This window comes from Bacillus cereus group sp. BfR-BA-01311, from assembly GCF_022664295.1.
Classification (GTDB): Bacteria; Bacillota; Bacilli; order Bacillales; family Bacillaceae_G; genus Bacillus_A; species Bacillus_A cereus.
In genome coordinates this window covers 1-115343 of the sequence record NZ_JAKUHC010000011.1, presented here as the reverse complement: position 1 = coordinate 115343, position 115343 = coordinate 1, and the positions used below count along the sequence as shown (strand labels likewise).

Below are 115343 nucleotides of genomic sequence, written 5' to 3'. Positions count from 1 at the left end.
ACTATCCACCGTTTCATGAGGGATTCCAGCATGTCCACCTTTTCCCTCTATCTTAATTTTAAAAACATCCGGTGCAGCCATTGCAGGACCATAAATAACACCTATTTTCCCAACCTCTAACGACGCCCAAAGGTGAGCACCAATAATATAATCCACACCTTCCATTACACCTGCAGCAACCATCTCCTCTGCACCACCAGGAAAATTCTCTTCAGCATGTTGGAATAGAAAACGAATCTCCCCTTTAATCTTCTCTCTTTCTTCTACCAACTTATGTACAACCCCAAGTAATATCGCTATATGTCCATCATGACCACATGCATGCATTACACCTTTATATGTAGAAATAAAATCAAACTCATTTTCTTCATGAATAGGAAGAGCATCCATATCGGCTCGAATCGCAACTGTTTTGCCCGGATGTTTACCTACTAACTTTGCCATCACACTATATTTAGTCGGCCGTGACACTTCTAAATATGGGAATTTCCGAAGTATATCGAACACAAACTGCGATGTTTTCTCTTCTTGAAAAGATAACTCTGGATACTTATGAAAATGCCTTCTCCACTCAACTAACTGATTTTTTGACAAAACAAGTTCCTTTGCAACATCCATTTCTCTTCTCCCCTTCTTCACCAAGTTAAATGTTATTATAACGTGAATCGTTAACTTTTAAAAGAATCTTCTGAATTTTCAGTGTTAATAAACCAAAAAGAAAAAGCCATCCCAAAGATGACTTTTTCATTATTATAAAATAGTAATTGCTTGTTTTCCCATTTGCTCCCAAGCTCTCTCAAATTCTGCTCGCGGAACAGCCAAACGTGGATTATTTTTAAGAGGATCATTTACATATACAAAGTTTTGATCATATCCAATTACTACTGCACTATGCTCATAATATGTAATTTTCACTTCGCCTGAACTCGTATTCCATGTTTCAAAACTACTTTCAGCTAGCGGCTTAAACGTCGTATTAATAATGACCCATACCGGAGAGCCAGAACTAATTACTTTATATATATCTTGCATGTCTCTACCTGTTAAATTAATTACTTTTTCAGGAACATATTTTTCTGCTAAATCAAAGATTGGTTTATTGTATACACCATACCCAGGCTCTGCCTTTGTATAAATATTTCCCACAAATCCCTCGTAAGGATTTCCACGCAAACCATTTTGTTCAAATGGAACACGATGAATTTCGCTAGCAAGTTGCATCTTATCTACTTGTACACCTTTATATTGCAGCAACATAGCTAAACTTGTCACTTCACATCCTCGAGGTAATTCTGGTAATTGTTTAATAAACGGAACCTCTTCAATCATAGCTGCTTCTTTCATTTCAGATAGAAACTCTAAGCGTAGAACTTGCGCCTTTTGCATGATTTTATCTTTCCCTATAAAAAACGCAGCAGCAAGTATAATCCCAAAAACAAAAAGATATTTTAATTTTTTCATTATAAACAAACTCCATTAATTATTATTTTACAGACACAACTCTTATCATTGTACCCTTCTTCTTACTAGTTTGCTAGAAAGATCATGTGAATTATCGATCATAGAATTAATTATAAAAATTCTAATTATTTTTAATAAAAAGAAAAATAAATATACATTTCCAGAATATTTTGCTAAAATCAAATTTGTTAACATGGTGAAGATATCACCATGTTAACAAAAATTCTTAGAGTATTTAGTCATAGTTCGTTTTTTTACATACTCCATTCATTTCATAGCAAATAAACCGAGTGTGTGTTGCATCCCCCACTAATGATTAAAAACTCAGAATAAAACGAAGTTCACACATTCAAGAAAATACGGGGTGAGGGGCATATGAATCAACAAATTGAACAAACAGATTTAAAACGAACAATGAAAAGTAGACACCTATTTATGATTGCACTCGGCGGTGTTATCGGAACCGGGTTATTTATGGGATCTGGTCAAATTGTCCATAATGCCGGACCTGGTGGTGCTATTCTCGCATTTTTAGTCGGTGGATTTGTTATGTATTTAACGATGTTATGTCTTGGTGAATTATCCGTCGCTATGCCAGAAGCAGGTTCATTCCAAAGTTATGCAAGCAAATTCATTTCACCTGGTTTTGGATTTGTTGTCGGTTGGATGTATTGGTTAAATTGGGCTGTTACAGTTGGCGTAGAGTTAACAACTGTAAGTATTTTAATGAAACGCTGGTTTCCAGACGTTTCTTCATGGATTTGGTGCGTTACATTTGCAGCAGCACTCTTCCTCGTAAACGCTTTATCAGCAAAAGCATATGCAGAAGCAGAGTTTTGGTTCGCAAGTGTAAAAGTCGCAACAATTGTTATTTTCATCGTACTTGGCGGCGCTGTTATGTTCGGTCTACTAGACTTTAATGGAAAGCCAGCCCCAATGCTTCATAATTTCACTGAAAATGGCGGGCTATTTCCAAATGGTGCATTAGCTGTTCTTCTTACGATGATTACAGTAAATTACTCCTTCCAAGGAACAGAATTAATCGGAATTGCTTCAGGCGAAAGTGAAAATCCTGAAAAAACAATTCCAAAAGCAATTAAAAACACAATTTGGCGAACTCTCTTCTTCTTCGTCTTAGCGATATCAGTTGTTGTAGGTTTACTCCCATGGCAAGAGGCTAATCTAGTCGAAAGTCCCTTTGTACTTGTATTTGATGTAGCCGGTGTCCCATATGCAGCAGACATTATGAACTTTGTTATTATTACAGCTGTATTATCCGTTGCTAACTCTGGTCTCTACGCAAATTCTCGTATGCTGTGGGCGATGGCAAAACAAGGAATGGTAAGTCCAGCATTTACGAAATTAACTAAAAAAGGTGTACCGCTAAATGCATTAATTTTCAGCCTAATTTTCGCTAGCCTGTCCTTACTAACAAGTGTATTTGCGGCAGATACTGTCTTTCTAGTTTTAACATCTATTGCAGCAATGGCTGCCGTTGTCGTTTGGATGTCAATCGCCGCTTCACAGTTTTTCTTCCGTAGAAATTTCGTGAAAAACGGTGGCAACATAAATGATTTAAAATATCGTACACCGCTCTATCCACTAGTTCCAATCGTAGCGTTTTCGCTGAATTTCATTACATTTGTTAGTTTGGCTTTCATTCCAGATCAAAGAATTGCTCTTTATTGTGGCATTCCATTTATGATTATTTGTTACATTTTATATCAAGTTAAATATAAAAAAATTGTCACAATTGAACAGCCACGAACTGTCACACGAGAAATAGACTAAATATACAAAATATTCAGCTATCTTTCTTATGATAAGATAGCTTTTTTCTATTTCTTGGATATCCTGGTATAACTTTATTTATCTTAAAATTTTCACAATCACGTTTTTCTCTGGAAAATAGTTTACAATGTAATCAAGTTACAAATGATATTCACCTTAAAAAGTGTGCATTTGTGTCTATTTTTTAACAATATATCAAAAACTATTGCCTTCTATAAATTAATAGGTTTATATTGTTTTATTGGCATAGTTTCAATCCAAGGAGAAAGGAGATTTTCAATCGTGCAACTAAAGAAAGCGTTTTGGAAGTTGGCTTCGCTTCTTCCGTTATCATTACTTCTGTTCCTCGGTGGCTGTGATAAAAAACTCGCAGTATTAAATCCGCAAGGACCTGTTGCAAAAGCACAGTATGATTTAATTGTTTGGTCATTCTTGCTTATGTCATTAATTATCGCAATTGTATTCATTCTGTTTACAGTCATCTTGATTCGTTATCGTGAAAAACCAGAGAATATGGACTATGAGCCACCTGAACAACACGGTAACACATTACTAGAAATTATTTGGACGCTTGTTCCTGTTATTATCGTTATCGCATTATCGATTCCAACAGTAAAAGCAACTTATGCTTCGGAAGAGGTTCCGAAAGAGTCCAAACATATTAAACCAGTTGAAATTTATGTTACATCTGCAAACTGGAAATGGTTATTCAGTTACCCAGAGGAAAAAATTGAAACCGTTAACTATTTAAACATCCCAGCTGGTGTACCAATTCAATTCAAACTGACTTCTGTCGGTCCAATGAATGCTTTCTGGGTACCAGAACTTGGTGGTATGAAGTACACAATGGATGGCATGATTATGGATCTTTATTTACAAGCTGATAAGCCAGGTTCTTACCTAGGCCGTAGTGCGAACTTCTCTGGTGAAGGATTCACACACATGGAGTTCGAAGTTGAAGCAAAAACTAAAGAGAAATATGACAAGTGGGTTAAAGAAGTACAAGAAACTGCTCCTAAACTAACAGAAGCTAAGTACAACGAAATTGTTAAACCTGGTGTAGTTGGTCGTATGACATTCTCTAGTCACCACTTAAGTTATGTAGATCCAAAATCACTTGAATATTGTGATTACAACTACTACAAAAACAAAAAATAATAGCTATTATTCCAACAGATTGGAGTGAACACAGTGAAGCTTGATGAATTCTTTGTCACAGGTGACCCGATTATTTACGGTGCAGACGCTTCTATCGTTCTTGTGACATTAGCAATCATTTTCGTACTAACAAAGTATAAAAAATGGAAATGGCTTTGGGACGAATGGTTAACAACTGTTGACCATAAAAAAATCGGAGCTATGTATATTATTTCTGCGGTTATCATGTTATTCCGTGGTGGTATGGATGGTTTAATGATCCGTGCACAGTTAACATTCCCAGAAACAACTTATTTAAACGCTGAACACTATAACGGGATCTTTACAACACATGGTACAGTAATGATTCTTTTCATGGCAATGCCATTCGTTATGGGATTAATGAACCTTGTAGTACCATTACAAATTGGTGCTCGTGACGTTGCATATCCGTTCTTAAATGCTTTAAGTTTCTGGTTATTCTTTGTCGGAGCAATGTTATTCAACATCGCTTTCGTAATCGGTGGTTCTCCAGACGCCGGGTGGACTTCTTACTTCCCAATGGCAGGTACAGAGTTTACTTCGGGCGTAGGAAATAACTACTACGCAATTGCATTACAGATTTCAGGTCTCGGTACGCTAATGACCGGTATTAACTTCCTTGTTACTATCTTAAAAATGCGTACACCTGGTATGACTTTAATGAGAATGCCAATGTTTACTTGGTCAATCTTAATTACAACAATTATCATTATTTTCGCTTTCCCAGTATTAACAGTTGCTCTTGCATTAATGACATTTGACCGTCTATTCGATGCTCACTTCTTTACGATGGCGAGCGGCGGTATGCCAATGTTATGGGCCAACCTATTCTGGGTATGGGGTCACCCTGAAGTATATATCGTTATTTTACCGGCATTCGGTATTTTCTCTGAAATCATTAGTACATTCTCACGTAAGCGTCTATTCGGTTACAGTGCGATGGTATACTCAATGGTTGCAATTTCTTTACTAAGTTTCGTCGTATGGCTTCACCACTTCTTCACGATGGGTGCAGGTCCAGCGGTTAACTCATTCTTCTCGATTTCGACAATGGCGATTTCGATTCCAACCGGTGTTAAGATCTTTAACTGGTTGTTTACACTGTATAAAGGACGTATTCGTTTTACAGTTCCAATGCTTTGGTCATTGGCATTTATTCCAAACTTCGTAGTCGGTGGGGTTACAGGGGTTATGCTTGGTATGGCAGCAGCTGATTATCAGTACCATAACAGCTACTTCTTAATTGCTCACTTCCACTACGTATTAATCGCAGGTACAGTATTCGCTATGCTTGCTGGATTTACATTCTGGTATCCAAAAATGACTGGTCATATGTTAAATGAACGCCTAGGTAAATGGACATTCTGGATCTTTATGAGCGGATTCAACATCTGTTTCTTCCCAATGTACTTCTTAGGTTTAGATGGTATGACTCGTCGTATGTACACTTACTCTGAAAGTCTTGGATGGGGATGGCTAAACCAAATCGCATCTGTTGGTGCGGTAATGATGGGTATTGGTTTCCTACTTCTTTGTTACAACGTAATTTGGAGTGCTCGTCACGGTGAACGTGACACAACTGGAGATCCATGGGATGGCCGTACACTTGAATGGGCTACTCAATCTCCTGTACAACATTACAACTTCGCGAAACTTCCTGAAATTAAAGAAGCTGATGCTTTCTGGTACATGAAGAAACGCGGAGAAACAGTTACACCAGCAGCAGAAGACATCAAACCAATTCACATGCCAAGTAACTCTGGTGTGCCTATTATTGCGTCTGGATTCTTCGGTCTTGCAGGTTTCGCATTAGTATTTAGCTGGTTCTGGCTTGCAGCAATCGGCGGCATTGGTATTTTAGCTTGCTTAATCTATCGTTCATTCGATTACGATGAAGGTTACTATATTAGTGTTGATGAAATTAAAAAATCAGAACATGTAGCATGAGAGGTGAAATGATATGGCGGCTTTAGATAAAAGCTTACCTTTGGAATATCAATCCGAACAAAGCAGATTGAATATCCTAGGATTCTGGATTTTTCTTGGGGCTGAAATTATGCTGTTCGCAACACTTTTCGCCTCTTATCTAGTACTTGCTGGTCGTACGGCAGATGGTCCAACACCAGCACAACTGTTTGAACTTAAAACGCTTTTAATTCAAACATTACTACTTTTAACAAGTAGTTTCACATGTGGTATCGTGATTCACGAAATGCGTAAGCACAACCAAAAAGCGATGCTTGGATGGTTCGTCCTTACATTACTTTTAGGTGCAGGCTTCCTATTCTTCGAGATTGAAGAGTTCATTATGTATATTGGTGAAGGCGCAACAATTCAAACAAGTGCTTTCCTATCTGGATTCTTCGTTCTTCTTGGAACGCACGGAGCCCACGTAACAGGCGGTATCATTTGGGCAATTTGTGTTATTATCCAAATTTTAAAACGAGGTTTAACACCAGTTACAGCTCGTAAAGTATTTATTATCAGCTTATACTGGCATTTCCTTGATCTAGTTTGGGTCTTTATTTACACACTAGTTTACTTGAACGGGATGGTGGCGTAAATGGCTCAAAACAACAATCAAGCAAACGGACATGCGCATAGCGGATTCCCTTGGTCACACGTTTTCGGATTTATTTTATCGCTTGCATTAACGTTTCTAGCGTTATACGTGGCACTTTACACAACATTGCCACTTTCAACAGTCTTAACAACTATTATCATAATGGCTGTTGCGCAAGCATTGTTACAATTAATTATGTTCATGCATTTAAAAGAAGGAGAAGGAAGAGTTCAAATTCTTACAATGATATACAGTTTCTTCGTTGCAACTGCAACAGTTGGTTTAACTGTATGGATCTTCTTCTCAATGTAATGTACATGAAAAAGACTGCTGATTCCTCAGCAGTCTTTTTTTATTCCGCATTAACGAGCAGTACGATTCCCTCCCCTATTACATCCACATTACGGAATTAACAGCATAATCATGAAAAATATACTTATTATGACAAATGTTAAGAAAAGTCTTTCTTTATGAAATCGAATCCATATGCGTTGCTTTTCTACCTATTATATGGCTAAATAGGTACTATATTTATTTGAAGGGAGAGAACGCAATGGAACATCATACTTCTGTTCTATCACTTATGGTTGTCGTTGCAATCGCGTTTTTCGTTCCCCTTTTGTTACAACGCTTTAAATTAAAAGCACTTCCTGTGGTCGTTGCAGAAATTATTGCAGGAATCTTTGTAGGTAAAAGTGGGTTTAATATTATTGAGCCAGATATATGGCTTCAAGTTTTATCAACATTAGGATTTATCTTCCTCATGTTCTTAAGCGGTTTAGAAATTGATTTTTCTATCTTTAAACAAAAAGGGAAAAAAAATACGACAAACGAACCAAATACATTTCAAGCAGCAAGCATTATCTTCTTATTTATTTTCATCTTATCTTATGCCCTATCATTACTATTCGTATGGCTAGGATTCGTAGATAATGCAATGTTCATGACTTTAATTATTTCAACTATTTCTTTAGGTGTTGTTGTACCAACATTAAAAGAGAATAACTTAGGAAAAACAGCAATTGGGCAAATCATTTTATTAGTCGCTGTTATTGCGGATTTAGTTACAATGATTTTACTCGCTGTATTCGTCGGATTAAATTCCGAAAGCGGCCAAAGCATGTGGCTTCTTCTTCTTCTATTCGGCGCTGGTATTGTTATTTACTTCGTTGCAAAACGTTTTAAAAACATTCCATACTTAGATAGTTTAAAAGCTGGTAGTGTACAAATTGATACACGAGCTGTTTTTGCACTCATCTTAATATTAGTTGGGTTATCTGAATCCGTTGGAGCAGAAAATATTTTAGGCGCCTTTTTAGCAGGTGTACTCGTATCGTTATTATCACCAAATGAAGATATGGTGGAAAAACTTGATTCTATCGGCTACGGTTTCTTCATTCCTATTTTCTTCGTAATGGTTGGTGTAAATTTAGAGGTTTGGTCTATTTTTAAAGAGCCTTCTAGTATGCTAATGATTCCAATTCTAATTGTAGGACTCTTTATCTCAAAACTCATACCATCACTCGTTTTACGAAAATGGTATCCACGTAATATCGTACTTGGAAGTGCAATTTTATTAACATCGACACTTTCTTTAGTTATTGCGGCTGCACAAATTGGTGAAAAACTGGAGATCATCAGTCCAAGTTTATCTGCCTCTCTTATTTTAAGCGCAGTTATTACTTGTATTTTTGCACCTATACTGTTTAAAAAAATGTTCCCAAAAGTAGAAACACCAAAACCAAAAGTAGCTATTATTGGCGCGAGCAGAATTACCCTTCCGTTATCACTAGATTTAAAACGAGAAGATTATGATGTAACGCTATATATGATGCGTCAAAACAAAATAAATGATGAAGAAGCGAAATCGCACGACTTCCCTATCGTGAAATTGGATGACATCACAATCGCATCATTAACTGAACAAACAGCATTTGATGCAGATCGCGTCGTTGTTGCAACAAGTGATGATGAACAAAACTTATTATTGGCAGAACATGCAAAAGAGCTAGGTGTTGAACATGTTATTGCAAGTGTAGAAGATCCACTTCTACAAGAAAAAGCAACGCAAGAACATATCGCTGTATTCTCAACAATTAACTCTACACGTATTTTATTACGTGCGCTTATTGATAAACCTAGTCTCGTTCGCTTAATTACAACAGCAAACGAAACAGTCCGTGAAGTTGAACTACGGAGCAATAAATATAACGGCGTTGCACTTCGTCGCCTTCCGTTTTTAGGTGATGTACTTGTCATTCAAATCTACCGCGGTAACAAAGCATTAATACCACATGGTGATACAAGACTACAACACGGTGACACATTACTTGTAACAGGTTCAAAAGAACATATCGATACACTAAAAAACATATTAGAATAAAAAAATGCCCCTCACATAATTGAGGGGCATTTTTTTCCATTTCATATGGTAAAATGTTACTATCACATATTATGGGGATGAATTACATTATGTCTATTATAACTTTAGCTCTCTTATTATTAGCCGAAATACTCGTTGCCATTATTCTCATCGGTGTTAGTATTGAGATTTGTAGTTACGGATGGAAAAAATCGAATGGAATAAAATATTCTTGCCTCCTACTTTCACTCCTTCTCGGAACTGCTAGCATACTCGGACTTCTCGCCGCACCTGCCTATTTCTTTATACAATTAACAGAAAAAGCGTTATAAGAAAGGATGTTAATATGATTACCGTGAAAAATATTGAGGGATCTGAAACTTACGTATTACGTCAAAAAATTTTACGCCCCAATCAAACATTAGCAGATTGTAAATACCCTTCCGATTATGAAACAGACACCTTCCACTTAGGCGCATTTATAAACGATGAACTAATTAGTATCGCTTCCTTCTCAAAAGAAATATATCCCGACTTACCAACGGGTATTCATTATCGTCTACGAGGAATGGCAACATTACCTGCATTTCGAAACAACCGTGCTGGAAGCTCCTTAATTCAGAAGGCGGAACAAATCTTGCAAGAACGCCAAGCAAATATATTATGGTGTAATGGCCGAATTACTGTAGCTGACTATTACAAACACTTAGGCTTTCAGGAATATGGTGAAATCTTTGAAATTGAACCGATTGGCCTTCATAAAGTACTATATAAAAGAATATGAGAAAAGCTTTCCTCAATATGGGAAAGCCTTTCTTATATTTCAATCTTCTCTTTTTATTTTTTTCATATATATGTATATAAACAAACTTGGAACTAAAAAACAAGCAAACATAATAAGTCCTGTCATACTAATTTCCTTTATCGAAATATCTGGTGTTACAACGATACAAATAGCTAAAATCCCAATAATAATACCTACCGGAATGAATAATAGCTTCATAAAATAACGACGCGACACTCCGCCCGTATGCTCATACACTTCCACTGAATTTTTCAGATTTAAAAAGTTAATAATTATTATCCCGCCCATAAATACCATTAATAAATCCGAAACACTTTCATATCCTGCTCCTTGCAAGACATAACGGTAAAAGACGATAGCTAGTATGACGATATTTTGTAAGATGAAAGCTAATCTAATATGTTTTAACCCTTCAATCATTAAACGTTCATCTTTCACGATTTTCATCCTACCACTCCTTTTCCTCCCAAAACAAATCATTCAACGTTTTATCTACTGCATAACAAATTTTTAAACATAAATCTAAAGATGGATTGTATTTCCCCTTCTCAATTAAACTAATCGTTTGCCTTGTAACGCCTACTTTTTCTGCTAATTGTTGCTGTGTTAAATCTAATTGAACACGCGCGACTTTTATTTTACTTACAGCCATTCATGTTCCTGCTACTAAAAAATATAGACAAATGTATATTCTTAGAGTATTCCTGCTTCTACGTGCCCTGCCTCGCTAATCACTTGCTACTACAGTTTGCTGTGACACTTCACAGGCGTAAATTCCGATGTAGCCCACCGTACATATATACAATCTATTTACGTTAGTATTGTATATTTTTTTGCTTGTAAAAGGTTGATTGACGCATTTAAATCTCTATCTATTACATTGCCACATTCACATGTATATACTCGGTCAGACAGCTTTAAATCCGACTTTTTTGACCGCAACATGAACACATTTTAGAAGATGGATAGAATCTGTCCACTTGCCGTAGTTCAATTCCATATTCCCTACATTTCGTTAATAACCATGTTTTAAAAGCATAAAAACATTGTTGCGCTACAGCTTTAGATAGATGTTTGTTCTTCATCATACCTTTCACATTCAAATCTTCTACTACAATAAACGTTGGCTTGGTTTTCACCACATCATTTACAATAGACTTTACATACGCTAATCGAATATTTGCTAGCCTAGCATGTAGTTGTTGCACCCTAAGAATATTTTTGTTTATATTCGCTCTTTTATTAGTAACAGGTTGTTCACCTCTCTTTCTTATATTTTCAAATTTGCGTGATAAAGAGCGTTGTTCACGTTTTAACCGTTTTTCTATCTTTTTTACTTGTACTGTTTTATTTATATTTTTGTGAGTTTTTCCATCGCTACGTACAGCGAAGTCTTTAATTCCCAAATCAATTCCTAGACCTACTGTATTGAGAGTTGCATTTGGTTTTACCTCTTTCACTTCACAGAGTATAGACACATAGTATCTTCCTGCTCTTTGATATACTGTACCACTTTTTACAGTTGTATTTTTTGAAATATATCCATACTCTTTTAACCTTATCCAACCAATTGTAGGGACTTTTACTCTATGTCTTTCTACTGTCCAATCTGTTTTGTTGTTTTTCGGAAAGTAGCACTTCACATCTTGCTTCTTCTTTTTTTATATCGTGGAAACTTAGATAAACCTTTAAAAAACCGCTTAAAAGCTTTATCTCCATTCATAATCGCTTGTTTTACCGCTTTGCTCGACACTTCTTTAATCCACTGGTCACACTCTTTTGTATGAATGTTGTTTAACCATTTGGAAAAGTCATAACCACTAAGAAATTTCCCCTCCGACTCATATACCTCTTTATTTTTAGAGATATACAGGTTATATACATATCGACACACCCCAATAGTTTGACGGATTTTACTAATTTGTTCAGTTGTCGGTTTGATTTCTATTAAATATGCTCTTTTCATAAGTCTTCATCCTCCGACATTTTCTTTTTGTATTTTCTCAACCCATATATTCTACAGCTAAATACATGAATGATAGATATTAAATCCTGAACAAGTTCTTCTTGAATACCCATATATTTCTTATACTGTTCTTCTGTATAATATCTTCTTCCTTTTGGGTTTCGGTAAGCAGGTAAAACACCTTGATTGTCCCACCTTTGCAATGTCTTAACAGAGACATTAAGCATTTCTGAAAATTCTTTCGGTTTATATTGTTTCATAATTACTTTTCACTATATATGCCTACTTTTGTCTATGTTTTTGTTTACTGTTTCTTTCTCCTCCACCCTTATTATAATATATATTCCAATAAGTAATTTATATTTTACATTACTAATTTAAGTTTCACTTTATTATACACAAAAAAGGAGCCCCTCATAAGAAGCCCCCTCTCCTATATTATAAGAATAAATGACATCCAAATAAAATTGTAAATAAGTATAGTAACGGATGTACTTCCATCCCTTTCCCTTTCACAATTTTTAAGACTGGATACACTAAAAATCCAATTGCAATTCCATTCGCAATACTAGACGTTAACGGAATACCAACGAAAATTAAAAATGCTGGTAATGCATCTTCAAATTCATTCCAATTAATATCACGAATGCTTTGTGCCATTAAACTACCTACAATAATTAATGAAGGAGCTGTAATAGCAGCTACACTTGATAAAGAAGCAATAACAGGGCTGAAGAATGCCGTTATAATCGTTAGGCCGACTACTACAATACCTGTTAATCCTGTTTTACCACCTGCAGCAATACCAGCTGAAGATTCAATCGTCGCTGCTGTTGGGCTTGTCCCAAAGATAGAGCCTGTAGTACCGCCAATTGCATCCGCAATAAATGCTTTACCAAAACGTTTCTCTGTATTATCTGTAATTAAGCCTGCTTGTTTAATTAAACCAAGTAATGCACCTGTTGTATCAAATAAAAGTACAAGTAAAAATGAAAATACAACACCATATAAGCCGTACTCAATTACATCTGAAAAGGCATTGATTGGGTTTGAAACGATAATACCCTCTGGTAAATGAGGCATCGCCACAATTTTATCCGTGAACTTCAGTTGCCCTGTAAAGAAGGCGATAACTCCTGTCACAATCATACTAATAAATAATGCACCGCTCACACGCAATGCCATTAATACCGCCGCTAATATTAAACCAATTAAAGTTAAAATAACAGCTGGAGAATGAAAATCACCAATCGTAACTAAATTTGATGGATGATCAACGATAATTCCAGAAAGGCGCAATCCAATAAAAGCAATAAATAGTCCAATTCCACCTGCAATTGCATGCTTTAAACTATCAGGAATTGCTAAAATTAACTTTTGCCTAAACGAAGTAAAAGATAATAAAAGAAAAATAATCCCCGTTACAAATACAGCTGAAAAGGCAACTACATATGTAATCCCTTCTGCCTTCTGTACAACAGAATAAGCAAAATATGCATTCATTCCCATAGCTGGAGCAATAACAATCGGGTAATTCGCGAAAATCGCCATACCTACTGTTCCAACAACGGTTGCAATAATTGTTGCTGTAAACGCTTGGTCAAATGGTACACCTGCATCAGATAATATTTTTGGATTGATGACAAGAATATACGCAAATGTAAAAAAAGTTGTGATGCCAGCTAAAAACTCTTGCTTCACAGAAGTATTATATTTTTGTAATTGAAACATGCTTATGTACCCTTCCTACACCTGAATTATTATCACACATTCTTTTTCTTACTAGTATGTGAGAAAATATAATACTTAATCTTAACAATCAATAAAAAGAAGAGTCAATATATTCCCTAATAGTTAGAATTTTAAGTTTAAGTCTGACAAGTACAGATGTAGTACAGTTCATTATGATTATTTTTGTAGCATAACAGATAGAAATGTTTTATAATTTGAAATAGTTAAATATTTAGTAAACGCATTCAAATATCGTTCACTCTACAAGGGGGATTCTTCTTATGCAGCACACAAACAAATCTGGAACTTTAAATCGTGGTTTAAAAGAACGACATATTACTTTAATGTCACTGGGCTCAGCTATTGGCGTTGGGCTATTTTTAGGATCCGCTTCCGCCATTAAACTAGCAGGTCCTTCTATTTTGCTAGGCTATATGATTGCCGGTCTCGTTATTTTTTTCATTATGCGAGCGCTTGGGGAAATGGCAATTGAACAACCTGTTGCTGGTTCTTTTAGTAAATATGCATATGATTATATTGGACCACTCGCCGGTTATATTACTGGTTGGAATTATTGGTTCTTATGGGTTGTTACTTGTATGGCTGAAATTACAGCAGCTGGTATTTACATGCAGTACTGGTTCCCAGATATCCCGCGCTGGACTTGGGCATTACTTGCTCTATTATTAATGAGCGCTTTTAACTTCTTATCGGTAAAAGTATTTGGAGAACTTGAGTTTTGGTTTGCTCTCATTAAAATTGTCACAATTATCTGTATGATAGTAGTCGGAGCTGGTATTATTTTATTCGGATTCGGAAACGGTGGTATCGCTACTGGTATTTCAAATCTTTGGTCACATGGTGGCTGGTTCCCAAATGGATTTTCTGGGTTACTACTCTCCATGCAGATGGTACTATTCGCTTATTTAGGCGTTGAATTAATCGGTGTTACAGCTGGTGAGGCTCAAAATCCGAAGAAAACACTCGCAAAGGCAATCGATAACGTATTTTGGAGAATTCTACTCTTTTACGTTGGGGCATTATTCGTTATGATGGCAATTTATCCATGGAACGAACTTGGTGAGAAAGGCAGTCCATTCGTATTAACATTCCAACAAATTGGTATCGCAAAAGCAGCAGGTATTATTAACTTTGTCGTATTAACAGCAGCTCTTTCTTCTTGTAACGGTGGTTTATTTAGTACAGGCCGTATGCTATATACATTAGCTCAGCAGAAAAAAGCTCCTGAAAGATTTGGTCGTTTAAATAAAAATGGCATTCCAAGCCAAGGAATTGTAGCAACTGCTATCGTTTTACTAATTGGTGTTATATTAAACTATCTCGTACCTGCAAAGGTATTTACATGGCTTACTAGCATTTCAACTTTCGGTGCAATTTGGACTTGGGGAATTATATTAGTCGCTCAAATTAAATTCCGTAAAAGCTTGCCTACTCAAAATAAACAAAAGTTATCGTATAAAATGCCTTTATACCCATTAAGCTCATATTTCTCACTCGTTTTCCTTGTATTAGTATTAGGTATAATGGCGTATTCAGAAGATACACGAATTGCATTGATTGTCGGCCCAATTTGGCTTATCGGCTTAGCAATCGTATATTACATGAAAGGGTTTCATAAGATTGATGAAACACCTAACTCAAAAATTAGTTAAGCAAAACATCCCTTCCTTATTAATTGGAAGGGATGTTTTTATATCTATATAAATATTTCTCAACAAAATTCACGGTATTTTTACAATTTTTTAATATTTTTTATGTTTTCCGTCTTTATTTTTACAGAAAAATAAATTACATTATTAAAGCACATATATTTATTATTAGGGGGATTCTTCTATGAAGAATAAAAAATGGATTACATTTTCTTTAGCAACAGCAATTACACTAAGTATAGGGACCTCGTTCATACCGTCTACTTATGCCGAAAGCTCTGTAGACCCAGCTCCTGAAATTGCTGCAAAAGTTGTAAATCAAAACAATGGGAAGAAAGTATTATTCGATAATACACACGGTCAAACTGCTGGGACAGCTGACTGGGTTATTGACGGCGGCTTTTCTGACTTCGGAAACGGCATTGCAAAAAACGGATATCACGTAAAGGAACTTCGTAAATCAACACCTATTACGTACGAAGACTTAAAAGATTACAATGTATTTATCGTTCCAGAAGCTAATATTCCTTACAAAAAATCTGAGCAGGACGCTATGTTACAATATGTAAAAAATGGTGGTAGTATCTTCTTTATTGCTGATCATTACAATGCAGATCGTAATAAAAATCGCTGGGACTCTTCTGAAGTATTTAATGGATATAGACGCGGTGCTTGGGATAATCCAGCAAAAGGAATGTCTAATGAAGAAGCTAATTCACAAGCTATGCAAGGAGTAGAAAGCTCTGATTGGCTCTCTGACAACTTCGGTATTCGCTTCCGCTACAATGCACTTGGTGATGTTTCAGCGAAAACAATTGTATCGCCTGAACAATCTTTCGGAATTACAAAAGGTGTTTCGTCTGTAGCAATGCATGCTGGTTCTACTCTAGCAATTACAAACCCAAAACTAGCAAAAGGACTTGTTTACCTTCCAGAAAATCCATCAAAATGGAATAACGCTGTTGATAGTGGCGTTTATAATGGCGGTGGTATTGCAGAAGGCCCATATGCTGCTATCGCAAAAGTAGGACTTGGAAAAGCTGCCTTTATTGGTGACTCTTCTCCTGTTGAAGATGCTACGCCAAAATACGTTCGTGAAGATTCTGGCCAAACAAAGAAAACTTACGATGGTTATAAAGAAGAAAACGATGCGATTTTATTAGAAAACATCGTAAATTGGTTATCAAATAAAGAGACATTTACAAGTTTAGATCAAGTAAATGGTTTACAACTTGATTCACCTACAGCTCTACAAACATTTGAACAGCCAAGCTTATCAACAGAACCACAACCTGAACCTTGGAGTGCACCAAATGCAGGTTATCAATGGTTTAATACAAATACTTTTAAACCAGGTTCATACGGTTATAACGGTGCGGTAACAACAAGCGACTACGTCGTTACACACCCTAGCATTCTACCAAACAATGAAATTTTCCAAATGAAGATTCAAGTAAATAACTTACTACCTAATACAACGTATAACAACTATTCTTTAGGTATCTTCACTACTGGTGGAACACAAGTGGCTAAAGTACAAAATGCAAACGGTACTTGGCCATCTACTTTCGGATATAGTAGTGCATTTTCTTTCACAACAAACAGCTTAGGCTCTGCTGAGAAAGTTGTAAATGTACAGATTGATTCAAATACAACTGGACAAGCAACGCTTCGTCTACGCCAAAATACAACAACGAAATATAATGAAACTGTAACGATTAATAAGAAATAATAAAAAAGGCAATCCATACATGGATTGCCTTCTTCTCACTTCTCTTCCTTCGAGAAAAACATTCTTGAAATAACGATACCTATACTACCGACGATTAGGAATAACACTGCCCTAATCATCATCGATACCTCTGGTAAGTCAAGTAAGAATAACTTCCCTACTGTTACGACTAAAACGACTAAACCAGCATATAATATTTCATTCATATTTCTATTTCTTCCAAACCAAACCGCAAATAATGCATATACCATCCATAATAACGATACTGATACACTAATTACGCTTCCATCTGTAGATAAAACTTCACCGATTCTCGTAATTGTAATAAATACAATTATCATAAACCAATAGAGCACTATAGAATACATATATTTGCCGAAGCTCGCTAATACTTCTTTCGCTTCTCTCATGCAATAATAGAACGTTCCTATTAAAATAAGATGAGCAACAAAGCCTGCCGAAATAAATTGATCAAACGGGCTAAAAATAGTCTGTATCATTCCAATTGCGTAAACCGTCGCACTAACATACAATTTTATCTGTTGTTTTACTTTAATAGAAGTGACCATGCCGAGGAAACCTTGTAACAATAGTACAATCGCTGCATTCACTAAACTATACTCATATAAAATTGCTAAACTAAATGCTCCCATTGCGAAACCAAATAAGAGATTTGTAAATGTAGAATGTCTATTTTTCCTATATTCACATACGAACATAGCGGCATGTACGAATGCACTAATAATTAATCCCCATGTTGTAAAATCAGGTATTTTTGAAATAGCTAGTATAAAGAACACTGCATTCGCACTAAATATCGCCAAACGTGGTTCTAGTATAAAACTTCTCTCCGTAAACATATGCCAAAATAATAGTAAATGAATCAAACCATATACAATCGTTAACTGTATTTGCAAGTTCTCTACTAACATTGACATAACAGCAAAGAAAACGAAAAGGACAATGGCAGCAACAGCGTAAGAAATCATATATAAGTATTTATAACGATTTTTCAACGCATACCATAATAAACTAAGTGTTAATACTGTCTCATATCCAAAGAAAATATAAGGATTAGGAGTCGTACTATTTAACAAGAATGGTACGAAGAACGCACCGACCGCTACGAAAATAGTGAGATATTCCGATTGATATCTTTTCGCTAAATAAATCCCTAAAATAACCCATGCAATATTACAGAGAAACGCGACACTTGCCGGAATAAATCCATATAAATAATGTGCTGCAAACGTCGTTAGAACAATCCCGGTAATACTTCCTCCAGCTAATACTAATCCTAACGCTTGCCGCTCTCTTTTAATTTGAATATCTCCTATATAATACAACCCGATAGATAATGCGATACCAAACACAATTCGTATCGCTGGTGTTAATAAACCAGCATCTACCCCTGCTTTAAATAACCAGATCACTCCAAGCAACATAATACCGACAAATACACGCGGTAACCACGTCTGACAAAACTTAATAATATTAAATGGCTCTGGTTTAAAAGCCGATATATCTACTTGTTTTAACTCAGGTTCTTGCAAAGGCTCTTTTATCTTAACTATTTCTTCTTTTGGCTTTTCCTCCATTACCGTTTCAATATATTCTTTCTTGTTCTTACTAACATGTTGCTGAGCGTTTTCTACTTCTATTTCCCTCTGCTTTACTTTTAATTCAGCAAGTGCTTCTTGAATTGTTTCAATTGCCGTTTCGAGTGCTTCTATTTTCTTATCCAAATCCTTCTTCATACGCTCCCCCCTTATTCGTAACTCTCATTGAACCTATATATTACCAATTATCTTTATCATACTCTTAGTCTATTCATTTTCAATAGTATTTTTCCAAAAAAAGAAAGGTGTCTTCCCAAAATAGGAAAACACCTTTTTACTCATTTATTCTTATTTAGAAAAATGCTAACGATAAAACCAAGACACATGCCTACAATAGCTGGAACAATCCACCCAACACCTTCTGTATAAAACGGGATGTATTTTAATGCTGACGTCCACTGATTCATCATTACATTTTTATTTAAAATGTCAATTGCACTAAATATCGCTACAACCAAAACAGTTACTGCATATACGTATGCATACTTTCCAATATACTGATGGAATAACCCTAGAATAATAAGCGTTAACGCAATTGGATAAATAAATCCAAGAATTGGTACTGATACTTTTAAAATTTGCGTTAACCCTAAATTAGCTAAAATCATACTAACAACGCTTACTATAAATGCCCACAATTTATAAGATACTTTCGGAAATGCACTCGCAAAAAATTGACTACAAGACGTAACAAGTCCAATTGAAACACATAAACACGCGATAGTAAAAATAAGACCTAATAAAACGACTCCGCCCTGTCCAAATAATGTAATCATAACTTGTGCTAACACTTTCGCACCGTTATCAAATGTTCCTAATGAGCCACTAATTGCCCCCACATATCCAAGGATGACATAAATAATAGATAATAATAGTCCTGCCCCAATTCCAGCAATACTCATATATTTCGCTAAACCTTTATCATCTTCAATACCCTTTGCACGTAATGCATTTGCAATAACAATTCCAAAGATTAAAGCAGCTAACGCATCCATTGTTAAATATCCATCTAAAAACCCTTGAAACATAGGAGCTTGGCCATAGTTCCCTATTGGTTCTTTCATATCTCCTACTGTTGTAAACATACTCTTTATAAAAATGAGTGCAATCATACATAATAATAACGGCGTCAATACTTTTCCAAACAACCCCATTAATTTAGATGGGGATAAACTTAACCAGTAAACAATACTAAAGAAAATAACTGTGTAAAACAATAATAATCCGTTTCCTGCTTCAGGGAATAACTGACCTGGCCCCATTTCAAAAGCTAAACTTCCCGCACGGGGTATACCAAGCCCAGGTCCAATAAATACATACACGATACATGGAAAAATAATTGCAAATGAAGAATGAACCCTACCCGCTAACGTTTGAAAACTTCCTGCTTTTGCAATAGAGATAACACCTAATATAGGAAGACCTGTTGCTGATATAATAAACCCTACTAATGAAATCCAAACATGTTCTCCTGCTTCATACCCAAGGAAAGGTGGAAATATAAGATTCCCTGCTCCAAAGAACATAGAGAATAACATAAGGCTAATAAGTAAAATTTCTTTTTTCTGTAACAATTTCATTTCTTTCTCCTTCTTTAATTTCATCTTTTATGAAATCAATTTCACATATAAAAAAGTACAATAACCCGCTTCCTTACAAAGAAAACATAGTCCATAGTCTATCACAAAAGAAACACCCATTCTATAGCTATTCCTCTTTTCCAATTTCTTCTGAAAAATCAACCTTTATTGACTTATAATAGTTAATAAAGTAAAATATTAAATGTATAAAATTATTAACTTTGTTTTTGTTTGTGTCAGGAGGAAAATAACATGGAATCAGCGATACAACTAGAAAGAGAACAACAAAGAAAAAAGAAACATCCTCCAGGTTTATACTTACTCTTCTTTACAGAAATGTGGGAAAGATTTAGTTACTATGGATTACGAGGATTATTAACATTATATTTAACGACAGCTTTAGTAAGCGGTGGTCTTGGGTTTAGTCCCGCATGGGCACTCTCTATTTACGGATTTTATACTGGAGCCTGTTATTTCACACCAATGATTGGTGGATACTTAACAGACCGTTTTCTAGGTAGACGAAAAGCAATCACAATTGGTGGTATAACAATGGCAATCGGTAACCTTACACTATTTGCCTTGCAAAACCAATTAGGCCTATACCTCGGATTAGCGCTTATTATTATCGGTAACGGATTCTTCAAACCGAACATCTCTACACTGGTTGGAGAATTATACGAAGAGAACGATCCAAAACGTGATAGTGCATTTACCATTTTCTATATGGGTATTAACGTCGGTTCATTTTTAGCTCCACTCGTTTGCGGATTTTTATCAGAAAATTTATTCAAAACAACAGTTGATGGCGTTGTACATTACGGATTCCGTTACGGTTTCTTAGCCGCTTCAATCGGAATGATCATTGGACAAATTTTATTTACAACACTATCAAATCGCTTCCTTGGTAATATCGGTAAAAAACCAACTCGCGATTTACAAACAGCTGCTGGACAACCATCAGTAGGAGATACACCATTAACAAAAAAAGAAAAACAACGTACCGCAGTTATCGTCATTTTAACATGCTTCGTTGTCTTCTTCTGGGCTGGCTTTGAACAAGCTGGTAGCTCATTAACATTATATACAAACAAATTTGTAGACCGCTCTGTGTTCGGATGGGAAGTTCCAACATCTTGGTTCCAATCGGTCAATCCATTATTTATTATTTTACTTGCTCCAGTCATTTCTGCATTATGGGCAAAACTTGCAACTCGCAAGCAGGGTGATTTAAAAATCCCAACTAAAATGGGACTTGGTATGATTTTGCTCGGTATTGGTTATATCATTCTCGTTATCGCTACATTAAAAACAGGTAGTGATGAACATAACATTACAGAAAAAGCAAACTTACTGTTTATCGTCTTTACGTATCTTTTCCATACGTTAGGTGAGCTATTCTTATCACCTGTCGGACTATCAATGGTTAGTGCGCTTGCTCCGGTAAAATTAGCATCTTTACTAATGGGTGTATGGCTAGCAAGTTCAGGTATCGCCAACATTTTAGGCGGACAACTTGCAAGCTTCACAACTTCACTTGGATACGCTGAAGTATTCACAGTTATTGGCGCTGTGGCAATTGTACTAGGTTGTGTTTTATTATTAATTTCTAAGAAATTAGTGAAATGGATGGATTAAAAAAGATGAGGAATTTCTCCTCATCTTTTTTTATGCTGTTTTACCTTTTTCAATTGCTTGTTCGTACAGCTCTTTATGTTCTTTATATTCACTTGGTACGAAACTCTTATAGAAGAATGAGAACCAGCTGTCTCCCTTTTTATACCCTTCTTCTCGAATTTCCGCTGCTTTTTTATTCGATTTAAATCCTTCAGTAAACCATTTCTTTAACAATTCATTTCTTTCATACTTAGCAGGAACTTTTAAATCATAGTTTTCAAATGCATACTTATAGCCAGCCTTTTCTACTACCTTTTTTGTAGACTTATAGCCTTTTTCATACGCTGTTTCATATGCCTTCACGTATACTTCTTTCTCTCTATTTCCAGGATTCTTTTCAGCTAGTTCTTTCCCTGTCTTTTCCCCTAACTCAGCTTGCTCTTTTTCAATTTTTTCTGTTCTTTCTTTATTCCCTACTTTGAATCCGTCTGCAAAGTTTACCTTAAACTCTGGAGCAACTTGACTATCGTCCATCGTCTCTTGTGCTAAACCTTGTTCTTTTCCTTTTTCAAAATGCGTTTTCTTCTGCTCTTCTAAAGACCATACGGCTGCATAAGTCGCTTTAAACGCTTGTTTATATGCATCAGATTTTCCAGCTACATGCACTTCTGCATCATTTTTTCCTGCTTTAAAATCAGTTTCTCCATTCTTTTGACCTTCAAGTTGACCTTTTTCCATATCAGCTTGGCGCTGCGCTTCCTCTTGCTTACGTGCCTCTTCAGCTTTTCTTTGTTCCTCGGCTACACGTTGTCTCTCTTCTTCAGCTTTACGCTGTGCTTCTGCATTACGTTGTTTTTCCGCCTCAGCGTTGCGTTGCACTTCTGCAGCACGTTGTTTTTCCGCCTCGGTATTGCGCTGTGCTTCTGCTTGTCTCTCAGCTTCTACAGCACTATTATTATTCTGGCTAGGAGCTGGGCTCGTTGCGCCACTACTAGAAGCTGGTTTATTGTGATAATGATATTCCCCGTACTGTAATCCCCATTTCTCACAATTTGTACGACACGTATGTCCGCCATTAGCATCTGTACGCCCTGGATGTGCATAAGCTGAAATCGGAGCTACCAATAACGCTATACTCGTTGTTAAAAGAAGTTTCTTCACCTGTTGTCTCACTCTTGTTCCTCCCAAAATATAGAATCCTAACTTTATTATACATAAATAGAATAATATTTAAATACAAAACCAAAATATTCTATTATTTCTCAACATTAGTAAAAAAGAAGGTGAACTCTTTAAAGAGTTCACCTTCTTTTTTACTTCTTCGCCTTCGTTCTTACTAAATCACCAGCAACAACATAACGCTTAGAATTATCCTTTACAGATACACATGTAATAAGCGTTATCTCATCTTTCCCATGATCCTCTACAACTTCCCACTTATCAGGAGTCACTTCAGATACACCAGTAACCGCATACTCATATTCATTTTCATTGTCATACAAATAAATTTTATCGCCTTTTTTCAAAGAAGCTATATCACTAAATAAAACACCTTTTTTAGACATGTTATGTCCTGCTAATGCGTAATTTCCTTTTCCCATAACTTGATTCTCTTTTACTGTCGCTGCACCTGATAATAAGTTTTTTTCAGTAGAAGCTTTTAAAACAGGCAGTTCTACTGAAACACTTGGAATCGAAATACGACCAATTACTTGTTTCTTATCTAATGATGCATTCGCTACTTCCGCCAAGTCTGGTTGATTAATTTTGGAAGCATCTACAAATTCCGTCTCATGCTTTTCATAATCCATCTTTTGAACAGCCTGCACATTTTCAGTCTGTTTCTTTTCAGCCTGATATCCATCATAAAATGGCTTTCCAATTAACACGCCACCTACAACAAATAGCAGAATTGCTACTATACTATAAATTCTTTGCTTATTCATACACAGTTCCTTTCCCTTACAAAATCTTACTCTATATAAAATGATAAAATAATATCGCTATATGTACAAGTATTAGCTTGAAAAGAAACCTTCTTGCCGATGCAAGAAGGTTTCTTTTCAAGCTAATTTATTTCTGTATAGTGATACGTGAAATACTGTCATTTGAATAAAGAAAATAGAAAATAGAATATATAATGGGTATCCAGGAAGATATTCATTAATAATAGGCGAAAAAGTTAAAAATCCAACTGCACAAGGTAACACAAACCATAACGATACAAATGTTGTTCGACAAGCTTTATCCGTAATCGCTTTTTCACGTTCATCTTCTAGCGGAAATAATAATGGATACATCCAAAAAGATAAATTCTTATATTTTTTCTTTTGAATTCTATAAAAAATTGTAACTATAATTGCTCCAATAAATAATAAAATGAATGGTACTCCATTAAACCATACTTCAAATGGGAATTTCTCGTTTTTAATTATATCTGCTAACTCTGTAATGACACTATAAAATTCAACAAATGTCCAGCATACTAAAGCAGTATAAAGCACGTTTATGATATAAGAAAAAACAATTCTATTCATCCTCTTCCCCCTCCTTATTTAAAACAAACACGTCTTCCATCTTTAACTGAAACACATCACAAATCGTAAGTGCTAATAACAACGAAGGAACGTAATCCCCTTTTTCAATTGCAGCAATTGTTTGTCTCGTTACTCCAACCTTTTCTGCTAATACACTTTGCGTAAAGTTAAAACGAGCTCTTAATTCTTTTACTCTGTTTAAAATGGTCAAATTTACCACCTCTCACCATTATTGTATGCTATCCTTAACAAAATGCAAACTCAACTTAACATTATTATTATAAAAAAATCCAACTCTACGTATTGTAAAGTTGGATTACTTGTTAGTTTAAAATTTTAACTTTAACTGTTCTTCTACCCCAGTCATTAGCTTGAGCTGAATTTGGCATTAATAGATCAATGATATGCCCTTTTATTGCACTACCAGTATCTCCAGCAATTGCTGTTCCATATCCTTCTACATATACAGTAGAACCTAATGGGATAACAGATGGATCTACAGCAATTAATTTCATGTTTGGATTTGCAGTTAAATTATGTCCTAACTTAGATTTTACAGTTTCACCCGGTTTATAGCCGTTTTCAGATGGGTCAGCTGTATAAGCGGTTGCTGTTACGTAAAATTCTTTTCCACCTTGAGTTGGTTTCGTATCAGGCTTAGACTCTGTTTCTGTATTTTTTGCTACAGGTTCAGCTGGTTTACTAGCTTTTTCCTGCTTTTGCTTTTCAGCAATTTCTGCTTGTGCTTTCGCTAAAGCTTCTTGCTCTGCTTTTGCAGCCGCTTCTGCTTTTGCACGCTCTTCCGCTGCGATTCTTGCTGCTTCTTGCTCACGAGCAATCGTTTCTTGTACTGTCTTCATATTTGATTCAATTTTAGCTTTCTCTTCCGCTGCTAAATTAAGTTGACTTGCAACTTCATTATATTTAGCTTGAACTGTTTGTAAGTTATCTTGACGTTTTTTCAAGTTATCTTGCAGTTCAGCTTGCGCTTTTGCTAATTTTTGTTTGTCTATTACTAAAGATGCTTCTTTTTCGTCAATTGTTTTCTTATCTTCTTCAATTTGACGAAGATCTTGTTCTTGTAGACGTAAAATTTCTTTATCAGCTTCTAGAATAGTAGAAACTGCGTTCATACGTTGTAAGAAGTCTGCAAAGTTTTTTGACTCTACTACAACTTCTACTACTAAACTTGTATTTGAACTGTTTTGAACAGAAACCATACGTTTTCTCATAATATCTTTACGAGCAAGGACTTTATCCTCCAAAACGACAATTTCTTGCTTTTTTTGCTCAATCTGCTTATGTGTTTCATCAATTTTACGTTGAATAGCAGCTTGATCCTCTTTATTTTTTGCAATTGTATTATTTAAATTATGTAGTTCGTTTTCGATACCTTTAATTTCTTTACTAACAGCTTGCTTTTCTTGCTCTTTCTTTTGCATTTCTGCATCGTTTTGTTGCAATTGCTGTTGCATGTTGTTAAGTTTCTCGTCGTTTGACTCTGCTTTAACAGCGACTGTACTAGAAAGACCGATAATTCCTGCTAATACTAGACAGCTGATTCGCTTAAAATAGTTCATAATCCGACTCCCTTCTTATACAGTTATACATGATTTATTTTACAGTTTGTTTACAAAACGATTAAATACAGTTTATTTTTCGTGACGAAAAAAAGAGAATTATGAATAAAATGTAATAGATTCTTAAATATTTAACAATTCCTATATTTAAAAAATACAAAAGATGCTAAAATCCAAATATAGAGAAAATATAACTTTCGAAGGCGGTTGAAATAAATACATGTTTACTCAAAAAAAATCACTCCAACATACAATTGCTCAATTAGAAGAGCGTATACAAGAATTAGAAGCAGAATTAAAACAAAAAGATATTGAAAAGCAAGAGACTATTTCTACTATCCACGATCGTGTACAAAGCGTTGTCCAAGAGCATCAACTTGTAAATAACCAACACAATACACTTCAAAACTTAGTTCAACAATTAAGTTCATGTTTCGAAAATGTTTCAACACGTACGACACATTCCAATGAGTTAAATAATGAAATGTTACAAAAGGAACAAAGCTTAATTCAGTCTATTGCAGAAATTATTGACTGCTCTAATGAAGGAAAAGAATCCGTTCACCGCTTACTTATTGTAATTAATAAATTAGGTGAACAATCTCAACGCACGTCTAATAGTATGAATCATCTAAGCGAACGCTCAAAGGAAATCGAGCAAATTGTAGAAGTCATTCAAAACATTGCAGCACAAACAAATTTACTTGCATTAAATGCGAGTATTGAAGCCGCACGTGCTGGAGAGCACGGTAAAGGATTCGCTGTCGTTGCCAATGAAGTAAGAAAACTAGCGGAAAGTACAGCAGAAAGTACAAAAAACATCGGCAACTTAACGAAAAAAATTCAAGAAGAAATTGAAAAAGCATATGATAACACAAAAGATAATTTACATTTAGTCGATGAAGGTGTAGAAATGAGCGCCGATACAAATGCTAGAATTGAAAATATTTTAGTTATGATTCAAACGTTACAAAATGGTGCTACAAATGTTATTAAGGCTATCGAAAACCAAAAGTCTTGTAATGATGACATATTACGAGAATTCGCTAACACACAACAAATGTTCCAAAAATTAAATACTACTATTATGAATCATATTCATGATGCTGAAAAAGTCGATGTTCAATTGTCTAAAAGTCTTCAAGAAACAGTAACTTCTTAATTAAAAATAAAAATCCCTTATACTGCTATAAGGGATTTTTATTTTATTTTGAATATTTATTTCTTTTCAATATTCATCCATATCTTTGTTATAATGGAAAAGTTGTTTCTTTCAACTAATAAACAAGGAGGTTATTATGGAACAATTTTACTACGTTTTAAAATATTTAATTCTCGGTCTGTTCCAAGGACTAACAGAACCAATTCCGATTTCTTCAAGTGGTCATCTCGTTTTAGCACAACATTTGCTAGGACTAAAAATAGAAGGGTTTAGCTTCGAACTACTTGTTAATTCAGCTTCATTATTAGCTGTATTACTTATTTATAGAAATGATTTAATTCGTCTAACGAAGAATGGTCTCTCTTATATATTTACAAGAGCAGAAGACGCAAAATCAGATTTCTTCTTTATTATTTATCTTGTTATTGCAACCATTCCAGCAGGTGTTATTGGTGTTTTATTTAAAGATTACATCGATCAGTACTTAAAAGGTGTGAAGATGGTTGGGATTTCCCTTCTTATTACTGCTGTCGGCCTTTGGATTATTAGAAATTTACGCGGTCGTAAAAATGATGGCGACCTTTCTATGAAAGATGCAATCATCGTCGGATTAGCACAAGCTTGCGCACTGATTCCCGGAATAAGCCGATCTGGTGCCACAATCGTAGCAGCAATGTTACTTGGTATGAAGCAAGAAACAGCACTTCGCTTCTCATTCTTACTATACATTCCTGTTAGCTTAGGTGGCTTATTGTTAAGCATTACAGACATTGCAAATGATCCAAATCTAGACACATTATTCGTACCATATGTCGTTGCATTCATCGCAACATTTATCATGACGTATATTTCACTAAAATGGTTTATGAACATTATGGCAAAAGGAAATTTAAAATATTTCTCTTTCTATTGTATTATCGTAGGTGTACTTACTCTTATTTTCTTATAAAGTAAAACTTACAAATTGAAAGCGAGTCATCTAGTGTAATAGAATGACTCGCTTTTTTATACATCTATTAAGTTAAAATCTATTATTTACTTAGAATTTTCTGAATAGTATAATATTATTTAAGTTTACTATTACAGTAATTCTATCTTTCCTACTATTATCATAAAAGAGGTGTTTATATGTTTATAGTTACTAAACTCATTCACATTAAGTACGAATATGAAAATGAGCTACTTTATGGGCTTAAACAATATTATCCTTCCCCTGGAACGAACGGTTGTATTAACATAGAGTTTTCACATGTTCATCGTACAAATGATAAGGCAGAATATATGATTCGTCTGTTATGGAAAACACAACAAGATTACCATACATGGCTTTCTCAAAGAGAAGGCCATGTAACTTTGAAGCACAAAATACAAGGCTATATACTTTCTTCCAAATCAAATGCTACCTATGTGCATTAACCCTTCTCTTTTTATTCCTTACGAGGGGCAAAATGATAAAGTGAAACTTTAATCAGCCCTCATCAATCGGGCTGTTCACAAATAACAAGATAAGGACCCTCTTACTTTTCATACTGTAAGAGGGCTTCTCTTATGCATACACTTTCTTCTCTTGACAATACAAACGAATAACATGTTTATTTTGTTGAAATACATCATGCGTCAGACGAATAATAATAAAGTTTCTTTTTGTTTGATCATCATGAACAAAAATCTGTTCTCCCTCCTGAAAACGCCATGCACTTTCAAAAGTCGTAATATGATCCCCACTTACAGAAAAAAGTTCATATCGCATCTCTTGTACCCTCTCTCAACTTACATAATCATAATATCCTCATATTAAATTTATTATAACTTAATTCCTATAAAATTAGTAATTATTTCTATTTCGAAAGATTTTAACTTTGTATTTAAATATTTTTAGCGCTATAATGATAAACGAATTTTCATTGAAAGGAGTTTTACTTTGACTGCATATTTATTTCCAGTAAAAACAGCATTTATTTTATTCCCCTTTTTAGCAATGTTTCTTTTAATCCCTTTTTTAATATTTAATTATCGAAAATACGGTTATTTAAATAAATGGCGCTCATTTATTTTATACTCATTATTACTTTACTTATTAAATGCCTATTTTCTTGTTATTTTGCCGTTACCACAAACGTTTGATACTTGTAGCCTACAACCAGCTAATACACAACACATGCAACTCTCACCATTTTATTTCATACAAGAGATTAGTAGTCATACATCGGCAGTTTTAACGAAACCAGCTACTTATTTCTACTTATTAAAAGAGTCTGCGTTTTTACAAGTTGCATTTAATGTTCTATTAACTGTTCCATTCGGTATTTACTTACGTTATTATTTCCGACGTAGTTTCTTACAAACAATTTGCATTTCCTTTTTCCTTTCACTATTTTTCGAGCTAACACAAGTGACTGGATTATACGGTATATACAATTGTGCATACCGATTATTTGATATCGATGATTTGTTTTTAAATACATTAGGTGGCGTAATTGGTTTTATCATTGCACCAATATTTACGTACTTCCTTCCGAAGACAAACGAGTTAGATAGTCATATTGATTTGGAAACGAAACCAGTCGGATTCATTCGTCGCCTTATCGCAATGCAAATTGATTGGATTTTCTTATCTATCGTCGTACCTGTCGTTAAAAACAAAGGAAATTCTTTCTTCGTTTCTAATATGCAATCTTACACGAATATGTATGAACTCATTTTCATTACGTGTTCAATCCTTATTTATTTTATTCTTATTCCATACTTTACAAATGGAAAAACAATTGGGAAAGCATTGCTTCGCATTCATCTGAAAGGAAAATCAGATCGTATTACATTAAAAGAACTATTTATTCGCTACGGTATATTTTATTTTGCGTTAGGCGGAATCAATTATATTCTTTCTAGTAGCTCTATGTTAAATCATACAGAACCTTTAGTATTACTCGTTACATTGTTATTCCTATTTATCATTAACGGCCTATTCATTATTCATGTTTTACTGCATGTATTTAGCCGTGATAAACTACTATTTTATGAACATATTAGTCATACAAGAAATGCAATTACACTAAAAAAAGCTGACAAATAATTATTTGTCAGCTTTTTTATATACATAATGTGAAAATTTAATCAGTGGGGGTCTTACTGCCCGGCAAATAGCGGGATAAATAACTTTTCTGCATAAGGATTAAAAAACATTCCAAGTTCATCTAGAGACTTCCTCGCCTGTAAAAACGAATGAAACTCTGGATATATATCTTGTAATTGCTCATACGATAATGTATGCATTTTCCCCCAATGCGGACGCCCTTCATACTTCAGAAAAATTTTTTCCACTTCGCCAAAGTAAGCAGCATATTTCATACCTTTATACATATGAACAGCGATATACGCTGAATCTCTTCCATAGGCTGGACTAAGCCATATATCATCACCTTTCACATAGCGGCATTCGATCGGGAAGTGCACCTTATACTTTTTCTTTTCAATAAGATTTGAGATTTCTTCTACAACCGTCCTCATATACTTTGAAGGAATGCTATACTCCATTTCATAAAATGGTACCGTACGTGATGTAGCAAATACTTCATAGCTCGGGCCAATTATTTTTGTGTTTGGTACAGCTTTAGCTGATAATCGACTCACTCCTTTACTTATAGAAGGAAACCATTTACACCCTTTAGATAGTAAAGAGAACATCCTATTTTCAAGTAACTCCACCTTTAATTTATGCCATTTCAAATCACTGCCTGTATTCGTTGTTTCGTTCGTAAGTTTTACTTGTACTTCATCAGAATAAGGAAAAACGAAAAATTCAAAATGACGATGCTTCTTATATTCTTCTAGTTTGTTCATTACAGTGGATAATGACTGTTTTTCACTTTCATAAACGAGTGAATACGCTGGAATAACCTTTAATTTTATCTTTACAATGATACCTAACATTCCAAGTGACAACTGAAACGCTCTCCAATATTCTACGTTCTCAGTTTCCGAACAAACTATACTCTCACCATTAGATAGAACTGCCGTAATCTCTATAACTTGTGTTGATAAACTCCCAAAGGTAATACCCGTTCCATGAGTCCCCGTACTAATCGCTCCTGCAATAGATTGTGAATCAATATCCCCTAAATTTTCTTGCGCATAGCCTTTTTCCTCAAGTAACTTCCCTAAATCATATAACTTTGTTCCTGCCCATACTTCAGCAACCATCTTCTCTGCATCAATATTCACAATACCCTTCAATTCATCTAAAGAAACTAAAACTTCTTCCGTTTGCACAAGGGGGGTAAACGAGTGTCCTGAACCGACAACACGAATTTTCTTTCCCTTTTTTCGCGCAAGCCCCACAACTTCTACTACATCTTGTATACTTTCTGGATACATCGTATAATGCGGCGTTCCTTCTACATTCCCTGTCCAATTTCTCCACTTTTTCCCCTTTATAGAAAGCATTGGCCATCCCCCCGATATGTTGAATACTCCCCAACAATCTCTCCTTTTTTAACACGATACAAAAAAGGAAAGCGCTCACATAATTCACCAGCCTTACTATGACGAAACAAAATGGACTCTCCTATATCCACTCGTTCCTCGCCGCTATAAAAAATTGGCGTTTGTACCTCGCCAGCACCTTCTAAAGCTAATAGTTTTGCACCCTTCGGTCTCCAAACTTCAGGCTCTTTATCTTTTCCAACTGCTCCTGAAGCAATATACCCACCACCTAGGCAAGTGTAAATAAACGGGACTGGTTTACGCACAACTGGTAAAGCAAATCCGACCGCTGGATGAAATTTCACCTCTTTATAATAATCAAACAGCTTCGGAGAATAAAAAGCAGAACCTATTGTAATCTCTGAAACTGAATTATCTTTCTCAGTTGTTTTTATGCTTCCTGTTCCGCCTCCATTTACAAACCTTAGCTCAATACCAAGTTTTTGTATTGCTTTTACAATATGTTCTCTTCTTTCTTTCACTTCTAGCACTGATTTCTGCTTTAAATACGAAATCACTTTACTTTTCAGCCATTGATTCGGTATATGGTCTCCCACCCCAGCAATTTGAGCTTCATAACCCATCACACCATCTAACATTAAATATGATGACCTTCTCACCTTTTCTACTACTTTCAACGCATCCTGCACATTTTTTACTGGGGATCTTTGTACACCAAAATGAAATTGAAAGAAACGACTACTCATATCAATATCCAAACAAACACGAAAACATCCTTTAGATTTCTCAGCAATTTTTTCTAAATACACAATATGCTCTTCACAATCCACCATACAAGTTATAATGAAACCTTTCTTTGTTAGCAAACTAATTTCACACAAAGCTCTTTCATCATAAGCAGGATATCCGAGCAATAAATCATTAAATCCTTGTTCTATTAAAAATAAAACCTCTCTAGGTGAAAAGCACATAATACCTTGAAATCGATCATTTGCAGCTAAAATCTTTTGCATAATCGGAACAGAACGTAACGATTTACTCGCTATACGAATCTTCTTATTTCCACTTAACTCTATAATCGATTGAATATTTCTATCTAAAGCCACTTCATCCAAAAATGCACACGGTAATGGAACTTCTTTAAAAATTCCTCGATCCACATTTTTCTCTCCTCTTTTCAATATGTCTTATACATATTGGAAAGAAAGTATGATTTTCCTGTTTGCAAATAAAAAAAGTTTCTTCTTTACGAAGAAACTTTTTGAAACTACTTCATAGAAATAGTCGCCTCTACTGGATAATGATCAGAGTAATCATTATACATATATTTTTGGAACCATGATGTAACAGTCCATTGTGGAGATTTCGGCTGTAACACCTTATTCTCTATATACGATGGGTTCGCATGGTCTTTGCTTGCAATAATATAATCTAAATATTCGGCAGGACTATCAGGGAAATTATATTTTGCAATACTGTTTGTCGTTGCATCCCAAGTCGCTGTATGTCCAGTATAAGATGGTACAGAAGCGTTCAATGTTTTAAACATAGATGCATACTCTGAATCATTATTGTTCTCTGCATTTATCTTATTTACGTTCATATCACCACCAATTAACACATACTCATTATTTGGTATATTTTTATTTTTAATAAAATCTTGAATTTCTTTTAATTGGTTCGTACGTACAGATGCTGGTGAAGTTTTTCCGCACATACTATCTTCAGCCTGCAAATGCGTCCCAATCACGTGAACGAAACGATCATTTTTCTTAATTTTCGTGTATACAAATCCTTTATTCGATAAATTATCTGGCCCGCATCCTTTTGCAAATACATATTGAATCTTTTCAGCGATTGGCCATTTGCTCACAATCGCAACGCCACCATCTTCAGGAGTTGAAGATGAATAGTTTCCTAACGTTTTATCCCATTCACTTCCACTACTACGACCTAATACTGCTGTTTGATTTGGATATTCTTTCTTCAAATTCCCTAATAAACGATCTGAAGCGCTATTATCAAACACTTCATTTAATATAACTACATCTTGATTCTTTATATAATCTGCCGCCCCGATTAAATCAGCACGCTCAGTTTGTCCCCAGTTCGGATATAAGTTTGTTGATAGCATATATACATTATGCGTCATCACTTTTAATGTATCATTTTGATTTGTAGACACTTCTGCTTGAGCTGACGTTCCGCTATATAAAGCTCCTAAACCAACACCTAAGCTAAGTACACCTTTTAGCAATTTACCTTTCACGTTTCATACCTCCATGTATTGTATAGTGATAAAAAGGCCAAATACTCTATTCTGAGATTTGACCTTTTTTAAATACTTAACGATTTCCGTACGTATCAAACCAAAGCTGAATATATCCAGCAGTAACACGTTGTGCATCCATTAAACGCTTACCTGTCATTGGTGTAACTTCAGCGCGCCATTTATCTGCATATTCTTGTGATACAGCAGCTCTCACGAACCAATCTTTCGTATTATCATTTACAATGCCAGCGTAATCTTGTTTCGCAACTACTGCCGCTCCATGAATCCAATCTTCTGGATTCGTACCTTTCCAGTTCCAATATCCATTTCCATCCGTTACTTTATAATTATCTTTTATCGTATCTACAAAGTTTTCATATTTAGAATGGAATCCTTGTGGATACGATAGATTCGTAAAGTTTGCCGCATGCATCGGTTGGTTTACATCCCCTAAATAATGAAGAGATAATCCTAAATAGAAGAACGCTTGTTTCATATCTTTATTTTTATAAGACTCACCAGCTAATTTAAAATATTTAGCTCCTGTTTCCTTTGCCTGCTTTGCATATGGAATATAAGTTTTCCCATTGTCAGGGTCATAGAAATGTGAAGCAAATGTGCTATTATCATAATAAGGATTTTCATAGTCAGCAGCATAAATACCGTTCTCTAACTCAGTACGCCATTCATTTAATAGTGCAACTCGATCTTGTTTTACAAGTGTTGTATTACGAGACATAATATCAATTGCACGGTTTACAATCCATAAATGAGAATTCACGCCTTCTTTATGTTTATCTTCAGCAGACCAGCGCGGAATAACTCCAAATCTCTGTCCCCCATCATTTTCATGAGCAAATGCAACACTTTGTAATGGAGCAACTAATGTAATAGCTGCCGCTAAAGCAAGTACTTTCTTTTTCATATAAAATCCTCCATTTTATAATTGAATTATTGTAAACATTTTGTTAGGATCCTATGATGTCATCCGGTTAACCTATGACTAGAATATCCCACCTTTCATGAAATTTCTATCAATAAATTAAAATATGCAAATGTTCATATCATTATAACTTTATACACAGTGAATATAATGAATGAATACACTTTCATTTTAATAAACTATTATTAAGGCTTGTCTAAACTAATGTAAAAAAAAAGTAAAGCATCTGAATGCTTTACTCTTTTTTTCTATTCGATAATATACTTGGCAATTGTACATTAACTGCTAACTTATGAATAAATCCAAACACTAGTCCAATCCCAATAAATATGTATAAGATTGTAAATATCTTTCCGAAATCAGTTTGCGGACTAAAATTCCCATCACCGACAGTCGTCAACGTGACCACACTAAAATATAAAGCGTCAATAGGACGTAATCCTTCAACTGTACTATAAAAAATCGTACCCGATATTAAAGTCAAAATTGTTAATACAAATAATACTTGAAATTCTTTATCTTTCCACGCTCGTAAACAGGCTCTTAACATTCGCTTTAAAGTTAACAAAAATGAAAGCATTAGATTCTCCCTTCCAAACAAAAATACATTGAGTCAAAGGAAAGTCTATCACCTTTCAGTATAGAAAAAAAGTAGCCCTCTTCTATTTCTAGAAAAGGGCTACTCTATTCGATTCTATCTTATTTAGGTGAAACAAGAATTTTCACTTGTGTTTTATCTTTTACAAGTGCTTCAAATCCTTCTTCAACAACTTGATCCACTGTAATTTTTTTCGTAATTAATTTCTCTGCTTGAATTTGACCGGAGCTAATCAATTTAATAACAGCTGGGAAGATGTGACGGTATCCTAAAATACCAATAACTTCTTTTTCTTTTAATACTAAGTTATTTGGAGTAATTGTTGCGTCTTTTTCCCATACACTAACAATTACAGTTTGTCCTTCGAAGCTTGTACTTTCAATCGCTTGGCGTAGTACAACTTCAACACCTGTTACTTCAAAGCTAACATTTACACCTAAACCATTTGTTAAGTTACGAATTTCAGCTAACACATCTTGAGTTGCTGGATTTAATACATAATCCGCACCTGCTAATTTCGCTAACTCTTGACGTTCTTTAGAAAGTTCAACTGCAATAACAGGAGTTGCTCCTGCTGCTTTAGCTGCTTGGATAACAAGAAGTCCAATTGGACCGCAACCAAATACCGCTACAGCTTCCCCTTCTTTTAATTTACTTTGACGTACTGCATGAACTGCTACTGCTGCTGGTTCTACAAGCGCACCTTGTTCATACGTCATTTCATCTGGAATGTGATGAACCATATCTTCTGGTACTACTGTATATTCAGAGAAACCGCCGCCTTCTCCGCCAAGACCGTGGAAAACAAGTTGTTCACAAACATTGTAATGTCCATGTTTACAAGCTTCACATTTACCACAAGAATAAATTGGCTCTACAACAACGCGGTCTCCCACTTTATGAGATGTAACTCCTTCACCAATCTCTATTACCTCACCACTAAACTCATGACCTAAAATAACAGGTGCTTTCACATGTGTTAATGGATGTTCTTCTGTTGGAATAAAAATAGGCCCTGCTAAATATTCATGCAAGTCTGTCCCACAAATACCACACCATTTAACTTTGATTTTCACTGTTCCTGGTTTTACTGTTGGTTCTGGTACTTCTTCTACTCGTACATCACGTTGATTATGCCAAAGTAGTGCTTTCATTTTATACATCCCTCTCTATGTATATACTTAACCTGGTGAAGTTTACAATTCTATTATAATACTTCTATCCATATATTTCAAAAAAACAATCACATCCCCACTAAGTTTTTACAAATAAAGTTCAATATTTTGTCACTTTGTACTTTTTTCCACATCTGTTAATTCAATTTCATTGCAGGTGAAATTAGCATTGTGCCATAATAGCATAGGAGAGGTGAATATCGCTTGAAATATTTTATTTACTTTATCGTTATCGTGGCATTTTTAGATACATTTTCACAATTACCTATTATGAGTACTTTCGCTCAAAGCCTTGGAGGAACTCCTCTTATTATCGGGCTAGTTGTCGGTATGTACTCATTCGCTAATATGATCGGTAATATTATTGCTGGAGCCGCTGTCGATAAATTTGGTGCAAAAAAAATCCTTTATATAAGCATGGGAATTACGAGTTTCATAGTCTTGTTATACACCGTTGTTCAAAGTGGTGAACAACTATTAGTTGTGCGCTTTATGCATGGATTTAGTGATGGCTTTTTAATTCCTGCTGCCTTTACATTTTTATCAAAACAAACAAATGCAAAAAGACAAGGAAAAGCAATGGCTCTATCTGGTGCTGCTGTTGGAACAGCCGCAATCGTAGGACCTGCTTTCAGCGGTATTATGAAAGCAACAGCTGGCGTAGAGTGGGTCTTCATTACTATTTCTATTTTAATGGCTCTTGGTACGATCGTATCTCTATTCTTCTTACCAAATAACGTATCAAGAAAAGATACATCAAGAACGCAAATGATGAACAAAGAAGATATGGTTGAACTTTTAAAATCAGAACCGTTATTACAAGCATATATTGGTGCTTTCACATTAATGTTTTCACAAGGAATTGTCACTTATATGTTACCAGTAAAAGTTGAGGCATTAGCGCTTAAAGCATCTACAACAGGCATGATGTTAAGTGTATTTGGTATAACTGCTATCCTCTTCTTCTTGCTTCCAACAAATCGTATTTATGATCGATTTAATCGTTCGAAACTAATGCTAATCGGAATTGCAGTTATGGCATTCGCATTATCTTTACTCGGATTATTTGCTACAAAAGGTATGCTCTTTATCGTAATGATGATTTATGGAATTGGATTCGCAATCCTCTTTCCGTCTATTAACGCTTTACTTGTTGAAAATACTACAGACGATAATCGCGGAAAGGCATTCGGATTATTTTATGCCTTCTTCTCATTAGGAGTTGTTGCTGGCTCCTTTACAGTCGGCGCAATCGGAGCATCACCTAGCATCAGCTTCATTATCGGGACAGCATTTTTATTAACATTTGCTGGGATGATTTATGTAAGAAGCAAAGTAAAAAAGACAATGATGGGATAATCCATCGTTGTCTTTTTTAAAATGCATATTTATATAATCCATAATACAATGGAAGCGTTGGAATAATGCCAATTAATTTAAATATAAAAGGTAATGGCTCATCTCGCTCTTCATATAAACGAAAAACAAAAACTGCAGTTAAAGTCCAACTGACGCTAAACAAGAAGATACATTTCCAAACAATCGAGGTTAATATTTGTATATCAAATACAAAACCAAAGAGCCCTATCGAATAGAACTCTTTTTGCCCAATATATTACTTTTGTGTATAACCAAATAACAATGTAAATAAATTGAGCCGTAAAGGCAATAATACATCTCTTCTTTTAAACAGAAAGTTTATAAATACTGACGATACTTCGACAATTTCCTCGGAAATATTTCCTTTCCCCACATAATTTGATACAGTACACATGAATAAACACTTGTATTACATAAAGTGAAACTTTAATCAGTGGGGGTTTTGTTCCTCCCCACTGATTATTAGTTGAACCAATCGGGCTTTTACGGGCAGTTGATCTCACAACTAACTTCTTTACTTCCACTGAATTTTGAGGTGGGGATCTTACTGACCGTTAATGCGGGATAAACTAAAATAATAACTTACTGTACAAATTAAAAAGCACACTCTTCATATGAAGAATGTGCTTTTATGTTATTAACGTTTAATCCAAACAGCGCCTGCCGATTTATCTTCTGCCTGTCCAACAACTTGGAATTTAAGTCCAAGGTTTGGAACTTTTCTTCCTGCGTCTGCAATTTGCTTGTTACTATATACTTTTGAATCATCAAAAGTTGTAACACCTTGTAATCCAGAATAGTTAAACTGACCACGTGTTAATGAATTTACACTCCATGCTGGTGTTTTATCAAATGAAAATGCTGCATCTGCAATTTGCATGCCTGTATTACCGTATGCTGGTTTTCCGTTTAAATTACCAACTAGCGCTTCTGGATGAGAATCTACAACACCAAGGAATCCTTCACCTGGATGCACCCCAACCCAGTTATCTTTGAAACTATCATCTGCATACCAAACGACAAGACCTGTATTATACACTGGACCTTTTCCTGCTTTTAAACCATTATCTGATCCCGCATAATTTCTCCACTCTAAGTAGTAATAATGAGCTTTCTTCTCTGTCCCATCAGAAACAACAAAACCATTTAAATTCATTTTAGACTGTCCTTCTGCATCATCAGAAAATACAACTTGTCCATCAACAGTTACATTTACATTGTCCATCGCAAAACCTTTATATGTTACAGCCGGATCTGTAATATAGTCGAATTGTAGTTTCACTTTTTTGCCTTTAAATTGACTTAAATCATATGATTTATCAATCCATTTCCCATCTGTTGTATCTTTATCTCCTTGGACTACTTTTTCCCCAAGTCTATCAATTAATGTTTTCGTTCCATCTTCTGTTACTGCATGTACTTCGACGAAATCGCACTCTGCTTCTAACTCATAATTTGCTTTATAATCGAATTTTGCATTTGTTCCCTTTGTTAAATCAAAGAATGGTGTCTCTAACGTTGTATGCATATCATCGCCTCTTGTACTATAATATGCATGCTTTCCAAACTCCGGTTTAATCGTTTCAACACTTTTACCTGGTAAGTTAACACGTACAACGCCTGGACGATTTGATTTCGTAACACTTTGATCAATATAGGTAGGAACTCCCACACCACTCTTAATTTTATCGTAATCTACTTCTAATATTTTTGCCCAGTTGCCACCCATATTCTTTTGTAAGAAGTCTTTATTTTGTGGTGAAAAACTAGTCGGCTCTGTTCCTGCGATTTTCCCTGTCCAACTACCTCCACTCATTAATGACCAAGCTTCGACTGGTGAACCATTTCCAGTATATTTCGTGTCATATTCATCTGGTAATCCAAGATCATGTCCAAATTCATGTGCAAACACACCTACAGCTCCATCTTCTGGTTCAATTGTGTAATCATGTGCTGCTACTTTACCACCAAAGTAATCTACCTTTGATTTCGTACCTTCAATCGCTACTGGATCTACTGCTAATTTTGAACGATGTGACCAGATCGCATCATCACCTAATTTACCGCCACCAGCTTCTTGACCAACACCAGCATGGATTACCATTAAATGATCAATTACACCGTCAGGTTCATTTTGATTCCCGTCCCCGTTTGTATCATATCTATCAAATTGATCAAACTGAGATAAATCTAGTCCTTTCTCAGCAGCTGCATGCAAAGCTTCTTTCACTAAATCACGTGCACCCTTTGGACCTTTATTATCGTGACCACTGCTACCATCAGCTCCATAATCAGATGCTTTTCCTGGAACAGTTAGCCACTCCGTTACATATCCATCTGTCGTATAACTACCACCAGACTGCTCTTCATAGTATTGTTTAAACGTTTTTACTTTTGAACCATCAAATAAAGTATACGGCTCATTACCGAACAACATCTTTTGATAATGTTCTCTACTAAAGTCTTTCGAATACATATAACCTGGTGTTTGATCAATATTATTATGTTTATAATCACTAAATTCAACGAGTAACACTAATACTTTATCCGATCGAACAGATCCCTTATATGGAGCTTGCTTTGCTTTTGAAGTTGGAACTTGCCCATTCAATTGCTTTTTATTTGGTTCTGGCTTTTGCTCAAGGCTAACATTTTTTTCAGCCTTTTTTACATTTTCCTTTTCTTCCATCTTTTTCTCTTTTACTTTTTTTGTGAAATCAGATGTTTCTTGTGAGTGAGCATCTGGAAGAATTTCTTTATTCGCCTGATCTCCTTGTTTCTTTTCAATATATTGCTCAACAGCTTTTTTCGTCTCTTCTTTAGAAGATGCTGGATTAATTGTTCCTCTTTCTTTCAGAGCTTCCGCTAAACGATCTTCTTGAATTAAATTGTAATCAATTGGTGTTGTAGATACACTATCTTTCTCTTTTGCTACCGTTTCTGCATATGCTAACGGAGCACTCATTACAGATGTACATCCGATAATTGCCGCAATTGCTAATGATGACAACACTTTAAATGGTGCTTTTCTTCTCATTCCATTTCTCCCCTTTATAAAACTTAAAATTCAGATAAATCGGTGCATTTTTGTCCAAATCTCTGTTTACTACCCTCCCTATATAAAAAGACATAATTCTATAAACATTAAGCTTTTTGTTATAGAATCATGCCCTCCAGTTTTCTGGTCAGACCCTCTATCTTTTTATCCCTTGGTTCAATTAATAATCAGTGGGGGGATGAACAAAGCCCCCACTGATTAAAGTTTCACTTTATGTCGAAATATTAAAAATAAAGAGTTATGTGATATATATTAAATATCTTATATAACAAATTTAAAAGACAATATGCAAAATTGCATGAAAATTCTTTTAAATAAAAAAGAATCCTAGTCAATTAAACTAGGATTCTTGCTTTTCTATTATTTCTCTTGTGTTTTTTCCCAATCAGCTAAGAATTTCTCAATTCCTTGATCTGTTAATGGGTGCTTCACTAATGAAGCAATTACGTTTGCTGGGATTGTTGCAATATGTGCACCGTTTAATGCTGCGTCAGTTACGTGAACGCTGTGACGTACAGATGCTGCGATGATTTCTGTTTCGATACCATGAATTGCAAAGATTTCTGCGATTTGACGAATTAAATCCATACCGTTATGACCGATATCATCTAAACGACCTAAGAATGGTGAAACGTACGTTGCACCAGCACGAGCAGCAAGTAATGCTTGAACTGCTGAGAATACTAATGTAACGTTTGTACGAATTCCTAAATCAGAGAACGCTTTTACTGCTTTTAAACCTTCTGTTGTCATTGGAACTTTTACAACAACGTTTGGAGCAATCTTCGCTAATTCTTTTCCTTCTTCAATCATTTTATCAGCTTCTAAGCTAATTACTTCTGCACTTACAGGTCCTTCTACAACGTTGCAAATTTCACGAATGCGCTCGTGGAAATCTACGCCTTCTTTTGCTACAAGTGATGGATTTGTCGTTACTCCAGCTAATACGCCTAATTCATTTGCCTCTTTAATTTCGTTAATGTTTGCTGTATCAATAAAGAATTTCATTTGTTGTTCTTCCTTCCTAATTTTCATTTTATATTTATTTATTTTTCTTAATAAGCTCTAATTCAATCGGAATAGATTTGTCCACTTTTTTACCTTGTGTTATCTCTTTTGCTGTTTGCATCGCCTTCTCTCCGATTAATTCTGGTTTTTGAGCGACTGTTGCAGCCATACGCCCATCGTTAACCGCTTTCACAGCATCTTCTGTTGCATCAAATCCAACAACTACTACATCTGTTTTTCCAGCAGACTTCAATGCTTCAAGTGCACCTAATGCCATCTCGTCGTTATGAGCAAACACGGCTTTAATATCGCTATTTGCTTGCAAAATGTTTTCCATAACAGATAATCCTTTCGCTCTATCAAAATCAGCCGCTTGTTTGGCAACTACTTTTAAAGACTTATCGGCTACGTTATGGAATCCTTTCCCACGTTCACGAGCAGCAGACGATCCAGGGATTCCTTCTAACTCAGCAACGTTTGCTCCTTCGCCGACTAATTCACGAATGTAATCACTAGCCATTTGACCACCTTCGATATTATTAGATGCAATGTGAGAAACAACCTTACCTGAATTCGCAACGCGGTCTACTGTAATAACAGGAACATTTGCTGCGTTTGCTGCACTTACTGCTGAAGCAACAGCATCTGAATCGGTCGGATTAATAACAACTACATCGACACCCTTTTGAATTAAATCTTCGACATCGTTCGTTTGCTTTGCTGCATCATTTTGCGCATCAACAGCAATCAATTCGATGCCACTATCTTTCGCTTTCTTTTCTGCCCCCTTTTTCAAAGTTACAAAGAAGGGATTATTTAAAGTTGAAACAGAGAATCCAACTTTAATAGTTTTATTTCGACCTTTATCGCTAGAATCCTTTGCCCATTCTGGCGGTTCCATTGAACAACCAGCAGTAATGACCATAATACATGCAACGAGTATAAGTAACCATTTCTTCATGAACTGTCCCTCCATTACGCTTCTTTTCTACGATCAATTAATACAGCTAATAAGATTACAAGTCCTTTTACAACTTGTTGGAAGAAAGAAGATACACCTAATAAATTTAAACCGTTATTTAGTACGCCGATAATAAGTACACCGATGAATGTACCAACAATCCATCCTCTTCCCCCAGAAAGACTTGTTCCACCTAATACAACTGCTGCAATTGCATCTAATTCATAAGAAGTACCTGCAGTCGGCTGTGCAGAATCTAATCGTGATGTTAAGACAATACCTGCAAGCGCTGCCAAAATTCCGGAAAGACCGTAAATCATTACTTTAATTCTCGTAACATTAATACCTGATAGTGCTGCTGCTTCTTCATTTCCACCAATTGCAAATGTACGGCGACCAAATGTCGTTTTCTTCAAAATGAAGTACAGTACTGCGAAAGCGATCATCATTGTAACAGCGGGTACCGGAATACCAAGAAAATAACCGCGACCAAACATTTGGAACATTAAATGATCACCAAGACCAGTGATCGGACGTCCGTCCATATAAACAAGCGTCAACCCACGAAAAATAGTCATTGTTGCTAAAGTTGCAATAAATGGAGCTACTTTTCCTTTCGCAATGATGATACCGTTTACAATTCCCATTACAAGACCTGCTAATAGTCCAACTGCCATTGCAAGGAACGGATCCATGCCACTTGCCATCATTCCAGCAACAAGTGCACTTGATAATGCTAAAATAGAACCTACCGATAAGTCAATACCCCCTGTTAAAATTACGAAGGTCATTCCAAATGCAATAAGCGCATTAATCGATACTTGACGCAGTATATTAAATAAATTTGGAATTTCAATGAACGCTGGATTTAAAGTTGTAATTACGACGATAATTAATACTAAACCGATTAAAGAACCGAGTTGTTGTAATACATTCCCCTTCTTAGCCATCCTTACTCTCCCCCTGTAGCTAGTGCCATAATAGACTCTTGTGATGCCTCATCTTTCCCTAAAATTCCGCCGACTTTTCCTTCATGAATAACAAGAACTCGATCACTCATCCCTAAAACTTCCGGAAGCTCAGATGATACCATAATAACGGCATCGCCTTGCTCTGTAAGCTTATTCATAATAGAGTAAATTTCTTTTTTCGCTCCAACATCGACACCTCTTGTTGGCTCATCTAAAATGAGTAATTGCGGATGAATGCCTAGCCATTTTGCGATTACAATCTTTTGCTGATTTCCACCAGAAAGAGATTTCACTGCCTGCTCTCCGCTAGATGCTTTCACATTAAGAAGCTTCATCATATCCTCTGTAAACTGTTGTTCTAGCTCATTGCTTAGAACACTTCCCTTTGAAAGATTTTCTAAATTCGGTAAAGCTAAATTTTCTCGAATTGAAAAATCTAACACTAATCCTTCAGACTTTCTATCTTCTGTAATGAAAGCAATTCTTTGTCTAATTGCATCTATTGGACTATCAATCTTTACTTCTTGTCCATTTATAAAAATTTGTCCAGAGTCTAAAGGTTCATAACCAAATATCGCTTTCATAATATCAGTGCGACCAGCCCCCATCAAACCAGCTACACCAAGGATTTCACCTTTCCTCACTTGAAACGAAACATTTTCAAATTTCCCTTTCTTCGTTCCATTACGCATTTCAAAAATGACATCACCAATTTGACTATTTCGCTCTGGGTAACGTTCACCAATGCTGCGCCCCACCATCATACTCACTACTTCATCAAATGATGTTTCTGGAATTAATCTCTTTCCTACGTATTCTCCATCACGCAAAATCGTAATAGCATCACATATTGAGAAAATCTCTTCCATACGATGCGAAATGTACACGAATGAAACACCTTCTTTACGTAACTTATTGATTACTGTAAAGAGCGTTTCGATTTCACGATCCGTCAGTGCCGCAGTAGGTTCATCCATAATAATAACGCTCGCGTTTGTCATTAATGCTTTCGCAATTTCGATAATTTGCTGTTGTCCAACCGATAATTCCTCTGCTAACATAGCGCCTCTTACATGCAGCCCTAGCTCTGCTAGTTGCTGCTGCGCAATCGCGTTCATTTGTCGAGTGCGTAAAATACCTGTTTTCCCATACATTAACTCTTTACCGAGAAACATATTTTCAGCTACTGTTAAATTCGGCAATATGTTTAGTTCTTGATGTATAAATGCGATGCCGTACTCTTCAGCTTCTTTCGCATTTTTAAAGGTGCGCTCTTGCCCATCAATCTTGATTGTCCCACCATCTTTTTTGTATACACCTGTTAAAATCTTCATGAGCGTTGATTTACCCGCTCCATTTTCCCCCATCAATGCATGGACTTCTCCTGTTTCAATCATAAACTGTGCATTCTTCAAAACAGGATTGCCATTGAACGCCTTTGAAATGTTTTTCATTTCAATATGCATTCCCATCACTTCCCTTTATTAAAAAATCACGCCTGCATGTAAAATTACATTTGCATAAGGCGTAGCCTCGCCTGTACGAATAATTGCCTTCGCTTTCTTTGTATTCTCTTTAAATTGTTCATGAGATACATACTCAAATGCTGGCTCTATTAATTTCCGTTCGATCTCTTTATTTACTTCCGCATTATTTATAATGACTTCTTCTGCTAACGTCACTTTTTCGATTGCCATATCATCAGCTACAACTTGTAACACCTCTAAAAAACTCGGTTTTCCAATCTCAACAGCTAAATCAATTCGTTTTACTCCGTCAGGAATTGGTAAACCGCAATCAGCAATTACAACCGTATCTGTATGCCCAAGTGAAGCAAGGACTGCCGCGATTTCACTGTTTAATACACCATGCTTTTTCATCCAACAATCACCTGCACTTCACGTACTCGATCTCTCGTTGGCATACCGCCCTGTGCCCCAAGTTTCGTTACAGAAAGACCACCGGCAATATTCGCGAAACGAATTGCTTTTTGAAGTGTCTCTCCTTCAGAAAGTGCAACTGCTAACGCACCATTAAATGTATCACCAGCTCCAGTTGTATCCACTACATCAACAGCAATGCTAGGAACATGTACAATCTCTGTTCCATTATGGAAACGAACACCGTTAGAACCTTCTGTCATCAATAATTTATTTGGATACTTCGCCAATAAATCTTCAATTGGTGATGTAAAATCATCTAATACGATGCGGCACTCATGTTCATTTGGCGTAATATAAGTTGCTTTTTCTAAAATTTCTTCTGATAAAACTTGTGCTGGCGCTGGATTCAACATAACAGGAATATTATGTTCCTCACAAATAGCCAATACATATTTTACTGTTTCAAGTGGAATTTCTAGTTGAAGAACAACCATATCCGCTTTTACAAGAAGGTCTTTGGAGCGATCTACAACTGACTTATTTACAAGAGCATTTGCCCCTTGTACGACAACAATACTGTTATCTTCTTCTGCTAAAACGATATGAGCAATTCCTGTCGTTCTATCTGTAACCGGTACCACATAATCGATAAAAATGCGTTCGTTCTCTAAATTTTTTCTAACTACTGTTCCATAATCATCATTTCCTACCGCTCCAACCATTGCTACATTTGCTCCTAACCTAGCTGCAGCAACTGCTTGGTTTGCCCCTTTCCCTCCTGGGATTGTATGAAACGCTTCACCAATTACTGTTTCTCCTGCTTTCGGCCGTTTTTTTGAAACAGCCACTAAGTCCATTGAAATGCTTCCTACTACTGCAATATTTGGCATCTGTTTCATCTCCTTACTTCGTTGTATTTCGTTCTATAATTTCAATTGGCAAACGATAGTGTTTCTCTTCTAATGTATTTCCTTCCATTTGCTCTAACAACAACTCTGTTGCAATTTTCCCCATTTCATATATCGGTTGTGCAACTGTTGTAATAGATGGATACATCATTTCCGTTAAAGAAATGCCATCAAATCCGATAATTTGTAAATCATCTGGAATGGCAATCCCCTTTTGAAGTGCAGCCTTTACAATACCAATCGCAATTAAATCATTCCCAGCAACAATACCATCAATATGCGGGTATTCTTCTAATAATTCCATCGCTACACGCTCACTATTTGCTGGCTCAAACGTACTCTCCGCAATCATATACGAAAGATTATTTTGCGTAATAACGTCTACAAAACCTTCAAAACGTTCATTTGCAGTACTCACATCACGTGGTCCGCGAATATGTGCAATATGTTTACATCCTTTATCTAGTAACAACTTTGTCGCAGCCTGACTTCCTGCATAGTTATCTGCATATACAGTAGGAATACGCTCATTAAACATACGGTCAATCGCAACAACCGGAACAGATAAATTCATGTAATTAACACTATTTTGTGGATTCGTTGCTACAATAAATCCATCTACATTATTTTGTCTAAGTACATCAATGTATTGTTTCTCTTTTTCTAAACTTTCATCAGAGTTACAAAGAACAACTGTGTAACCTTGTTTATGTGCTACATCTTCTACGGCACGTGCAACTTCTGGAAAGAACGGATTCACGATATTCGGAACAACTAAGCCAATTAAACGAGACTTTTTATTATACAGTGAACGCGCTACTGTACTAGGCTTATAATCTAACATCTCTATTGCACGCTCTACCTTTTTTAATGTATCTTCATGAACATATCCATTTTTATTTAGAACTCTGGAAACGGTCGCAACAGATACTCCCGCTAATTTCGCAACGTCTTTAATCGTACTCATTCTCTTTTCTCCTCGTTTCATGTAACCGTTTACAGAAAATAATATAACGTATTTCTAAAAATACGTCAATCATTTCTCACTAAAAAGCTTTTAAGGTTATACTCAAAAAAGCACCGCCATAAGGCGATGCTTCTTCATTACGAGTATGATACAGTTTTTTCTTTTTCTTCAACAGCAGGCTCTTCAGCATCTTTTTTACGATCTGATAGTTTAATTTTTTGTAAGAAAATCGTAAAGATGGCACCTACTACGATAAATACTAATCCTGTTAAGAATACAGTATGAAGCGAGTCTACTAAAGAGTTTTTCAAAATAGGTACAATGCTGTTAGCAAACGCTTCTGGCATTTGTTTTAATGCCTCTGGGCTAAATAGCATCGAATATAAACCTTGTGGATCTGTGTGAATCATATCTTTAAATTTCGTTACCATTTGTCCCGCTTCTTTCGGGAATGTATCTAATACAGGTACTAATTTATTTGTTAACGTTGTACCTGAAGTGTTATTCATAATTGATCCTAAAATTGTAATACCAAATGTTCCACCAATTTGACGGAAGAACTGACTTGATGACGTTACGACACCAAGGTCTTTTTTCGGGAAGCTTTCTTGTAACGCTAATGTTAATGTCGGCATTACAAGACCCATTCCTAAACCGATAACCATCATATAAGAAGTAGCTGTAAGCTTCGTTGTGTGCATATCCATCGTTGTTAATAACCAAAAACCACCGGCCATAATAAGCATACCCGCGATAATTTGTGGTTTTACACCAACTTTTAATACAAGTTGCCCACCGATAATACTCATTACAATCATTGTAATCATCATTGGAGTCATAATTGTTCCTGATTCAGCAGCACTTACTCCTACAATACCTTGCATGAAGAATGGTACGAACATAATCGCGCCGAACATTCCAATACTCATAAAGAATCCAATCGCATTCAGTATTGTAAATGTGCGATTTTTAAAGAAATGCATTGGTAAAATCGGCTCTTCAGCTTTCGTTTCAACAATAACAAAGCTAACGATACCAATTACAGCTAGTGCGAATAAACCGATAATTTGCCAAGAATCCCATGCATAATCTTTTCCGCCAAACGTTAGCGCAAGTAATAAACTTACAACACCTAGAATCATCGTAAAGATTCCAGCGATATCAATTTTAATTGGTCCTGTTTGTTTATGTGATTTTAATCCCATTGCAATAAAGATTGTTGCTAAAATACCAACCGGTAAGTTAATGTAGAATACCCATCTCCAGTTCACTGCATCTACAATCCAACCACCAACTTGCGGTCCAATTACAGAAGCAAGACCGTATAACGCACCAAAAATACCTTGCCATTTCGCACGTTCTTTTCCCGTGAACATATCTCCAATAATAATCATAGCCATTGGCATCATAATACCGCCACCAAGACCTTGAATACCACGGAAAATAATTAATTCTGTCATACCATTCGCCATACCACATAACGCCGAACCAATCATGAAAATAACTAGCCCTGTTATATATACGTTACGACGACCAAGTAAATCCGCTAATTTACCTGCAATTGGTACAACTGTCGTTGATGTTAACATATAAGCTGTTGTTAACCATGTCATTAAACTTAATCCGCCTAGGTCACCGACGATACGTGGCATTGCTGTACCAACAATTGTTCCATCTAATGCAGCAAATAGCATCGCGATTACTAAACCGATTAACAACAACTTTCTATTTTGATTTTCTTGTTGCTCCATGTAATCTCCTCAATTCCTCTTAGTTATTCTCTTTTTTCTCTTGTGTCCCGCAAATAATGGTTTCTAACTTCTCAAAGAGACGTAATAAATCTTCTCTTTCTTGCAACTCTAAATGTGAAAAGTATTTTGCAATATGCTCGTTGCGAGCTGTCATTGCCTCTTCTACTCTAGCTTTCCCCTTTTTCGTTAACTCGATGATGACAACACGACGGTCATCTTTGTCGTGATAGCGTTCTACAAGTTCTTGATCGATTAGACGATCAATCATCACTGTAATCGCGCTAGGCTTCACATACATCTTTTTTGCTAATGTTGTCGCTCTTGAAGCCCCATAATGATCTAAAATCTTTAAAATATAAAACTGCGGTGGTGTAAGTCCTGTTGCTTGCATTTGTTCTAATAACTCCGTCTGCATTTTCTTTCCAATCGAAAAGGCAAGAGCTTGAATTTTATCGATATGCGTCATATCATTTGGCATGTTATCCACCTCTTATTTAAACAATAAAATATTTAACGTATTTAAATATTAATCCCGCGAACAAAATCCGTCAATACTTTTATTCATAAAAACGTTTACATTTTTGTCACAAAGTTGTATAATTTTCGACGAAGTTAATATTGACAGTCACGGAGAAACGGAGTACACGGCTATGAATCATAAAAAAGGAAACTTTTTTATATTTCATGGCCTTTTTATATTCTCTGTCTTAAAACGCTTCGAATTAATTAGGGGAGGATTTTCATTTTATGTTTTTCACACAATTATTTAAACCTGCGCCCCACGCGGAACGCTTACCAGCTGATCGCGTTGATAGCGAATACCGTAAATTACGTTTACAAGTATTCTTAGGTATCTTCATCGGTTATGCAGGCTACTACTTTGTTCGAAAAAACTTTTCACTAGCAATGCCATACTTAATCGAGCAAGGCTTTAGTAAAGGGGAACTTGGGGTTATCCTTTCAGCAGTTTCTATTGCTTACGGATTAAGTAAATTTCTTATGGGTATCGTATCCGATCGTTGTAATCCTCGCTACTTTTTAGCAGCTGGGCTATTTTTATCAGGTATCATTAATATTATTTTCGGCTCATTTTCTTTCATTACAACGAGCATTATACTTATGTTTGTACTTCAGTTTTTAAATGGATGGGTACAAGGTATGGGATGGCCTCCTTGTGGTCGTACGATGGTTCACTGGTTCTCTATTAGCGAACGTGGTACAAAAATGTCTATTTGGAACGTCGCTCATAATGTTGGCGGAGCGCTTATGCCTTCCCTTGTAACATTAGGCTTATACTTCTTCGCAGATGACTGGAAAAGTATTTTTTACTTCCCAGGTATTCTTTCAATTTTAGTTGGTATTTATGTATTAATTACGATGAAAGATACACCTCAATCTTGTGGACTACCTTCTATTGAAGAACATACTGGGGAATATCCACCAGATGAAAAAGTAAAAGATCGCGAACGCGAACTTTCAGTAAAGGAAATTTTATTTAAATACGTATTAAACAATAAGTTTTTATGGTACATCGCTATTGCGAACGTTTTCGTATATTTCGTACGTTACGGCGTTGTAGACTGGGCTCCTACTTATTTAGTAGAAGAAAAAAGCTTTACTCATAGTAGCTCACGTACTGCTTACGCTCTATATGAATGGGCCGGTATTCCAGGTACACTTCTTTGCGGATGGATGAGTGATAAACTATTTAAAGGACGTCGTGCACCTGCTGGTATTCTATTTATGGTTGGTGTATTTATCGCAGTTCTTGTTTACTGGTTAAACCCTCCTGGTAATCCAATGGTTGATAGTATCGCACTTGTCGCAATTGGATTTTTAATTTACGGACCGGTTATGTTAATTGGTCTACACGCTCTAGATTTAGCACCAAAGAAAGCTGCTGGAACTGCAGCAGGCTTAACTGGATTCTTCGGTTACTTAGGCGGAGCAGCTTTCGCTAGTGCAGCTATGGGCTTTATCGTAGATGCATTCGGATGGGATGGCGGATTCATCTTATTACTTGCATCTTGCGTACTTGCAATGTTCTTCCTTGCTCTTACTTTAAATACAGGGTCAGTAAAATCAAAACAAGCTTAAATAATATATAACAAGCATAAAAATAGCTCTTAGCATTTACATACATGCTAAGAGCTATTTTTTATTTTCATTGCTGTTCCTACTAATGATAACAACCCATTCCTTCCCTACTATAAGATTAAAAAATTTGATGAAACACCTTTATTAAAACGGCTAACGTAACAGATGCAGCAAATCCCCCTAAACAAATAAGACTGACACCTTGGCTATATGACAAATTTTGAAATGATTTCATTACTTCCATCCTCCCTATCTCCCCTTTGATACTTTTATTTTACCAATGGGAAAAATTTCATAACATCGATTTCTCTAACAACTAACTTACAAATTTGTAAGTTAACATCTTTTCAACTTATATATCTAGTATTTCCACAAATAAGAGTCATTTATACATAAAAAAAGACCTCAGTTATACTAAGGTCTTCGTTACATTCTATTTCATTTTACAATCATCACTGGACATTTCACACGCTTTGCTATTTTATGACTTACACTTCCCAGCACCATTTCTTGCAGTGTATTGAGCCCTCTACTTCCAGCAATGACAAGATCTATATCTCCTGTATTCACATATTGAACAATTGTATCTCCAGGATCACCATGTAATATCGTAATTGTATAAGAAATGTTCTCTTTCTTTAATAAACCTTCAATCTCTTTTAATTTATCTTTTCGACTAGCTGATATTGTTTCTAAATCTGTTTGACCTTGTATAATATCTGATTTTGCCGTTCTATTATCTACTACGTACACAACTTCAACATTTGTTTCTTCGCTACATTTTGCAATATATGTTGCATGTTCCGCTGCTCGAAGTGCATGTTCAGAACCGTCACATGCTAATATAATTTGTTTGTACATATGCTGAATCCCCTTTTCGTTATCCTACTCGTATTATATAATAAAGCCCCCTAAAAAGGAGGCTTTTAACTAGCAATTCTTTTATTATAAGTAGCTAAATTTGCAACAAGTTTTGAGCTACGTTCATTTAATCCTGTTATACTTACTTTCACGCCACTTTGTTCATATTTCATAATAACTTTATCAATTGATGCCACTGCCGAATCATCCCATACGTGCGCATGAGTAAAGTTCATTTCGATTTCTTTTATATCTTCATCCAATGAAAAAGCATTTATAAAATCTGCTGTAGATGCAAAGAAGAGTTGACCGTGAATTTCGTATATTTTCTTATTTTCAATATATAAATGTTTCACGTGAATCTTTGCCATATTGAATGCAAATAAAACCGCACTAATTACTGTTCCGATAATTACACCTAATCCCAAATTATGAGTGATAAGAACGACCACGACTGTTACGATCATGACGAATGCGTTCCCTTTTGGCACTTTATGAATCGTTGCTACAGAGTTCCAATCAAACGTTCCGATTGAAACCATAATCATAACTGCAACTAAAGCTGCCATCGGAATATGAACGACATAATCTCCTAAAACGAATAGTAATACGATTAAAAATCCGCCCGCTACAAATGTTGATAGGCGACCTCGTCCACCTGATTTAATATTAATAACAGATTGACCGATCATTGCACAACCTGCCATTCCTCCGAAGAAACCAGCAACAATGTTTGCGATCCCTTGTCCGCGTGCCTCTTTATGCTTATTACTTTCCGTATGCGTCATATCATCTAAAACTGAAGCTGTTAATAATGATTCTAGTAAACCGATAATTGCAAGCATAACTGCATAAGGTAAAATAATCCCTAATGTCTCAAGTGTAAAAGGCACGTCAGGAATACTAAAGAACGGTAATTCTTTCGGCAGGCTTCCCATATCTCCTACTGTTTTCAACTGTAATCCGCTCATAAGTGCAATACTCGTCACAATAATAATTGAAATAAGCGTAGAAGGTACAGCCGTTGTAATACGTGGAAATAAATATATAATTGCAAGTCCTAATACAACGAGTGCATACATTTGCCAAGTTGCATTTTTAAAATGTGGCAATTGCGCTGTAAAAACTAAAATTCCAAGTGAATTTAAAAAACCACTCATAACAGATTTCGGAACAAACTTCATAAATGAGCTCAGTTTGAACACGCCAAAAATAATCTGGACAATACCTGTTAATATTGTTGTAGCAAATAAATATTGCAAACCATGATCTTTAACAAGCGTTACCATTAATAATGCCATTGCACCTGTTGCAGCTGAAATCATTCCAGTTCTTCCGCCAACAAATGAAATGGTAACTGCAATACAAAAGGCTGCGTATAGTCCAACTGTCGGATCCACGCCTGCAATAACAGAGAAGGCTATCGCTTCAGGGATTAACGCTAAAGCAACGACAATTCCTGATAACACGTCCCCTTTCACATTAGAAAACCAGTCATTTTTTATCGTTTGAAACAAAATATCACTCCTCTACTCCTTTATAATTTGATTTTCTCCATAAGAAAATCTAGCCGACTGCACGAAAGCTATTATATAACGAGTAGAAGATTTTTTGCTATGTAAAAGTTTCCTAAAAATGATGTTACCTTCGTAGCTTCTTTTTTAGGAAACTTTAAATATACTATCACCTATTGTTGATTTAACGTACAATGATTTCGGATTCTACAGTATGTCAAATGAAGAAAACTTTGTTTGGATGGATGAAAAATGCACATGTAATTTAGTTCATTTAAAGTTCTATAGATATTTCCACTTCATATATGAGGTTTAGTTTGGATAGTTTAGGGTTAGAGGAGTTTATACTAATTTAATGAAAATAGTAAGAGCACTCTTTCGAGTGCTCATTTTATGCAGATACAGTTGCTTTATCCTTACGGAATATACCCATTAACCCACCGATTAATAGTAATACGCCTGGTAATAAGTAAATTATAGAAATACAAATAAATCCACCGATAGCAGCCACAGTCATCATAATACCGCCAACCTTCGCTTTACTTCTTACCATAACAGATCCAACAATTCCTAAGATTGATAGAGCCACAGCTCCCCAACCTAAACCAATAACAGTATTTGCTCCATCAGCTTCAAAAGCAGCTCCCATACCGCCGATCAATAAAGCAACAAATGCACAAATAATACCAAAAATACCTCCAATAAGACCTAATACAAATTCAGCTGTTCTTTTCATTTCAATCTCTCCTTATTTAGCAACTTCAAATTCAAATTTCACTGATTTCTCGTCAAATGTAAATGTAGGTTTAAATGTACCAACAAACTTATCGCCTTCTGGTACATCAAATAACATTTTGTTTGTAATTTGGTTACCTGGCGCAATATTTTCATTTATAAACGTATTTTCCCCACCAAAGTACTCTTTGAATTGGTTGCCGTTAGTATCAGCAATTTTTAATTCAGAAGTTCCAAAATATATATCTTTTTTGCCATTATTTTTAGCGTTAAAAGCGATTTCTAGTACTTTCCCTTTTTCAGCTTTTACGTATTCGTTAGGCTCAACGAATTTAGCTGAACTGAAAGTAAGTTGTAGACCATTAACTTCTACAGTATCTCCAATTTTATAAATCTTGCTTTCAGCTTTTTCCTTTTTATCTTTCTTTTCAGCCTGTTTAGGAGCATCGTTTTTACTCTCTTCTTTAACTTCAGTTTCACCACAAGCAGATAAACTAAAAGCAAGTGCACCTGTTAAAGCAATAGTACCCAATTTTTTATACATTCTTTTTCCTCCGATTATGTAAAATGTAAGATTTTCGAAACTATCATAACAGAAACAGTTACAACTTTTTTGTCATATTTTGTCGAGGAAAATAAAAAAAGACGCTATATCAGTAGCATCTTTTCTCATTTCATTAATGTCCACCGTGTCCTTGACCACTTTCCTGAACAATTTCTAACCTCTCATCTAGTATTCCTTGTGTTTCAAATGAAATATCACTCGTACTTCCTAATAAGAAGCCATGATTATATGGTCCAAGTGTTGGATCATCTTTAAACTTCGGCTGAATAGTAGCAAGGAAGTCATACACTGGTTGTGAAGCTTTACCTTCTTCTAATAATACAACAGGTGCGTGTTTACCCATATGTGAAAAAGGTGCCCCAGCAACTGCTAAATCTGGTGTTTTGCTTGAAACAAATGACACACCGTGACCAGGTTTTGTGAATCCCCAGCCAAATTTTGTTTTTTCATCTTTAAATTTAGCGAACGCAATCGAGTTCTCTGTAGGGGTCTCTCCACTAATACGCGTTACTTTCCCGTATTTGCTTAACTCTTTTTCTACTTCTTTTGAAACAATTTTTTCTGGCCCTAATACATATATATTTGCTTTATCTTTTCTCATCTTTAATGCCTCTATTGTCGCTTCTGGCACTTTATTCTTTTCTGTATAGAGTAGTGGTTCCGGCATATGAGAAATCCAATTTACAGCGGGTGTTGTATATAAACGTCCTTCTTCTGCAGATGAACCGATAATAACACTATTTGGGTAGCTTCCTGTTATATCGGCATACTCCTTATCAACATCTTTCGCAAATATAGCTGGGTCCGTTTCTTTTATTTGTTTTACTTTATAACCTTTTAATTGTTCAAGCGCGCTAGTACCTACATCCCCCATCACCATAATTTGTGTTCCATCTTTCGTTCCGATTGGATTTAATCGTTTTATTTCTTTTAACGTCATTTCCGGTATCTTTTCTTTTTCTATAAATAAAATCGGCCCGTTATTCGGATGATGAATAAGGTCTGCACTCGCAATACCTAATTGCCACTCGCTTGCTGGTACTAAAATAACAGCACCCGGCTGGTTCTCTTTATGGGTTGCCGGCCATATCGTTTGCGAAGTTAACACTGCCATTTGCAGGGGATCATTTGTATTTAACCTCGTCACATTTTTTAAACTTGTCGTTAATAAATCATACGATGCCCCTTCGTTCATTTCTTTTGGCGCCGTTACCTCCTGATTCATTTTCATTTTCTTTTGCTCTGTTTTTTTCTCTTTTGTAGATTCATGGTTTTTATGGTCTGTATTCGTTTGTCCGCATGCAGCAAGACCAACTGCTGTAATTATTGTTATCCCAAAAATTCGGGTCATTTTTTTCATTATACCGCCTCCGTATTAATCATTTTTGAGCCAATATGATTACCTAAAATGTAATTTCAACTCCACAATAACAAGCAATTCTGAAGAAATTATGCAGACACATCATAATCTGCACCATTTCTTCATGATTTTGCATTACACTTTAAGTAACGATTATAAATATGGAGGGCTCTCTATGATTGATATACTGCTCGTAGACGATGAACCGAGAATGCTTGAATTATTAACGCTTTATCTTACCCCAATTGGATATAACTGCGTATGTGCGACTTCAGGAGAAGAAGCTATTTTACATATAGAAAATCGAAACTTTAAATTTGTTTTACTCGATATTATGATGCCAAAGATGGACGGATGGGAAACGTGCAAAAAAATCCGATCTTTTAGTAACATTCCTATTATTATGGTTACAGCTCGTGATCAAACAGTAGATGTCGTTCAAGGATTAAAACTTGGAGCCGATGATTACGTAACGAAACCTTTCCATGAAGAAGAACTTTTCGCAAGAATTGAAGCTGTTTTAAGACGTACAAATGAACATAAACAAATCCAATATCACGGTATTGTATGGGATGAAACAAAACACTTCGTTTCTGTCCATAATGAAGAACTCCTTCTCACACCAATTGAATTTTCTTTACTCGGATTATTTTTACGCCATGTGAACTACGTATTAAACCGTGATCAGCTCATCGAACGAATTTGGGGGTTAAACACAAATACAGAAGATCGCACAGTCGATTCACATATTCGTAATTTACGTGATAAATTGCGAAAAGCAAATTTCCCTATTGATCATCATTTAAAAACCGTGTATGGAGTAGGTTATCGATGGATTAATACTGAACAGTAAGGGGCAAAACGATGAAACGAATTTCAATTCAATTCGGATTTTATTTTTTGATTGTTACACTTTTAATTGAAAGTGTTCTCTTTATTTTGCTCTATTATAGTCTTGTAAACACTAGAGTAAATGAAGAAATGACAGCTTTATTAAAGCGAGGAAATAGTCATCGAGATGTACTTGAAAAATATTACGATGAGCAAACCATCTCTCACGTAGCATTAATGGAATCTGAAGCTGAAACAACTGTCGTTATTACAAATGCAAATAAAGAAATACTAGCTAAATCTAACGAAATAAACACGACTATAAACGATCATATTAGTAAAATGCAAACTCGAACAGACCATAATGGAGCGATTATAGAAAATCATTGGAAAACATCTAATTATATATGTACAGTTAGCCCCATTGTAGTAGATGGAAAACATGAAGGCTATGTGTACATGTTTCTTGGAACAGAATCAATTGAAAAGTTAGTTAATGGATTAACGAAACAATTCATTATTGCTGGTGCCATCACGTTTCTACTCACAGTCATCACAATTTTCCTATTATCTCGATTATTAACAAAACCATTGTTACACATGAAACATGCCACTGAAAAAATGAGTAAAGGTGATTTATCTGTTTCATTAACAACTACTCGAAATGATGAAATTGGTGAACTAGCATCATCTATTCAGACGCTCGCAAATGATCTACATTATATGAAAACAGAGCGAAGTGAATTTCTAGCAAGTGTTGCTCACGAATTACGAACACCGTTAACATACGTAAGAGGTTATGCTGACATTGCTTTAAAAGAAAGCACCCCTTCTGAACAACGTTTGCGATATTTATCAATTATAAAAGATGAGTCTGATTACATTACAAACTTAGTTCAAGATTTATTTTCACTTGCACAAATGGAACAACATAACTTTTCTATTCAAGTAAAGGAAGTGCATTTACACACCTTCCTTACGCGTATATGTGAAAAAGTAAACGCCATGTATAAAGAAAGGTACATTAAAGTTTCTTTCTCTTGTCCTCCTACACTGCTAGTAAACTTAGATGAACAACGATTCGAACAAGTTGTTGTGAATATTTTAAATAACGCTTATAGACATTCAAAAGAGCATTCTCATATAAACATTTCTGTTACAGAAGAACATAAACATATTTCCATTGCAATTGAAGATGAAGGCGAAGGTATTCCGCTTGAAGACCTCCCTCACATTTTCGAACGCTTTTATCGAGTTGATAAAGCAAGATCACGAGCTACAGGTGGAACTGGTTTAGGACTATCTATCGTGAAAGAAATTGTAGAGCTACACGGCGGGACGATTACTGTCACGAGTGAAGTTGATCATGGATCTTGTTTTATCATTTCATTACCATCTGTAAAGAAACACGACTACCATCAGTAGTAGTGTTTCTTTATCCCGCATTAACGGGCAGTAAGACCCCTACATCAAAATTCAGCGGAAGCAAAGAAGTTAGGTGGGGGATCAACTGCCCGTAAAAGCCCGATTGGTTCAACTAATAATCAGTGGGAGATGAACAAAACCCCCACTGATTAAAGTTTCACTTTATCATTTTACTTTATAATATAAATTTACAAATTCCCCAAAACGTTTCGTATCCGTTAAAGTTAAATTAATTTCTGGATTCTTGTCTTGAAATAACGGAACTCCAGAACCTAATATATGTGGTGTAATCGTAACAACATATTCATCAATTAGATTATTCTTAAAAAACTCTTTCAATAAACTTCCTCCACCAACCATCCATATTTTAGATCCTTCTTGTGCTTTTAGCCTTTTCGTAAACTCCACTACATCTTCATTTACAAACTCCACGTTTCCGTCTGAGCCTTTTTCTGAACGAGAAAAAACATAACATGCTTTATCTAAGTACGGAAATGTTTCTGTATGCTCTACTACATAATCATACGTTCGTTTTCCCATAATTATTGTATCAATCGTTTCATACATTTCTGTATAACCGTTATCTCCCTCTCCTTCGGTTTCCATTAACCACTCTAAATCATCATTTTCTTTCGCAATATATCCATCTAAGCTCGCCGCAATAAATAAAACTATTTCACGTGACATATCTTTTCCTCCTTGCATCTCATCTTGATAATCATCTTGATAACATATGATGTAAACAATATACTAACAATAAAACACGACAATTTATGTCATGTTAAAAAGAAAAAAGGTGATACATTTGTCAAAAGCTAAACGCTTATTAGATATTCTTATATTTGCTTCTGCCAAAAAGACATTTACAGCGCAAGAAATAGCTGATGAATTTAATATCTCCGTTCGTACTGTCCATAGATACATTTTAGATTTAAGTGATATGGGGTTGCCCATTTACGCAGAACAAGGTCGTAACGGCGGCTATAAAGTATTAACGAATAGAGTCATTCCACCTATCTTATTTACGGAAGAAGAAGCAGTCTCCATCTTTTTTGCTTTTCAATCTTTAAGTTACTATCGAGACTTGCCTTTTAACACAGAAATCAATTCCGTTACACATAAACTGTATAGCTCCCTACAACATGATGCGAAAACGAAAGTTGATAAAATACGTTCTTATATCGCTTTTTGGAATCCGAAGCGTACAATTGATACCCCTCTTTTAAACGAAGTATTAACCGCGGCTATTGAAAATAAAAATTTACAATTTCAATATGAATCTAAATCGGGGATAAAAACAAAACATGTTCATCCTATCGGTGTATATGCTCATGACGGGCTATGGTACTTACCATCCTATGACTTCAGTAGAAAAAAAGTATTACTGTATCGCGTTGATCGTATTCTTTCTATATTATCAACAGAAGAAAGTGAAAGTACGTTCATGAATTTAGAAGAATGGTTTGACTCTAGCTCTAACGTCATAAACATTCCTATCCAGTTACATGTTTTATTAACGACAGAAGGTGTGCGCCAATGTAAAAGCGTGCCTTACCTTGAAGAATTCGTTGTAGTAAATGAGGACGGAACAGGATATATACATTCAACAATTGATAAAGGTGAAATTAATTTTATTACGCCTTTATTTTATAGGCTTGGAAAAGATGCAAAAGTGTTAGAACCGAAAGAATTGATAGATGGTTTACGTATACGTGCGAAAGAAATTTTACATATGTATGAAGACGAAAAAAGCTGCTAAATATAAGCAGCTTTTTTCGTCGATTTGTCTCTATTATTTTGACTGTTGACGAATATCGAACCACCAACGGTTTTTCTCATTCATATTCTCAGTGCCACTAGACCCACTGTAATGGAAAGCATCCAGGAAGATTGAATCTAGTTTATCCTCATCTACAAAATAACCTAAGTTAACCTTTACCGTTTGTCCTGGTGTGATACTGCCAATATTATAAAAGCTTTTCCCGTCTCCGTGAGGTTCTAAATAATCAACTTCGCCCGTCATAATATTTTTTTCCGTAATTCCAGCTCTTTCAGCGTAATTCCATACATTCCCCTTACTTTTAAGCACTTGTATGGATGGATGCATATAGATTTCTTTTGTTTTCTGTTTACCTATATTTTTCACTGTTGTTGTCAAGTAGACAAATTTAGGCTGAATTAATTTTGACTCTACTAATTGATCAATCGAATCTTTACCATTTCCAAATTTATATTCATCCCGTCTGTATGGTATCAATTGTCCTACTGGATCCAAAGCTTGATTCTCGCTTAGTCTCTCTAATCCCGTTTCATTAAAGTTTTCTTGCTTAAAATCTTTGATTGAATCAAAAACTTCAACTTTTTCTATCATATATTCAATTTTACTGTTATCCATGATAATCGTTACTGGAACCTTTTGTCCTATATGAAATAGTCGTTTACTATCTTTTTTCAAAGGAATCACTTTAGTTTTTTTAGGCTTACTTTCTTCGCTAAAATACTTTTTATCATAATCTGTTATATGTGATGCCTTTTCTTTTGAGGTAGGCTCAAAGGAAATGTTCCCTAACACATCCACCATTTGTTCTTCGTTTATATCGTTTCCAATATAACTTTGTAACATGATCCCCTCTTTCTCAAAAAAGAGAAAGACCTCTCTGTTAAACGCTAAATTGTTGTTTCCATTTTCTTTATTGACAATCACTGCTTTCTTGCCATTTATCTCTTTCTCTTCGTAGCTTTTTGAGTACAGTGTTTTAAAATTCGAATCTTTTCCTACTCTCCAAAGAATGAATGAAAATCCACCCTTTGCGTAGTTATCTTTAAATGAATATTTCATAGCAGAGTCATCAATCGCTTCCATATTTTCTGGCAATTTACCAATCTTCAACTTATACCACTGATCACTCTTTTTCGAATCCTTATTTGTTAAGGAAACATTTACTTCGTAATTTTGTTTTTGAACAATCATATTATAGACTTTTACTGCACCAAAAACAGTTGTTGGCATACCAATTAATAAACAGGCAGCAGCGATTAACATACGATGTCTTTTACGCTTTTTCTGTGGTCGCTCGCCTCTCAGCTTCATTTCTTCCATAAACAATTTCTTTTTGCGCGTATATGTATGTGAAAATTCATGTTGTTCTTCGAGTTTATCAAAATCATCTAAAGCAATTTTTTCAGCAAGTTCATATATTTCTTTGGAGTTCTTTGAATTCGTCATGTTGTATACCTCCTATCATATTTTGGACTCGTTTTCGAGCACGCTCAAACTGCTTGCGGACATTGGCCTCCGTTATCCCCATGACACTTGAAATTTCTTGATACGTTAAGTTATAGAAGACTTTATACTTAAACACCTGTCTATTAGACTCATTTAACTCTTTTAACAATGCATCAATTTGAAACTCGGACATTACACGTTTTTCCCACTCTTCAATATTTTCATCTACTGTTTCTGTTGATTCTCTTTCATATTCTTCTAAAAATGTTTCATGTCGTCTATTTTTCCGGTAGCTATCAATCGCCTTGTTTTTCGCAACCCTCAAAATGTAGCGTTTAAGCTCTTCAGTACTCAAGCTATGGAGCTTTTCCAAGTTCTTATAAAGAGTAATAAACGTCTCTTGAACCGAATCTTCAGCCTGCTGAATATTATTTAAAATAGAATACGCTACATAATAAATCTTTTGTTCATACAACTCATATAGCTCTTCCATCTTTTCATAATCGTTGTTTGTAACTTTCATATAATTCCTCCTCTCACTCTATATAACGAATGAGCGCTATACTTTGTGACACTGTAAAATCTTTTTATAGATAAAATTTAATAATAGAATAAATAAAAGCCCAATTTCTCTATTTTAACTGAGAAATTGGGCTTTTTAATATTAGAATTTTCCTGACTGTATCTCTAAGAAAAATTCTTTTACACCTTTTCAATATGTATTATTTGCTCTATCGCTTCTTTTAACAAATGCTTTGTCTCTTCAAAGTTATGATTCTGTTTTTCTCCCGATTGTACCATATAAAACTCAGCAAATGAACGCTCTTTATATCTCGGTACAACATGCATATGATAGTGCGTAAGTTCATTAAAGATTCCACCATTTTGACAAATCGTAATTCCGTCAGGTTTATATAATACCTTAATCGCTTTTGCAATCAGCTTAGAAGCATCCATAATGGATTTTGCTACAACATCATCTAATTCGTCTACTTCTACAACATGTTGCTTTGGCACAATTAAAGTATGTCCTGTATAGAAAGGTTCATGATCTAAAAAACATGTTACATAGTCATCTTCATATATTTTATATATTTTCTCCTCTTCATTTGCTAATTTACAACCTAAACATTCCATCATACTTTCTCCCTTTATTAAAAACATAAAAACGTGAGAGCCGTATTCTCACGTTTTTATGTTTCATTTTATCCCGCATTAACGGGCAGTAAGATCCCTATCTCAAAATTCTGCTGTAAAGCAAAGAAGTGAAATAGGAGATCAACTGCCCGTAAAAGCCTGATTGGTTCCACTAGTAATCAGTGGGGGATAAACACTCCCACTGATTACAGTTTCACTTTATTAATTCAATTGTTTCCGTAACCTTTATACTATCTTTTACAGATTGAACAATCGTACAATTTTTCACTGCAAGTTGCAGCGCCTTGTCCAGCTGCTCTTCTGTAATGTTTTCTGCTTTAATTTTATAGTGCAAATGAACACTTTCAACTGGCTTCGATAAAGCTTCACTTCTACCAATTTCAGTTTCGATTGTAAACGTATCATATGTAATACGTTTCTTTTCTAAAATTGTTCGAAAGACAATTGCACTACATCCTGCGATAGAAGAAATGAGTAATTGTAACGGTGAATACCCGTTTTCTTTTCCAATCGCTAATTGACCATACGATAAATCTGCTTCTATATCATCATGTTTGATTGTTAGTTTCATTTGTTTTTTCCATCTCCACTTTCATCGGTTTCTGCCGTTTCTTACTAATATAATAATATATATAGCAGAAAATGATAAATGGAATACCACAGTATAACGCCATTCTTTGTTCAGGAATAAACGCTAAACTAATAACAACAATGCTATTTGTAATTAAGGCTAAAATCGGGACAATTGGGTATAGTGGTGTTCTATACTTTAAGTCCTCTAACTTTCCTCCGCCTTTTATATACTGACTTCTAAAGCGAAGTTGCGATAGAGCAATAATGATCCAACTTGAAACAGCCGATAAACCAGCTATCGATAATAAATACATGTATACTGTATCTTCTGCAAGGAAACTTGTGAATAGAGATAATCCAGCTACCGCAATCGTTACGACTAGCGCTGTAATTGGAATACCACGCTTATTTACTTTCTGGAAGGAAGTTGGTGCCATTCCCTCATTTGCAAGTGACCATAGTATACGCGTCGCTGCATATAATCCAGAGTTCGCTACAGATAATAACGCAGTAATAATAACGAAGTTCATAATATCAGCTGCGTATGGAATACCAATTTTATCAAATACGACTACGAATGGACTTTCAATTACGCCTGCTTCTTTCCAAGAAATTAATCCTACTAAAATCGTCATTGTTAAAATGAAGAATAACATAATGCGCCATACTGTATTACGAATCGCACGTGGAATTGTTTTTTCTGGATTTTCACTTTCTCCCGCTGCAATTCCGATTAACTCTGTTCCTTGGAACGAGAAGTTAACTGTAATCATTGTAAGTAATACGGCAGCTAGTCCATTCGGGAAAAGTCCACCATCGCTTACAAAGTTAGAGAAAAGAGGTGCTGCTTCTTTTCCGTCATATGATATAAATCCTAATAATGCACTACCACCAAGCACAACAAATGCAAGAATTGTAATTACTTTAATACTAGAGAACCAAAATTCTAATTCAGCATAACTTTTCGCCGAAATTGCGTTTGAAGCATATAAAATAACGCCGAATACAAGGCACCATACCCAAACATCAACATTTGGAAACCATCTTTTCATCATTAAACCGATTGACGTTAATTCTAGACCCACTGTTACTGCCCAGCCGAGCCAGTATAACCAGCCAATCATAAAGCCCGTTCCTGGTCCAATAAACTTCGTCGCATACTTTTGGAAAGATCCTGAAACCGGCATCGCTACCGTTAACTCTCCAAGACAAAGCATTGTTAAATACATAATAAATCCGCCTACTAAATATGAAAGGATGGCTCCCCCTGGTCCAGCCTGATTAATGGTGTAACCTGAACCTAAGAAGAAACCAGTTCCGATTACACCACCAAGTGCGATCATAAATAAATGTCTACTCTTCATCGTACGATGTAATTTCTCATTCGTTGGTTGCTGCATCTAAATCCTCCCCCTACCATACCCCTATATCCTGTTAAAATTTTCTGATAATAAAAATATACACGAAAGCGATTACATTTTCTATATAAAATTAAAACTTTTCTGATAAAACAATATAAAAATCGAATTATTGCAAGATTTAGATTCTATTTAGAGGAAAATAAGGAGAAACAAGGAAAAACCCTTACATATATTGTAAGAGTCAACGGAGTTCTAATCTTCTCGATAAAATTGATAAACTATAATTTACGATAAAGTACATACAAGCTACTACTATAAACGTCGGAATCATGTAATTCACATTTTGCCCGCTAATAATTTGAGCATTATGCATAAGCTCAGGGAGTGATATAACAACCGCTAGCGACGTATCCTTCAGCAATGAAATAAATTGACTGACAAGCGGCGGAACCATTCTCCTTAATGCTTGTGGCAAAATAATATGCCAAAGCGCTTGAACATACGTTAATCCCGAAGATCTTGCAGCTTCAACCTGCCCTTTTTCAATAGACAATAGACCACTTCTAACAATTTCAGATATCATTGCTGCCTCAAATATTGTTAAAGCAACAATTGCAGCTGTTATAATTTCTAATTTCAAGCCTGCTTCTGGAAGTGCAAAATACGTGAAAAATATAATTAACAGTAGTGGTAAGTTTCGAATCACTTCAACTATAACTCCTAATACTTGTGAGACGACAGGTATTTTCGTGTAGCGCAATATACCGATTACACTTCCAATAATAAAACTAAGTACAATTGCTATGAGCGCTACCTCTAATGTTATAAGTAATCCTTTTAATAAAAATAGAATATGATCTCCTGTAATTGCTCCCTTGAAATCCATTTACACCGCCTCCTTTGCCAAGCGTTTTTCTAAATAACGCACTAGCATACTGAGCGGAATTGTTAATATTAAATAAAACATCCCGACAAATATATAAACATCAAACGTAACAAACGTCTTCGTTGAAATTAAATCTCCTTGATACATTAAATCAGCACCAGCAATAATTCCAAGTATTGAAGAGTTTTTAACTAAATTGAGAAACTGGTTTCCTAAAGGGGGAATTACAATTTTCACTGCTTGGGGTAAGACAACATAATACATCGCCTGCACATACGTTAGCCCTGAAGAGCGAGCAGCTTCCATCTGCCCTTTCGCAACTGATAAAATACCAGCGCGAATTACTTCTGCAATAAAAGCTGCCGTATATACCGTAAGCGTAACTGTTCCTGCTACAAAACCATTTAAAGTAATTCCTATTACAGGTAAAGCAAAATAGAATATAAATGCAATTAATACAAGTGGAATATTTCTTACAAACTCCACAAAAGCTGATCCTATCCAATTTAAAATGCGAATAGGTGCAATACGCATTACTGCCAAAATTACTCCTAAAATAAAACTACCTATCAATGCAATTACACTAGACATAACTGTATATTTAAACCCTTCTAAATACATATCAATGTTATTCGTTAATATAGAAAAATCAGGCACATATTCTCCCCTCTTTCTTTACAAGAAGAGGATGAGTACTCTCATCCTCTCACTTTTACTATCTACTTTTCTGGTTTTTGTCCAACCCACTTCTCATATAATTTGTCATACTCCCCGCTTGCTTTCATGTCTTTAATTAAAGTATTAATCTCTTTCGTTAAATCATCTGCCCCTTTTTGCACTGCAATTCCATACGGTTCATCTGTGAAAATTTTTCCTACTACTTCATAATTAGAATCTTGTTTTGCCATTCCGTAAAGGATCGCATTATCTGTCGTTAACACATCACCTTTACCTGCCTTTAACGCTGTAAATGCCTCACTATAATTTTCAAACTCTAATACAGTCGCTTCTGGTGACTTTTGACGAATGTTATTTGTAGATGTTGATCCTTTTACAGCTAATACTTTAACGCCTTGTTTTATATCATCGACGCTCTTAATATTGCTTCCTTTTTTCACAAGTAACGATTGTCCTGCTTTAAAATATACATCTGAAAAATCCACTTCTTTTTTGCGTTCTTCCGTAATTGTCATTGTTGCAATAATTGCATCAATATCACCATTTTTCAGCATTGGAATACGTGTTTTAGACGTTACTTCTTTCAGCTCTAGCTTCTTTTCATCTCCAAGAATCTTTTTCGCCAGTGCCTTCGCGACATCAACATCGAATCCTTCTACCTGCCCTGTTGAAGGATTTTTCAATCCAAATAAATTCGTATCATTCTTCACCCCAACTACTAATTTCCCTCGTTTCTTAATTTGCTCAGCAGCCCCGCCTTGCTTCGTATTTGTTTCCTTTGCCTCATCTTTCTTACTTCCGCATCCAGCAACAACAAGCACGAATAAACATGAAAATACGATTAAAGTAAATAACTTTTTCATTTTAAGCATGAAATTCCTCCTCTAATGATTTAGCACCCGACTTAAAAATAAACGAGCTCTTTCTTGTTCAGGGTTTGCAAAAAAGTTCGCCGGTGTTGTATCTTCAATAATTTGACCATCATCCATAAATAAGATCCTATCTGCTACCTCTCTAGCAAATCCCATTTCATGCGTGACAACGACCATTGTCATCCCTTCTTTAGCCAGTGCTTTCATAACATCAAGTACCTCTCCAATCATCTCTGGATCAAGAGCAGACGTAGGCTCATCGAATAGCATAATTTCCGGCTGCATTGCAAGTCCTCTAGCAATTGCCACCCGTTGCTGTTGTCCTCCGGATAATTGATGTGGATATACGTTAGCCTTCTCTGGAATTCCTACTTTCTCTAAATAAAACATTGCTGTTTTCTCTGCTTCTTCTTTGGAAACTTTATTTACTTTAATAGGTGCTAATGTAATATTTTGAAGAACCGTTTTATGTGGATATAAATAAAAATGTTGAAAGACCATCCCAATATTTCGCCGCAATTCATTCATGTCCGTTTTTTTATTGTGTACCTCTGTATTTTGTACAATTAATTCTCCCTCTGTAATTGCCTCTAATTGATTTATACATCGAAGCAATGTACTTTTTCCTGATCCTGAAGGCCCCACAACTACTACCACTTCGCCTTTTTTCACTTGCACATTAATATTTTTCAAAACTTGAAAGTTACCATAATATTTATTTACATTACGAAATTCTATCAACATACTCCCCCTTCCCCTAACAATGCATGTACATTCTTTTTATATTCAAAAATAGTCCCAAAAATAACTTTTAGCTTCAATTTGTCCATAAAAAAAAGCAAAGAGTTTCCCCTTTGCTTCTTCATTTCTATTCTGTTAAGATACTTCTTCTTTCTTATCTTTCCCGTATTCATGCTCCCAAAAATCAGCATTTTTAATTCCTAATGGCCCTGGATCGAATACTGGATCTTTTCCTTCTTTTTTCTGTTTTTCATAATCCTTTAATGCGACTAATGCAGGTTTTTGTAATAGTAAAATCGCAATGATATTTACCCATGCCATAATTCCTACCCCAATATCGCCTAAAGCCCAAGCCGTTGCTGCTGTTTTTATACAGCCGTAGAATACAGCTCCTAAGAATACAAATTTTAATACCATAGACAACCAAGGACGATCTTTATCACGATTTAAGTACGCTATATTCGTTTCTGCAATGTAGTAATATGCCATAATTGTTGTAAATGCAAAGAATAGTAACGAGATTGCAACGAAACCGTTTCCAAATCCAGGGAAAACAGATTCTACTGCTGCCTGTGTATATCCCGGTCCTGGCTGTGCACCATTTAATTTATTTACGATAAAGTTTTTTCCGCTTGCATCAAATACGTTATACATGCCTGTAATAATCATCATAAATGCTGTTGCTGAACAAACAAATAATGTATCAATGTAAACGGAAAATGCTTGCACTAAGCCTTGCTTAGCTGGATGTGATACTTCAGCTGCTGCTGCTGCATGTGGTCCAGTTCCTTGCCCTGCTTCATTGGAATAAATACCACGCTTTACTCCCCAAGAAATTGCTAAACCGATAATACCACCGAAAGCCGCTTCTAATGCAAAAGCACTTCTTATAATTAACATAAATGCTTCTGGCAATTTTTCAATATTCATAGCGACAATAACACAAGCTACTAAAATATAACCAACTGCCATAAACGGTACGACAACTTGTGCAACGTTAACGATTCGCTTTACTCCACCGAAGATGATAAGAGCTAATACAACAACTAATAAAGCCCCTGATAATGTAGTGTTAATTCCAAAAGCTGTTTCTAAACTTACAGCAATACTATTTGCTTGCACACCTGGTAGTAAAAGCCCTGTTGCAAGAATTGTCGCTGCAACGAATACTAAAGCATACCATTTAACTCCTAAACCTTTTTCGATGTAATAAGCAGGACCACCTCGGAACTGTCCTTGGTGTTTCGTCTTATATATTTGTGCTAATGTCGATTCTACATAAGCAGAACCTGCTCCTAAAAAGGCTACTGCCCACATCCAAAATACAGCCCCTGGTCCACCGAAGGCAACCGCTGTAGCTACCCCAGCGATATTCCCTGTCCCAACGCGCCCTGATAAAGAAAGTGCTAACGCTTGGAATGAAGAAACACCAGCCTCTGATTTTTCACCTTGAAATGTCAGCTTCACCATCTCTCCTACATGCCTTACTTGTAAAAACTTCGTTCGAATGGAAAAATATAAACCTACTCCTAAACATAAATAAACAAGTGCTGGACTCCAAACAATATTATTTAACCAATTTACGAAAGCTTCCAATATTCCCCCTCCTTTTTATCAAGAATATTCAGAATATATAAAAATTATAAATGTATACCGAATCTATGACAATATTATTTTAATAAAACAAACATATTTTTGTATAAAAAAACAAAGTATACATTTATTTTGTATACTTTGTTTTGAACAAAATGTATTATATATTCACAATTGCTTCTTCGCTTATAATTCTTTCATATAATTCTTCAGATAATTTTTGGAAGTTATCTGGCATATCTTTCCCCTTAAACTTCTTTTGGAGTGTGCCGTATAGACCTATGTCACGCAAACGTAAAAATAGTGGTAATGATTCATACCAACTATCCGCCAGTCTGTGCTCATACTCATAGCCTTTCCGTAACACTTGTAGCTGTTTACGGGCAAAGTCTGTCTTCTCTTCCGCTGTCCACGGTTTAAATAGAACAGAGTAGTATAGAACCATCGCTAAATCATGTATAAAGTAATTATAAGCCGCATCATCAAAATCAAAGATTGTTAGCTCTTTACCATCATAATGAAAATTACCTGGATGAATGTCACCGTGCATAAGGCCAAATGTTTCTCTTTCAATTGGAAGACTTTTTATTTCATCCATTAATACCGCTGCAATCTTTTTCACTTGATCATCTTCTAATTCATTAATAATCCCACTTTCGTCTTCTTCCCACGTATCACGATGATTCGTTTTAGGATAGTTCATTGTTAGGCGATGCAGTTGCCCAATCGCTTTTCCCCATGCTTCAAAATAAGCATCTCCCCAATAAGGTGATCCTTCCTCTTTTACTTGCTCGCCTTTTGCATATGTAAATAAAGACGCGAAAAAGAACGTTCCATCCTCTGCTACGATTTCTTCTACGAGATTTCGAGACGTTGAATAAAGAGGTCCTGCTACCTTTGCCCCATTCTCCGCAACATATCGTAAAAAATCTAGTTCAGCCTCTACCTCTTGTTTAGAACGATGAGAAGAATGTGTTAAACGTAATACGTAACCTTCATCATTATCACCCTTCGCCTTAAAAATATAATTCTCAAAATCTCCAAGTGGCTTTTCTTCTACGGTTACATGAAACAAACCCGCTGCTCTTTTTAAAATCTCTTTCGTAAAAACACGTTCTACAGCTATTTCCATATATATCCCTCCTATATATCTTCTTAATTCGACACAAATGTTAGAAGTACTGCTATGAAATTGAATAATGCACAAAAGACAATATAACGTAACTTTCAATCCTCTTTAAAAAAAATAATTCAAGCATAAATTTCTCATAAACGACAAAAATTAACAGAAACAGTTGCACTTTAAAAGAGGTGGAAATTATGACAGAGAAAAAAGAACAACAAGAGAGTAAAAAACAAAAGCATATGTTTCCATCACTTCCGGAGAACATTAATTACATTGAAAATAAACTTTCTCATTCTGATGATATAAAAAAATTAAATCTCCCTTTTCAAAACGGAAAAGGAATAATCTTATATATCGAATCTTTAGCAGATCCAAATCTAATTCATCAGTTAGCTCTTGAGCCTTTATTGACACGGTCAGACTTAGCTATAGATAAAGCTTTTTCTACATTAAATATGAAAAAAGAAACGAATTTAAATTATGGTATGCAGCTTTTATTACAAGGTAAATCCTTATATTTTCATGAACACGTCGACAGTTTTTGTATTTTCGAAACAGCTCTATCCTTAAAGAGAGATATAGCAGAACCTGATAATGAAGGAATTGTCCGTGGACCGCATACTGGTTTTGTAGAAGACTTAGCAACCAATTTAGCTTCCATTCGCAAACTCATAAAAAGTCCACATGTCGTCATTAAATATTTCACACTTGGTGAAGAAATGCATACGAAAGTGGCAATTGCTTATATGCAAAACATAGCGAATGACGATTTAGTTACAGAAGTAAAAAGAAGGTTAGAAACGATTAAGACAGATGCACTTATGCCTCCAGGATATATACAAGAATTTATAGAGGATACGTCTTTCTCACCATTTCCGCAGCAATTAAATACAGAGCGTCCAGATAGAGTCGCAGCAAATTTAATGGAAGGACGAGTTGCTATTTTATCTGATGGAGATCCAACAGCGCTTATCGTTCCTGTTACATTATTTGCCTTCTATCAATCACCAGACGATTATAATAACCGCTGGATTGTCGGTTCTTTCGTCCGAATGATTCGCTTAGTGAGTTTCTTGATTGCTTTTCTCTTACCAGCTATATATATCGCAACCGTAGCCTTTCATCCTGATGTATTGCCGCTTGAACTTGTGTATACAATTAAAGCTTCATTAGAGAAAGTACCACTTCCTCCTATTTTTGAAGCTCTCTTAATGGAGCTAATTTTCGAGTTATTACGGGAAGCTGGTATTCGTTTGCCAAGCAGAGTTGGACAAACAATCGGTATTGTAGGCGGTTTAGTAATTGGTGATGCAATTGTAAAAGCCGGACTTGTTTCTTATACGATGATTATCGTTGTAGCTTTAACTGCCATCTCATCTTTTCTCGTTCCATCAAACGATATGAGTTCAGCTGTTCGAATTCTTCGTTTTCCATTAATGCTCCTTGCTGCCATATTTGGATATGTAGGAATATCATTCGGTCTAATTATAACTTTCGTTCACCTATGTCAGCTTCATTCTTTTCATACACCATATCTTTCTCCTGTTGCACCAATGCGGATTAAAGATATGAAAGATTCTTTTGTAAGACTACCAATTTGGTCATTTTGGGAACGACCACATGATCCAAAACCGAAAAAAATGCAGCGCCAACATGTAACGAGAGAGGATGAGGACGGTGACAAACACGCAAAGTAAAATTTCACTTGTTCAATTTACCTTTTTCGTTATTCAATGCCAAATTGGGGTCGGTATACTATCTCTACCTAACCGTCTTCACCCAATAGCAAAAGGTGGTGGATGGATTTCCGCGCTCATCGCCGGGCTTGCGATTCAGCTTATTATTTTACTAATGTGGCTTTTCTTAAAACGATTCCCGGATGCAGATATGTATGAAAGTGTTTGTATGCTATTTGGTAATAAGTTTGGAAAACTATTAGGCTTTGCTTATGTTTTTTATTTTACTCTTATCGGTATGACAGTTATGTTAAATGCTTGTAATGTCATTAAAGTGTGGGTTTTGCAAGCGACCCCTTGGTACGCAATTCTCTTACTATTTACGATAGCTTGCTGCTATATAGCCTATAATACATTTAAAGTCATCGTACGATTTTATGTCATGGCTTCTATTCTCATTTTGCCCATGGCTCTTTTAATTGCCCTAGGGCTTTCCCGAGCTGATTTCTCTTATATTTTTCCCATTACAGAAGCCGGCTGGTGGAATATAATTCAAGCATCCAAGGAAACAATTACAGCCATGTATGGTTTTGAAATTATTCTTATCGCTTTCCCAAAAGTAAACGGGAGTTCTGTGGCAAAACTGAAGGCAATTTCTATCGCTAACGGATTTGTAACTCTTTTTTATACTTTTACTGTTTGGATTTGCTATATCGTATTTAGCCCAAAACAAATCGAGCTTATTCCAGAACCAGTTGCTTACTTATTACGCTCCTTACATATCGGGATTATAGACCGGACGGATTTACTATTCATACCAATATGGATGATAACAGTTGTGGCTTCTATTGCTAGTTATTATTGCGCTGCTTCAATCGGAGTTGGGCATATATTCAATCTTGCTAATCATAAAAAAGCTGTTCCAATCGTCGGTATTATTGCTTTTAGTGTAGCCTTATTTATAGATACACCTGAAGAATTAAAAGTAATTTCAACTTTCACTGATAAGTTCACGTATATTTTCATCGTTGTCCTCCCTCTTTTATTTCTACTTTATTCAGTAATAAGAAATAAGAAAGGAGAACAGTATGTTCCAAAAAAGAGTTAAATTACTTTTTATATTATGTACTAGTTCCCTCCTTTCTGGCTGTTGGGATCAAGAGCCATTAAGAGAAGCCAGATTAGCTTATAGCATTGGTTATGATATTACGGAAGAGAATAAACTTCAGCAAACGCTTGAACTCGTAAAAAGTTCAAGCGGCGAGCAATCTTCATTCGAAAATGAAATACATTCAGCAAACGGGCATAACATAAGGGATACAAGCGATGCCCTAAAAAAAAATGTGACTGGGAATATTCGCTATTTTAAATATGGCGTTCAATTACTCGGAACCAAAATCCTAAAAAAAGGTATATTACCTTATTTAGATGTCAGCTTTCGGGACCCAACAAACCCAACTGCTTTAGTAAAACTTATTGCAGTAGATGGTGAAACATCCGAGATACTAGAAAAAAAGAAAGTAGGAAATTTACTAATTGGAGATTTTCTAAAGAAAAAAGTGAAAAGTTTAGAAGATATGAGTGTGTTTCCAAAAGAAACTTTAGAAGCAGCTGCTACAAAAATGTTAGATCCCGGTAAAGACTTTACCCTCCCTTCTATAAAAATAAAAGGAAAAGAAGTGATTACAAACGGTCTAGCTTTATTTAATAATGATAAATTAACTGGGCATTTACCTTTGAAACAATCTGTTTTATTCGTATTATTAACTGGAAAAATGGGAACAAGTGCCCGTATAACCCAAAAGCTTACTAGCGATGAATCAGAGAAAACATCTGATTATTTAACAATGGAAATTAGCAATCGAAAGTTAAAACGCGACTTAAAAATAACAACAGATAAAAAAGGAAATGTTTATGCTCACATTAAGCTCCAACTAAAAGTTATAGTGCTTGAAGCTCCGAGAGATAATCTTTACAAAATGGATGAAAGAAAAAAACTAAATAAAGAATTGTCTACACAACTTACGAAAGAAGCTAAAAAGATAACAAAAAAGTTACAAAAAGCAAACTGTGATGCTTTCGGTATCGGCAGACACCTTATCGCCTATCACCCTGACTTATGGAAGAAGAAAAATTGGAATAAAGATTATGCAAAAGTAAAATTCAAACCTGAGGTAGAGGTAAACATTTTGTACAGTGGTGTCCTAAAATAAAAGGTTGTATGCCCATGCGGCATACAACCTTTTATTTCGTATATCGATACACAATTGATTCATATGGTCTTAAGCTAAGTTTTGTAATATCCTTGCTAGCATCTTTATAATTCGACAGTAGTATTTCTTGTTTCATTCCATCTAATTGAACGTGCGCTGGTACAGAGTACGTTATTTCTTCTCCATAGAAGTTATTTATAACAAGCAGCACTTCACTTTCTGTAGTACGAGTATATGCCCAAATCTTAGGATCATTTTTATCCAAAATAGCATATTCTCCTTCTGTAATTACATCATACGTTTTCCTAAGTTCTATTAACTTTTTATAATGATAAAATACGGACTCTTTATCTTCTAATGCCTTCTCTACGTTTATTTCTTTAAAGTTTTCAGCCGCTGAAATCCAAGGTGTACTTGTTGTAAAACCACTGTTCATCTCTTCATTCCACTGCATCGGAGTGCGAGAGTTGTCACGAGATTTTTGCTTTAAAATCCCGATAATCTCTTCTTTTGATAGCCCTTCTTTTAGCTTTATATCGTATATATTTAACGATTCCACATCACGATATTGCTCGATGGACTCAAATTTAGGATTCGTCATACCGATTTCTTCCCCTTGATAAATATAAGGCGTTCCTTGCAGCATGTGCATGGCTGTCGCTAACATTTTTGCAGATTCGTTTCGGTACTTTCCATCATCACCAAAGCGTGACACGATGCGAGGCTGGTCATGATTACACCAAAATAACGCATTCCATCCTCCGCCCTTTTGCATTTCAATTTGCCAGCTAGACATAATCTCTTTTAATTTAATAAAATCAAACTCTGCTTTCGTCCACTTATCACCATTCGGATAATCTACTTTTAAATGATGGAAACTAAACGTCATGCTTAATTCATTACGCTCAGGATTAGAATATTTAATACAATTATCAATTGTCGTAGATGACATTTCTCCAACTGTAATTACATCTTTTCCTGCAAAAACATTTCGGTTCATCTCTTGTAAATATTCATGAACACGCGGACCATCTGTATAATACTTGCGTCCATCACTTGTCGCAGTACTACCTTCATCGTTTAAGAAACATTGGTCTTTTGAAATTAAGTTAATGACATCTAATCGGAATCCTGTTACTCCTTTATCCAGCCAAAAACGCATCATATCATATACTTCTTCACGAAGTTTTTCATTTTCCCAATTTAAATCAGCTTGTGTTTCATCAAATAAATGTAAATAATATTGCTCCGTCTTCTCATCATATTTCCAAGCAGATCCACCAAACTTAGACTGCCAATTATTTTTTTCATCACGCCAAATATAGTAATTACGATATGGACTATTTTTATCTTCCTTCGCTTCTTTAAACCACTTATGTTCAGTCGAACTATGATTTACAACAATATCAAGCATAATCTCAATGTTACGTACTTTCGCTTCTGCTAAAAGTTCTTCAAACTCTTCCATCGTTCCGTAAGATGGATCAATGCTGTAGTAATCACTTACATCATATCCATTATCATTTTGTGGTGATTGGTATATCGGTGTTAACCATATATAATCCACTCCGAGTTCTTTTAAATAATCTAGTTTCTCTGTAACACCTTTTATATCCCCGGTTTCTCTATTGTAATAACTATTAAAGCTCTTCGGATAAATTTGATAGACTACACTTTTATGCCAATCCTTCATGTTTAACTTCCTCCTACTTCTGTTTGACTCTTTTTGCAAATAACCATGTTAAAGTAAACGGGATTACAACTGCAATAATCATTCCTACAATAAACATTGGAATCGATTTCGGAATGATAGAAATAAATGCTGGCAATCCGCCAATTCCGATAGCAGGCGCTAATACACCATTTAATGTAATGAATATCGCTGCCACAGCAGATCCTATAATCGCTGCATAGAACGGGAACTTATTTCGTAAATTCACCCCAAACATCGCTGGTTCTGTAATACCGAAGTATGCTGAAATGGCTGATGTTGATGCCATACTTTTATCATTTTGATTTTTAGAAATCCAGAACATCGCAAGTGCCGCACTACCTTGCGCAATGTTAGAAAGAGCGATCATCGGCCAAATAAATGTCCCGCCATGTTGTGCAATCAATTGTAAATCAATTGCAATAAACATATGATGCATACCTGTAATTACAAGCGGTGCATATAACGCTCCAAATAATACTGCTCCAACTACTGGTACTGTTTCATATACACCTACTAATCCTACTGTTAATAAATCTCCAATATGACGTGTAACCGGACCGATAATTCCTAGTGCTAACACACCTGTCACAACGATTGTTGTAATTGGTACAACTAATAATTGAATTGCATTTGGTACATGTTTCTTTAAGAAAATTTCCACTTTACTTAATACAAATGCTGCTACTAAAACAGGTAAAATTTGTCCTTGATATCCTACCTTCTCAATTTGGAATAGTCCTAAAATATTGAAGTACTCAATCTTTTGACCCTCTAAACCAGTCGCTGCTTTTCCATAGTCCCAAGCGTTTAATAAGGCCGGGTGCACAAGCATTAATCCCATAACAATCCCTAGTATTGGACTACCACCAAAACGCTTCGTTGCTGACCAACCGACAAGTGCTGGTAAGAATACGAATGCTGTATTGGCCATCATATTAATTAAATCCCAAAGCCCGCCTAAGTTTGGATAAACATCTAATAAATTTTTCCCATCAAAAAATAAGTCCTTTGCGCCTAATAGATTGTTAATACCCATTAGTAAACCAGCTGTTACGATCGCTGGTAATATCGGCATAAATACATCCGAAAATATTTTTACAAACTTTTGAGCTGGATTTAACTTCTGATTTCCAGAGTCTTTTACGTCCGCTACAGTCGATTCTTTCATACCTGCAAGCGTTATCAATTCAGCGTAAACACGATCTACATCCCCTGGACCAATTACAACTTGAAATATACCAGCGTTATGAAACGCTCCTTTCACTAATGAAACAGACTGTAATTTATCATTATCTATTTTACTTTCATCTTTTAAAGCGATACGGAGCCTCGTCACACAATGTGCAGCTTGTTCAATATTGTCTTTCCCACCAATATACTGCAACACTTCCTCTGCTGTTTTACGATAGTCTTTCCCCATATTCCCGTCCCTCTTTTCTTTTTTTGATACCGTTTACAATTACATATTAACTCGTATATATAAGTTAGTCAACACTCGTATATACGAGTTTGTGTTTTTTTTATAAAAAAAAGAGATGAAACAATATTTTGTTCCACCTCTTTACTTCCTGCGTGCCACATCCGAAAAGTGAAAAATATCTAAACGGTGGCGTGATTCTGTATATTCAAACTGACTTCCATCATACAAATGTGTAAAGTTTTTCACAACGACAACATAGTCTGTTCCATTTAAATCTAAATACTTTCTGTCATCCTCTGTACATGGCTGTACTTCTATTACCCTCTGCGAATAACTAATATGTAGCCCAAGCTCTTTCTCGATGTATTTATAAATCGATGCAGTTGCAATTTCTTTCGTTAATCCTGGAATAAACTCAGATACAAAATGATTTATATCTAAAATTACTTTTTCTCCATCAATATTTCGTACACGTTTAATATGGTCAATCTCTGTTTTTTCTTTTACATTTAATAATTTCGCAATGTCTTTTGTGGCTTTTTCTTTGTCCATTTCCACAACTTCCGTAATACAATGACGTCCTAAACGTTCATTTTCTTCTTGGAAACTTACAATACCGCCAAAATTAAATTCAATATTTTTTCGCTTTAAAACAAAAACACCTTTTCCATGAATTTTTTGCACATATCCACGCTCTTGCAGTAAATCTACAGCTTTTCTTACCGTGCCTCGGCTTGCCTCATACTGCTTCATTAATTCTGTTTCTGATGGGATTTTGCATCCCTCTTTTAATTGTTTATTATCAATAGATTTACTGATTTCTGTATAAATTTGTTCATACTTACTCATCATCTACAATAGCCCCTTGTCACCTTCTAATTCTATATGTATTATAACATGCTTCACTCTTCTGCCAATCTCTCACTTATTTTCCAGTACAAGAAAAATATAGGTAAATATTTAATCTTTAAAACGTATTTTTATAAAAATTTTTATATTTTTCTTTTCATTCAAAAAAACATGTAGTATACTAACTTCAAAATCAGAGGAGAAAGGGAGCAAAGAACTATGCTTACTTATACAACAACTGTAGTTACATTTGCACAAAAACATCATCATCATACGTAACCCTTGAAACCTAGCGGAAAAATTACGCGTAGGTACAAGGGTTATTCCCGTTGTACCTACGCTTTGGCGAAAGAGCCATGTAGGTATTTTTTTATCTACATGGCTCTTTTTTTATTGTCAAAAAGCTAGTAAAAAATGATGTTTAAGCAAAACTTACTACAAAGGAGTTAACAAAAATGGAAACGAAAAAATGGGGATTATGGGTTTTAACAGCATTTGTTATCGGGAATATGGTTGGCGGTGGCGTATTTATGCTTCCAGCAAATTTAGCACAAGTATCAGGGCCAATGGGTTCTACACTCGCATGGAGTATTACAGGCCTTGGCGTATTTATGATTGCACTTGTATTTGGAAATTTAGCGATTCGGAAACCAGAATTAAAAGCTGGACCACAAAGCTATGCTCAAGCGATGTTTCCTTCAAAAAAAGCTGGTAAAGTTGCAGGATATAGTATGGCATGGGGATATTGGGCTGCTAACTGGGCTGCAACAGCATCTGTTATTATTTCCTTTGCTGGATATTTATCAACATTCTTTCCAGTTTTACAAAGTAAGCAAATTCTTTTTTCAATAAATGGATTTTCACTGGAACTCGGAAAAGGATTAACTTTCCTCGTATGTAGCCTTATGCTTTGGGGAATTCAATATATTCTTTCTCAAAATATTGATCGAGCTGGAAATATGAATCTACTTGCTACCATTGCAAAAATTATTGGATTTACAATGTTTATTGTAATTACATTATTCATTTTCAACGCCTCTAATTTCGGAGACGGTCAAACCTTTATGAATGAAGCAGGACAATCAATCTCATTAGGTGGACAAATCAATTCAGCTGCTATTGCAACACTCTGGGCATTTATCGGTATTGAATCAGCAGTTATGCTTTCTAATCGTGCAAAATCACAGCGCGATGTAAAAAAAGCTACGATTTTCGGATTAATTATCGCTCTTCTTATTTACATGTCAATTACTTTACTTACAATGGGAGCTCTTCCGCAAGATGCTTTAAAAGAGTCTCAAAAACCATTAGTAGACGCATTAAATTTAGCAATTGGAAATAAAGGTGCATATATAATGGCTTTACTCGCTCTTATATCTTTATTTGGATCTACAGTTGGCTGGATTGTTGTTAGTTCAGAGGTACCTTACCAGGCAGCAAAAAATGGACTTTTCCCTAAGTTTTTCGGGAAAACAAATAAAAAAGGTAGTCCTGCAAAATCATTATTGATTACAAATGTAATGACGCAAATTTTCTTATTTTCAACGATTTCTGGTACTGTTTCAGAAGCGTATAGTTTCGCTATCGTCGTAGCAACATTAGCCTATTTAATTCCATACCTTGTTTCTACCTTGTACCAATTAAAATTAGTTATTACAGGAGAAACGTATGATATACTGCCAGGATCTCGAGTAAAAGATGGAATCATTACTACATTGGCGTTGGTATACTCCATTTGGGTTATCAAAACGGGAACTGCTGATTTAAAAACGTTCTTCTTAGGAATTGGATTGTTCGTATTAGGTCTTATTCTTTATCCAGTACTAATGAAAGACTCACAAAAAACGGATTAAATAAAGAGAAGCTGCTGGCTTCTCTTTTTTATTAAAAATCTGTAATTAACTTTTCTTTTAGTTCTCCTACAGATAAAGGTTTCGCATAATAAAATCCCTGTACATAATCACAGCTCATTGATTGTAACAAACTCTCTTGCTCTACTGTTTCTACTCCTTCAGCAACTACTGCTAAATTTAAACTATGAGCAATTTCAATAACGGATTTTACAATCGTTCGTTCTGGTTGTGCGTGATCATAATGAAATTCACGAATAAAATTACGATCAATTTTTACAATATCCAGTGGTAGTTGTTTTAAATAATATAAGGAAGAATAGCCAGTTCCGAAATCATCCAAAGCAATTAAAACACCCATATTTCTTAATTCTTGTAATGTAGCAATAATATAATCAAAATGGCGGACTGCAATACTTTCCGTTATTTCTAATATTAAACGGTTCGGAGGAAAACCAGTTCTCTTTAAAATGCTACGTACTGATAAAATAAAACGTTTCTGCATTAATTGTTGTATAGATAAATTCACAGATAACTTTAGTCCTTCTTGATAATTCGGCAATGTTTTAAACAAGCGACATGATTTTTCTAATACCCAGTCTCCTAGTTTTATAATTAGTCCAGACTCTTCAGCTACAGGGATAAATTCGCTTGGTGAAATAGGTCCGTCTTCTGTCATACAACGTACTAGAGCTTCTATACCAGAATATCTCTTCGTTTTCAAATCAATAATAGGCTGCAATGCTACATCTAACTCTTCATCACGAATTGCCTTTTGCAAAGCAAACTCAACTTTCATTCTACGATTTATTTTCGCGCGTAGCTCATCTGTAAAGAAACACGCAGCGTTTCTCCCCTGTTCTTTTGCACTATACATAGCTAAGTCAGAGTTTTTCAATAACGTTTCCACATCTTGTCCGTCTTGTGGATAAGAACAAAGTCCTAGACTAGCTGAAATGTATACTTCATGGCCTTCCAGCATAAATGGTGCCTGAAAACATGACAACACAGATGTCGCTAACTGACTCATATCCTCTTGTCTATGATTTTTTGTTAACAGCACAAATTCGTCGCCACCTAGCCTAGCCAGAACATCTTTCTCTCCTAGTACATAATGCAACCTTGAAGCAACTTCACTTAAAAGTAAATCCCCTATCATATGACCTAATGTATCATTTACTAATTTAAAACGGTCCAAATCAAAGTAAATCATACCAAATTCTTTTTTATCTGCAATCAATTCGTTAACGGTCGTTATTAATTGTAAACGGTTAGGCAAACTCGTTAAAGCATCATGATAGGCAAGTTCCCTATAACGACTTTCACTTAGCCGCAATCTATGTTCCGCTTCTTTTCTACTACTAATATCATTTCGAATTGCGATAAACTGGTATGGCTCTCCTTTTTCATTTAAAAATGGAACAATTGTTGTTTTGACCCAATAATATGTACCATCTTTTGCTCGATTCCGAATCTCACCTGTCCATACTTTCCCATTCAAAATACGTTTCCATAAGTCTTGAAAAAAGGTTTTTGGATGATGTCCTGAATTTAAAATACGGTGATCTTTTCCAATTAATTCTTCTCTTTTGTATTTAGAGATTTCACAAAATTTATCATTTACATATGTAATAAGACCTTTTCGATCTGTAATTGCAACAATTGAAGACTCATCTAATGCTAACTTTAAATCTCGCAATGAAGAGTCATATAATGCATGACCTCTCTGTTCTAGCATGCGCATCTCTCCTTGCTTCTATCTGACTAAAACACAACCTGTTTCTCTTCATAGAAATAGAGATATTTCATTTTCTAATACTAGCCCATTACATAAATTATCTTTTTGAATAGACCGATTAAAATAACATAATATTATTTGTAATAAAAAGCAATATTATACCGTTCTAATTATAAATAGTAGCTTCTCATCTCCCTAATTATTTCGTACCTTATTATACTGCAATCCCTTTAAGTGGCTCTATGCAAGCCTTGTTTCCAACTAATACCACTCACATCTGATCTCTTTGTTTTTAATAACGAAATAGAAATTAGAACATACTACATAACTATTCACGAATAATAATATAAAACTCTACATCAATGTATATGTTTTTGAATTACAATAACAAAATATTAACATATTTTCACCTTAATTTTGGAAGTATTTTATAAATAAATACCGTATTAAACTAAAAAAGAGGATAGCCTCTTTTTTAGTTTAATACGAATATGGTATTTGCTGATAACCTGGGTATGGCATTGGATACGTTACAGGGTATGGCGACGGATAAGCTACTGGATATGGAGCCGGATAATACCCTCCACTTGTTGCACCTGTTAATGCACCAGCTGTCAGTCCGCCTAACACTCCTCCTGCAAAGCTTCCAGGGAAAAATCCGCCTCCCCATGAACTACCACCACCCCAGCCCCATCCGCCTCCGTGATGATGATGGTGATCATAGTGATTGTGTCCTCCATGGTGATGATGTCCACCATGATTGTGTCCTCCATGATGATTTCGATAATACAATCCATTATTTTCTATATAATTCATGTTTCTCCGCTCCTTTTCGATTTTTTCATTTTCATATGCGTTAAGAGTGGGATAAAAAATGGGATAGTACACTGTATGTAGGACAAATGCGGAAAGTATAGGTGAAATGTCTATATTTTGTAAAAAAAGCAAAACACCTTATAATAAAGATGTCATATTACATCTTCTATTTAAGAAGTCTATATTGAAAAAAGATTAGGGGAATTATATAGAAATGAAGAAGCCCATCGTTCAATTACTATTAATATTTACAATTGTATCTATCGTTCTGTTCCTATTAAATACATCGTATATCTCGTTATATACATTTGTCGGTGCTCTATGGTCCATCACAATCGTAGGAATTTCATTCGTTATTTTTATAGAAAATAGATCTCCACAAAGTACATTAGCATGGTTTTTAGTATTAGCACTTCTTCCTATTATAGGTGTGCTATTATACGCTATTTTCGGGCGCAGCCGCTGGAGAAGAAAAAAACATCTCCATCGTTCAGAAGAACAAAGAAAATTATTCCGTGAAATATTAGAAGGAAGAAGACTAGAGTTATTACTCACAGTCCCACTAAATGAACGTTCCATACATTTAACAGAAGTCATACAAAAATTTGGAGGCGGTCCTGCTGCAGATAAAACAACTACAAAACTTTTAACAAACGGAGATCAAACATTTTCAGAAATTTTGCGAGCTATAGGGCAAGCAAAACATCATATACATATTCAATACTACATTTATAAATCTGATGAAATTGGTACAAAAGTTCGAGATGCTTTAATACAAAAAGCAAAAGATGGTGTTATTGTACGCTTCCTTTATGATGGCCTTGGAAGTAATACGTTAAGACGACGATTTTTGCAACCTATGAAAGAAGCTGGGATTGAAATTGTAGAATTTGACCCTATTTTTTCAGCTTGGTTACTTGAAACTGTCAATTATCGTAACCATCGAAAAATTGTTATTGTAGATGGCGAAATTGGTTTTACCGGAGGACTCAATGTCGGTGATGAATATCTTGGCCGTTCCAAGAAATTTCCTGTTTGGCGTGATAGTCATTTAAAAATAGAAGGAAAAGCATTATATAAATTACAAGCAATCTTTCTAGAAGACTGGCTCTATGCCTCTAGTGGTTTAAATACTTATTCCTGGGATCAATTCATGAATAGACAATACTTCCCAGGTAAAGAGATTTCAAATGCAGAAGGTGCTGTTCAAATCGTAGCAAGCGGACCAAGCTCCGATGATAAAAGTATTCGTAATACATTATTAGCTGTTATGGGCTCTGCAAAAAAATCCATTTGGATCGCTACACCCTACTTTATTCCAGATCAAGAAACTTTAACATTATTACGCTTAAGTGCAATTGCCGGAATAGATGTACGGATTTTATATCCAGGTAAAAGTGATAGCATCATTAGTGATCAAGCATCTCAATCCTATTTCACTCCGCTTTTAAAAGCTGGTGCTTCTATTTACAGTTATAAAGATGGTTTTATGCATGCAAAAATTGTACTCGTTGATGATACAATTGCAACTATTGGAACAGCGAACATGGATGTACGTAGCTTTGAATTGAATTACGAAATTATTAGTGTACTTTATGAATCAAAAACAGTTCACGATATTAAACGTGATTTTGAAGAAGATTTTAAACATTCAACTGAAATTAAATGGAACTCTTTCCAAAAAAGAAGTATAAAAAAACGCATATTGGAGTCTTTCATGAGGCTCATTTCTCCTTTACTGTAGGCAATCAACTTCATCTTGATTGCTTTTTCTTTTCCCTTTATCCTCCTTCCTTTTCTTTGCATACCATATTAAAACAAGTTATCATAAGATGTATTACTTTATGAAAATAATGTTAGGTGGGAAATACATGTTAGAACAATTTCATATACATGCTGATTTAAAACAACAGCTTTCTACGATTCATGAAAAGAATAAGCAAGAAGCTGGTGAAAACGCACATTTAATCGGAACGAAAATATATAAAGCGTCTGATAATAGCATTATTGAAGATGCGATTACAGCACTTCTTCTTGGCAAGAACATTCTATTAAAAGGACCGACTGGTAGTGGTAAAACAGTACTAGCGGAAACTCTTTCTTCTTTATTCCAAAAACCAATGCATAGCATTAACTGCTCTGTCGACTTAGATGTAGAGGGTATTTTAGGATACAACACACTACAAACGAAAGATGGTGCATCTGAAGTTTCATTCGTTAACGGTCCTCTTATGAAAGCAATGAAGAACGGTCACTTCCTATATATTGACGAAATCAATATGGCAAAACCTGAAACGTTACCACTTCTTCACGGCGCATTAGATTACCGTAAAATGATCACAAACCCATTTACACAAGAGGTTGTATACGGTGATGACGAATACCGTGTAATTGCTGCGATTAACGAAGGTTACGTTGGAACAAGTGAACTAAACGAAGCGTTAAAAAACCGTTTCGTTATTATTGAAGTTCCTTACATTCAAGGTGATACATTAAAAGAATTATTATTAGCAGAATCAAAATTAAAAGATGTTGCAACAATTGAAAAGTTCGTTGCCTTTGCAAGCGACCTTATGCCTTTAGCTCGCGATGGACGTGTAAGTGAAGAAGCGGCAAGTATTCGTGGCATTATCGACGCATGTGATTTAGGTGTATATATTCCTGTTATGCGAGCGATTGAACGAAGCATAATTGCAAAACTTAATGATGAAACAGAACAAATGACTGTCCGTGAATTAGCAGAAAGTTATTTCTTTGAGGGATAATTTATGAGACAAATTTTTAGTGACAAAAAAATTGATGCGTCGCTGTTTCTACAAATGGAAAACTTAATGTATGCCCTTCTAAAAGAAGACGATGCCTATCTTGAATATGGCTATAAAGCATACTACGACGAAATTGAAAAGAAAGTTGTCATTAGTCACTTTTGGGATGATCGAAAAGAAGAAGATACAGTAATCGGATTAAAAAGCGAAGTGTTCTTAAAAGCACTTGGTAATAAACATTACTCGGACATGACTTTAATTCGTTCTTATGCGATTGAATTGCAAGAATCGCCCCTAAAAAAGTTTTTAACACAATTATTTGTTCTATTAGAAGATTTACGCGTTGAGGAAATTGTAAAGAACTTACGTCCTGGCACGAAGCATGTTTTTAAAAGAAGAAAAGAAATGTATCGCAATTACTTTAGCTCACAAAATGAAATCAATCGCGTTCGTAACTATCACGGTGATCGTCTATTTTGCCTATGCTATCTTTCATTAACGAGCGATAAATATGAAATGTTTAATAATGAATATTTCGAACAAATTGAAGCTATTTTGCATGAAACATTCCAAGCTCGTAATACGGAAGATATTATGTATATCGTTGAGAAAATTCGCTACCGCTTAGAGGAGCTTCTTGAAAGTGATATGCTTAACAACTATTTCGGACATGCACCGCTTTATTTATCTGTTCTTGCAGACGAAAAGAACTGTCGCGTCGAAGATTTAGCAAATGATGATACGCAGCTTATAGATGACGATGAAAATAAAAACAAAATGGATGAAAGTTTCTCCACATGGCATCGTGAAAATAAAAATAACGAAAACGAGAACTTTTTACGCTTTGAATTAGAAAGCGGAACAAAAACAAACATGATGGGCGATACTGCTCGTGAATCAGAAGATGGCGACCAAGCACTTGGTTCTGTACAAGGTACTTCTCAAAAAAGTACACAATCCAACTTTGATGGCGCTGATACAGAAGAAGCAAGGGCTTCACACGCTTCTAGTCAAAATGATGGTGCATATGGTAAATATAACACTGGCGCTTCTCATACATTTAAAGAAGCACGTAAACCAAATCCTGATGAGAAAAAGGATTACCAAGCTATCAAATCAGTCGTTAATAAAGATGTAAAAGAATTAAAGAAAATTATCGAAAAAACGATTGAAAATAAAACGAATGCAAATAGTGATAAATATTACGGAAGACTTCGTAAGAAATTCCTTCGTATTTATACTGAAAAGCAGCCTCGCATGTTTTATAAAAAAGGGCAAGAATCACAAGAGCTCGACGTTGCATTCCAACTGTTAGTTGACTGTTCTGGTTCTATGTATAACAAAATGGAAGAAACGAAGAAGAGTGTTGTACTATTCCATGAAGCTTTAAAATCTTTAAAAATCCCGCACGCTATTAGCGGATTTTGGGAAGATGCCTCTAGCGCTAAACCTGAAGATAAGCCGAACGTTATCCATGAAGTTGTAAATTATAAAAACTCAACGTTACCAAACGTTGGTCCAGAAATTATGCAACTTCGTGAAGAAGAAGATAACCGCGACGGATATATTATTCGTATCGTTTCTGAAAAGCTTGCCAAAAGACCTGAGAAACATAAATTCTTACTAGTCTTCACAGACGGTGAGCCTTCTGCGCTAGACTATCAACAAGACGGAATTTTAGATACGCATGAAGCTGTTAAACTCGCGCGTAAAAGTGGTATGGAAGTAATCGGTATCTTCATCGAAGAAGGCGAAGCGAAAGAAGCAACTTATCAATTGATGAAAAACATTTATAACCATCACTTCTTAGTTGCAAATCACGCTGAAGATTTACGACTGAAGATTAAACCATTACTGAAAAAATTATTACTGAAGACGATTGAATAGAAAATAGGAGCCTTGTGGCTCCTGTTTTTTCGTTCAATTACTTTGTTTCTGGTTGAAACTTGTATGGAATGGCTACTTCTAACAAATATTCAAATCCTCCGTCATAGTATGGGAAGCGCTCATTCGCAATTGTTCGATCCACCCACTCTACTGCAGAAATTTCACCTTCATCTTCCGCAATAAGTTCACCTTTTTCTACATTCGCTCGGAATGTAAAAAATAGCGCATGATTCCCTGATTCTTCAAAGAATTTTTCATTGATCGCAACAAGTCCACCTAACGTAGCAGTTAAACCTGTCTCTTCTTTCACTTCTCTTATTAGTGCTTCCTCTAATATTTCACCTTTTTCCACAGCCCCACCTGGCAATGACCAAACGTTTTGTTCTACATTATGTACCATTAATATTTTATCTGTTTCTTCGTCATGTATTAGTGCATATACGACATCAACTCTTTGCATTAGACTTCTCTCCCTTCAAAAATGATGAAGAGCCGATTCCTAAGAATCGACTCTTCCTATTAATTCATCACTAACTCAGCTGTGAGCTTTTTTTTTAACTTAGTCAGCATGTCAGTTGTCATTTTGTCTAAATCGTATTCTGCTTTAAAGCCCCACTCTTTCATTGCTGCTGTTGCGTCAATAGAGTTTGGCCAGCTATCAGCGATTGTTTGACGAGCTGGATCTACTGCATAATCCATTGTAAACGTCGGAATGTGTTTACGAATTGACGCTGCAATTTGCTCTGGCTCGAAGCTCATTGCTGTAATATTAAATGCATTTCTATGCACTAGCTTACTTGGATCAGCTTCCATTAATGAAATGATCGCTTGTAAAGCATCAGGCATATACATCATGTCCATGTACGTTCCTTCAGCAATGTATGAGGTGTATGCACCTTTTTTAATCGCCTCATAATAAATTTCAACTGCATAATCAGTCGTTCCGCCTCCTGGAGGAGCTACGTAAGAAATTAAACCTGGGAAACGGACACCGCGCGTATCTACGCCAAATTTTTGATGATAATAATCACACAGTAATTCTCCTGCTACTTTGTTTACCCCATACATCGTAGTAGGACGCTGAATTGTATCTTGCGGTGTATTATCTTTCGGCGTCGATGGACCGAATGCACCGATAGAACTTGGCGTGAAGAACTTACAGTTTAATTCACGAGCTGCTTCTAGAGCATTTACAAGTCCACCCATATTTAAATTCCATGCAAATAACGGATTTTTTTCTGCTGTTGCTGAAAGTAAAGCTGCTAAATGAATAATTGTATCTACTTCATTACGCTTTGCGATATCATGTAGTTTTTGTCCATCTGTTACATCTAACGTTTCAAATGGACCAGACGTTACTACTTCACTATCTGTTTCACGAATATCTGTTGCAATAACATTTGATGCGCCGTATACATCACGAAGTTTCATTACTAGTTCAGAACCAATTTGCCCTAAAGAACCGGTTACTAGAATTTTTTTCATTTTCCCCACTCCTCATTTGCAAGCTATTCAAAAGATGTCGTTACTTAAATGATGCCCATTTCTTTTCCTACTTTTTCATACTTATGAATTGCTTCATCTAACATTTCTTTCGTATGAGCTGCTGTAGGCATATTACGAACGCGCCCTGTTCCTTTTGCTACAGTTGGGAACACGATAGATTTTGCGTATACACCTTCTTCATTTAGACGTTTACTAAATTCTTGTGTTAATACTTCGTCCCCAATAATACAAGGTGTAATTGGCGTTTCACTTTCCCCAATGTTAAAGCCAAGTTCTTTTAATCCTTGTTTCAAGTAGCGGCCATTTTCCCATAAGCGATCGTGTAACTCTGTGCTTTCCATTAAGATTTCAATTGATCTCATGCAAGCTGCTGCATCAGCTGGTGTTAATGCTGTAGAGAATAAGAATGGACGTGAACGAACTTTTAACCAGTCAATTAAGTTTTGTTTCCCTGCTACATATCCACCAATTACCCCAATTGCTTTTGATAATGTACCAATTTGGAAATCAACTTTATCAGAAAGACCGAAGTGCTTTACAGTTCCTGCACCTTTTCCAAGTACACCTGAACCGTGTGCATCATCTACGTATGTCATTAAATCTAACTCTTCTGCAATCTCAACAATTTCTGGTAGTTTTGCAACATCTCCATCCATCGAAAAGACACCGTCTGTAATTACCATTAATTTATTGTAAAGACCTGATTCTTTCGCCGCGATTGCTTTTTGGCGTAAATCTTCCATATCAGAATGTTTATAAACAATAATTTTTGCTTTTGATAGACGACTACCGTCAATAATAGATGCATGATTTAATTCGTCTGAAAGAATCGCATCATTTTTATCCATAACAGCTGAAATCGCTGCCATATTACAGTTAAATCCTGATTGATAAGCAATTGCTGCTTCTGTATGTTTAAACTTTGCAATTGTTTCTTCTAACTTAATATGCAAATCTAAAGTACCGTTAATTGTACGAACAGCCCCTGCTCCAACACCGTACTTATGAATAGCACCAATTGCTGCTTCTTGCAAACGGCTATCTGTTGCTAATCCCAGATAGTTGTTTGAAGATAAGTTAATATATTCTTTTCCGCCAATTGTAATGATCGGTCCATTTGAACTCTCAAGCGGATCAATTACGTTATAAAGCCCCTTTGATTTTAAATCCTCTAAATTTTCTTCTAAAAATTTCGCAAGTGTTTTACTAGACATCGTGAAGCCTCCCATCGTTCATGTAAGCGGATTATTGTCTTAATAGTTCTAATAATCCCTCTACTAGCTTAACACGTTTTCAGAATTTATTATAGAAAAATAGTTTAAAGTAACCGCTTACAATTCTAGATTATATATGATTCATTACAATAAATCTATCATTTACTTTTCATATTTGATAGAATTAAAAAAATATTTCGGGAGGTTTCAAACATGGCATTTACAGAATCTGATGTATACAATAACACAGCATTTTTCGAACAATATATGAAACGAAGATACCGAGAAAATAGCCCAAATGAATCCATTGAAAAACCAGTATTCTTTCAGCTCATTGGTCATGTACAAGGAACACAAATTCTCGATTTAGGCTGTGGTGATGCTAAGTTTGGCGCGGAATTATTAGAGAAGGGATGCTACTCTTACACCGGCATTGAAGGCTCCGAACTTATGTATGAAAAAGCTAAAAAACAACTAGAAAATAAAAATGGATCTGTTCATTTTTTAAACCTCAAAGATTATACCTACCCCTCTTCCACTTTTGATTTAGTAACATCTAGACTCGCCTTACATTATATTGAACATCTTGATACTATTTTTAAAAATGTATTTCAAACTTTAAAAACAAATGGCACCTTTACCTTTAGCGTTCAACATCCCGTTATTACTTCTTCATTTGAAAGCTTACAAACAAGTGGTAAAAGAACGAGTTGGCTCGTCGATGATTACTTTAAACTAGGCAAACGGGTTGAACCATGGATTGAGCAAGAAGTTATTAAATATCATCGTACAACGGAAGAGTATTTCACATTATTACAGCAAGCCGGATTTACCATTACATCATTAAAAGAAGCTACACCAAATCCAACCTATTTTCAAGATGAAGAAGAGTATAAACGTCGCTTACGTATTCCTCTCTTCCTCTTATTTTCTTGTACCAAATAAAAAAAACGATGAATCACTCATCGTTTTTTTATCTCATTGCCTGAGCAACTTCTTTAACTACACGTCTTCCTCTTCCGTGAGGGATACAAAGCGGTGTTCCAAACAACGGATCCGTACTAATTTGACACTCCATTCGGAATACATCACGTACTAGTTTCTCATCTACCACTTCTTCAGGTTTACCTTGTGCATATATTTGTTTATCTTGAATTGCTACAATGTTATCTGCATAGCGGCATGCTAAATTCAGATCATGTAATACCATAACAATTGTTCTTTGTTCTGTTTCATTTAATTCGAATAATAAATCTAGCACTTCAATTTGGTGAGTCATATCTAAGTATGTAGTTGGCTCATCCAGTAAAATGATATCTGTATCTTGTGCAAGTGTCATTGCGATCCAAGCACGTTGACGCTGCCCACCTGAAAGAGCATGCACATCACGCTCAGCAAATTCTGTCATACCTGTTGCTGCAAGTGCCTTCTGTACCATTTCCTCATCTTTTTCTGACCACTGTTTCAGCCATGTTTGATATGGATAGCGTCCTTGTTTTACAAGTTGCAATACTGTAAGCCCTTCTGGTGCTTGCGGTCCTTGCGGTAAAATTGCCATTTGACGAGCAATTTGCTTCGTTTGCATACTTTGAATAGCTTGATTATCTAACAAAATGTCACCAGTTGTTGGCTTTAATAATCTAGCTAGTGAACGTAATAAAGTTGATTTCCCGCAACCGTTGGAACCGATAAAGATTGTAATTTCACCTTTTGGAATTTCTAAATTCAACTCATCAATAATAATTGTTTCACCATAAGACAACGTCAAGCGTTTCGTCTCCAATGCTTTTTGCATATTCATCTCCCTTTATGAATTCCGACTTTTATAAAGTAAATAAATAAAATAAGGTGCACCAATCGCTGATGTAAATACCCCTGCTGGAATTTCAAGTGGTGTGAAAATTGTACGCCCTATTAAATCTGCAGCAAGTACTAGAATTGCACCGACAATAGCTGCAACTGGGAGCAATGCACCGTATAAAGAACCAACTAGCCTTCGTGAAATATGAGGTGCCATTAAACCGACAAATCCAATCCCTCCGGCGAAGGCAACTGCTCCCCCAATTAAAGCCGTACTAAGTAATAACATGAATACGCGTGACTTCGTTAAAGGAACACCAAGTCCTACCGCAATATCATCCCCTAGCTCTTGCGCATTTAAATGTCTAGCAGCTATAAATGATATTACCGTTAAAATGAGAACCCACGGTGCAAGTACCATAACATTTTGCCAAGAAGATCCATAAACGGTACCCGTAATCCATACATTCGCTTGGCTCGCTTGATAAATTGGTGCTAACAACATAAATAATGTTGTTGCCGCCTTCGTTAATGCCCAAAATCCAACACCAATTAAAACGAGAATAATTGGTGATAATCCATCATTTTTCCATGCAAATAAGTATACAAAAACCGCTACAATCGTTGCTCCTGCAAAAGCTGCTAACGGCATATAATGAATGCTTACAGTTAGCGCATTATTTTTATCACTAAATAGCGCTAAAAATAATACAACTGCAACACTTGCCCCGCCCGTAATCCCGATGATATCAGGAGAAGCAAGTGGATTTCGAACAAGCCCTTGTAAAATACAGCCCGCTACTGCAAGCGCAATTCCTACGAGGATAGCAATTAAAATACGTGGCATACGAAACTTATTTACAACCATATTTGACATCGCATCGCCATTTCCAGTAATTGCTTGCCATACGTCATAAGGAGCAATTTTCATGTCCCCCATACCTGCGCTCGCAAAGAATAATCCTATTAAAACAACTAGTAAACTTAACAAGACGAGACAAGCTCGTTTATACATTAAAAACGAGAGCTCACCTTTTCCTATACGAAACGGAATATATTTCTTCATTTGCTAAGCCCTCTCTTACGTGCAATATAAATAAAGAATGGAGCTCCAATAAATGCTGTCATAACTCCTACTGGTACTTCTTGTGGCATAATGACATATCTTGCTGCTATATCAGCCAATATTAGTAGTATTGCACCTAACAATCCGCTATAAGGCACTCTCCATCTGTGGTCAACTCCAACAAGAAATCTCGCAAAATGCGGAGTAATAATTCCAATAAATCCAATTGGGCCAGCAACCGCAACTGAACCACCAGACAACAGTACAATAATAAGTAACACGAATGATTTCATTAAAATTGTTCGTTGTCCAAGTCCTTTCGCGACGTCTTCTCCCATCATCAATGTATTTACTTTCCCTGCCATCATAAGAGATGCAATCCATCCTATTAATAAATATGGGAATACAGATTGTAAAATTTCTAACTTTCTCCCTTGCACAGATCCAGCAAGCCAAAATAATACCTCTTCAAGTGCTTTTTCATTTAACACAAGTAATCCTTGTGTTAATGATGAAAATAACGCACTAATTGCGACCCCTGCTAACGTTAACTTAAGAGGAGTAGTCCCTTCTTTTCCTAAAGAACTAGAAGCAAATACAAGTACAGCTGCAACCGCCGCTCCTAAAAAAGCAATCCATGTGAAAGCTAATAATGATGTTACTGAAAAGATTACAATTGCTACAACTATAAAGAACGCAGCACCTGAATTTAATCCAATAAAATCTGGAGAAGCAAGTGGATTCTTCGTTAAAGTTTGCATAAGACAACCAGCAATGGCTAAACTAGCACCAACACTAGCTGCAATTAACGCCCTAGGCAGACGTACATTTTGAATAATAATATGTTCATTGGAACCGTTAAAATGGAAAAAAGCATCCAATGCTAGTTTCCAACTCGTATTTGTATATCCGAAAATAATACTTCCCCAAATACAAATAACGACTGCAATGATTCCAACAAATAATCCAATCCATTTTGCTCGATTTGTTTTTAATAACATGCAGCGTTTCCCCTTCAATGTATAATGATACGTTGTTAGTGTATTTCAACTTAATTCTCATTGTCAACGGAAATGAGAATTATTTTCACCCATATGTATTGACAATTAAAAGATAAAGGCTTAATATCATGCTTGCTATTGAAAAATATTCTCAACATATAGGGGGTACATAATGAATTTCATGCGGAAGAAATCGTTTACAGTATTTGTATTTTTACTAGCATTTTCAATGCTTTTAAGCGCTTGTGGAAAATCAAATAACAAAGAAGAATCTACAAAAGAAGATAATAAAAAAGAAGTGGTTACTGTAGAACATGCAATGGGTAAAACAGAAGTTCCTGCTAATCCAAAACGTGTAGTTATCTTAACAAATGAAGGAACTGAAGCTTTACTTGAATTAGGTGTGAAACCAGTTGGTGCTGTAAAGTCTTGGACTGGTGACCCATGGTATCCACATATTAAGGATAAAATGAAAGATGTAAAAGTTGTTGGTGATGAAGGACAAGTTAACGTTGAAACAATCGCTTCTTTAAAACCAGACTTAATTATCGGTAACAAAATGCGTCACGAAAAAGTGTACGAACAATTAAAAGCAATTGCACCTACTGTGTTCTCAGAAACATTACGTGGTGAATGGAAAGATAACTTCAAATTTTATGCAAAAGCATTAAATAAAGAAAAAGAAGGTCAAAAAGTTGTAGCTGATTACGAATCACGTATGAAAGATTTAAAAGGCAAACTTGGCGATAAAGTAAATCAAGAAATCTCTATGGTTCGTTTCATGCCTGGTGATGTTCGTATTTATCATGGCGATACATTCTCTGGTGTTATTTTAAAAGAACTTGGATTTAAACGTCCTGGAGATCAAAACAAAGATGATTTTGCAGAGCGTAACGTATCTAAAGAGCGTATTTCTGCTATGGATGGTGACGTATTATTCTACTTCACATTCGATAAAGGAAATGAGAAAAAAGGATCTGAACTAGAAAAAGAATATATAAACGATCCTCTATTTAAAAATTTAAATGCCGTAAAGAATGGTAAAGCATACAAAGTCGACGATGTTATTTGGAATACAGCTGGCGGTGTAATTGCTGCTAACCTATTACTAGATGACATCGAAAAACGCTTTGTTAAATAATATTTCCTTAACCAGCTCCCTTCTGTGGAGCTGGTTATTTTTCAATTCACTTAAATGTCACATTATTTCGTTTTGTATTTTTATTCCCAATATGTTATATTGAGAAAGTAAATAGAATATATTTTCTTTATATCAGAATAAATGTTTTAATCTAAATTTTCTGATTAATCACTATTTTATTTTCTTTTAGAATTCAATTATTACATTTGAAAACGCTTATCATCTCGTTTTCAGGGCAAAATACAGTAACGGTCGAAGAAAAATAGAACTTTTTTAGAAATTTTCTTTCTATTTCCATATAATTCTATTGACTTCTAAATATTTTGTAAATTAAAATGATTACATAAATATCCGTTATACAGGATTAGGGGGAAACAAAAATGGATGCAGCTTTAAAATTAGACAAAGCTGGAGAGCAACAATCACCAAAAAAACATCCACCAGGGTTGTACTTGTTGTTCTTAACAGAAATGTGGGAAAGATTTAGTTATTATGGAATGCGTGGCCTTTTAGTTCTTTATTTAACAACTGCTGCGGTTAGTGGCGGGTTAGGATTTGATAAGGCATTTGCAGTGCAATTATACGGTTATTTTACAGCAGCAGTATATTTCATGCCAATTCTTGGCGGATGGCTAACTGATCATTACATTACAAGACGTCATGCCATTACTCTCGGCGGAATTATTATGGCAATCGGTAACTTTGTACTATTCTCAATGAACACAAAAACAGGACTTTTCCTTGGATTAATATTATTAGTTATTGGTAATGGATTCTTTAAACCAAATATTTCTACACTGTTAGGTGAATTGTATGATGAAAATGATTCACGTCGTGACAGTGCATTTACTATCTTCTATATGGGTATTAACGTAGGTGCTTTCTTTGCTCCACTTATTTGTGGATTTTTAGCAGAAGACTTCTTTAAAACAAGCGTTGATGGCGTTATGGTTATGGGATATAAATACGGATTCTTAGCAGCTTGTATCGGTATGATTGTTGGGCAAATTGTTTTCAACTTATTAGCTCCTCGCTACCTTGGTAAAGCTGGAACAACAGTTGTCGGTAAAAAATCAAAAAATCAACCTACAATTGAAAAGAAACCTTTAACAAAACAAGAAAAAAATCGCACTTGGGCAATTGTAATTTTAACTTGTTTCGTAGTATTCTTCTGGGCAGGCTTTGAACAAGCTGGTAGTTCTTTAACACTTTATACAGATAAATTTGTTGATCGTACAATTTTCGGATGGGAAGTGCCAACATCTTGGTTCCAATCCGTTAATCCAGCGTTCATCGTACTCCTTGCACCATTCGTATCTATGCTATGGTTAAAACTTTCTAAATCAAAGCGTGGCGATTTAAAAATACCAACAAAAATGGCATTTGGTATGATTTTACTAGGTATAGGTTACCTGGTTTTAACATTAGCGGTTCTAAAAACCGGAAGTAGTGAAGCTGATATAACTGTTAAAGCAAACTTATTATTCATCGTTATCACTTATATGTTCCATACAATTGGAGAACTATTCTTATCACCAATCGGATTATCTATGGTAAGTGCAATTGCACCTGTTAAATTAGCATCATTATTAATGGGTGTATGGTTAGCTGGTTCAGGTATGGCTAACTGGTTAGCTGGTAAACTTGCTTCCTTTACACAATCATTAGGATACCTTGAAGTATTTGCAAGTATCGGGATTATCGTTATCGTCTTAGGATTTGTACTTCTTCTATGCTCTAAAAAAGTTGCAAGTATGATGGAATAACAAAAAGACGCTTCTAAAATTAGAAGCGTCTTTTTTATTATTTCTCCTCTAAAGCTGTCACGTCCACATGAACGCTCTCACCAGGATTAGATACATCATACACTTGAGCACTCCCCTTCTGCTCATCACAGCTCTCAATCCATACTGGTACGCCCTCATATGTAACGTCAATTCTACTTGAAGAAGATAAAATTTGTTTCACACGTTTCACATCCATACTACTGTCCCTCCTTTTGCTTACTACACTCCTTTCTATTTTTTCTTTTCCTTTTAGAATATATTCCGTAAGGCAGCATGTTGATTGATAGTCATTTCTTCCTCACATGCTAATATTTACTCTCTCGCTACCTTTCTGACAAATAAAAAAAGACGTATATTCCATACGTCTTTTTCCATAATATTCAAATTTTAAGAAAATAATGTTTTTACTACCGCACTTACTTTATCATTATGGATTTGATAATACACTTCTAATCCTCGTCTTTCAAAGCGTACTACTTTATTTTGCTTTAACTTCGTTAAATGTTGTGAAACCGTTGATTGCGGAATTTCTAATACTTCCTGTAGTTGTGTTACATTACATGTTCCTCTTTGCATAAGTTCCATTACTAGACGTAGACGAAGTGGGTGAGCTAACGCTCTTAACATTTGTACATCTTCTTCTGAAATACGACATTCGAATTGATTTTGGCTCATAAAGTTCCCCTCATTTTCGTTTTTATTTGCGTTTTTATGTTCTTTTTATTTATTTATTTATATATCTGTTCTTATATTTCCTGTTACGACATAACTTTATCAACCTATAAAGCCGAAAAATTTTTCCATCTTTATCAGCAAAAATTCAGGAAAAAATCCTTGCTGATTTTGAATATTATACTATATGATATAACGAAAAAGCAAAATAATGGCCTACGAATACTTTGCTTGCAAACGTTGTTTTATCAGGCTTTTTGTTATATTTTCACCTCATTGAAATGCACAGTAACGGTATTGTAAAATACCGTCTATAATTGATAACCTATCGTAATGTAGTTGAACTATAATTAACCTCTTTGTTACGCTAAAAGGAATTTTCAGTAAAAAGAGATGATGTGATATTAAAAATTTGTTTCTAATTTTTTATTCGTATTGCAAGCGGTTGGACTGTTGTGCAAAACTTCCTATTTAAATCCACTCACCAATCCTCCCTCACACTAGATCAAATAGGACAGATCAGTTCATATATCAAACTTTATACTCGATATAAAAGATGGCATCTAATATACACTTATAGGAAACATGCCAGCTGAATAAGCAAAATAATATGCAAATAGTTTATACAGCACACTTAAATTCATTTGAGTGTGTTTTTTGTCTACTTTATGAACAAAGCTTTTCTTTTAACACTATTATGGAATAATTATACTTTTTTACGTTGACAATAGTGTTGAAGGAGAATATACTAAGCATGTAAGTTGATTGTGAATAGTTTCACAAATAATGTGAATTTCTTCACATATAATAGATAGGAGTTGTCATTATTATGAGTACTTGGACACAAATTTATGACCCATTAAACAATATTTGGTTATCTGCACTAATCGCAGCACTTCCAATCTTTTGTTTCATCATTTGTTTAATGGGATTCAAAATGAAAAGTTACATGGCTGGTCTTTATAGTGTGATTGTCGCTATTATCCTTGCAATATTTGTTTATAAAATGCCAGCAACAGTAGCTGTAGCATCTGCTGGATTCGGTGTTTTATCTGGATTTTATCCAATTTGTACTATCGTTATCGCCGCAATTTTCCTTTACAAATTAACTGTTAAAACAGAGCAATTCAATATTATTCGCGATAGTATTTCAAGCATTACAAATGATCAACGTTTACAAGTATTATTAATCGCTTATTCTTTCGGTGCTTTCTTAGAAGGTGCAGCTGGTCTAGGGGTTCCAGTTGCTATTACAGCCGCACTACTTGTAGGTATGGGCTTTAATCCATTAAAAGCAGCAGGTATTTGTTTAGTAGCTAATATTGCTGGTGGTGCTATGGGTGCTATGGGTATTCCAGTTACAGTGCCAGCACAATTAACTCAACTTGACGCATTAACTATTGGTCGTCAAACTGTTCTTATTTTACCTTTCATTAGTATTATTTTACCTTTCTTACTTGTTTCAATGGTCGATGGAATTAAAGGTATTAAAGAAACTTGGCAAGGTATTCTTGTAAGTGGTGTTTCTTTCGCTATTACTCAATTCGCTGTGACTTACTTCTTAGGTGCAGAACTTACTAATATTTTCGCAGCAGTTGTAAGTATGATTGCTCTTGCATTATTCTTACGTGTTTGGCAACCAAAATCTTCTACTAAAGAAGAAAAACAAGAAACTAAAGCATCACATACATTCAATCAAATTTTATACGCTTGGTCTCCATTCGTATTCTTAACTGCATTTGTAACAATCTTTAACTTAAAACCGATTAAAGCTTTATTTGCTCCAGATGGTGCGTTAGCAAACTTAGTATTTAACATTCAGTTCCCTGGTCTTCATAATGCTGTTATGAAAACTACACCAATTACAAAAGCTGATACACCTTTCGCAGCTGTTTTCAAATTTGATGTATTCTCTTCTACAACTACTGCGATTGTACTAGCAATTATCGTTTCACTTATCGTTTACCGCGTAAAAGGTAAAATGGTTAAAGAATTAATGATTGAAACAATGAAAGAATTAAAAGCTCCAGTATATACAATTTGTAGCGTTATCGCTTTAGCTTACGTAGAAAACTACTCTGGTATGTCATCTACACTTGGACTTGCATTTTCTTCTACTGGTAATGCATTCCCAGTTCTTTCTCCAATCTTAGGATGGATTGGCGTATTCATTACAGGTTCAGTAGTTTCAAGTGGTTCTTTATTCGCACCACTTCAAGCAGTAACAGCAGACCAGTTAAATATCGTTCCTTCTACACTTGTTGCCTTAAACGTAGTAGGTGGTACAATGGCAAAAATGGTTTCACCACAATCTGTAGCAGTTGCTTGTGCCGCAGTTGGACTAGTTGGTAAAGAATCTGCTCTATTTAAAACAGCAATGAAATACAGTTTAATCTTCTTAGCTGTTATTAGCTTACTTCAATTAAACGCTGTATTTAATATCTTTTAAAAATAAAACACCGATCCAAGTGGATCGGTGTTTTTCACATTACATTTTTTTATTTTTTAATAAAGAAGCTCCAGCAATTTCTGGGTGAGTCATTTCGAATGGATCTAAAATAATATCCAATTCCTCTTCCGTCAGTACACCATGTTCTAAACATAACTCCCTAACAGATTTCCCTGTTTCAATTGCTTCACGTGCAATACGAGATGCTACTTCATAACCAATATGAGGATTAACTGCTGTAATAATTCCAACACTTTTCTCAACATATTGCTTCAGCAATTCTTCATTTGCCGTAATTCCTTCAATACAATATTCACGGAATACACGGAATCCATTATTCATAATACTAATAGATTGAATTAAATTAAATACAAGCACAGGCTCCATTACGTTTAACTCTAATTGTCCTGCTTCTGATGCTAAGCAAATTGTATGATCGTTTCCGATTACTTGGAATGCGACTTGGTTAATCACTTCTGCCATAACTGGATTTACTTTTCCTGGCATAATCGATGAACCTGGCTGACGTGCTGGCAATTGAATTTCAGCTAACCCAACACGTGGACCAGACGCCATAATACGAAGATCGTTTGCAATTTTAGACATGTTCATCATACATACTTTAAGTGCTGCAGATACTTCTGTGTATGCATCTGTATTTTGCGTTGCATCAACTAAATGCTCTGCACCAACAAGTGGGAATCCACTAAACGTTCTTAAATGTTTTACCACTTGTTCAATATACGTAGGATTTGCATTTAATCCTGTACCAACAGCTGTCGCGCCCATATTCACTTCATATAAATGTTGACGAGACTGTTTAATTCTTTTTATATCACGCGCAAGCACTCGGCTATACGCTTCAAATTCTTGTCCAAGGCGAATTGGAACTGCATCTTGTAAATGTGTGCGTCCCATTTTAATAACGTGATCAAACTCTTTTGCTTTTTTACGAAAAGCAGAATGAAGCTCTTCCATTGTAATAAGAAGCTTTTCTAACATCATAAGAGTTGCAATATGAATCCCTGTTGGAAACGCATCGTTCGTTGATTGGGCCATGTTCACATGAGTGTTTGGGCTAATTTTCGCATACGCCCCTTTTTCATATCCCATACGTTCTAACGCTCTATTCGCAATTACTTCATTTGTATTCATATTAATAGAAGTTCCGGCTCCACCTTGAATAGGGTCCACGATAAATTGATCATGAAACTTTCCATCAACAATTTCTTGCGCTGCTTCTGCAATTTCATGTCCAATGTCTTTAGCTAAGTAACCAGTATCTATATTCGCAAGCGCCGCCGCTTTTTTCACAATTGCCATTGCTGTAATGAGTGATGGATGAATGCGATATCCTGTAATTGGGAAGTTTTCTACGGCACGTAATGTTTGTACACCATAATAAGCTACACTTGGTACTTCTTTTTCACCTAAAAAATCTTTTTCTATACGTATATCCTTCGTTGCTATCATTTTTATCACCTATACTTTTTCATTCTAAATCCTTATCCAAAAAATCCGCCCTCTAAAAACACGAGTATCATTCAGAAGAATTTTTCAGTATCCACCTTCACTATATAGTACCTTTTTTGAAAGCGCAAACATTTATTTTTCTGTATATCCTTTTTATTAAAGTTTATAGAAAATCATTCTTCTACTTTCCTTATTTCCACTCGTTTAATTTGATGCATATCCTTTTCAAGGACTTTAAAATAAAAACCGTGTTTCTCAATAATATCTCCTTCAGCAACGATTTGTTTTTGTACCATAATCCAGCCACCAATTGTATCTACATCATCAGCAATTAAATGTATGCCAAGCAAATCATTTACTTCACTAATAAGCACTTTTCCCTCTACGATTTTATAACCTTCACTTACATGCTCTATAGGAGGATTCTCATCTTCATCGTATTCATCTCGAATTTCTCCAACAATTTCTTCTAAAATATCTTCTAGTGTAACAATCCCAGCTGTACCACCATATTCATCATACAATACAGCTAATGGAATGTGTTTTCTTTGCATTTGTAATAGTAAATCATGAATTGGAATATTTTCTAGCACTTCAATAACTGGTCTTGTATATGGCATAATCGAGCACTCCTCATCCCGATTACCATCCATATAACGAATAAATAAATCTTTTACATTAACCATCCCAATAATTTCATCTTTATCTTCACCAAATACAGGATATCTCGTATACTTTTCTTGCGCGATTATTTTAATATGTGTTTCAAATGGTTCGTCCTCATATAAGCCTACAACTTCCGTACGAGGTACCATAATTTCTTTTGCTACTCTATTATCAAATTCAAAAATATTATTTACATATTTAAATTCCCTTTGGTTAATCTCTCCGCTCTCATAGCTCTCAGATAAAATTAACCTTAATTCTTCTTCTGAATGAGCTACTTCATGTTCAGAAGCTGGATGTAATCCGAATAAACCAGTTACAACCCTCGCTGAACCATTCAAAGCCCAAATAAACGGATACATAACTCGGTAAAAATAAATAAGTGGTTTCGATAACAATAAGCTAACTTGTTCTGCTTTTTGTATAGCAAATGTCTTTGGAGCAAGTTCCCCAATGACAACATGTAAAAATGTAATTACTGCAAAGGCAATAATAAATGAAACTGTACTGGAAATTGCAGGTGAGAATTTTAATTTTAAAAACAACGGCTCGAGTAAATGTTTAATGGTTGGTTCCCCTAACCACCCAAGCCCTAAAGCAGTAATTGTAATACCTAGCTGACAGGCCGATAAATATTCATCTAAATTTGAAGTTACCTTTTTAGCTGCCAGTGCACCTCGTCTTTTTTCGCTAACGAGTTGATCAATACGACTGCTACGTACCTTAATAATTGCAAATTCAACAGCCACAAAAAATGCTGTTAACCCAATAAGAATGACTACCATCAATAATTTTAAAATATCCACATATGCTCTTTAGCTTTCTTAGCTAAAGTTACACCTCCTTTTAAAAAGAAGTTTCACTTTAGTTTCTTCAATTATTGGACAGCAACTCTATATAAAATCCACCAATTTTCAAACCTCATACAATTCTAAAGGTAAAGCATCAGGGTCTTGGAAAAAGACGAATTTCTTCCCCGTTATTTCATCAATACGGATCGGTTCCGTCTCAACACCACATTGGTTTAAATGCTTCACAGCTTCTTCTATATTTGTAACAGCAAATGCTAAATGTCTAAGACCGGCTGCTTCTGGAAAACTTTTGCGCTCAGGCGGATTTGGAAATGAAAATAATTCGATTTGATACTCTTCTCCTACACATAAATCTAATTTATAAGAATCTCGTTCCTTTCTATATACTTCATTTATCTCTTTAAACCCTAATATCCTAGTATAAAAATCCTTTGACATCTCATAATTCGAACAAATAATTGCAACGTGATGCACTCTACATATATTCATGCTCTCTCTATTCCTTTCTTTACCAAAGATGCATATTCTCCCTTGAAATGAAAAACATATATAGCAGAATATCTCTTTTAGGGGGCTTACCATGAAATTCATTACTTTTTTCGTCGGACTAATTGTTGTTTTCTTGCTCGCTTATATTGCTAGCAATAATAAGAAGCATATTAAATTTAAACCAATTTTTATCATGCTTATTATACAGTTAATTTTAACCTATTTACTATTAAATACAGAAATCGGCCTCATACTTATTAGAATCATTTCCAGTTTGTTTACCAAGCTACTCGAGTATGCTGCTGATGGAATAAATTTCGTATTTGGTGGTCTTGCAAATAAAGGTGAAATGCCATTTTTCCTTACTGTATTATTACCAATCGTCTTTATTTCTGTTTTAATTGGTATATTACAACATTTCAAAATACTACCATTTTTTATTCGTTGGATCGGGTACTTTCTTAGTAAAATAAATGGTCTTGGTAAATTAGAATCTTACAACGCTATCGCCTCTGCCATTGTCGGCCAATCAGAAGTTTTTATTACAGTGAAAAAACAATTAGCTCAAATTCCAAAACACCGTCTTTATACACTTTGTGCCTCTGCTATGTCAACCGTATCTATGTCTATCGTAGGTGCCTATATGACAATGATTGAACCTAAATATGTAGTAACTGCACTCGTTCTCAATTTATTTAGCGGTTTTATTATCATACTCATCATTAACCCTTACGACGTTAAAGATGACGAAGATATTTTAGAAATCAAAGGTGAAAAACAAAGCTTTTTTGAAATGCTTGGAGAATACATTCTTGATGGTTTTCGTGTAGCCATTGTTGTCGGCGCTATGCTCATCGGATTCGTCGCATTAATTAGTTGTATTAATGACCTGTTCCTCATTATATTCGGTATTACGTTCCAACAATTAATCGGCTATGTATTTGCACCTATCGCATTCCTTATCGGTGTACCCAGTTCTGAAATTGTCGCGGCTGGCAGCATTATGGCAACGAAGCTTGTAACGAATGAATTTGTCGCAATGATGGACCTTAGTAAAATTTCTAATAGCCTTTCTCCCCGTACAGTTGGTATTATTTCTGTTTTCCTTGTATCTTTTGCCAATTTTTCTTCCATTGGTATTATTTCAGGTGCGGTAAAAGGACTAAATGAAGAACAAGGAAACGTTGTTGCGAGGTTTGGCCTTAAATTACTATATGGAGCTACTCTCGTTAGTATTTTATCTGCAATTATCGTAAGCATTATGTTGTAATTAGGTAAAATTTTATCATTTTCTTATCCCTATCTTTTGTATACAATAACGAATAGGTGTCTTATAAATAATCAAGACATCTATTTTTTATACATGTACAATCGCTTTTATTTAGCGTAAAATATTTTTTATGTGTTTGAATACACTTCTAAATGTATACACTTTGATAGTTTTAAAGGAGAAAAAATGATGAAATCCGACACGAACAACAATACGCGAGCCAAAAAGGGACGCTCAAAGAAAAAACGCCTACTTTGGTTCCTTCTTATTCCATTACTAATTGTAGCACTTGGAGCAGGAGGCTACTCCTTCCATATATACAGTAAAGCAAAGTCCGTCTTAAATAATGCTTATGCTGAACTAGGTCGAGGAGATAAGTCCAGTAAACGTGAAAAAGCTGTTAAACCTATGACCGACAATATTTCCGTACTAATTATGGGTGTTGATGAAAGTGATATTAGGGAAAAAGGTTATGGAAAAGCAACTCGAACAGATGCGTTATTACTTGCAACAATTAATAAAAACGATAAATCCGTTAAACTTGTAAGCATTCCACGTGACTCACGCGTCTACATTAAATCACGTGATAAATACGATAAAATCACACATGCGCACGTATTCGGTGGTGTAGACAGCACAATTGATACGGTAGAGAACTTTTTAGATGTTCCAGTTGACTACTATGTAAAATTCAATTTTAAATCCTTTATTAAAATTGTTGATTCTCTTGGTGGTATTACTGTAGACGTTCCAGTTGAGTTCACAGAGCAAAATAGTAAAGATGAAGCAGATGCCATTCATCTAAAAAAAGGACGTCAACATTTAAATGGAGAAGAGGCACTAGCACTAGCTAGAACTCGTCATATCGATAGTGATTATATGCGTGGTCAACGTCAACAGCTTGTATTAGAGGCCATTGCTGAAAAGGCACTATCTCTTAATTCCATTAATAAAATCGGTGGCCTACTAGACGCTGTCGATAAAGATTTAAAAACTAATTTAACTTTTGATGATATGATGACAATTACAAAAAATTCAATGGATTCAAATTTAAAAATGGAAAAAATGCAAGTAGAGGGTACAGATAAATATATAGGTGGTATTTATTATTACGTTCCAAATGAAAAAAGCGTCGATACTATTTCAACTACCCTTCAAAAACATCTCGGTGTTACGAATAAAAATGAACATAAAAAATTATAATAAAAAGGCTGCTAGATCTTTCTAGACAGCCTTTTTATTATATTTTTCAACATATTTTTCATACACATTGTGACAAGAAGTGACAATTATTACAGCGGTGTAACATTTTTTATGAAAACATTACACACACAGTGAAAATAATAGTATACTAGTACGTACATAATGTTATTTTCATCATTTTTATACAAAAAATGTAATACATATATTTATACATAAATTTCTGGGGGGAAATAAATGAAGCTAAGTAAAATACTGATTGGTTCTGCAATTGCTGGGGGCATATTACTTTGTGTAGGCGGTGTTGGGGGATATCAATATGTATCCAAATTAAATAATCAATTAGATACTACTGCATTACCAAATACTACATTTGAAGGTATTTCTCTCGACGGAAAAAATAAAAAGGATATTCAAGCAATTATTAATCAAAAGGTAACTGAGTTAGATCAAAAATCCCTTACCTACATATTCCAAAACGATAAACAAACTTACACATGGAAAGATTTAGGGATAAATTATAAAGAGAAAGATATTATTGACAAAATCTTCAAAGAACAAGAAGGAAACGTAATGAATCGTTATAAAATGCGTAAGCAAGCTGAAAACGGTGAATTAAAACGTGACTATAAATTAACACCACAATTAAATGCAACAGCTTATGAAACCTTTATAAAAGATAAATATAATGAAACATTAAAAAATCCTGTTAACGCAGAATTAAGTATTGAAGGCTCAACAGTAAATATTAGTCAAAGCCAAAACGGAGAAAAAATTGATAAAGGGAAACTAAGCGGTTTAACAAATGAAGCTATTACTACTGGTAAATCAGATGTTACATTACCAGTTACATTCATAAAACCAGAACGTTCTACAGAAGACATACAGAAAATGGGTATTAAAGAAGTCATTGCTGAATATTCTACTCCAATGGCTGGCCGTAACGGAAATCAATCATTTAACGTAAATAAGTCAGCTAATACTTTAAGTGGGGTTATTGTCGCACCTGATGAAACATTTAGTTTTAACGGTCGCGTTGGCGTAACTGATGCTGCACATGGTTATAAATCTGCAGCAGTATATTCACAAGGTAAAGTAATACAAAGTGCAGGCGGAGGAGTTTGCCAAGTCAGTAGTACATTATACAGTGCAGCTTTAAGGGCAGATTTAGGCATTGTTTCTCGAAGCAATCATTCTATGCCAGTAAATTATTTACCACTTGGGCAAGATGCAGCAGTAGCAGATTATGGTCCAGATTTAAAATTTAAAAATAATACAGGCAATCATATTTATATTCAAGCATTTTCAAATGGAGGTAGTATTACTACACGCATTTTCGGCACAAATACTGGTAAAAATGTTGAAGTTTCTTCTCAAGTAATTAGTAGAACTAGTGATAAAATCACAGCGGTTACGTATAAAAAAGTAACACAAAACGGGGAAGTAATATCAAATGGACAAATTTCAAAAAGCGTATATAAAAGCGCTCCAAAAGAATAGATACTATCAACCGAATAGCATAAAGAAAAAGGCGTGATTAAATCACGCCTTTTTCTTTTGCAGTAATAGTAAAAAAGTTTCAAGATGGTCTTTCGTTTCTTCTAAAGACCACATACGATTTCCTTGCTTCGCAGCTAATACACACGCCTCTTCCCACGCGTTCTTTTTCTTCATATTTATTAATTCATCACGTAATTTCAAAACAATTTCTTCGTCTTCTTGTTCAATAAACTCTTCCATCACGCTTACTATTTCATCCTCATGAATACTTAACGTACAGTACGATTTAAGAAAGTATTGTAATGTCGTATACATAATGTACTCCCCCTTCTTATTTATCAGATGGATAAGAAGTAATAATCTTAAACCCTAATTCTCCTGACTTATCTCTTGCTAAAACAGTAACAGTTTTTACTAACTTGTCTTTTACACTCATATTTTTCTTTATTACCGTTTTTCCAACAGGAAATGAATGAGTTGTATTTAATACGAGACGAGCCTCTTTAGAATTTTTTAACCAATCTTGAATTTCCTTGTCATGTTGCTTCAAGCTATCTTTTACAGCTTTCGTCGCTGTTTCTTTATCATAGTATGTACTTGCGGCTGACACTTTATCTGTCTTCAAGCGATTCTTCAAATCCTCTTCTGACTTGCCTACATGTCTTTCAATCGTATGACCATTTTTAGGTGGTCCTTCCATTTCATCTAAAATATTATCACTAATTTTTTCTACCGATGTAGCTTGATTCCCTGTCTGTTTCTCTGTTTTTTGTTCTTTTCCTGCACATCCACTTAAGATCAGCATTAATGCCAATAAACTACTGAAGAAAAGACTACTTATTCGTTTCATCATATCACCTCTTCCATGATTATTATCGCAACTTCACTAAAAGTCAATTTCACAACGAAAAAATCTATCAGTTTTCATTTTTTTCATCTATTTTTCCATATTTACCCCAGCAATTTCATCAACCCTCTATTTTTGCCTTTTATAATATATACCCCCTATATTTTTCGATTATTTCCCAGATAAAATCACAGATAACATAACTATAAAACTCTTTTATACAAAGGTTTTTATAGTATTTTTAAAAATATTTTAAAATACCCCTATTTTCATATACCCAATACCCATATAAGGTATAAAGATACCTTCTTATCAACGTTTTTCTACATTATGTAAATTTACCCTTGCCTATACAAACGAAATGTGGTGTAATGCAAAAAAAGATAAAGGATTTTAAACAATGGCTGAAACGATTCAAAATTTCTTAACAGAATACTATTCAATCGCAATTCCACTTAGTATCTTAATTAACATCATCATTAGTCTTTTAGGTTTTATCCCTAGTATTTTTTTAACCGCCATTAATATACAGCTTTTTGGCGTAACAAATGGTACTGTTATTTCGATCGTAGGCGAAGCATTAGGGGCTATTATCTCGTTTTATATTTACCGCATGGGCCTTCAAAAGTTCACTCACGATAAAGTAAATAAGTATCCAAAGGTAGAGCGTCTTCTTTATGTAGAAGGTAGAGAGGCCTTTCTACTCGTTCTATCGTTTCGATTGATACCTTTCATCCCATCAAGTATCGTGACTTTATTTGCAGCTCTAGGTAAGATGTCATTACTCTCCTTCAGTATTGCCAGCACAATAGGGAAAATACCGGCATTGTTAATCGAAGTATATTCTGCCTATCATGTCATGAACGGAACAAATGAAGCAAAGTGGATTGTGACAATTGCAGGTTGTATCGGATTATATTATTTGTGGAAAAAATGGAGAAAAAAATAAAGAAGGAGCATAGGCTCCTTCTTTATTTTTGAGGTATTTTATTAATAATAATCTCTTAAAATCTTAGTTTACACCAACAGCACTATATGATTGCTTAACTGCTGCTACTTCTGCAGAGCTAGCACCATATAAATCCGCTGCAGCTTGTACTAATCCAGCACGTGCTTGACTAAAAGTAGTAGATTGAGTGAAATATTGCGTATTTGCACGATAATAGATCGCTCCTACTTTATCTTTACCAATTCCATTCACAGTAACACCGTAATGCGTACCACCATTCGCTAATAAATAAGCTGCTTTGTTAATAATACCGCTGTTTGTATGAACGCCACCATTGTCACTAGTACCAGTATAACGCTTAGAGTAGTGGTCTGGATCACCATATTTCGTTGGATCACTCATAGAGCGAAGTGCATCTCCAACTTTACCAGGAGTATAAATATCTTCACCAATTTCCCAATCTGGGTTACGGTTATCATAATACTCTACTAATGTACCAAAAACATCTGAAATCGCTTCATTTAATGCCCCTGATTCATTTTGATAAATTAAATCTGAGCTATACTCTGTAACAGCATGCGTTAATTCGTGGCCAATTACATCAATTCCACCAGATAATGAAGTGAACGTTACACCATCACCATCTCCGTATACCATTTGTGAGCCGTTCCAGAATGCATTATTATACTTACTTCCGTAATGAACTGTTGATTTCAATGGTGCTCCTGCATCATTAATAGAGTTTCTATTAAATGTAGCTTTATAATAGTCATATGTTTTACCTGCATAGTAATGAGCATCTACTGCCGCTGCATCATACGCTGCATTGAAAACATTATCTGCATCTACCCATAGAGTTCCTGGTAATGTAGTACGATTTTTCGCATCATATGTGAAAATCGTTGCTCCGCGCGTATTATCTTGTAAGTAGTAAGAAGATGCAGATAACGTTGTATTAAGTGACTTCGTATCTCCTAATACACCTTTACCCGTACCCACTGCATTTGTTCCTGTTACAGGCTTTACAGCCGGTTTCGCTTCTTGTTTAGGTGCCTCTTGCTTAACTGGTGATTTATCTTCATTTGTTACATGATCCAATTTATTATATTTATTTAATACTTTACCGCTGTCTGCTTCAATGAAATAGTAGTAGTTTCCTGGACTTGGATCTAAGAAGTTTAGATTTACAACGTATGCATATGTTGTTTCTTCACCATTTTGATATACATATAAGTCCGCTTTTGGTTCTACCTCATATTTCGGTGTTACCCCTAAATCTTGCTGCGCGATTTCAATTGCTTTTGCGCCTTCAATCTTATTTTTATTTTTCAACTTTTCCTTTTTGTCTAAATCAGGTGCAACTGTTCCAGACAATACTTTTAAAGAACCGTCTTTACTTACGTGAGCCACTTGAGTAGAACCCCATACAGGCACTCCTTCGTAAACTTGTTGCATACGTACTACTGTTGAATCAGTTACAGCATCTTTCTTCACTTGTTTCACTTTGAAAGAATCTTGCGCACTCTTTTCCCCTAGCTTGTAATCACCTTTTGCTGCGTTTAAATAATCAAACACAACAGATTCTGCTTTCTTACCAGTCGCTCCAGTTAGATCACCAGAAATAAACTCAGGTGACTGTACTGTCTCATTGTACTTCTTCGTAGAGAGTACATTTTTAGAATCCGCAAATGCAGAGCCTGTCCCTCCAAACGTTGTAACTGCCATTCCTGTCGCTAATACTAACGCTAAACTTTTCTTTTTCATGAACCTTCCCCCTAATAAATTATTTTTTGAAAAAGAGTAGTTTCATATTAGCATTATGTTTCCACTATTAATATACTAAAAATTCAAATAATTATTTTCTCAAGTTTTGTAGAATTTTGAGGAACAAATATTGAAAAAACCCTTTCCGATTGGAAAGGGTGGAGATTATAAATTAACTTGTTCAACAGTTTTAGCTTGTTGACCAACAATATCAGGTTTACTGCTATATTGATGTATTCCTCCAGCAACTGTAAGAGTCAATATAAACGCCAATACTCCAAATACCATCTTTTTCATGTTTATTCCTCCTTATTATCATTCATTAAATCAATAACTAACCTATAATATCGATTACTTTCTTCAAATCTCGATAAACTGGAAAAATGTTCTGCTAGTTCAACGTATACTTTCTTTAATTCTATTTTATTTCCTGCAGATTTATACAACGGGATAGCCTCATTTTCCAAAAATGCTTTATAATCTTTTGCTTCTTCAAAATATTTATATCTAAGCATTAAAAGCAAATATAATTTTGCATTAAATCTCTCTTCCTGTTTTGCTGCATCAATTCCCTTATCAATTAATGTCCTTGCCTCTTCCAATTCTTCTAATTTAATGCATACTAATGCCATTTCGTATATTGTATCTAAATAGTTTAAATCTATTTGTTTTTGAAGTTGTAGACTATCTAAATAATATTTTTTCGCTTGCTGATATTTACCTTTTTTATAATAGATACTTCCCATATTACTTAAAGTAATAGCTAATAGTACATCCTTATCAGCAAAAGATGTGGCCTCTCTCAATATACTCTCATACATTTTTAAAGCTTCTTCATACTGACCTTTTTCTGTATAACTTACCGCAATAAGGATTTGGCAATTAATTATGTTTCTAAACTTATATTCACTACGAAATCCTTCTAATGCCATATTTACAAAATGAATTGCAAGATGATGAATATCTAAATGAGTATATGCAAGCGCTATATTATAATACAAGCCTGTTTCATGATACCCTTGTTCTTTGGCCATTACTTCTGTTTTTAATAAGTAATCTAGCCCATCCTTCCATCTATACTGTAAACAGCACAATAATCCTCTACTATACATATATAACAACTTCTGAAATGGAGAATATTTTTTATATACCTTCTTCAACTTATCTAATTCTTCTTCGAGTGCAGAAATATCCCTTTTCATAATTAAATAACGTGTATACAGCAGTTTATAATAATTTATAATTTCAAAATCCAACACATGCTTCATTTCACCTTGCAACTCTTCATATATACGTTCTACTTGTTGCTTGTCTAAATGAACTAGTGCATTTAACCATTCATCTAGCTTCCCCTTCACATCTTCTTCTACATCTCTCAAATCCGTCACGGCAATTTCTAGTCTTGTGCAGAGCAATTGTAGAATTTCTTCTGATGCTTCGATCTTTCCATTTTCGATCTTACTTAAGTATGAGACAGAACAAATGCCCTGACATAATTCTTCTTGTGTCATTTTTTGCTGGAGCCGTTTATAAAAGACTTGTTTGCCTATTTTTTCTAATGTTTGTTGCATTGTCCTCCTCCATTCTCATTACCCCCATTACTCTAATAATACATAAAATTTGGAGAAATATAAATTGATAAATATAAATTTTCTAAAAAATATGCATAATTTCATTTTTTTCTCTCTTGACTTCACATCAATATCTCTTCTTTGCTACGAATAGTGAAAAATTGGTATACTATAACCAAATTATGGAGGTGTTCTCGCGATGACTCATTATAAAGACGATAGTTATGCCTTACATACAGACCTATATCAAATCAACATGGCTTATACATATTGGAAAGATGGTATTCATAATCGCCGTTCTGTTTTTGATTTATATTTTCGAAAGCTTCCATTTGAGAACGGCTACGCTGTTTTTGCTGGCCTTGAGAAAATTGTAGAGTACATAGAAAATTTCAGTTTTACTGAAAGCGATATCGCTTACTTAGCAGAATTACAATTCGAAGAAGAATTCCTTCATTATTTACAAAATATGAAATTCACTGGGACGATTCGCAGTATGCAAGAAGGTGAAGTTGTATTTAATAACCAGCCTTTATTACGTGTTGATGCACCACTTGGTGAAGCACAAATTATTGAGACTGCCCTCTTAAATATTGTGAATTACCAAACATTAATTGCCACAAAAGCAGCACGTATGAAACATGCTGCAAGTAATGATGAGCTTTTAGAGTTCGGCACAAGACGTGCCCATGAGTTCGATGCTGCCCTTTGGGGGACGCGTGCTGCCTTTATTGGTGGTTTCTCCTCTACAAGCAACGTTCGTGCTGGGAAACGCTTTGGGATTCCTGTAGCTGGCACACACGCTCACTCTTTCGTTCAAGCATATCGCGATGAATACGTCGCGTTTAAAAAATACGCTGAAACTCATAAAAAGTGCGTCTTTCTCGTTGATACATATGACACATTGAAATCTGGTGTTCCAAATGCGATTCGTGTTGCAAAAGAATTTGGGGATCGTATTGATTTCTATGGCATACGTCTTGATAGTGGTGATATGGCTTATTTATCGAAAAAGGCACGAAAACTACTAGATGAAGCAGGGTTTACAAATACAAAAATTATCGCTTCTAGCGATTTAGATGAATACACAATTATGCACCTTAAATCTCAAGGAGCAAAAATTGACGTATGGGGCGTTGGAACGAAATTAATTACGTCCTTTGAGCAACCTGCATTGGGGGCTGTTTACAAACTCGTTGCGATTGAAGATACTGACGGAAAATTAAATGATACAATTAAAATTTCATCTAACCCTGAAAAAATTACCACTCCAGGACTGAAACGAATTTATCGTATTATCAATCGGGTTAACGATCATGCAGAAGGCGATTATATTGCGTTAGATTCTGAAGAACCAGGAAAAGAAGAGCGCTTAAAAATGTTCCATCCAGTTCACACATATATAAGTAAATTCGTAACAAACTTTGAAGCCCGTGAACTGCATAAAGACATTTTCGTTAACGGTGAAAGAACATATGAACTACCAAGTATATTAGATATTCAAAAATATAATGAACAGAGCCTCTCTCTATTTTGGGAAGAATATATGCGAACTTTAAACCCTGAAGAATACCCTGTCGATTTAAGCCAAGAGTGCTGGGATCATAAAATGAATTACATTCAAACAGTTCGAGAACAAGTTGAAAAAAACATACAAAAGTAAACAGAGAAGTTTCCCCTTCTCTGTTTTTTCAATACTATATGGATATTTGTAAAAAATATATTAAAATAATAAGACGAATGTATCTTATTTGTAAATTTTAATATTATACTATTTTAAAGTAAAATAATATTTGATATTATTTTATTGAGTCAATTTCAACAAAATCACCAATAAAAAAGAGGACGCGGTTTGGTCATCTCCCTGTCAAGTAGACAGTAATAAAAAGAGTATTATGCCACGGCCTTTTCCCGATATTCTATCGGGGAAAGGCCGTGAAGTTTTTCTTGGAACCTTTCTGTA

Annotated in this window: 106 protein-coding genes and 2 pseudogenes (1 of these 108 running past the window's edge); 36 read left to right on the top strand and 72 right to left on the bottom strand. The window is 35.2% G+C overall.

What is annotated here, in order from left to right:
- Both MR136_RS21970 and MR136_RS21965 read right to left on the bottom strand, forming a co-directional pair.
- A protein-coding gene (locus MR136_RS21970; RefSeq protein ID WP_017673715.1) for an amidohydrolase crosses the window boundary here: on the bottom strand, nt 1-618 show its 5' portion. Its footprint begins 558 nt before the window's first position; the window shows 618 of its 1176 coding nt (coding positions 1-618); its start codon is at nt 616-618; the stop codon falls past the left edge of the window.
- A 132-nt stretch (nt 619-750) separates the two neighbouring features.
- Nucleotides 751-1461, bottom strand: coding sequence for a C39 family peptidase (locus MR136_RS21965; RefSeq protein ID WP_242259596.1), 711 nt, complete (start codon nt 1459-1461; stop codon nt 751-753).
- Nucleotides 1462-1836: 375 nt separating this feature from the next.
- On the opposite strand from MR136_RS21965, the gene MR136_RS21960 reads away from it, so the two are divergent.
- From MR136_RS21960 to MR136_RS21925, 8 genes are all read left to right on the top strand, one after another.
- Nucleotides 1837-3252, top strand: coding sequence for an amino acid permease (locus MR136_RS21960; protein WP_242259595.1), 1416 nt, complete (start codon nt 1837-1839; stop codon nt 3250-3252).
- A 282-nt stretch (nt 3253-3534) separates the two neighbouring features.
- Complete coding sequence (locus MR136_RS21955; protein ID WP_001176165.1) at nt 3535-4410, top strand: cytochrome aa3 quinol oxidase subunit II; 876 nt, start codon at nt 3535-3537, stop codon at nt 4408-4410.
- Between the two features lie 33 nt (nt 4411-4443).
- On the top strand, nt 4444-6378 hold the full coding sequence (gene qoxB, locus MR136_RS21950; RefSeq protein WP_000762372.1) for a cytochrome aa3 quinol oxidase subunit I: 1935 nt from the start codon (nt 4444-4446) through the stop codon (nt 6376-6378).
- Between the two features lie 13 nt (nt 6379-6391).
- Nucleotides 6392-6994 (top strand): cytochrome aa3 quinol oxidase subunit III, encoded by a 603-nt coding sequence (gene qoxC / locus MR136_RS21945; RefSeq protein ID WP_000729317.1) that lies wholly within the window; start codon nt 6392-6394, stop codon nt 6992-6994.
- A complete protein-coding gene (gene qoxD, locus MR136_RS21940) occupies nt 6995-7306 on the top strand; it encodes a cytochrome aa3 quinol oxidase subunit IV (RefSeq protein WP_000068425.1) in 312 nt (103 codons plus the stop codon).
- A 241-nt stretch (nt 7307-7547) separates the two neighbouring features.
- Nucleotides 7548-9377, top strand: a complete 1830-nt coding sequence (locus MR136_RS21935; RefSeq protein ID WP_242259594.1) for a monovalent cation:proton antiporter family protein — start codon at nt 7548-7550, stop codon at nt 9375-9377.
- A 53-nt stretch (nt 9378-9430) separates the two neighbouring features.
- On the top strand, nt 9431-9688 hold the full coding sequence (locus MR136_RS21930; RefSeq protein WP_017673717.1) for a DUF4022 family protein: 258 nt from the start codon (nt 9431-9433) through the stop codon (nt 9686-9688).
- 14 nt (nt 9689-9702) lie between these two features.
- A complete protein-coding gene (locus tag MR136_RS21925; RefSeq protein WP_000633767.1) occupies nt 9703-10140 on the top strand; it encodes a GNAT family N-acetyltransferase in 438 nt (145 codons plus the stop codon).
- A 39-nt stretch (nt 10141-10179) separates the two neighbouring features.
- On the opposite strand, the gene MR136_RS21920 is transcribed toward MR136_RS21925, so the two are convergent.
- The 5 genes and pseudogenes from MR136_RS21920 to MR136_RS21900 form a co-directional block, all read right to left on the bottom strand.
- Nucleotides 10180-10608 (bottom strand): hypothetical protein, encoded by a 429-nt coding sequence (locus MR136_RS21920; protein ID WP_000706629.1) that lies wholly within the window; start codon nt 10606-10608, stop codon nt 10180-10182.
- A gap of 1 nt (nt 10609) precedes the next feature.
- A complete protein-coding gene (locus tag MR136_RS21915) occupies nt 10610-10813 on the bottom strand; it encodes a helix-turn-helix transcriptional regulator (protein WP_000301183.1) in 204 nt (67 codons plus the stop codon).
- 158 nt (nt 10814-10971) lie between these two features.
- Nucleotides 10972-12127 (bottom strand): annotated as a pseudogene (locus MR136_RS21910) (RNA-guided endonuclease InsQ/TnpB family protein).
- Nucleotides 12124-12387, bottom strand: coding sequence for a MerR family transcriptional regulator (locus tag MR136_RS21905; RefSeq protein WP_000816201.1), 264 nt, complete (start codon nt 12385-12387; stop codon nt 12124-12126). Before MR136_RS21905 ends, MR136_RS21910 begins: the two are co-directional and overlap by 4 nt.
- 178 nt (nt 12388-12565) lie before the next feature.
- The gene (locus tag MR136_RS21900) at nt 12566-13858 is read right to left on the bottom strand and encodes an NCS2 family permease (RefSeq protein WP_242259593.1); all 1293 of its coding nucleotides are present in this window, start codon (nt 13856-13858) and stop codon (nt 12566-12568) included.
- A 281-nt stretch (nt 13859-14139) separates the two neighbouring features.
- Here MR136_RS21900 and MR136_RS21895 point away from each other — a divergent pair, with 281 nt between their 5' ends.
- Nucleotides 14140-15531, top strand: a complete 1392-nt coding sequence (locus MR136_RS21895) for an amino acid permease (protein ID WP_001164897.1) — start codon at nt 14140-14142, stop codon at nt 15529-15531.
- Nucleotides 15532-15712: 181 nt separating this feature from the next.
- Nucleotides 15713-17260, top strand: a complete 1548-nt coding sequence (locus tag MR136_RS21890; protein ID WP_000791509.1) for a DNA-binding protein — start codon at nt 15713-15715, stop codon at nt 17258-17260.
- A gap of 35 nt (nt 17261-17295) precedes the next feature.
- Here MR136_RS21890 and MR136_RS21885 read toward each other — a convergent pair whose 3' ends face one another.
- Both MR136_RS21885 and brnQ1 read right to left on the bottom strand, forming a co-directional pair.
- Complete coding sequence (locus MR136_RS21885) at nt 17296-19017, bottom strand: DUF2339 domain-containing protein (protein ID WP_000710917.1); 1722 nt, start codon at nt 19015-19017, stop codon at nt 17296-17298.
- A 140-nt stretch (nt 19018-19157) separates the two neighbouring features.
- Nucleotides 19158-20459, bottom strand: coding sequence for a branched-chain amino acid transport system II carrier protein BrnQ1 (gene brnQ1 / locus MR136_RS21880; protein WP_000771689.1), 1302 nt, complete (start codon nt 20457-20459; stop codon nt 19158-19160).
- A gap of 252 nt (nt 20460-20711) precedes the next feature.
- On the opposite strand from brnQ1, the gene MR136_RS21875 reads away from it, so the two are divergent.
- Complete coding sequence (locus MR136_RS21875) at nt 20712-22097, top strand: peptide MFS transporter (RefSeq protein ID WP_000443143.1); 1386 nt, start codon at nt 20712-20714, stop codon at nt 22095-22097.
- Between the two features lie 30 nt (nt 22098-22127).
- Here the strand turns inward: MR136_RS21875 and MR136_RS21870 are convergent, their stop codons facing one another.
- The 5 genes from MR136_RS21870 to MR136_RS21850 all read right to left on the bottom strand — a co-directional run bounded on the left by MR136_RS21870 (nt 22128) and on the right by MR136_RS21850 (nt 26193).
- Nucleotides 22128-23249: a YHYH domain-containing protein gene (locus MR136_RS21870; RefSeq protein ID WP_001249819.1), complete on the bottom strand. Its 1122-nt coding sequence runs from the start codon at nt 23247-23249 to the stop codon at nt 22128-22130.
- Nucleotides 23250-23389: 140 nt separating this feature from the next.
- Nucleotides 23390-24022, bottom strand: a complete 633-nt coding sequence (locus tag MR136_RS21865) for a class A sortase (RefSeq protein WP_001041726.1) — start codon at nt 24020-24022, stop codon at nt 23390-23392.
- A 117-nt stretch (nt 24023-24139) separates the two neighbouring features.
- Nucleotides 24140-24613: a DUF2178 domain-containing protein gene (locus MR136_RS21860; RefSeq protein ID WP_017673718.1), complete on the bottom strand. Its 474-nt coding sequence runs from the start codon at nt 24611-24613 to the stop codon at nt 24140-24142.
- Nucleotides 24606-24824 carry a helix-turn-helix transcriptional regulator gene (locus tag MR136_RS21855; RefSeq protein WP_000154019.1) on the bottom strand — a complete coding sequence of 73 codons (219 nt, stop codon included), beginning with the start codon at nt 24822-24824 and terminating at the stop codon, nt 24606-24608. Before MR136_RS21855 ends, MR136_RS21860 begins: the two co-directional genes overlap by 8 nt.
- A 112-nt stretch (nt 24825-24936) precedes the next feature.
- Complete coding sequence (locus MR136_RS21850) at nt 24937-26193, bottom strand: 3D domain-containing protein (protein ID WP_069357974.1); 1257 nt, start codon at nt 26191-26193, stop codon at nt 24937-24939.
- A 220-nt stretch (nt 26194-26413) separates the two neighbouring features.
- On the opposite strand from MR136_RS21850, the gene MR136_RS21845 reads away from it, so the two are divergent.
- The 3 genes from MR136_RS21845 (at nt 26414) to MR136_RS21835 (ending at nt 28771) form a co-directional block, all read left to right on the top strand.
- Nucleotides 26414-27355, top strand: coding sequence for a methyl-accepting chemotaxis protein (locus MR136_RS21845; RefSeq protein WP_000495031.1), 942 nt, complete (start codon nt 26414-26416; stop codon nt 27353-27355).
- A 136-nt stretch (nt 27356-27491) separates the two neighbouring features.
- Nucleotides 27492-28304 (top strand): undecaprenyl-diphosphate phosphatase, encoded by an 813-nt coding sequence (locus MR136_RS21840; protein ID WP_000434794.1) that lies wholly within the window; start codon nt 27492-27494, stop codon nt 28302-28304.
- 179 nt (nt 28305-28483) lie between these two features.
- Nucleotides 28484-28771 (top strand): hypothetical protein, encoded by a 288-nt coding sequence (locus tag MR136_RS21835; protein ID WP_000471238.1) that lies wholly within the window; start codon nt 28484-28486, stop codon nt 28769-28771.
- 130 nt (nt 28772-28901) lie between these two features.
- Here the strand turns inward: MR136_RS21835 and MR136_RS21830 are convergent, their stop codons facing one another.
- Nucleotides 28902-29105: a hypothetical protein gene (locus MR136_RS21830; protein ID WP_001268332.1), complete on the bottom strand. Its 204-nt coding sequence runs from the start codon at nt 29103-29105 to the stop codon at nt 28902-28904.
- A gap of 171 nt (nt 29106-29276) precedes the next feature.
- On the opposite strand from MR136_RS21830, the gene MR136_RS21825 reads away from it, so the two are divergent.
- Nucleotides 29277-30428, top strand: coding sequence for a VanZ family protein (locus MR136_RS21825; RefSeq protein WP_000128025.1), 1152 nt, complete (start codon nt 29277-29279; stop codon nt 30426-30428).
- Between the two features lie 53 nt (nt 30429-30481).
- On the opposite strand, the gene MR136_RS21820 is transcribed toward MR136_RS21825, so the two are convergent.
- From MR136_RS21820 to bdhA, 6 genes are all read right to left on the bottom strand, one after another.
- Complete coding sequence (locus MR136_RS21820) at nt 30482-31798, bottom strand: D-arabinono-1,4-lactone oxidase (protein WP_000948912.1); 1317 nt, start codon at nt 31796-31798, stop codon at nt 30482-30484.
- Complete coding sequence (locus MR136_RS21815) at nt 31786-32958, bottom strand: amino acid deaminase/aldolase (RefSeq protein ID WP_000373754.1); 1173 nt, start codon at nt 32956-32958, stop codon at nt 31786-31788. The genes MR136_RS21820 and MR136_RS21815 overlap by 13 nt, the downstream gene beginning before the upstream one ends.
- A gap of 107 nt (nt 32959-33065) precedes the next feature.
- Nucleotides 33066-34067: a sphingomyelinase C gene (sph, locus tag MR136_RS21810; protein WP_017673720.1), complete on the bottom strand. Its 1002-nt coding sequence runs from the start codon at nt 34065-34067 to the stop codon at nt 33066-33068.
- Between the two features lie 76 nt (nt 34068-34143).
- The gene (cerA, locus tag MR136_RS21805; protein ID WP_000730997.1) at nt 34144-34995 is read right to left on the bottom strand and encodes a phospholipase CerA; all 852 of its coding nucleotides are present in this window, start codon (nt 34993-34995) and stop codon (nt 34144-34146) included.
- 253 nt (nt 34996-35248) lie between these two features.
- On the bottom strand, nt 35249-35593 hold the full coding sequence (locus MR136_RS21800) for a potassium channel family protein (RefSeq protein ID WP_000948210.1): 345 nt from the start codon (nt 35591-35593) through the stop codon (nt 35249-35251).
- Between the two features lie 119 nt (nt 35594-35712).
- Nucleotides 35713-36765 (bottom strand): (R,R)-butanediol dehydrogenase, encoded by a 1053-nt coding sequence (bdhA, locus tag MR136_RS21795; RefSeq protein WP_000645827.1) that lies wholly within the window; start codon nt 36763-36765, stop codon nt 35713-35715.
- A gap of 225 nt (nt 36766-36990) precedes the next feature.
- Between bdhA and MR136_RS21790 the strand changes: the two genes are divergently transcribed.
- Entirely contained in the window at nt 36991-38145 is a 1155-nt protein-coding gene (locus MR136_RS21790) for an MFS transporter (protein ID WP_000873271.1), read from the top strand.
- Nucleotides 38146-38161: 16 nt separating this feature from the next.
- Here the strand turns inward: MR136_RS21790 and MR136_RS21785 are convergent.
- The 11 genes and pseudogenes from MR136_RS21785 to MR136_RS21735 form a co-directional block, all read right to left on the bottom strand.
- Nucleotides 38162-38374, bottom strand: a pseudogene (locus tag MR136_RS21785) (hypothetical protein); the annotation flags it as partial.
- 429 nt (nt 38375-38803) lie between these two features.
- Entirely contained in the window at nt 38804-41203 is a 2400-nt protein-coding gene (gene inhA2 / locus MR136_RS21780) for a M6 family metalloprotease immune inhibitor InhA2 (protein WP_001252986.1), read from the bottom strand.
- Between the two features lie 381 nt (nt 41204-41584).
- A complete protein-coding gene (fsa, locus tag MR136_RS21775; RefSeq protein ID WP_000667670.1) occupies nt 41585-42232 on the bottom strand; it encodes a fructose-6-phosphate aldolase in 648 nt (215 codons plus the stop codon).
- 34 nt (nt 42233-42266) lie between these two features.
- Nucleotides 42267-43193: a ribose ABC transporter substrate-binding protein RbsB gene (gene rbsB, locus MR136_RS21770; protein WP_000758976.1), complete on the bottom strand. Its 927-nt coding sequence runs from the start codon at nt 43191-43193 to the stop codon at nt 42267-42269.
- A 14-nt stretch (nt 43194-43207) separates the two neighbouring features.
- Nucleotides 43208-44143 (bottom strand): ABC transporter permease subunit, encoded by a 936-nt coding sequence (locus MR136_RS21765; RefSeq protein ID WP_017673721.1) that lies wholly within the window; start codon nt 44141-44143, stop codon nt 43208-43210.
- A gap of 2 nt (nt 44144-44145) precedes the next feature.
- Nucleotides 44146-45630, bottom strand: coding sequence for a ribose ABC transporter ATP-binding protein RbsA (gene rbsA / locus MR136_RS21760; RefSeq protein WP_000546778.1), 1485 nt, complete (start codon nt 45628-45630; stop codon nt 44146-44148).
- An 18-nt stretch (nt 45631-45648) separates the two neighbouring features.
- Nucleotides 45649-46044: a D-ribose pyranase gene (gene rbsD, locus MR136_RS21755; RefSeq protein ID WP_017673722.1), complete on the bottom strand. Its 396-nt coding sequence runs from the start codon at nt 46042-46044 to the stop codon at nt 45649-45651.
- Nucleotides 46041-46937, bottom strand: coding sequence for a ribokinase (rbsK, locus tag MR136_RS21750; RefSeq protein ID WP_001132865.1), 897 nt, complete (start codon nt 46935-46937; stop codon nt 46041-46043). The genes rbsD and rbsK overlap by 4 nt, the downstream gene beginning before the upstream one ends.
- Before the next feature lie 13 nt (nt 46938-46950).
- On the bottom strand, nt 46951-47922 hold the full coding sequence (gene rbsR / locus MR136_RS21745; RefSeq protein ID WP_000104051.1) for a ribose operon transcriptional repressor RbsR: 972 nt from the start codon (nt 47920-47922) through the stop codon (nt 46951-46953).
- 137 nt (nt 47923-48059) lie between these two features.
- Nucleotides 48060-49673: an MDR family MFS transporter gene (locus MR136_RS21740; protein WP_000437647.1), complete on the bottom strand. Its 1614-nt coding sequence runs from the start codon at nt 49671-49673 to the stop codon at nt 48060-48062.
- A gap of 19 nt (nt 49674-49692) precedes the next feature.
- Nucleotides 49693-50151, bottom strand: a complete 459-nt coding sequence (locus MR136_RS21735) for a MarR family winged helix-turn-helix transcriptional regulator (protein WP_001132365.1) — start codon at nt 50149-50151, stop codon at nt 49693-49695.
- Between the two features lie 269 nt (nt 50152-50420).
- On the opposite strand from MR136_RS21735, the gene glpT reads away from it, so the two are divergent.
- The gene (gene glpT, locus MR136_RS21730) at nt 50421-51770 is read left to right on the top strand and encodes a glycerol-3-phosphate transporter (protein ID WP_000466385.1); all 1350 of its coding nucleotides are present in this window, start codon (nt 50421-50423) and stop codon (nt 51768-51770) included.
- A gap of 118 nt (nt 51771-51888) precedes the next feature.
- Here glpT and MR136_RS21725 read toward each other — a convergent pair whose 3' ends face one another.
- From MR136_RS21725 to MR136_RS21700, 6 genes are all read right to left on the bottom strand, one after another.
- Nucleotides 51889-52005 (bottom strand): DUF4027 family protein, encoded by a 117-nt coding sequence (locus tag MR136_RS21725; protein WP_000834733.1) that lies wholly within the window; start codon nt 52003-52005, stop codon nt 51889-51891.
- Between the two features lie 203 nt (nt 52006-52208).
- On the bottom strand, nt 52209-52631 hold the full coding sequence (locus MR136_RS21720) for a universal stress protein (RefSeq protein ID WP_000277999.1): 423 nt from the start codon (nt 52629-52631) through the stop codon (nt 52209-52211).
- A 65-nt stretch (nt 52632-52696) separates the two neighbouring features.
- A complete protein-coding gene (locus MR136_RS21715) occupies nt 52697-54148 on the bottom strand; it encodes a SulP family inorganic anion transporter (protein WP_000487893.1) in 1452 nt (483 codons plus the stop codon).
- A gap of 388 nt (nt 54149-54536) precedes the next feature.
- Entirely contained in the window at nt 54537-54881 is a 345-nt protein-coding gene (locus MR136_RS21710) for a DUF4064 domain-containing protein (RefSeq protein ID WP_000831286.1), read from the bottom strand.
- 12 nt (nt 54882-54893) lie between these two features.
- The gene (locus tag MR136_RS21705; protein WP_017673724.1) at nt 54894-55424 is read right to left on the bottom strand and encodes a DUF4352 domain-containing protein; all 531 of its coding nucleotides are present in this window, start codon (nt 55422-55424) and stop codon (nt 54894-54896) included.
- 133 nt (nt 55425-55557) lie between these two features.
- A complete protein-coding gene (locus MR136_RS21700) occupies nt 55558-56805 on the bottom strand; it encodes a cell wall-binding repeat-containing protein (protein WP_242259592.1) in 1248 nt (415 codons plus the stop codon).
- 175 nt (nt 56806-56980) lie between these two features.
- On the opposite strand from MR136_RS21700, the gene MR136_RS21695 reads away from it, so the two are divergent.
- The gene (locus tag MR136_RS21695; protein WP_017673726.1) at nt 56981-57658 is read left to right on the top strand and encodes a response regulator transcription factor; all 678 of its coding nucleotides are present in this window, start codon (nt 56981-56983) and stop codon (nt 57656-57658) included.
- A gap of 11 nt (nt 57659-57669) precedes the next feature.
- Nucleotides 57670-59061, top strand: a complete 1392-nt coding sequence (locus tag MR136_RS21690) for a sensor histidine kinase (RefSeq protein WP_000822528.1) — start codon at nt 57670-57672, stop codon at nt 59059-59061.
- A gap of 165 nt (nt 59062-59226) precedes the next feature.
- Here the strand turns inward: MR136_RS21690 and MR136_RS21685 are convergent, their stop codons facing one another.
- Nucleotides 59227-59748 (bottom strand): dihydrofolate reductase family protein, encoded by a 522-nt coding sequence (locus tag MR136_RS21685; protein WP_017673727.1) that lies wholly within the window; start codon nt 59746-59748, stop codon nt 59227-59229.
- Between the two features lie 91 nt (nt 59749-59839).
- On the opposite strand from MR136_RS21685, the gene MR136_RS21680 reads away from it, so the two are divergent.
- A complete protein-coding gene (locus tag MR136_RS21680; RefSeq protein ID WP_139303892.1) occupies nt 59840-60820 on the top strand; it encodes a helix-turn-helix transcriptional regulator in 981 nt (326 codons plus the stop codon).
- 33 nt (nt 60821-60853) lie between these two features.
- Here MR136_RS21680 and MR136_RS21675 read toward each other — a convergent pair whose 3' ends face one another.
- The 11 genes from MR136_RS21675 to MR136_RS21625 all read right to left on the bottom strand — a co-directional run bounded on the left by MR136_RS21675 (nt 60854) and on the right by MR136_RS21625 (nt 71281).
- Nucleotides 60854-62287, bottom strand: coding sequence for a DUF4367 domain-containing protein (locus tag MR136_RS21675; RefSeq protein ID WP_017673729.1), 1434 nt, complete (start codon nt 62285-62287; stop codon nt 60854-60856).
- Entirely contained in the window at nt 62253-62810 is a 558-nt protein-coding gene (locus MR136_RS21670; RefSeq protein WP_017673730.1) for an RNA polymerase sigma factor, read from the bottom strand. The genes MR136_RS21675 and MR136_RS21670 overlap by 35 nt, the downstream gene beginning before the upstream one ends.
- A gap of 179 nt (nt 62811-62989) precedes the next feature.
- Entirely contained in the window at nt 62990-63451 is a 462-nt protein-coding gene (locus MR136_RS21665) for an HIT family protein (protein WP_128809301.1), read from the bottom strand.
- 187 nt (nt 63452-63638) lie between these two features.
- Nucleotides 63639-64016, bottom strand: coding sequence for an OsmC family protein (locus tag MR136_RS21660; protein ID WP_000778831.1), 378 nt, complete (start codon nt 64014-64016; stop codon nt 63639-63641).
- Nucleotides 63994-65418: an amino acid permease gene (locus tag MR136_RS21655; RefSeq protein ID WP_001187096.1), complete on the bottom strand. Its 1425-nt coding sequence runs from the start codon at nt 65416-65418 to the stop codon at nt 63994-63996. Before MR136_RS21655 ends, MR136_RS21660 begins: the two co-directional genes overlap by 23 nt.
- Nucleotides 65419-65620: 202 nt before the next feature.
- Nucleotides 65621-66265, bottom strand: coding sequence for an amino acid ABC transporter permease (locus MR136_RS21650; protein ID WP_000345960.1), 645 nt, complete (start codon nt 66263-66265; stop codon nt 65621-65623).
- Nucleotides 66266-66922, bottom strand: coding sequence for an amino acid ABC transporter permease (locus MR136_RS21645; RefSeq protein WP_001112667.1), 657 nt, complete (start codon nt 66920-66922; stop codon nt 66266-66268).
- Between the two features lie 62 nt (nt 66923-66984).
- On the bottom strand, nt 66985-67815 hold the full coding sequence (gene glnH, locus MR136_RS21640) for a glutamine ABC transporter substrate-binding protein GlnH (protein ID WP_242259591.1): 831 nt from the start codon (nt 67813-67815) through the stop codon (nt 66985-66987).
- Nucleotides 67816-67827: 12 nt separating this feature from the next.
- Nucleotides 67828-68556, bottom strand: coding sequence for an amino acid ABC transporter ATP-binding protein (locus MR136_RS21635; protein WP_002179629.1), 729 nt, complete (start codon nt 68554-68556; stop codon nt 67828-67830).
- 135 nt (nt 68557-68691) lie between these two features.
- Nucleotides 68692-70152, bottom strand: coding sequence for an alanine/glycine:cation symporter family protein (locus tag MR136_RS21630; RefSeq protein WP_000387155.1), 1461 nt, complete (start codon nt 70150-70152; stop codon nt 68692-68694).
- Between the two features lie 157 nt (nt 70153-70309).
- Nucleotides 70310-71281 carry a phosphotransferase enzyme family protein gene (locus MR136_RS21625; RefSeq protein ID WP_088338215.1) on the bottom strand — a complete coding sequence of 324 codons (972 nt, stop codon included), beginning with the start codon at nt 71279-71281 and terminating at the stop codon, nt 70310-70312.
- Nucleotides 71282-71469: 188 nt separating this feature from the next.
- Between MR136_RS21625 and gerKA the strand changes: the two genes are divergently transcribed.
- Genes gerKA through gerKC form a run of 3 tightly spaced genes read left to right on the top strand, consistent with a single transcriptional unit; the run spans nt 71470 to nt 75164 of the window.
- Nucleotides 71470-72972: a spore germination protein GerKA gene (gene gerKA / locus MR136_RS21620; protein ID WP_017673733.1), complete on the top strand. Its 1503-nt coding sequence runs from the start codon at nt 71470-71472 to the stop codon at nt 72970-72972.
- Nucleotides 72953-74059, top strand: coding sequence for a GerAB/ArcD/ProY family transporter (locus MR136_RS21615; RefSeq protein WP_000185789.1), 1107 nt, complete (start codon nt 72953-72955; stop codon nt 74057-74059). The genes gerKA and MR136_RS21615 overlap by 20 nt, the downstream gene beginning before the upstream one ends.
- A complete protein-coding gene (gerKC, locus tag MR136_RS21610) occupies nt 74040-75164 on the top strand; it encodes a spore germination protein GerKC (RefSeq protein WP_242259590.1) in 1125 nt (374 codons plus the stop codon). The genes MR136_RS21615 and gerKC overlap by 20 nt, the downstream gene beginning before the upstream one ends.
- A 31-nt stretch (nt 75165-75195) precedes the next feature.
- Here gerKC and treC read toward each other — a convergent pair whose 3' ends face one another.
- The 3 genes from treC to treR form a co-directional block, all read right to left on the bottom strand.
- Nucleotides 75196-76857, bottom strand: a complete 1662-nt coding sequence (gene treC / locus MR136_RS21605) for an alpha,alpha-phosphotrehalase (RefSeq protein ID WP_017673734.1) — start codon at nt 76855-76857, stop codon at nt 75196-75198.
- Nucleotides 76858-76870: 13 nt separating this feature from the next.
- Nucleotides 76871-78298, bottom strand: coding sequence for a PTS system trehalose-specific EIIBC component (treP, locus tag MR136_RS21600; RefSeq protein ID WP_000513942.1), 1428 nt, complete (start codon nt 78296-78298; stop codon nt 76871-76873).
- A gap of 141 nt (nt 78299-78439) precedes the next feature.
- Complete coding sequence (treR, locus tag MR136_RS21595) at nt 78440-79150, bottom strand: trehalose operon repressor (RefSeq protein WP_000987240.1); 711 nt, start codon at nt 79148-79150, stop codon at nt 78440-78442.
- A gap of 452 nt (nt 79151-79602) precedes the next feature.
- On the opposite strand from treR, the gene MR136_RS21590 reads away from it, so the two are divergent.
- Nucleotides 79603-81000 (top strand): amino acid permease, encoded by a 1398-nt coding sequence (locus tag MR136_RS21590; RefSeq protein ID WP_000448441.1) that lies wholly within the window; start codon nt 79603-79605, stop codon nt 80998-81000.
- A 31-nt stretch (nt 81001-81031) separates the two neighbouring features.
- Here MR136_RS21590 and MR136_RS21585 read toward each other — a convergent pair whose 3' ends face one another.
- Nucleotides 81032-82735: a putative bifunctional diguanylate cyclase/phosphodiesterase gene (locus MR136_RS21585; protein WP_017673735.1), complete on the bottom strand. Its 1704-nt coding sequence runs from the start codon at nt 82733-82735 to the stop codon at nt 81032-81034.
- 480 nt (nt 82736-83215) lie between these two features.
- Nucleotides 83216-83551 carry a hypothetical protein gene (locus MR136_RS21580; protein ID WP_017673736.1) on the bottom strand — a complete coding sequence of 112 codons (336 nt, stop codon included), beginning with the start codon at nt 83549-83551 and terminating at the stop codon, nt 83216-83218.
- A 214-nt stretch (nt 83552-83765) separates the two neighbouring features.
- Here MR136_RS21580 and MR136_RS21575 point away from each other — a divergent pair, with 214 nt between their 5' ends.
- The 3 genes from MR136_RS21575 (at nt 83766) to MR136_RS21565 (ending at nt 88203) form a co-directional block, all read left to right on the top strand.
- Nucleotides 83766-85295 (top strand): cardiolipin synthase, encoded by a 1530-nt coding sequence (locus tag MR136_RS21575; protein WP_017673737.1) that lies wholly within the window; start codon nt 83766-83768, stop codon nt 85293-85295.
- A 127-nt stretch (nt 85296-85422) separates the two neighbouring features.
- Nucleotides 85423-86316: an ATP-binding protein gene (locus MR136_RS21570; protein WP_000892971.1), complete on the top strand. Its 894-nt coding sequence runs from the start codon at nt 85423-85425 to the stop codon at nt 86314-86316.
- Nucleotides 86317-86319: 3 nt separating this feature from the next.
- Entirely contained in the window at nt 86320-88203 is a 1884-nt protein-coding gene (locus MR136_RS21565) for a vWA domain-containing protein (protein WP_001248875.1), read from the top strand.
- A gap of 37 nt (nt 88204-88240) precedes the next feature.
- Here MR136_RS21565 and MR136_RS21560 read toward each other — a convergent pair whose 3' ends face one another.
- The 3 genes from MR136_RS21560 to MR136_RS21550 are packed head-to-tail and all read right to left on the bottom strand — an operon-like array spanning nt 88241 to nt 90923.
- A complete protein-coding gene (locus tag MR136_RS21560; RefSeq protein WP_001189941.1) occupies nt 88241-88663 on the bottom strand; it encodes an NUDIX hydrolase in 423 nt (140 codons plus the stop codon).
- Nucleotides 88664-88722: 59 nt separating this feature from the next.
- A complete protein-coding gene (locus MR136_RS21555; RefSeq protein WP_065223137.1) occupies nt 88723-89688 on the bottom strand; it encodes an L-threonine 3-dehydrogenase in 966 nt (321 codons plus the stop codon).
- Nucleotides 89689-89732: 44 nt separating this feature from the next.
- Complete coding sequence (locus MR136_RS21550) at nt 89733-90923, bottom strand: glycine C-acetyltransferase (RefSeq protein ID WP_017673738.1); 1191 nt, start codon at nt 90921-90923, stop codon at nt 89733-89735.
- Between the two features lie 213 nt (nt 90924-91136).
- Between MR136_RS21550 and MR136_RS21545 the strand changes: the two genes are divergently transcribed.
- On the top strand, nt 91137-91868 hold the full coding sequence (locus MR136_RS21545) for a class I SAM-dependent DNA methyltransferase (protein WP_242259589.1): 732 nt from the start codon (nt 91137-91139) through the stop codon (nt 91866-91868).
- A 28-nt stretch (nt 91869-91896) separates the two neighbouring features.
- Here the strand turns inward: MR136_RS21545 and MR136_RS21540 are convergent, their stop codons facing one another.
- From MR136_RS21540 to MR136_RS21530, 3 genes are read right to left on the bottom strand one after another with little or no spacing between them, the layout of a single operon-like run.
- Nucleotides 91897-92718: an ABC transporter ATP-binding protein gene (locus MR136_RS21540; RefSeq protein WP_001167962.1), complete on the bottom strand. Its 822-nt coding sequence runs from the start codon at nt 92716-92718 to the stop codon at nt 91897-91899.
- A gap of 12 nt (nt 92719-92730) precedes the next feature.
- Entirely contained in the window at nt 92731-93789 is a 1059-nt protein-coding gene (locus MR136_RS21535) for a FecCD family ABC transporter permease (RefSeq protein WP_000760056.1), read from the bottom strand.
- Complete coding sequence (locus MR136_RS21530) at nt 93786-94790, bottom strand: FecCD family ABC transporter permease (RefSeq protein WP_017673739.1); 1005 nt, start codon at nt 94788-94790, stop codon at nt 93786-93788. The genes MR136_RS21535 and MR136_RS21530 overlap by 4 nt, the downstream gene beginning before the upstream one ends.
- Before the next feature lie 172 nt (nt 94791-94962).
- Here MR136_RS21530 and MR136_RS21525 point away from each other — a divergent pair, with 172 nt between their 5' ends.
- Both MR136_RS21525 and MR136_RS21520 read left to right on the top strand, forming a co-directional pair.
- Nucleotides 94963-95931, top strand: a complete 969-nt coding sequence (locus MR136_RS21525; RefSeq protein ID WP_001010276.1) for an ABC transporter substrate-binding protein — start codon at nt 94963-94965, stop codon at nt 95929-95931.
- Between the two features lie 380 nt (nt 95932-96311).
- Nucleotides 96312-97697 carry a peptide MFS transporter gene (locus tag MR136_RS21520; protein ID WP_000338327.1) on the top strand — a complete coding sequence of 462 codons (1386 nt, stop codon included), beginning with the start codon at nt 96312-96314 and terminating at the stop codon, nt 97695-97697.
- A gap of 37 nt (nt 97698-97734) precedes the next feature.
- Here MR136_RS21520 and MR136_RS21515 read toward each other — a convergent pair whose 3' ends face one another.
- The gene (locus MR136_RS21515) at nt 97735-97914 is read right to left on the bottom strand and encodes an acid-soluble spore protein H (RefSeq protein ID WP_000382679.1); all 180 of its coding nucleotides are present in this window, start codon (nt 97912-97914) and stop codon (nt 97735-97737) included.
- A 191-nt stretch (nt 97915-98105) separates the two neighbouring features.
- Nucleotides 98106-98393, bottom strand: coding sequence for an ArsR/SmtB family transcription factor (locus MR136_RS21510; protein WP_000081428.1), 288 nt, complete (start codon nt 98391-98393; stop codon nt 98106-98108).
- Between the two features lie 826 nt (nt 98394-99219).
- Here MR136_RS21510 and MR136_RS21505 point away from each other — a divergent pair.
- Entirely contained in the window at nt 99220-100839 is a 1620-nt protein-coding gene (locus MR136_RS21505; RefSeq protein ID WP_017673740.1) for an L-lactate permease, read from the top strand.
- A 39-nt stretch (nt 100840-100878) separates the two neighbouring features.
- Here the strand turns inward: MR136_RS21505 and aspA are convergent, their stop codons facing one another.
- The 3 genes from aspA to gloA2 form a co-directional block, all read right to left on the bottom strand.
- Nucleotides 100879-102312, bottom strand: a complete 1434-nt coding sequence (aspA, locus tag MR136_RS21500; RefSeq protein WP_000562158.1) for an aspartate ammonia-lyase — start codon at nt 102310-102312, stop codon at nt 100879-100881.
- A 173-nt stretch (nt 102313-102485) separates the two neighbouring features.
- Entirely contained in the window at nt 102486-103784 is a 1299-nt protein-coding gene (locus MR136_RS21495; protein WP_000353311.1) for a hemolysin family protein, read from the bottom strand.
- 108 nt (nt 103785-103892) lie between these two features.
- Nucleotides 103893-104279 (bottom strand): SMU1112c/YaeR family gloxylase I-like metalloprotein, encoded by a 387-nt coding sequence (gloA2, locus tag MR136_RS21490; RefSeq protein WP_001017671.1) that lies wholly within the window; start codon nt 104277-104279, stop codon nt 103893-103895.
- A 91-nt stretch (nt 104280-104370) separates the two neighbouring features.
- On the opposite strand from gloA2, the gene MR136_RS21485 reads away from it, so the two are divergent.
- From MR136_RS21485 to MR136_RS21475, 3 genes are all read left to right on the top strand, one after another.
- Nucleotides 104371-105549 (top strand): NupC/NupG family nucleoside CNT transporter, encoded by a 1179-nt coding sequence (locus MR136_RS21485; protein ID WP_000668866.1) that lies wholly within the window; start codon nt 104371-104373, stop codon nt 105547-105549.
- A gap of 186 nt (nt 105550-105735) precedes the next feature.
- The gene (locus MR136_RS21480) at nt 105736-106752 is read left to right on the top strand and encodes an LCP family protein (protein ID WP_002163841.1); all 1017 of its coding nucleotides are present in this window, start codon (nt 105736-105738) and stop codon (nt 106750-106752) included.
- Between the two features lie 234 nt (nt 106753-106986).
- Nucleotides 106987-108249 (top strand): VanW family protein, encoded by a 1263-nt coding sequence (locus MR136_RS21475; protein WP_000777355.1) that lies wholly within the window; start codon nt 106987-106989, stop codon nt 108247-108249.
- A 42-nt stretch (nt 108250-108291) separates the two neighbouring features.
- On the opposite strand, the gene MR136_RS21470 is transcribed toward MR136_RS21475, so the two are convergent.
- Nucleotides 108292-108564: a hypothetical protein gene (locus tag MR136_RS21470; RefSeq protein WP_000288803.1), complete on the bottom strand. Its 273-nt coding sequence runs from the start codon at nt 108562-108564 to the stop codon at nt 108292-108294.
- A gap of 16 nt (nt 108565-108580) precedes the next feature.
- On the bottom strand, nt 108581-109099 hold the full coding sequence (locus tag MR136_RS21465) for an RNase A-like domain-containing lipoprotein (RefSeq protein WP_000822694.1): 519 nt from the start codon (nt 109097-109099) through the stop codon (nt 108581-108583).
- A 397-nt stretch (nt 109100-109496) separates the two neighbouring features.
- Here MR136_RS21465 and MR136_RS21460 point away from each other — a divergent pair, with 397 nt between their 5' ends.
- Nucleotides 109497-110045 (top strand): TVP38/TMEM64 family protein, encoded by a 549-nt coding sequence (locus MR136_RS21460; RefSeq protein ID WP_000852226.1) that lies wholly within the window; start codon nt 109497-109499, stop codon nt 110043-110045.
- Between the two features lie 63 nt (nt 110046-110108).
- Here the strand turns inward: MR136_RS21460 and MR136_RS21455 are convergent, their stop codons facing one another.
- From MR136_RS21455 to MR136_RS21445, 3 genes are all read right to left on the bottom strand, one after another.
- Nucleotides 110109-111809, bottom strand: a complete 1701-nt coding sequence (locus tag MR136_RS21455; protein WP_017674634.1) for a M4 family metallopeptidase — start codon at nt 111807-111809, stop codon at nt 110109-110111.
- Between the two features lie 165 nt (nt 111810-111974).
- Complete coding sequence (nprX, locus tag MR136_RS21450; protein WP_000738910.1) at nt 111975-112106, bottom strand: quorum-signaling peptide NprX; 132 nt, start codon at nt 112104-112106, stop codon at nt 111975-111977.
- 2 nt (nt 112107-112108) lie between these two features.
- Complete coding sequence (locus MR136_RS21445) at nt 112109-113380, bottom strand: tetratricopeptide repeat protein (RefSeq protein ID WP_001187961.1); 1272 nt, start codon at nt 113378-113380, stop codon at nt 112109-112111.
- Between the two features lie 199 nt (nt 113381-113579).
- Here MR136_RS21445 and MR136_RS21440 point away from each other — a divergent pair, with 199 nt between their 5' ends.
- Nucleotides 113580-115043, top strand: a complete 1464-nt coding sequence (locus MR136_RS21440) for a nicotinate phosphoribosyltransferase (RefSeq protein WP_017674635.1) — start codon at nt 113580-113582, stop codon at nt 115041-115043.
- A 230-nt stretch (nt 115044-115273) separates the two neighbouring features.
- On the opposite strand, the gene MR136_RS28640 is transcribed toward MR136_RS21440, so the two are convergent.
- Nucleotides 115274-115343 (bottom strand): IS3 family transposase (locus MR136_RS28640; RefSeq protein WP_325782447.1); only part of this gene is annotated, 70 nt, incomplete at its 5' end.

Excerpts from the sequence above, each read along its gene's own strand:
- MR136_RS21965 (WP_242259596.1), bottom strand. The coding sequence starts at position 1,461 with ATGAAAAAATTAAAATATCTTTTTGTTTTTGGGATTATACTTGCTGCT.
- MR136_RS21960 (WP_242259595.1), top strand. The coding sequence starts at position 1,837 with ATGAATCAACAAATTGAACAAACAGATTTAAAACGAACAATGAAAAGT.
- qoxC (WP_000729317.1), top strand. The coding sequence starts at position 6,392 with ATGGCGGCTTTAGATAAAAGCTTACCTTTGGAATATCAATCCGAACAA.
- qoxD (WP_000068425.1), top strand. The coding sequence starts at position 6,995 with ATGGCTCAAAACAACAATCAAGCAAACGGACATGCGCATAGCGGATTC.
- MR136_RS21935 (WP_242259594.1), top strand. The coding sequence starts at position 7,548 with ATGGAACATCATACTTCTGTTCTATCACTTATGGTTGTCGTTGCAATC.
- MR136_RS21930 (WP_017673717.1), top strand. The coding sequence starts at position 9,431 with ATGTTACTATCACATATTATGGGGATGAATTACATTATGTCTATTATA.
- MR136_RS21925 (WP_000633767.1), top strand. The coding sequence starts at position 9,703 with ATGATTACCGTGAAAAATATTGAGGGATCTGAAACTTACGTATTACGT.
- MR136_RS21920 (WP_000706629.1), bottom strand. The coding sequence starts at position 10,608 with ATGAAAATCGTGAAAGATGAACGTTTAATGATTGAAGGGTTAAAACAT.
- MR136_RS21915 (WP_000301183.1), bottom strand. The coding sequence starts at position 10,813 with ATGGCTGTAAGTAAAATAAAAGTCGCGCGTGTTCAATTAGATTTAACA.
- MR136_RS21905 (WP_000816201.1), bottom strand. The coding sequence starts at position 12,387 with ATGAAACAATATAAACCGAAAGAATTTTCAGAAATGCTTAATGTCTCT.
- MR136_RS21900 (WP_242259593.1), bottom strand. The coding sequence starts at position 13,858 with ATGTTTCAATTACAAAAATATAATACTTCTGTGAAGCAAGAGTTTTTA.
- MR136_RS21895 (WP_001164897.1), top strand. The coding sequence starts at position 14,140 with ATGCAGCACACAAACAAATCTGGAACTTTAAATCGTGGTTTAAAAGAA.
- MR136_RS21890 (WP_000791509.1), top strand. The coding sequence starts at position 15,713 with ATGAAGAATAAAAAATGGATTACATTTTCTTTAGCAACAGCAATTACA.
- MR136_RS21885 (WP_000710917.1), bottom strand. The coding sequence starts at position 19,017 with ATGAAGAAGGATTTGGATAAGAAAATAGAAGCACTCGAAACGGCAATT.
- brnQ1 (WP_000771689.1), bottom strand. The coding sequence starts at position 20,459 with ATGAAATTGTTACAGAAAAAAGAAATTTTACTTATTAGCCTTATGTTA.
- MR136_RS21875 (WP_000443143.1), top strand. The coding sequence starts at position 20,712 with ATGGAATCAGCGATACAACTAGAAAGAGAACAACAAAGAAAAAAGAAA.
- MR136_RS21865 (WP_001041726.1), bottom strand. The coding sequence starts at position 24,022 with ATGAATAAGCAAAGAATTTATAGTATAGTAGCAATTCTGCTATTTGTT.
- MR136_RS21860 (WP_017673718.1), bottom strand. The coding sequence starts at position 24,613 with ATGAATAGAATTGTTTTTTCTTATATCATAAACGTGCTTTATACTGCT.
- MR136_RS21850 (WP_069357974.1), bottom strand. The coding sequence starts at position 26,193 with ATGAACTATTTTAAGCGAATCAGCTGTCTAGTATTAGCAGGAATTATC.
- MR136_RS21845 (WP_000495031.1), top strand. The coding sequence starts at position 26,414 with ATGTTTACTCAAAAAAAATCACTCCAACATACAATTGCTCAATTAGAA.
- MR136_RS21840 (WP_000434794.1), top strand. The coding sequence starts at position 27,492 with ATGGAACAATTTTACTACGTTTTAAAATATTTAATTCTCGGTCTGTTC.
- MR136_RS21835 (WP_000471238.1), top strand. The coding sequence starts at position 28,484 with ATGTTTATAGTTACTAAACTCATTCACATTAAGTACGAATATGAAAAT.
- MR136_RS21830 (WP_001268332.1), bottom strand. The coding sequence starts at position 29,105 with ATGCGATATGAACTTTTTTCTGTAAGTGGGGATCATATTACGACTTTT.
- MR136_RS21820 (WP_000948912.1), bottom strand. The coding sequence starts at position 31,798 with ATGCTTTCTATAAAGGGGAAAAAGTGGAGAAATTGGACAGGGAATGTA.
- cerA (WP_000730997.1), bottom strand. The coding sequence starts at position 34,995 with ATGAAAAAGAAAGTACTTGCTTTAGCGGCAGCTATTACATTAGTTGCT.
- MR136_RS21800 (WP_000948210.1), bottom strand. The coding sequence starts at position 35,593 with ATGCTTTCATTTTTGTTAACTTTAAAGCGAATGTTAAGAGCCTGTTTA.
- bdhA (WP_000645827.1), bottom strand. The coding sequence starts at position 36,765 with ATGAAAGCACTACTTTGGCATAATCAACGTGATGTACGAGTAGAAGAA.
- inhA2 (WP_001252986.1), bottom strand. The coding sequence starts at position 41,203 with ATGAGAAGAAAAGCACCATTTAAAGTGTTGTCATCATTAGCAATTGCG.
- fsa (WP_000667670.1), bottom strand. The coding sequence starts at position 42,232 with ATGAAATTCTTTATTGATACAGCAAACATTAACGAAATTAAAGAGGCA.
- rbsB (WP_000758976.1), bottom strand. The coding sequence starts at position 43,193 with ATGAAGAAATGGTTACTTATACTCGTTGCATGTATTATGGTCATTACT.
- MR136_RS21765 (WP_017673721.1), bottom strand. The coding sequence starts at position 44,143 with ATGGCTAAGAAGGGGAATGTATTACAACAACTCGGTTCTTTAATCGGT.
- rbsA (WP_000546778.1), bottom strand. The coding sequence starts at position 45,630 with ATGCATATTGAAATGAAAAACATTTCAAAGGCGTTCAATGGCAATCCT.
- rbsD (WP_017673722.1), bottom strand. The coding sequence starts at position 46,044 with ATGAAAAAGCATGGTGTATTAAACAGTGAAATCGCGGCAGTCCTTGCT.
- rbsK (WP_001132865.1), bottom strand. The coding sequence starts at position 46,937 with ATGCCAAATATTGCAGTAGTAGGAAGCATTTCAATGGACTTAGTGGCT.
- rbsR (WP_000104051.1), bottom strand. The coding sequence starts at position 47,922 with ATGAGTACGATTAAAGACGTTGCGAAATTAGCGGGAGTATCTGTTGCG.
- MR136_RS21740 (WP_000437647.1), bottom strand. The coding sequence starts at position 49,673 with ATGGAGCAACAAGAAAATCAAAATAGAAAGTTGTTGTTAATCGGTTTA.
- MR136_RS21735 (WP_001132365.1), bottom strand. The coding sequence starts at position 50,151 with ATGCCAAATGATATGACGCATATCGATAAAATTCAAGCTCTTGCCTTT.
- glpT (WP_000466385.1), top strand. The coding sequence starts at position 50,421 with ATGTTTTTCACACAATTATTTAAACCTGCGCCCCACGCGGAACGCTTA.
- MR136_RS21725 (WP_000834733.1), bottom strand. The coding sequence starts at position 52,005 with ATGAAATCATTTCAAAATTTGTCATATAGCCAAGGTGTCAGTCTTATT.
- MR136_RS21720 (WP_000277999.1), bottom strand. The coding sequence starts at position 52,631 with ATGTACAAACAAATTATATTAGCATGTGACGGTTCTGAACATGCACTT.
- MR136_RS21710 (WP_000831286.1), bottom strand. The coding sequence starts at position 54,881 with ATGAAAAGAACAGCTGAATTTGTATTAGGTCTTATTGGAGGTATTTTT.
- MR136_RS21705 (WP_017673724.1), bottom strand. The coding sequence starts at position 55,424 with ATGTATAAAAAATTGGGTACTATTGCTTTAACAGGTGCACTTGCTTTT.
- MR136_RS21700 (WP_242259592.1), bottom strand. The coding sequence starts at position 56,805 with ATGAAAAAAATGACCCGAATTTTTGGGATAACAATAATTACAGCAGTT.
- MR136_RS21695 (WP_017673726.1), top strand. The coding sequence starts at position 56,981 with ATGATTGATATACTGCTCGTAGACGATGAACCGAGAATGCTTGAATTA.
- MR136_RS21690 (WP_000822528.1), top strand. The coding sequence starts at position 57,670 with ATGAAACGAATTTCAATTCAATTCGGATTTTATTTTTTGATTGTTACA.
- MR136_RS21685 (WP_017673727.1), bottom strand. The coding sequence starts at position 59,748 with ATGTCACGTGAAATAGTTTTATTTATTGCGGCGAGCTTAGATGGATAT.
- MR136_RS21680 (WP_139303892.1), top strand. The coding sequence starts at position 59,840 with ATGTTAAAAAGAAAAAAGGTGATACATTTGTCAAAAGCTAAACGCTTA.
- MR136_RS21675 (WP_017673729.1), bottom strand. The coding sequence starts at position 62,287 with ATGACGAATTCAAAGAACTCCAAAGAAATATATGAACTTGCTGAAAAA.
- MR136_RS21670 (WP_017673730.1), bottom strand. The coding sequence starts at position 62,810 with ATGAAAGTTACAAACAACGATTATGAAAAGATGGAAGAGCTATATGAG.
- MR136_RS21665 (WP_128809301.1), bottom strand. The coding sequence starts at position 63,451 with ATGTTTTTAATAAAGGGAGAAAGTATGATGGAATGTTTAGGTTGTAAA.
- MR136_RS21660 (WP_000778831.1), bottom strand. The coding sequence starts at position 64,016 with ATGAAACTAACAATCAAACATGATGATATAGAAGCAGATTTATCGTAT.
- MR136_RS21655 (WP_001187096.1), bottom strand. The coding sequence starts at position 65,418 with ATGCAGCAACCAACGAATGAGAAATTACATCGTACGATGAAGAGTAGA.
- MR136_RS21650 (WP_000345960.1), bottom strand. The coding sequence starts at position 66,265 with ATGGATTTCAAGGGAGCAATTACAGGAGATCATATTCTATTTTTATTA.
- glnH (WP_242259591.1), bottom strand. The coding sequence starts at position 67,815 with ATGCTTAAAATGAAAAAGTTATTTACTTTAATCGTATTTTCATGTTTA.
- MR136_RS21625 (WP_088338215.1), bottom strand. The coding sequence starts at position 71,281 with ATGGAAATAGCTGTAGAACGTGTTTTTACGAAAGAGATTTTAAAAAGA.
- gerKA (WP_017673733.1), top strand. The coding sequence starts at position 71,470 with ATGACAGAGAAAAAAGAACAACAAGAGAGTAAAAAACAAAAGCATATG.
- gerKC (WP_242259590.1), top strand. The coding sequence starts at position 74,040 with ATGTTCCAAAAAAGAGTTAAATTACTTTTTATATTATGTACTAGTTCC.
- treC (WP_017673734.1), bottom strand. The coding sequence starts at position 76,857 with ATGAAGGATTGGCATAAAAGTGTAGTCTATCAAATTTATCCGAAGAGC.
- treP (WP_000513942.1), bottom strand. The coding sequence starts at position 78,298 with ATGGGGAAAGACTATCGTAAAACAGCAGAGGAAGTGTTGCAGTATATT.
- treR (WP_000987240.1), bottom strand. The coding sequence starts at position 79,150 with ATGATGAGTAAGTATGAACAAATTTATACAGAAATCAGTAAATCTATT.
- MR136_RS21590 (WP_000448441.1), top strand. The coding sequence starts at position 79,603 with ATGGAAACGAAAAAATGGGGATTATGGGTTTTAACAGCATTTGTTATC.
- MR136_RS21585 (WP_017673735.1), bottom strand. The coding sequence starts at position 82,735 with ATGCTAGAACAGAGAGGTCATGCATTATATGACTCTTCATTGCGAGAT.
- MR136_RS21580 (WP_017673736.1), bottom strand. The coding sequence starts at position 83,551 with ATGAATTATATAGAAAATAATGGATTGTATTATCGAAATCATCATGGA.
- MR136_RS21575 (WP_017673737.1), top strand. The coding sequence starts at position 83,766 with ATGAAGAAGCCCATCGTTCAATTACTATTAATATTTACAATTGTATCT.
- MR136_RS21570 (WP_000892971.1), top strand. The coding sequence starts at position 85,423 with ATGTTAGAACAATTTCATATACATGCTGATTTAAAACAACAGCTTTCT.
- MR136_RS21565 (WP_001248875.1), top strand. The coding sequence starts at position 86,320 with ATGAGACAAATTTTTAGTGACAAAAAAATTGATGCGTCGCTGTTTCTA.
- MR136_RS21560 (WP_001189941.1), bottom strand. The coding sequence starts at position 88,663 with ATGCAAAGAGTTGATGTCGTATATGCACTAATACATGACGAAGAAACA.
- MR136_RS21555 (WP_065223137.1), bottom strand. The coding sequence starts at position 89,688 with ATGAAAAAAATTCTAGTAACCGGTTCTTTAGGGCAAATTGGTTCTGAA.
- MR136_RS21550 (WP_017673738.1), bottom strand. The coding sequence starts at position 90,923 with ATGTCTAGTAAAACACTTGCGAAATTTTTAGAAGAAAATTTAGAGGAT.
- MR136_RS21545 (WP_242259589.1), top strand. The coding sequence starts at position 91,137 with ATGGCATTTACAGAATCTGATGTATACAATAACACAGCATTTTTCGAA.
- MR136_RS21540 (WP_001167962.1), bottom strand. The coding sequence starts at position 92,718 with ATGCAAAAAGCATTGGAGACGAAACGCTTGACGTTGTCTTATGGTGAA.
- MR136_RS21535 (WP_000760056.1), bottom strand. The coding sequence starts at position 93,789 with ATGAAGAAATATATTCCGTTTCGTATAGGAAAAGGTGAGCTCTCGTTT.
- MR136_RS21530 (WP_017673739.1), bottom strand. The coding sequence starts at position 94,790 with ATGTTATTAAAAACAAATCGAGCAAAATGGATTGGATTATTTGTTGGA.
- MR136_RS21525 (WP_001010276.1), top strand. The coding sequence starts at position 94,963 with ATGAATTTCATGCGGAAGAAATCGTTTACAGTATTTGTATTTTTACTA.
- MR136_RS21520 (WP_000338327.1), top strand. The coding sequence starts at position 96,312 with ATGGATGCAGCTTTAAAATTAGACAAAGCTGGAGAGCAACAATCACCA.
- MR136_RS21515 (WP_000382679.1), bottom strand. The coding sequence starts at position 97,914 with ATGGATGTGAAACGTGTGAAACAAATTTTATCTTCTTCAAGTAGAATT.
- MR136_RS21510 (WP_000081428.1), bottom strand. The coding sequence starts at position 98,393 with ATGAGCCAAAATCAATTCGAATGTCGTATTTCAGAAGAAGATGTACAA.
- MR136_RS21505 (WP_017673740.1), top strand. The coding sequence starts at position 99,220 with ATGAGTACTTGGACACAAATTTATGACCCATTAAACAATATTTGGTTA.
- aspA (WP_000562158.1), bottom strand. The coding sequence starts at position 102,312 with ATGATAGCAACGAAGGATATACGTATAGAAAAAGATTTTTTAGGTGAA.
- gloA2 (WP_001017671.1), bottom strand. The coding sequence starts at position 104,279 with ATGAATATATGTAGAGTGCATCACGTTGCAATTATTTGTTCGAATTAT.
- MR136_RS21485 (WP_000668866.1), top strand. The coding sequence starts at position 104,371 with ATGAAATTCATTACTTTTTTCGTCGGACTAATTGTTGTTTTCTTGCTC.
- MR136_RS21480 (WP_002163841.1), top strand. The coding sequence starts at position 105,736 with ATGATGAAATCCGACACGAACAACAATACGCGAGCCAAAAAGGGACGC.
- MR136_RS21475 (WP_000777355.1), top strand. The coding sequence starts at position 106,987 with ATGAAGCTAAGTAAAATACTGATTGGTTCTGCAATTGCTGGGGGCATA.
- MR136_RS21470 (WP_000288803.1), bottom strand. The coding sequence starts at position 108,564 with ATGTATACGACATTACAATACTTTCTTAAATCGTACTGTACGTTAAGT.
- MR136_RS21465 (WP_000822694.1), bottom strand. The coding sequence starts at position 109,099 with ATGAAACGAATAAGTAGTCTTTTCTTCAGTAGTTTATTGGCATTAATG.
- MR136_RS21460 (WP_000852226.1), top strand. The coding sequence starts at position 109,497 with ATGGCTGAAACGATTCAAAATTTCTTAACAGAATACTATTCAATCGCA.
- MR136_RS21455 (WP_017674634.1), bottom strand. The coding sequence starts at position 111,809 with ATGAAAAAGAAAAGTTTAGCGTTAGTATTAGCGACAGGAATGGCAGTT.
- nprX (WP_000738910.1), bottom strand. The coding sequence starts at position 112,106 with ATGAAAAAGATGGTATTTGGAGTATTGGCGTTTATATTGACTCTTACA.
- MR136_RS21445 (WP_001187961.1), bottom strand. The coding sequence starts at position 113,380 with ATGCAACAAACATTAGAAAAAATAGGCAAACAAGTCTTTTATAAACGG.
- MR136_RS21440 (WP_017674635.1), top strand. The coding sequence starts at position 113,580 with ATGACTCATTATAAAGACGATAGTTATGCCTTACATACAGACCTATAT.